Source organism: Citrobacter sp. Cpo126, from assembly GCF_030332445.1.
GTDB classification, from domain to species: Bacteria; Pseudomonadota; Gammaproteobacteria; order Enterobacterales; family Enterobacteriaceae; genus Citrobacter; species Citrobacter portucalensis.
This window is the reverse complement of record NZ_JAOWHT010000039.1, coordinates 1-87,608: the sequence shown is the minus strand read 5'-3', so window position 1 is coordinate 87,608 and position 87,608 is coordinate 1. Positions and strand designations below refer to the sequence as shown.

The following is an 87,608-nucleotide window of genomic DNA, read 5'->3' as shown; positions in this document are numbered from 1 at the left end:
CGGTAGTTCAGTTGGTTAGAATACCTGCCTGTCACGCAGGGGGTCGCGGGTTCGAGTCCCGTCCGTTCCGCCACTTATTAAGAGCCCTGAGCTAACGCTCAGGGCTTTTTCTTTGTCTGCAATTTAATTATTGCTGAATCCGCAAAAATCCTCTGCATTTTTCACTCTTTTTCTATAAAGAGCTTAAGCTCATAATCCTCTCAGTTAACGAACATAGTGATTAAAAAGAGGAATTCTATGACTATCCCTGCATTCGGTTTAGGTACTTTCCGCCTGAAAGACGACGTGGTTATCGCTTCTGTTAAAACGGCGCTTGAGCTAGGCTACCGTGCTGTCGACACTGCGCAAATCTATGATAATGAAGCGGCTGTTGGTCAGGCGATTGCCGAAAGCGGCGTACCGCGTAACGAGCTGTATATCACCACCAAGATTTGGATTGAAAATCTCAGCAAAGAAAAACTGATCCCAAGTCTGAAAGAAAGCCTGAAGAAGCTGCGTACAGATTATGTCGATCTGACGCTGATCCACTGGCCATCTCCAGGTGATGCGGTATCTGTTGAGGAATTCATGCAGGCGCTGCTCGAAGCAAAACAGCAGGGGCTGACTCGCGAAATTGGTATCTCAAACTTCACCATTCCGCTGATGGAAAAAGCCATTGCCGCAGTAGGTGCAGAGAACATTGCGACCAATCAGATTGAGCTGTCTCCGTATCTGCAGAGCCGTAAGGTGGTTGACTGGGCGAAAGCACAGGGCATCCACATCACCTCTTACATGACGCTGGCTTATGGTAAAGCGCTGAAAGATGAAGTGATTGCGCACATTGCCGCTAAACATAACGCGACCCCGGCGCAGGTTATTCTGGCATGGGCAATGGGGGAAGGTTACTCCGTAATTCCTTCTTCTACCAAACGTGAAAACCTGGCAAGCAACCTGCTGGCGCTGGAACTGCATCTGGATGCCGAAGATAAAAAAGCGATCGCGGCACTGGACTGCAACGATCGTCTGGTCAGCCCGGAAGGTCTGGCCCCTGATTGGGATTAATTGCCTGACCCTCTGTACCCATTAACCCTCTTTCACAGCTCCTTCGGGAGCTGTTCTTATATATTCACTTAAAAAGTCGATAAATGCCCGGATGCGCGTACTGACGGCACGATCGCTGTAATAAACTGCGCTAAAAGGCATCTCTACCGGCAGACGTTTATCTGCCAATAACTCCACCAGTTCACCCCGCGCGATCTCTTTATCTATCATATAATCTGAAAGACATGCGATGCCGTTGCCATTCAGGCAAAGCTGTTTTAGCGTTTCTCCACTGTTGGAAGAAATTCCGCACTCAACCTCATGCAGCTGTCCGTCGCTACAGGCAATCGGCCAGGTATTGAGTGAAACTGGTTCGGAAAACCCCAGACACAGATGCTGGTTTAACTCCTCGACGCTCTCTGGCTTGCCAAAACGGGCAATGTAGTCCGGTGAGGCAATAATCTTACGATAGCTGGTAAATAACGGACGCGCACGTAGACTCGAGTCAGTCAGTGTACCCGCTCGTATAGCAACATCCACTTTTCGTTCAATAAGATTGATGAACGTTTCTGAGGAGACGAGAGACAACGTCATCTCAGGATACCGCTCCCGGAACGGCTTGATTAGCGGCATCAGGAAATGCAACATCACCGGTGTTGCTGCGTCGATGCGCAGCAGGCCGCGCGGAGTATTACGCGACTCCATGATTTCAGTTTCTGCTGCAGCCATCTCTTGCAGTATCTGCTGCACCCGCCTGAAGTAGCGCTCTCCTTCTTCGGTCAGGCTTAGCTGTCGGGTCGTGCGATTAAGCAAACTGACGCCCAATTTCATCTCCAGCTTTTTTACTGCCCGGCTGACCGCGGAATTGGCTTGTCCAAGCTGTTCTGCCGCCCGGCTAAAGCTGCCGCTTTCCACTACCGCCACAAAAATTGCAAGTTCTTCGGAGGTTGCTTTCATTTTTGCACCTGAAGCAAAATTATATTGAGATTTTGAATATTTTTGTCATTAAAACATCCAGGCATACTGCGTGTCATCTGATTACTGATGTTACGGAGTTATTTATGCCTCTCGCTTTATTTGCACTAACAATAAGTGCCTTCGCTATAGGCACTACTGAGTTTGTGATTGTTGGTCTGGTGCCGACCATCGCTCAACAGCTGGCGATCTCGTTACCTTCAGCCGGGATGCTGGTTTCAATTTATGCGCTGGGTGTGGCAATTGGCGCGCCGGTACTGACCGCTCTGACCGGACGCCTGCCACGTAAACAGTTACTGGTTGCGCTGATGGTTCTGTTTACGGCGGGGAATTTGCTGGCATGGCAGGCACCCGGGTATATGACACTCATTGTTGCTCGTCTGCTGACTGGACTGGCACATGGCGTATTCTTCTCGATTGGTTCTACCATCGCGACAAGTCTGGTGCCAAAAGAGAAAGCGGCTTCCGCCATTGCCATTATGTTTGGTGGCTTAACGGTGGCGCTGGTCACCGGCGTGCCGCTGGGAACATTTATCGGTCAGCACTTTGGCTGGCGTGAGACTTTCCTCGCGGTATCAATGTTAGGCGTGATTGCACTGATCAGTAGCCAGTTACTGATCCCTGCCAACATTCCCGGTCGTGCAGCCGCCAGCATTCGCGACCAGGTGAAGGTGCTGACTCATCCCCGTCTGTTGCTGATTTACGCCGTTACGGCACTGGGCTACGGCGGTGTATTCACGGCATTCACCTTCCTTGCACCGATGATGCAGGATCTGGCGGGGTTCTCCCCGGCAGCAGTAAGCTGGATCTTACTGGGTTACGGTGTTTCAGTGGCTATCGGTAATATCTGGGGTGGTAAGCTGGCAGATAAGCATGGTGCGGTTCCTGCGCTGAAATTCATTTTCGCCGTGCTGTTTGTTCTGCTGATGGTCTTCCAACTGACGGCCTCCACGCAGTACGCCGCGCTGGCTACCATTCTGGTGATGGGGATCTTTGCCTTTGGTAACGTGCCGGGGTTGCAGGTCTACGTGGTACAGAAAGCGGAGCAATTTACGCCTAATGCTGTAGATGTGGCGTCAGGGTTAAACATTGCGGCGTTTAACATTGGGATTGCGCTGGGGTCAGTGATTGGCGGGCAAACGGTCGAGCATTATGGTTTAGCACAGACGCCGTGGATTGGCGCCCTCATTGTTCTGGTAGCTTTCCTGCTGATGGGGGTCAGCGGTCGTCTTGATAAACCCGTGCGTGTTGCTCTGGGGTAAATCATTGATGTAAGCGCCCACTTACAAAACAAACTGCAATTGTTCGTTGAAAGTGAGTGCTAAAATCCCTATAACAGAAGAACCAGTCCGGCTGCGGACTGGTTGACGTTACAGAGGTTTGAAAGTCTAAAGTGCGAAAAAACACCTATGCCATGCGTTATGTTGCCGGACAACCCGCCGAGCGGATTTTACCGCCGGGGTCGTTTGCGCATATTGGCCAGGCATTACCCGCAGGCGTTCCGTTAAGCAGTGAAGACCGCATTCGCGTGCTGGTATGGAATATTTTTAAACAGCAGCGCGCAGAATGGCAGTCGGTGCTGAAGAATTTTGGCAAAGATGCGCATCTGGTATTATTACAGGAAGCGCAAACCACGCCAGAACTGGTGCAGTTTGCGACCGCTAACTACCTTGCTGCCGATCAGGTTCCTGCCTTTGTGCTGCCTCAGCATCCCTCTGGCGTCATGACGCTCTCTGCTGCTCATCCTGTTTACTGTTGTCCATTGCGCGAGCGTGAGCCTATTTTACGGCTGGCGAAATCGGCTCTGGTAACGGTGTATCCGCTGCCTGACTCTCGATTATTAATGGTGGTGAATATCCACGCGGTTAACTTTAGCCTCGGCGTCGATGTTTATAGTAAGCAGTTACTTCCCATTGGCGATCAGATTGCTCATCACAGCGGTCCGGTTATTATGGCCGGCGATTTCAATGCCTGGAGCCGTCGACGGATGAATGCGCTGTACCGCTTTGCGCGAGAAATGTCGCTGCGCCAGGTACGTTTTACTGACGATCAGCGCCGGCGCGCGTTTGGTCGCCCTCTCGATTTTGTGTTCTATCGTGGTCTGAACGTGAGTGAAGCCTCTGTGCTGGTCACCCGTGCATCCGATCACAACCCGCTACTCGTTGAATTCAGTCCCGGCAAACCTGAACAATAACGGTGTGTCAGGTCTGCCGTAGGGCAGGCCTGTGATGGTTGCCCTTCCTATTTCACAACAACCGAAGGACAACACAATGACAACTCGCTCTCACCATGACAACGTCGAAAAACAGTTTGGCTCTCAGGCTAATGCCTATTTAACCAGTGCGGTGCACGCCTCTGGCCGTGACTTGCTGCGTCTGGGGGAAAGGTTGTCGGCATTTCCGCAGGCCCGTGTGTTGGATATGGGATGTGGAGCGGGGCATGCCAGCTTTGTAGCCGCGCAACACGTAAAGCAGGTTGTGGCTTATGATTTATCGTCGCAGATGCTTGAGGTGGTCGCTGAGGCGGCAAAAGACAGAGGCCTGGAGAATGTCGCCACACGCCAGGGTTATGCCGAAAGTCTGCCATTTGAAGATAGCGAATTTGACGTGGTGATTAGCCGCTATTCTGCGCATCACTGGCATGATGTCGGACGCGCGCTGCGGGAAGTGAACCGCGTTCTGAAGCCCGGTGGTGTATTGATTGTGATGGATGTGATGTCGCCAGGCCACCCAGTACGTGATATCTGGTTGCAAACCGTGGAGGCGTTACGTGATACCTCGCACGTTCGTAACTATTCCAGTGGAGAGTGGCTGTCGTTAATCAACGATGCCAATTTGATTGCCGATACTTTGTTAACCGATCGCCTGCCACTGGAGTTCAGTTCGTGGGTCGCGAGGATGCGCACGCCCGCGGCGTTGAGCGACGCGATTCGTGCATACCAACAAAGTGCTTCTGCAGATGTGAAAGCCTACTTTGCGTTACAGGAAGATGGCTCGTTTACCAGCGACACGATAATGGTTGAGGCACATAAAGCGGGATAAATAAAAAAGGCACTGGGGGGAATCCAGTGCCTTCATTTCTACAATGCTATCAGGAGTCCGGCATTCCGTTGTTTTTCACAAACAACGTGAGCTGATCGCCTGGCTGTAGATTGTCCGTATCGCTGTTCCAGCGCATGACATCTTTGATGTTAACCCCGTGACGTTTGGCAATGCTCGACAGCGAGTCGCCTTTACGCACACGATAGGTGATGCTATCGCTGTTGTTCGCCAGACGCTGTGCGCTGGTACCCGCACCCACCGTCAGGTTTTGACCCACTTTCAGGGATGACCCGCGCAGATTATTCCACTGCTTAAGGTCATTGGTGCTCACGCCAAGGCGTGACGCGACACCAGAAAGCGTATCGCCAGAGCGAACTTTGTAGCTACGACTGTTCAGCGGCGTGTTATCCGCGACCAACGTTGACTGCACGGCTGCAATTTCGCCTGAAGCCAGAGACTCACGCAGCTTCTCTGCATGCTTCTTTGGCACCATCACATATTGCGGGCCGCTGGCACCCAATGTGGAGCCTTTCACGCCTGCATTGAAGGTCTTCAGCTTGCTGACGGAAATACCCGCCATATCGGCAACCTGAGCCATCTCAACCGGGCTACTCAGGCGAACACGTGCCAACGCGCGGCTTTCGTCTGTTGTTGGCAGACGTACGCCATAGCGTTTGCTGTTTTTGAGTATATCGCTCAATGCCAGCATTTTAGGCACGTATAGCTTCGTTTCCTGAGGCAATGGCAACGACCAGAAGTCAGTGGGTTTACCACGTGCTTTGTTCGTTTTGATTGCCTTCATGACACGACCTTCACCGCTATTATAAGCAGCAACGGTCAGCAGCCAGTCGCCATCAAACATCTTGTTCAGACGCTGCATCATGTCCAGCGCGGCGGTGGTGGAAGCCACAACGTCGCGACGTGCATCATAACTGCGGGTCTGTTTTAAACCATAATTGCGCCCCGTGCTCGGAATGATCTGCCAAATACCTGCGGCATTGGCGCCAGACGTTGCGTGAGGATCAAAAGCGCTCTCCACTATGGGTAGTAGTACCAGTTCCATAGGCATGTTACGTTTCTTAACCTGCCCGGCTATCCAGTACATATACGGCTCTGCCCGTAAAGTTACATCGTGGAGATAGCTCTTATTGCGTAAATACTTCTGTTTCTGTTCGCGAATCCGGCTGTTTTCCGGAATTCCCATCTTTAGCTCGTCACCAATGAAAGCCCACAAATCTTGATCAGCAGCGATAGATGTTCCGTCGTCCATCCATCGCGCCTGACTTGTAAACTTTCCTGCTTCCCCTTGACCAGCTGCAGAAAGGCTCTGTGCGTGTTGTTGGACGTTACCAGTATTCTGGCACCCAACAAGCAGGACAGAGGCGAGTAATATCGCTTTTGCCTTCATGTGTGTGTCAATAGTTGCTTAAAAGACGACCGATCATAACGGCGAAGTTTTCAAAAGGCAACCCGGAATTGTCAGAACGTATCTTTCTTTGACCTTAACCAGGCAAAACGCTCTTCAGGTTGTTGCAATATTGTTTCTTTGTTGATTTCATTAATTAAATCAATATCTTCCGTTCTCAAAAAAAGATTATTTCGCCGCTCATTTTTCAGAATTACGGGTAGTGTCATTTGTTTTTTTACGCGTAACTCATTAACTTTACGATAATATTCATTTATGAACGAATCGTGCGGGAGAATGCTTAAGGCAAACTTCATGTTTGCTAATGTGTACTCATGTGCGCAACAAATTAATGTATCGTCAGGAAGTTCGTTTATTTTTTTAAGTGATTGATACATTTGAGTTGCTGTGCCTTCGAAAAGTCGACCGCAACCGCCAGAAAAGAGCGTGTCACCACAAAATAAGTAAGGATGGCTAAAGTAACAGATATGTCCTAAAGTGTGACCCGGAGTAGCAATTACCCTAAATTCATGCCCCAAAACGAGTGCAATATCGCCATCTTCGACTACGTGTGTCGTTCCCTTATCTTGCGTTTCAGCCGGTCCGTATACCACTATTTGTGGGAAATGTTGCAGGAGTTCTTTCACTCCACCAACGTGATCCTGATGATGGTGGGTTAGCAGAATGGCTTCCGGCACCCAGTTATGCTCTGCAATGGCTTTCAAAACAGGAGCCGCTTCACCCGGGTCCACAATCAGACAATGCTGGTCATTATTTGACAGGACCCAGATGTAATTGTCCTGAAATGCAGGAATACTGTTAAGATTCATATATTACCTCTCAATGCGTAACGGAAGGTTGTGATGAAACCGGCAAGGATCCCTCAAACTGTCGTAGCGCCCGTTAGCTGGGATGATTTGCCCTGGGGCGAACACTATCGTGAGGCGCTGGAGCATCAGCTTAACCCGTGGTTTGCAAAAATGTACGGTTTTCATCTGCTTAAGGTTGGTAATTTAAGCGCAGAAATCGATTCTGAAGCGTGCGCGGTTTCTCATCAGGTAAATGTTTCTTTGCAGGGATCTCCCATGCAGGTGACGGCCGATCCTTTGCATCTTCCCTTTGCCGATAAGTCCGTGGATGTCTGTTTATTGGCCCATACGTTGCCGTGGTGCTCCGATCCGCATCGCCTACTGCGTGAAGCCGATCGCGTGTTGATTGATGACGGCTGGTTGATTCTGAGCGGCTTTAACCCGGTAAGCTTGATGGGATTGCGTAAACTGGTGCCCGTATTGCGCAAGACATCGCCCTATAACAGTCGGATGTTTACCCTCATGCGTCAACTGGACTGGCTATCATTACTGAATTTTGAAGTGCTGCACTATAGTCGTTTTCATGTTCTGCCCTGGAACAAGAAGGGCGGGAAAATGTTAAGCGCCCATATCCCCGCGCTGGGCTGTTTACAGCTGGTGGTTGCGCGCAAGCGAACCATTCCGCTTACGCTCAACCCGATGAAACAAAATAAAAGCAAAACGCCTATCCGTCATGCCGTTGGCGCGACCCGGCAATACCGTAAACCGGACGCTTAAGCCTCAGTCTGATACCCAATATCATCCTGAGTCGGGCTCATGGCCGCGGTGCGCGCAAGCTCATCGCAGCGTTCGTTTTCCGGATGGCCCGCATGGCCTTTAACCCATTCCCATTTGATTTGATGCGGCCCCAGCGCGGCATCGAGACGTTTCCACAGATCGACGTTCTTCACCGGTTTTTTATCTGCTGTTTTCCAGCCGCGCTTCTTCCAGTTGTGGATCCACTGCGTAATGCCTTGACGCACATACTGGCTGTCCGTGCTGAGTATCACTTCACACTGTTCTTTCAGGGCTTCCAGCGCAACGATTGCCGCCATCAGCTCCATGCGATTATTAGTGGTGAGGTTGTAGCCCTCGCTAAAGGTTTTTTCGCGCCCGCGATAGCGTAAAATCGCCCCATAACCACCAGGCCCTGGATTTCCCAGGCAAGAACCATCGGTGAAAATTTCTACCTGTTTAAGCATCTCTGGTAGACTTCCTGTTTTAGCAAATCGAAATCAAACGATAAGTCTGACATAAATGACCGTTATGAGCACTGGAATTACACGACAGATCGTCCTCGATACCGAAACCACCGGTATGAACCAGATTGGCGCCCACTATGAAGGCCACAAGATCATTGAGATCGGTGCGGTTGAAGTGGTGAACCGCCGCCTGACCGGCAATAACTTCCACGTTTACCTGAAGCCGGACCGGCTGGTGGACCCGGAAGCGTTCGGCGTACACGGAATCGCAGACGAATTCCTGCTCGATAAACCTACGTTTGCCGATGTAGCCGACGAGTTTCTCGACTACATTCGCGGCGCGGAGCTGGTCATTCATAACGCATCGTTCGATATCGGCTTTATGGATTACGAATTCGCGAAGCTCAAGCGTGATATTCCGAAGACGAATGAATTTTGCAAAATAACTGATAGCCTGGCGCTGGCGAGGAAAATGTTTCCTGGCAAGCGAAACAGCCTTGATGCGTTATGCTCGCGCTATGAGATAGACAACAGTAAACGAACCCTGCACGGCGCATTGCTCGATGCCCAGATTCTGGCCGACGTTTATCTGATGATGACCGGCGGGCAGACCACGATGGCGTTCTCAATGGAAGGCGACAGCCAGCAGCAGAATGACACGGGGATCCAGCGTATTGTGCGACAGTCCAGCAAACTACGCGTTGTTTTCGCTACTGATGAAGAGTTAGCGGCCCATGAGTCACGCCTTGACCTGGTGCAGAAGAAAGGCGGAAGTTGCCTCTGGCGGGCATAGTTTGTACGTTTACCGTATGAAAATGGCCATTCGGGTGATTTTTGCAGCAAACGATTAAAAACGTGAGAAAAAGCGTTGACGAGGCGCGAGGCAATCCGTAATATTCGCTTCGTTCCCAAGCGGAACACAACGCGGAGTGGTAGTTCAGTTGGTTAGAATACCTGCCTGTCACGCAGGGGGTCGCGGGTTCGAGTCCCGTCCATTCCGCCACTATTCAGAAAGCCTGAATCAGAAATGATTCAGGCTTTCGTCGTTTTAGCCCGCCAAAAATAATAATCTCATTACCATACTTTATCGACCGCGCCCGAGCTTTCGGGTGGGCAACACATCAGGTCATCCTTAACCCGACGCATATCCAGAAGGCGATTAACTCGCGAAGTGATTCATCACGCAGGCGAAGCGGGGTGAGAAGTTATCGCCAATAAGAACCGTTTCCTCATTCAGGTGCTTTAGCATATACAGCTTGTCGGCACGTTCGTAAGCGTCGAAGAAGAGATAGTCGACAGCGTCCGTTGCGTCATCATCGGGGGATTTTTCCCGACCATCGGGAGTGAGCATAAAAACGCCTGCGGTATGGCCGAGTGGACGGGCATAGCGAAAGAACAGTTTTCGGTTAACAGCGAACTCGCCGTCGTCACTTTTGAGTTTCCCCTGGACTGACAATGAAAGGTGTCCGGAGTTGTAGCTGGTTATCAGCATTATTCCGTGGAGTTCCTTTTTTGTATTCTGGATGTCGAGTATCGACGTGAATTCCGAGGAGCAGGAAAAACTGATTTCTTGTTTTTTCGCATTCCCGGCGATAATAAAAAAAGCGATAGCCGCTAGCCCAAAAATGGCAATCACGACTGACCATAGTAAAGGAGAGTGATCGCTTTCCTGCTTCATATCATTCCTCATGATGGCGATACTGGCTGATGCAATGGTAATAGCCGAGGTTTAGCCCGCATTCAGCGGCAAACGACCACTCAACCAGATTATGGTTGCTCGCCCAGGTATTGAGATACAGATCTTTTGGGTACGAACAGTTGGGGTTAATACCCACGGACTTGAAAATATCCAGCGCTTTTTTTTCGGTTATGGTGTCGGTGAGGGCGTTTCCTAATATATGCACACGGCATTGCTCGTAGTCGATAGTCCGCAGGATCGCCGCGTCCGTCATCGCGATTTCATTGGGTATCCATGTTAACCACGCTGTCGCCAGCACGGCGATGCCGGTAATTAACGTTGTTATCGTGACAGGCCACAGGTTTCGTTTCTTTTTCCTGGGCGTCAATGCAACATTGACTATTCTGGTGGGCGCTTGCGATTCCTCCAGTTGCTGAATATTGATACTGGCGTCGCTCATCCGAAATCCTATTCGCGGAATGGTGACGATCAGTTCTGCAGGATGGCCCGTAGACGTTATTGCTTTGCGCAGAAATGAAATGTGCTGATTGAGATTAGCATCCGTCGCTCTGGCGCCATTATGCTGGAAAACATTCCGCAGAATTTCATCGCGCGAGGATATCTCTTTACCATTTTGCAACAGATAGAGCAGTAATTGTGTTGCCACATTATTCAATGTGGCCATTTCACCAGATGCCAGGTCTTTTAGGGTATTTTTATGTGGTCTGAAAACTAAGCCTTCACCAATAATTACGGATTTAATTTTGTTTATTGGTATATGAGAAATCACTGATGTCTCCTTTAAAGCAGGATATCTCGCATTCGAGTGGGGGAAGCAATAGCATAACATAATTCATTTATAAAAAATGATTGTGCCATAGATCGCTTTATTAATATTTATATAACAATCTCTTAATATATCTAATAGAATCCTCCAATCTCCTTCCTCTCTTTCACTATCTTATTGTCATTACTCGCTTTTGATGCCCAATTTCATTTTTACAAAACATTCATAAATACATTTTGCCTGTTCTTCTGGCTAAATAAAAAAATAGTTGATAGATAAAAACTCTATAAAAATTATAAATAATAGACATTAACACTGGTGTCGGCGTGTTTTTTGGCTATTTTTTAGGTAAACGATCGCTCTACAGACAGTGTTACAACACGATTCCCTGAGTTTGATTAATACCGGATTTTTGCATTGTGTCATTTTTTCGTCGACTTAATATAAGCCCCGAAACAGCGTAAACAACTGTGGGCGGTATTTCGGATGGAATACCAATGAAGTTCAAAATACAGGGTGGCTTGAGATGGATTGTTTGCAAGGAAATGCACTTCCGCCACCTGCAGATCAGGGTTTCCCTTGCATAAATTGTCTGTGGAAATAGATCGTCGGAATAACCAAAAAACAGATATAAGGTTAAGTAGTAATATGAAAATGAAAAACGTGGCTGTGGCTTGTGCGCTGATGGCGGGAATGACTTTTACTGCATCTTCTGCTTTCGCTGCAAAAAATGTTGAACCGACTAACGGTAAAATTCACTTCACTGGTTCTCTGGTTAATTCCGCATGCGGTCTGGCCCCAGAATCCAGCCCGGTGCAGGTTAATTTTGGTGAGATCCCAACTTCTCAGTTAAAAGACAACCAACGTGCTGGTGTTAAGCATGCCAAAATCGTTCTGCAGGGCTGCGATACAACTGTTGCGAAAACCGCCACAGTAACCTACACCCCGGCAACGATTGATACCGACAACAATGCGCTGGCTGCATTTACCTCGGGTACAGCAAAGGGCGCGGGCATCGGTATGATTGACAGTGGTAACCAGGACGTGAAATGGGGCGAAGCCGCATCTCAGGTCAACATTACCGATGGTGAAACCGACATTGATTTCGTTGCTTATCTGCAGGCCAACAACGCATCCGCAGCAGTAACCCCGGGTGACTTCGAATCTACCGTTAATTTCCAGATCGATTATCAGTAACGATCTGCTGCGGGCGCAATTATGCGCCTGCTTAACCCTTCCTGCGAATAACTGAAAGGAAATGCGGTGATGCCTGGATGGCGTATTTTACTGCTTTTTATCTTCATATCGCCTGCATGGGTTTTGGCTGACACCCATCGTCTTGTCAGTACGCCCGGCAAAATGCGCATGCGGGGAAATATTATTGAGGCTGCCTGTTATGTCGATCCACGCGACCGGTCGCTGCTGGTTGAATTTGATGACCTCTCAGCCAGAGATATTTCCGGAAAACCTGAAAAAGTATCTGCGCATGATTTCAGCATTCATTTGCTGGGATGTTCATTAGGGGATTCTCAACACCCTGGGAATCTGTTCCAACGCGCCAATATTACCTTTTCCGGCGCACCGGATAGTGACAATCCTGATTATCTGAGCGTGCAATCGGAAACTGAAAATTTAGCGATAGAAATATATGACGGCAAAGGCAAGCAAATTCATTTAGGTGAGCCATCACCAGATTATGCGCTTAACCCCGGGAAAAACACGCTCAATTTTACGGCTTATTTGATCTCCCGCGACGGAAGAATGACGTCTGGTGAATTTACTGCAGTCACGCATTTTGTTGTGAATTATCTCTGAGCTGCACAGCAATTCGGGTATCTGAAGGTTTGCGAACGAAAATGATCACGCTGAAAACAGATAAAAAACTTCTGGCGCTTTTAATTGCTCTGGTCTGTGCCTCTTCATGGGCTGAAGCGGATGAGTCTATTGAATTTAATACTGACGTCCTGGATGCCAGTGACAGACAAAATGTCGATTTACAGCGTTTTTCCGAAGGCAACTTTGTGACTCCCGGAGAATATCTGTTGGATGTTCGTATTAACAGCCAGGAGATCCCTCAGCAGTCGATCCGTTATATCGTTGATCCTGCCAACTCGCATAAATCCATGGCGTGCCTGACGCCGCAACAGCTCGAATTACTGGCGCTCAAAGAAGAGGCGCTGACCTATATTCATCCGATTAGCGCGACCTGCTATGACATTTCCCGCCTGCCGGGTGTGGTGCTGAATAATAGCGCAGGCGTACTGGACATTACCGTGCCTCAGGCATGGATGAAATATACCGATCCAGACTGGACGCCGCCGGAGCGCTGGGATAACGGCGTCGCGGGACTGATTTTCGACTACAGCGTCTCGGGCCAGGCCACACATTACGAACAAGGTGGCGATCATTACCGCTCACTGTCTGGTTATGGACAGACGGGCTTTAACCTCGGCGCGTGGCGCTTTCGTGGCCAGTATCAGGCCAATTATGCTTCGGATGAAAATCGTGGGCGTATCGACTGGGATCAGATCTATGCCTATCGCCCGTTACCGATGCAGGGTGCAAAACTGACGGTCGGTGAAATATATCTGAATTCCCAGGTGTTTGATTCAGTGCGATTTACGGGGGCTAACCTTGCCAGCGACGAGCGCATGCTACCACCGAATTTGCAGGGCTACGCGCCCGAAGTGCACGGCATCGCCCGCAGTAATGCGAAGGTCACCGTCAGTCAGCAGGGGCGTGTTATCTATCAAACCACCGTTCCTGCGGGGCCATTTAATATTCAGGATCTACACGGCTCGGTACGCGGCACGCTGGATGTTCGCGTCGAAGAGCAGGATGGCAGCGTACAAACTTTTCAGGTCAATACGGCAGATATCCCTTACCTGACGCGCCCGGGCTATGTTCGTTACAACGCCGCTGTCGGTAAGCCATCGCGTTATAACCACGACGTCCAGGGACCTGCATTTTATAGCGGTGATTTTTCATGGGGGGTCAGCAATGCGTGGTCACTGTACGGTGGCGCGTTGCTCACTGGCGATCGCTATAACGCCTGGTCGATGGGGATTGGGCGGGATTTGAGCTGGCTGGGCGCGCTGTCGGCTGATGCGACGCAATCCGTGAGCCGAGTGAAGCATCAGGCTGAACAAAAAGGGATGTCCTTTAAGCTCAGCTATGCCAAAACCTTTGATGAATACAACAGCGCCATCACCTTTGCCGGTTACCGTTTTTCACAGCGTAACTTCCGCACCTTCTCGCAGTTCCTCGACGAGCAGTATGAAAATAACAATAGCGCCGGCAACGAAAAAGAGATGTACACCATCACCGGTAACAAGACCTTTTTTGCTGACGACCCGCAATTAGCGACCACGCTGTACCTGACCTATACCCACCAGAATTACTGGGATCGTGGCTCTCAGGATCGTTACGGGGTGTCGATGGGGCACAGCTTTTCGTTCGCAGGCATTCAGGGGATCAGCGCCAACCTTGCCGCTTACCGCTCTGAGTATCAGGGCAAACGGGACGACAGCCTTTCGCTGTCCATTTCGGTGCCATGGAGCGATGGCCGCTCAATGGATTATGAAGTGCAAAACAGCGGCAGCCAGACCAGTCAGATGGTTTCGTATTCCGATAACCGCGACCGTAACAATCCATGGCGACTGCGCGCAGGGGTTTCCGGTGAAGGGCACACCGCGTTTGATGGCTACTACAAGCATCGCAGCATGATGGCGGAACTGGAATCTAACGTCAGCTGGCAGCAATCACGTTATTTCTCCGTTGGCGGCACGATGCGCGGCGGCTTTACCGCAACGCGTCATGGTGCGGCACTACACAACAGCCAGGCGTCGATGAATACCGCCAGGGTGATGGTTGATACCGACGGTGTGGCGAATGTACCGCTGAACGGCGAACAGGCGCACTCAAACCGCTTCGGTATTGCCGTCGTACCGGACGTCGTCAGCTATCACAGCTTTGATACCCGTATCGATGTGGACGCAATGGACGAGGACATTTCCGCGACCAAAGCCATCGTCACCAACACCCTGACGGAAGGCGCGATTGGTTATCAGCGCTTCGCCGTGGCGCAGGGGCAAAAAATGATGGCGCTGCTGCGCCTGAAAGATGGTTCGGTACCGCCGTTTGGTGCCGAAGTGTTTAACGCCAACGGTGTCAGCGTCGCCATGGTGATGGAAAACGGCATGGCCTGGATTGCGGGTGTGAATCCAGCCGAGCGTCTTTCTGTTGCCTGGGGCGGTCGCGCGCAGTGTCACTTACAGGTGCCGCAACAAATCAACCCGGAAGGTAACGTGCTGTTGCCTTGTGAATAATATCAATAACCTGAATGAATTTTGTCATGAAAAATCAAGCATTTTACTCCGTGCAGCGTTGGCTCAAACCCGTGGTCTGCGGTCTGCTTTTTATTGCAGAGATCAACGCCTCATGGGCGGGCATTGCACTTGACCGTACCCGTCTGATTATCACCGGTGATGCGCGATCTGTCAGTGCGAACTTAACCAACACCAGTCCGAGCATTCCGTTTCTGGCTCAGTCGTGGGTGGAAGACGCCAATGGAACAAAAATTACCTCGCCGTTGATGGTTTTACCGCCGCTACAACGGATTAACGGCGGGCAAAAGGGCATTGCGCGTGTGACAAAAACCAGCGGTATTAACGCTTTGCCGCAGGATCGCGAAAGTCTGTTCTACCTGAACGTGCGTGAAATTCCGCCCAAGCCGGATAAGCCGAACGTGCTGCAACTGGCGATGCAGTCGCGCATCAAACTGTTCTACCGTCCGACCGCCATCGTGCCGGAAACACCGGGCGCCGTGTGGCAAAACCAACTGGTCTTTCATAAGCAGGGGCAGCGCTGGAGTGTGGATAACCCAACGCCGTACTTCGTTACCTTAATCGGCTTAAGCCGCAAGCCTGAAGCGCAGGGCGGCGACAGGCTGACTGACTTCCCTGGGATTATGGTTTCACCAAAGTCCTCTCTCGATTTCAGCGTGGCCGACGGCAGCGTTAGCCAGTTCAGCATGATGTATGTGAACGATTTTGGCGGTCATCCCGAATTGAAATTCAGCTGCACAGGCAATGTGTGTAAAGCATTGCCGATGGAGCAACAGCCCCGGTAACAGGATTCGTAAATGAAAAAGATGCTTTGCGCTCTGCTGATGGCGGGCATGGCCTGCTCGGTTCAGGCCACAAGCGGTCGCCAGGATATGAGCAATGTGTCCGGCGAGTATGGCAACGTCCGCTTTCATGGTCGGGTGTTCGTTTCGCCATGCGTGCTGGATATGGCCTCCCGCGATCAGACTATCGATCTTGGTGATATTTCCGCCGGCCGATTTCGCCAGGGCGGCGATCGCAGCGATCCGGTATTGGTCACGCTGTATCTGAATGGCTGTTTAAAGGGCTCCGGTCATACCTTAAGGGATTTCCCCGGGCAGACCAGTGAGATGCCTGAGCTGGCGCACAGCACGGTGGAGCGTGGTGTTTCGATGACGCTAATGGCTGAAGGCGCACCGGAAAACAGCGATTTGGGGCGCATTCGTGGTGATGTTCGCGGCGCGGGCATCCGGCTACTGACTGAACGTAATCAGTTAATCCACCTGAACCAACCGCAACGCATGTGGATCCTCAAACCGGGCGATAACGCCATTCATTTTCTTGCCGCGCTGGAATCTTTTGGGCGAGAGGTGACCGCCGGAGAATTTAACGGTCTGGTCATACTTAAGCTGGAGTATCTATGAGCGTATTACGTAAAACGCTGTTGTGGTTGGTGCTGGCAGGTTGTCCGTTGGCCGGGCAGGCATTTACACAGGGAGAAGGTGAGCCGGAAGGTGGGTCGCCGCATCAGTACGATATTGAACTGAGCTCGCTGGATGTCAGTAAAAACCACGTGGGTGGCAGAACGGAGCCGTTCCCATGGAATCTGGGCGGCTGGTATGTGGTGAATTTCTATTGCGAACAGGCTGACATCTCCCGAGCACCAATTTACTACACCACCACAACCACGATGCCGCCTTCAAATCAGGGGGCGAACCGTTTTCGGCTAAACGAGTATCTGGATGTGGAAGTTCAGGTGTGGGTTGCCGGGGGCTATAAAAAATATGTGCAGGCGCCTTTTACCAACGTTTCAAACCGCAACAGCAACAACAGCTGTAAAAAGCGTAAGGGCTACACGCGAGCGACTAACGTTGAAAGTGGTTCAAAAGGGAAAGTGACGTTTATTGTCACTAAACCCATTATCAATGGCATCAATATCACTTCCCAGTCGCTGGTGGAGGTGGCCGGGCGCATGGGAAGCGCGGGACCTACGCCAACCACGGCGATTTCTCGCGTGGTGATTAAATCCGGGCTAATTACCGTCCCGGACAAATGCACCTTCAACCGGGGAGACAAAATCAGCATTGAGTTTGGCGATCTGCCTGGATCCGCTGCCCGGCTCAACGGCACTAACTACAGCAAGTCAGTCCCTATACATGTGGTCTGTGAAGGCGGGAGTTTCGATCAGGGCGCGCTGAACATTAATCTTGGTATACAAACGACCACGGCGTCAGGCACGGCGGGGTTTAACGGTAATCTCCTTGGCACGCTGAGCGGCGGACAAAAGCGCGACGATCTCGGCATTATGCTTAAAGACGAAAGTGGTGGCACCGTTGTGCCCAATCAATTCTACAACGTGAAGGGGTTTTACCAGAATCAGGGCGACTGGAATCTTACCGCCGCGCCGGTGGCAAAGCCGGGCGTGGGAAGCGTGAAAGAAGGTGAATTTGAAGCCTCTGCCACCGTTGTCGCGCAGTTTCAGTAGGGGGATGTCATGAGATTCTCGGCGTTATTCGCGACCAGTATGTTACTGCTAGGTGGCATGGCGCATGCCGACACCAAACTGGTCGGCGGCGATATGTATTTTCACGGCACCATCAGAGCCCTGGCCTGCAGCCTTGCACCGGGAGGCGACAAAATCGAGGTCGATTTCAAGCAAATCGCGACACAGGATCTCTATCTCTCGGGGCGCAGTAAGCCGGAAAAATTCAGCATCCAGTTACGCGACTGCAACCCTGAGGTTTTCCGTGGGATCTCGGTTACCTTCAGCGGTCGTGAGGATGCGGAGCTGACCGATCATCTGGCGCTGGATAGCAGTGAACAAGGCGGCGCGTCAGGGATCGGGATTGGGATGAGCGAAGAAGACGGCACGGCAATCCGCCTTGATGAGAGCACGTCAGTTAAAGAGATAACAGAAGGCTCGATGACGCTGAATTTCTTGGCGTGGGTCGCAGCGGAGCCATCGGCGATAAAAAATCAGTCTCTCGAATACGGTCCGTTCAGCGCCAGCGGGACCTGGACGTTGAACTACCAGTAGCATGATGAACGTACTGAATCGCATTGCGCCGCTGCCTGCGCAGAAATTATTGCTCGGTATTAGTCTGTTTTTCTGGTGTGGGGCCATGCATCTCTACTGGCCGAACAACGGCGGCAGCGGTCTGTCGTTGCCGCTTAATATTACGAGCTGGATCTACGCTGTTGTACTGGCTGCAAGCGTATTGATGCTGGTGCCTCGTCAACGCTGGCGCATCACTGTGCCCGCTGCGGGTTTTACAGTCGGGGCGTTTATCCTGACGTTGCTTTGCCTACTAACGCCTGATGTCTGGCAGGCCGAGGCACTGCTGGTGGCGGGGGCGTTACTGGGCGGTGTGAGCGTCTATCTGGTCACATTACAAATTCCGCTCACGGCAAACACCTTAACGGCACTGCTGGCTCTGCTATGGGGAGCGTGCGTCATTGAATGTCTGGCGTTTGTCTATCAGTACTGGCATTTGCCGGGCGTTGAATACTGGGAGTTTGCCTGGCGGCGCGGCACGCGGCCCTACGGGATTTTTCAGCAGGTCAATCTGCTGGCCAGCTTCACGGCATGCGGTGTGCTGCTGTCAGCGCCGCTCTTTTTACGTCTGCACCGCGGGTATCGAATTGCCATTGGGATAGGCCTGGTAACGATGGGATTTGTGCTGCATGAATCTCAGTCGCAAACCGGCTACCTGTCTCTGGTAGTCGGTGAAGTGCTGCTGCTGGCGGTTTTCCCGGCGCAATGGCGCACGCTACTGCTGCTTCTACTGCCGCTGGCGTTAGGCGTGGCGATAGGGGCCACGGCCCGCCATTTTTTGTCTGCGGTCACGGTCGATCATCTGACGACTTCTCAAGTGCGCTGGACGGTGTTGAAAACGTCGCTGGCATTATTTGCCGAACGCCCGTGGATGGGGTGGGGCGTGGGCAGTTTTGCTGCCGTGTTTCTCGAACGCGCGGGGCCATTGGGGCTGGGCAGCATTTCGCATCCGCACAACGAACTGGTGCTGTGGTTGGTGGAGGGCGGTCTGGTTGGGCTTGCGGGGGCACTCTGTTTTATAGCGGGTGGTTTATGGCTCTGGCTGCACGGTAATTGCTGGCGTCGCGCCTGCCTGGTGGCGGCACTGCCGGTGGTTATTCATATGTTGACGGAATACCCCGTCAGGCAGTCAACGCCACACTGGCTGCTGTTGATCCTGCTGCTTCGATGTGCAGACAGCGCGCGAACGGGAATACGCCTGGCGCTTACGTCAACGTCGCTGATCCGCGCGGCAGGGTTTATCTCGTTACTGACCGTCGCGCCATTGCTGCTTCTCACGCTGTACACGCAACAGCAATTGACGCTGGCGGAGAGGCAGTCAACGCAGTGGCATCTTGCCGAACCGCTCCCTGTAGGAGGCTGGCTTCTTACCAGTCGCTATCGGTTTGATGTCCAGATGGGGTATCTGCAACGGTATCAGCGTACCCGGGACGTACGTTGGCTGGAGGCAGTTCGCCGCTGGGCGCCTGATTATGTGCGCGTTCACCCAGACCCTAATGTCTCCTTCACGCAAATCTTACTGGCGTTGCAACAGCGCGACCTGGTCGAGGCGCATCGTCTGGCGACGCACTTTTGCCTGATATACCCGAACGATCGCCGTATCCCGTGGCTGCAGAATGCACGACGTCCTTTTAATAAAATAATGGAATGATATGAACAGATTCAGTGAACAGGCCCGTTATGTGCCAGAACTTCCCCGCAACGCCGAATTGCTGCGGATCACCGGGATCCGTTTGCAGCGCATTCATTTTTTTGATGACGCATCGCTGGATGTCTGTGAGGTGTTAAGCCAGGTACGCACACCGCTCCCACTGGATCTGTTTTTCAAGCACCTTTCCATTGCGGCAAAACAGCAGCTTTTTCTATGGCAAATGCAGCGGGTGCTGGCCCTCTCTGGAAGCTATTCGCTGAATTTATCCGTCAGGATGCTGACCAGTCTGTCATGGATCACACGTCTCACAAAGCAGGTGCATCAGGGGAGGATTGTTATTGAAATTCAGGATCCGGGCTCCATGATGCGCCTGGATAAGGCAGAGCAGCAGGCCGTATGCATTGCCGTAAAAATGCTGGTGCGTCACGGGTTTCGCGTGTGGCTAGATGATGTTTCGCCTGAGCTATTTTTTGTCTGGCGGCTGTCGGGCATCCGTTTCGATGCCATCAAAATTGAAAGCGGAATGTTTCATCAGTTCAGAACATCGGAGTGGCAGTTGAGGGTTCTGGTCAATCAATTTCGTGGGCTGGGTGAACGGGTTGTCATTGAGGGAGTAGAAACGCCACAGGATTATGCCATTTGCCGTATGAGCGGCGCAGATGCTGTACAGGGCTTTCTATTTGAGCAGGAAATTTTACCGAAAAGCCTGAATCATTGCTGACTCAGGCTCTGACAATTACTCGCTCAGCGTCTGTGCGATATCTTTTTGCACCTGCTGGCGCTGTTCTGGGGTCAGCACTTTGTTCAGGTCAAAATAGTATTTTACGCGATAATAACGCGCCTGCTGTTCGATGTTGCTGAACGCAGAAAGCTGTTTCTGAACGGCAGCTTCATCCCATTTCCCGGACTTGATGACGTCAATCAACGCGCCGTCTTTAACATCTTTCACCGAAATCTGGCTTACGTTGGTTTCAAGCTGCTGGTGCAGTTTTTTAATCTGCGCCACCTGGTCGTTGGTCAGCTTAAGATGCTGAACGACCGGGTCCTGAGCTGGAGCAGGAACATTGGATACGTTTGCTGCAAGCGTACTAAAAGAAGCGCCCGCTAAGGTAGCCGCCAGCAAAGTCATGCGTAAGAAGTTCTTCATTATTGAAATCCTGATAAGGAAATTATCGACATTGTCTGCCACTCGCTGGTTACGAGTGATTATCCTTTGCAGAATACGATGCTCACCGCATGTCGCCACGCGAATTTGTTTTGCGGTTGGTTACGGAGTGAAACAATCCCGCCACAAGAAACGTAGTGCAGCGGGAGTGAAGGCGATAGTTATAGCGTGAACGGGTCGGCGTCCTGCCAGGCGGGAAACTTCTCGCGATACTCGCGCAGCGCGGAGAGTGACAGTTCGGCGTCAATGCGTGTGGCCTGATGCGGCTCGGCGGTGGCAATAATCTCACCCTGCGGGTTAATCACCCGGCTGTCACCGCGATAATGATGGCCGTTACCGTCTGTGCCCACGCGGTTACATCCTGCTACATAAGCCTGGTTCTCAATCGCCCGTGCGGCAAGCAGAAGCTGCCAGTGCAGCGAACGCGGCGCAGGCCAATTGGCAACATACAACGCCAGGTCGTAATCGTTGCGATTGCGCGACCATACCGGAAAACGCAGGTCATAACAGACCAACGGTAGAATGCGCCAGCCGCGCCATTCAACAATAACGCGCGCGTCACCCGCCTGGTAATGCTGATGCTCATCCGCCATGCGGAACAGATGGCGCTTGTCGTAGAAATGCACATTACCTTCTGGCTCAACCAGAAAAAAGCGGTTTACCGGGCCGCGTTCAGACTGGATAGCAGCGCTGCCCGCGATCAGGGCGTTGGTCTGTTGCGCCTTGACGCGCATCCAGCTTACGACTTCTTCTTGCGGCAACGATTTATTTGCCGCTTCCATGGCAAATCCGCTGGTAAACATCTCGGGCAACACGATGACATCACGTCCGGCGACGGTTTCCAGTTGTCGGTCAAAATGGCGCAGGTTGGCCGGGCCATCCATCCAGATCAAGGGTTGTTGCAGCAGAGTAATTTTCAAACCAGGCACGATCGAGGCTCCTCGTTGAACAACATTTTGACACTGTAGCATGAGCATTAATGAAAATGTGGCAATAAAAAGCCCCGCATTAAGCGGGGCTAAACGTTGTGCGTATATCGTTATGCGGCTTCGACTTTACGCACTTTCTCTGGCAGCTTTACCGGCTGAGTCGCCAGCTCCTCGGGTTCAAAGTCATCCACGTTGATACTGCGCAGGCGGCTCGCTTCGGCTTTCACCAGAATCGCGGCTTCATCTTTATCAATCAGCCCTTTCGCCAGCGCATTGTGCGCCAGTTCGTCGAGACGGGTAAATGGCAGGTTTTTACCCAACTCTTTACAGATCCGCTGGTGGATAGGGTCGGCTGCAATGACATCCAGCAGCGCCTCTTCCAGCAAACCAACCGGGTTATGCTCGCTTGGCGTCAGATATTGACCGCGACCAATACGAGAACGAGTAGCACTTGGAACCTGCAAAATCTTCGCGACTTTATGGTCCAACTTGTCAGAAGGTGCGTCGTAGTGGCGACCGGTCGGGAAGATAACCACGTTCAGCAAGCCCGCGACCAGACGGTTCGGGAAGTTTTTCAGCAGATCGTCCATCGCCTGTTCCGCTTTGTACAACGCATCTTGAACGCCCCAGTGAACCAACGGCAGGTCCGCTTCATTACGGCCTTCATCGTCATAACGTTTCAGTACCGCAGAGGCCAGATACAGCTGACTTAACACATCGCCCAGACGCGCGGAGATACGTTCGCGGCGCTTCAGGCTACCGCCCAGTACGGCCATGGACACATCTGAAAGCAGGGCCAGGTTGGCGCTCAAGCGGTTCAGGTGCTGGTAGTAACGTTTGGTCGCATCGCCGGTTGGCGTGCTGCTGGTTAAGCCACGCGTCAGACCAAGCCAGAAGCTGCGCACTTTGTTACTGCCAACGTGACCGATGTGTTTGAACAGCAGCTTGTCGAACGCATTCACATCGTTACTCTGTGCCGCAGCCATCTCTTCCAGAACATACGGATGGCAGCGAATCGCACCCTGACCGAAGATCATCATGCTACGGGTCAGAATGTTGGCACCTTCAACGGTAATGGCGATTGGCGCACCTTGATAAGCGCGGGCGAGGAAGTTGCTTTCGCCAAGCATAATGCCTTTACCGCCAGTGATATCCATAGCATCGATGATTGACTGCTGCCCGCGGTGGGTACAGTGATATTTCACGATAGCCGACAGCACCGCCGGTTTTTCACCCAGCATAATGCCGTAGGTAATCAGTGATGCCGCAGCGTCCATCACGTATGCGTTACCGGCAATACGTGCCAACGGCTCTTCAATACCTTCCATCTTGCCGATGGAGATTTTGAACTGGCGACGAATGTGCGCATACGCGCCGGTGGCCATTGCGACCGATTTCACGCCGCCCGTCGAGTTAGACGGCAAGGTAATACCACGTCCTACAGACAGACATTCCACCAGCATGCGCCAGCCCTGACCGGCCATTTTCGGACCACCGATGATGTAATCAATCGGTACAAACACATCTTTACCGAGGGTCGGACCGTTCTGGAACGGCACGTTCAGCGGGAAGTGACGACGCCCAATTTGTACACCCGGCGTTGAGGTTGGGATCAGCGCACAGGTAATACCGAGATCTTCTTCACCACCCAGCAGTTTTTCCGGATCAGAGAGTTTAAATGCCAGACCCAGTACCGTGGCGATAGGGGCCAGCGTAATATAACGTTTGTTCCAGGTCAGGCGCATACCCAGCACCTGTTGGCCCTGCCAGTCACCCATACAAACCACGCCGGTATCAGGGATCGCCCCTGCGTCGGAGCCTGCTTCCGGGCTGGTCAGAGCAAAGCATGGGATCTCCTGACCGCGAGCCAGACGCGGCAGGTAATGATTTTTCTGCTCTTCGGTGCCGTAATGTTGCAGCAGTTCGCCTGGGCCTAATGAGTTAGGTACGCCAACGGTGATCGCCAGGATCCCGGAAACGCCGGAGAGTTTCTGCAGAACGCGAGCCTGAGCATATGCTGAGAATTCCAGCCCGCCGTACTCTTTCTTAATGATCATCGCGAAAAAGCGATGTTCTTTCAGATATGCCCACAGTTCCGGCGGCAGATCCGCGAGTTCGTGAGTGATCTGGAAGTCGTTCGCCATGCGGCACGCTTCTTCCACTGGACCATCAATAAACGCTTGTTCTTCAGCGGTCAGATGCGGTTGAGGATAGTTATGCAGTTTTTTCCAGTCAGGCTTGCCCTGGAACAGGTCACCTTCCCACCAGGTTGTACCGGCATCAATCGCTTCTTTCTCAGTACGCGACATCGGTGGCATGACTTTACGGAAACCGCGGAACACCGGCGCAGAGATCATGGATTTGCGCATCGGCGTAAAGTTAAACGGCACGAGGATAATGGCCAGAGGAACCAGCAGCCAGACTGACCACAGGCCAGCCACGCCAAGCGCAGCCGTCCAGGCGAGCAAAATTAAACTGCTGAGGAATAAGCTCACGCGGTGATAAAACAGAACGCTGAGCAGAACAACCGTAGCGATAATACTCAAAATCATCATAACGAAAAGCTCCCTTGCTTGTAGGAGGTCTGACCACTTGTGATGATATGTTTGTAGTGGATGTAAATTCTTTTAGCAATGTGTTTACAAAATAATTACAACAAAGCTCACATTGTTGCTGTTTTAACCGGCACAAAAAATCAAAAGCGACAGCCATTCCTGTGGCTTGGACTTCTCGCTGGTAGCGCTATCCGGTACACTGCGTCTTGTCATTTACATTCATGCTGAAGGATATCCTCATGTACCAGGATCTTATTCGTAACGAACTGAGCGAAGCGGCGGAAACGCTGGCTAATTTTCTTAAAGATGACGCCAATATTCACGCCATTCAGCGCGCGGCGGTTCTGTTGGCAGACAGCTTTAAAGCGGGCGGTAAGGTGCTTTCTTGCGGTAACGGCGGTTCCCATTGTGACGCGATGCACTTTGCCGAAGAGCTGACCGGACGCTATCGTGAAAACCGTCCTGGTTATCCGGCGATCGCTATCTCTGACGTCAGCCATATCTCCTGCGTCAGCAACGATTTCGGTTACGATTATGTGTTCTCTCGCTACGTAGAAGCCGTGGGTCGTGAAGGTGATGTCCTGTTAGGTATCTCGACTTCGGGTAATTCCGGTAACGTAATTAAAGCGATTTCCGCAGCGCGTGAGAAAGGGATGAAAGTGATCACCCTGACCGGTAAAGATGGCGGAAAAATGGCGGGCAGCGCGGATATCGAAATTCGCGTGCCGCACTTTGGCTACGCTGACCGTATTCAGGAAATTCATATCAAAGTGATCCATATCCTGATCCAGCTGATCGAAAAAGAGATGGTTAAACCATAAGAAGACGATTGCCGGATGGTGGCTAAAGCCTTATCCGGCCTACATGAGCGCCACGTAGGCCTGATAAGCGCAGCGCCATCAGGCAGTTCACGGTTTTAAGGTAGGTGATGTATGTGCGAACTGCTCGGGATGAGCGCCAATGTGCCAACCGATATCTGCTTTAGCTTCACCGGGCTGGTTCAGCGCGGCGGAGGGACTGGGCCGCACAAAGACGGCTGGGGTATTACGTTTTATGAAGGTAAGGGCTGCCGTACATTTAAAGATCCGCAACCCAGCTTTAATTCGCCTATCGCCAAACTGGTACAAGACTACCCCATCAAATCCTGTTCCGTGATTGCCCATATTCGTCAGGCGAACCGTGGCGAAGTGGCGTTGGAAAATACCCATCCCTTTACCCGCGAATTGTGGGGACGCAACTGGACCTATGCTCATAATGGACAGCTCAGTGGCTATAAATCGCTGGAAACCGGAAATTTCCGCCCGGTCGGGGAAACCGACAGCGAAAAAGCTTTCTGCTGGCTGCTCCACAAGCTGACGGAGCGTTATCCGCGCACGCCGGGCAATATGACGGCAGTGTTTAAATATATCGCAATGCTGGCAGGACAGCTGCGGGAGAAGGGCGTCTTCAACATGCTGTTGTCTGACGGACGCTATGTGATGGCCTTTTGTTCGACCAACCTGTTTTGGATCACGCGTCGTGCGCCGTTTGGCGTGGCGACATTGCTGGATCAGGATGTGGAAATCGATTTTAGTTCAGAGACCACACCCAATGATGTGGTCACCGTGATTGCCACTCAACCGTTAACCGGCAATGAAACCTGGCAAAAGATTATGCCAGGCGAGTGGGCATTATTTTGTCTCGGGGAGCGTGTAGTTTGATGCCAGTTGCGGCTGAACCACTTCGTGACTCAACGGCTTGCTGACGACGTAACGACCATTGACGACAGAAACGGTCGGTGGTTTACGTGTTTGTTCAAAGTAATCGTATCCCGGCTTTAACTGGGCCCAGAAATCTTTGTAATACGAGAACTTATGGCGTTGCATGTTGGCATCGGTCATGCGGAACGGGTAAATGCTAACCTGTACGCTGGACTGCCCGAACACCAGAGCACCGGTCACAAACTGGAAAATCTCATCAATGCCGTTGTCGGTCATTGCGTAGCAGCCGACGGAAACACAGGCACCGTGGATCATCAGGTACTTACCTTCATAACCGTGTGCGCGGTCATAGGCATTAGGGAAACCAATGTTAATCGCTTTATAGAAGCGACTATCTGGTTTCAGCTGTCCACGTTGTACGCTGTAAAACCCTTCCGGACTTTTGAAATCACCCTGACGCTGCTTCGGACCTAAGCCACCGGAATAATTACAGATCTTATAACTGTCGAGCAATTGATACTGTTCGCCCATCTTGACGTACAGATCTAAGGTTCGCTCTTCTTTGAAGATCTGGATATAAACGGGGGAGCCCATTAATTGCTGCTTATATTCTTTGCTGACAGGCGTAGTCGGGCTGCTGCTGCTCAGCAAACCGGCAAATGAAACGCACGGCAATAAAAGCATCGCAAGAAAAAATGCGATTTTACGCATACTGCTTATTCCTTGATAAAACGATCACACACGCCAGGACGGCAAAAAGAATCCCCAAATCGGATAAATCTGGATCTGGAGCGCTCACATTAGCACCAAGAGAGTTTTTCGCAAGTCTCTCGTGCGGCGTTTACACTTTAGTTTTTCTTTATACGGAAAATTGCGCTTAAAGGCAGTCAGACACTGGCGTATTTTGCTGGTTACTGCGCTTCATTGGATCTTAATCGTGCTGGATGGATAATGGGTCTGGAACGGCCCAGCATTAGGTACAACCAGACTTCTCACAACATAAAAATACTGTATACTTAAACAGTGATGTGGGAGACAAACGATGCGTAAAATCATACATGTCGATATGGACTGCTTTTTCGCGGCAGTGGAAATGCGCGACAACCCCGCCCTGCGCGACATTCCCATTGCTATTGGCGGCAGTCGTGAACGTCGGGGGGTCATCAGCACGGCCAATTACCCGGCGCGCAAATTTGGCGTGCGTAGCGCAATGCCAACGGGAATGGCATTAAAGCTGTGTCCGCATCTCACTTTATTACCTGGTCGTTACGAGGCCTATAAAGAAGCCTCCCGCCAGATTCAGGCTATTTTCTCTCGCTATACCTCGCTGATAGAACCCCTTTCGCTGGATGAAGCCTATCTGGATGTGACCGACAGCACCCACTGCCACGGCTCAGCTACGCTGATCGCTCAGGAAATCCGTCAGACAATTTTTAACGAGTTACAGTTAACCGCCTCTGCCGGAATTGCGCCGGTAAAATTTCTGGCAAAAATAGCCTCCGATCTCAACAAACCCAATGGGCAATATGTGATTACCCCTGCCGGTGTTCCTGAATTTCTCAGAACATTGCCGTTAGGCAAAATTCCCGGTGTTGGCAAAGTCTCCGCCGCTAAGCTGGAATCAATGGGATTACGTACCTGCGAAGATGTTCAAAAATACGACCTGGCAATGCTGCTCAAACGCTTCGGCAAGTTTGGTCGCGTGCTGTGGGAGCGCAGTCAGGGGATTGACGAGCGGGACGTCAACAACGACAGGCTGCGTAAATCCGTCGGCGTGGAGCGTACGCTGGCGGAAGATATTCACGAGTGGTCGGAGTGTGAGGCGATAATTGAACGGCTCTATCCTGAACTGGAACGGCGTCTGGCAAAGGTAAAGCCGGATCTGCTGATCGCTCGCCAGGGGATAAAACTCAAGTTTAATGATTTTCAGCAGACTACGCAGGAGCACGTCTGGCCGCGCTTAAATAAAGATGACTTAATTACGACAGCGCGCAAGACCTGGGACGAGCGTAGGGGAGGGCGAGGTGTCAGGCTGGTGGGATTACACGTCACGCTGCTGGATCCACAAATGGAAAGACAGCTACTGTTGGGGCTGTGATTCAGAACAATTGCCGGATGTCGGCGTAAACGCCTTATCCGGCCTACAAACCAGCGTGCAGGCCAGATGGCTACGTAACAACTTTATCCAGCCTTCAAATCAGCGTGCATGCCGGATGGCAGCGTAAAAACTTTATCCAGCCTACAAACCAGCGTGTAGGCCGGATAAGCGCAGCGCCATCCGGCAATTAGCGCAGAATCTTACTTCGCCGGAATAGACTTCAGCAGTTCAGTCAGCAGCGTCCAGTAATGGCCGACGCTTTCGATATGAACCTGCTCATCCGGGGAGTGCGGACCGGTGATAGTTGGCCCGATGGAAACCATGTCCATATCTGGATACGGTTTCTTGAACAGACCACATTCCAGACCAGCGTGGATGATCTGGATATTCGGCGTTTTGTTGAACAGACGCTGATAGGTTTCACGAACCAGGTGCATAACCGGAGAGTTAGCATCCGGCTGCCAGCCTGGGTATCCGCCTTTTGCCTGGGTTTTCGCGCCAGCCAGTTTACCCAGTGAATCCAGCATGCTCACCACGTAGTCTTTACCGCTGTCGATCAGGGAACGGATCAGGCAGTGAATTTCAACGTTGTCGTCAGTCATGGTGACAACTCCGACGTTCAGAGAGGTCTCTACCACGCCTTTGGCGACGTCAGAGTTGCGGATTACGCCGTTCGGGGTGGCGTTCAGCAGACGCACAAAGCTGTCGCGAGACTGAGCGGTCAGCGCGGCTTTGTCTTGAGTTACGGCATCCAGCAGCAGAGCCAGGTTCTTCTCTTTGGCTTCCAGTTCGTTTTTCAGGATTTCCTGATAGGTGTTGACCAGCGCTTTTAACGCATCAACTTTATCTGCAGCCACGGCGAGGGTGGCAAAGGCTTCACGCGGAATCGCGTTACGCAGCGTACCGCCGTTGAAATCAACCAGACGCAGATCCAGCTCTTCAGCGTGGCCCGCCAGGAAGCGTACCAGCAGTTTGTTCGCGTTACCGAGACCCACGTGGATTTCGCCGCCGGAGTGACCGCCTTTCAGGCCTTTTAACGTCAGCTTAAAGCTCTGGAATCCAGCCGGGATTGCTTCACGGGACAGCGGCAGGTTAGAGGTAAAGTCGATACCGCCTGCGCAACCCATGTAGATCTCACCTTCTTCTTCTGAGTCGGTGTTGATCAGGATATCTGCCTGCAGCCAGTTAGCCTGCAGACCAAACGCGCCATCCATACCCGCTTCTTCGGTCATGGTCAGCAGCACTTCCAGCGGACCGTGTACTACGCTGTCATCAGCCAGAACGGCCAGCGCAGACGCCATACCGATGCCGTTATCCGCACCCAGCGTGGTGCCACGGGCTTTCACCCATTCGCCGTCAATATAAGGCTGGATAGGATCTTTAGTGAAGTCATGCACGGTGTCGTTGTTTTTCTGCGGGACCATATCCAGGTGCGCCTGCAGAACGACCGGCTTGCGGTTTTCCATACCTGCGGTTGCGGGTTTGCGAATCAGGATATTACCGACTTGATCGCGCTCGACGTGGAAACCTTTCTCTTGGGCCCAGCTCAGAATGTGTTCAGCGAGCTGCTCTTCATGATAGGACGGATGAGGAATAGAACAGATTTTGGCAAAAATATCCCATAGCGGTTGCGGGGATAATTGAGACAGTTCAGACACGTTGAGTCTCCTTGGCGATGTCCTACAAAACTTGCTTGCAGGCCACGGGGTTAGCAGAATTAAAAACACCACAAGCCAGGCTTGCGCGATGCGATTGAGAATACCACTTTCTCCGCTGACGGCTAGCATAAAGCATGCAAAAAGAGGCGCGGATTCCGCGAAACACTGGTTTTTAGTGCGTCAGATCTCTATAATCTCGCGCAACCTATTTCCCCCTCGAACACTTTTTAAGCCGTAGATAAACAGGCTGGGACACTTCACATGAGCGAAAAATACGTCGTCACCTGGGACATGTTGCAGATCCATGCACGTAAACTGGCAAGCCGCCTGATGCCTTCTGAACAATGGAAAGGCATTATTGCCGTTAGCCGTGGTGGTCTGGTGCCGGGCGCATTGCTGGCGCGTGAATTGGGTATTCGTCATGTCGATACCGTATGCATCTCCAGCTACGATCACGACAACCAGCGCGAACTGAAAGTGCTGAAGCGTGCCGAAGGCGACGGTGAAGGTTTCATCGTAATCGATGACCTGGTTGACACCGGTGGTACCGCCGTTGCGATCCGCGAAATGTATCCTAAAGCGCATTTCGTCACTATCTTCGCTAAGCCGGCTGGTCGCCCGCTGGTGAATGATTATGTTGTTGATATCCCTCAGGATACCTGGATTGAGCAGCCGTGGGATATGGGCGTAGTGTTCGTCCCGCCGATCTCTGGTCGCTAATCTAAACAGTTTTCAACGCCTGGCAACTGCCGGGCGTTGTTCTTTTTGTGCTGTGTCAGGTTACACTATGCCTTAGTGAGTACTCATGGAGGCTGCAATCATGTCACAGGCTAACCTCAGCGAAGTCCTGTTTAAACCCCGCTTCAAACACCCTGAAACGTCAACACTGGTTCGTCGTTTTAATCACGGCGCGCAGCCGTCCGTACAATCTGCCCTGGATGGCAAAACCATTCCGCACTGGTATCGCATGGTGAATCGCCTGATGTGGATCTGGCGCGGCGTTGACCCGCGTGAAATCCTTGAGGTGCAGGCACGTATCGTGATGAGCGAAGCCGAGCGTACAGATAAAGAACTCTACGATACGGTTATCGGCTATCGCGGTGGGAACTGGATCTATGAGTGGGCGAAGCAGGCGATGGACTGGCAACAGAAAGCGTCTATGGAAGAGGATCCGCAGGTGAGCGGACGCCACTGGCTGCATGCGTCTACGTTGTACAACATTGCCGCTTACCCACACCTGAAAGGCGATGAGCTGGCAGAGCAGGCACAGGCTTTGGCGAATCGCGCCTATGAAGAGGCCGCACAGCGATTGCCGGGCACGCTGCGTGAGATGGAGTTTCCCATCGCTGGCGGTGCGCCGATCACCGGCTTCTTACATATGCCAAAAGGTGACGGTCCGTTCCCGACGGTGCTGATGTGCGGTGGTCTCGATTCCATGCAAACGGATTACTACACCCTGTATGAGCGCTATTTTGCCCCACGGGGTATAGCCATGCTGACGCTGGACATGCCGTCGGTTGGGTTCTCGTCAAAATGGAAACTGACTCAGGATTCCAGCCTGCTGCATCAGCATGTATTAAAAGCGCTGCCTAATGTTCCCTGGGTGGATCACACCCGTGTGGCGGCCTTCGGTTTCCGCTTTGGCGCTAACGTAGCGGTACGTCTGGCGTATCTGGAATCATCGCGTCTGAAGGCGGTGGCCTGTCTGGGGCCAGTGGTTCATGCGCTGCTTAGCGACCCGCAGCGTCAGGCGAGCGTCCCGGAAATGTACCTTGATGTACTGGCTAGCCGCCTGGGGATGCACGACGCCTCCGATGAAGCGCTGCGCGTTGAGCTTAATCGCTATTCATTAAAAGTGCAGGGCCTGTTGGGGCGACGCTGCCCGACGCCAATGCTCTCGGGATTCTGGAAGAACGATCCGTTTAGCCCGGAAGAAGAGTCACGTTTAATCACATCTTCATCTTCAGACGGTAAGCTACTGGAGATCCCCTTCAACCCGGTGTATCGCAATTTTGACAAAGGGTTGCAGGAAATAACCGGTTGGATCAATCAGAGATTGTGTTAAAAGTTTGCTAAATTTTAGCGATTTGGTAAAACAGGTGCTTCACCTAAGGAGATCGTAATGACGTTACCGAGTGGGCATCCGAAAAGTAGATTGATCAAGAAATTCACCGCGCTTGGCCCGTATATCCGGGAAGGGCAGTGCGAAGATAATCGATTTTTTTTCGATTGTCTGGCTGTTTGCGTCAACGTGAAACCCGCCCCTGAGAAACGCGAGTTCTGGGGCTGGTGGATGGAACTGGAGGCGCAGGAAAAACGTTTCACGTACAGCTATCAGTTTGGTTTGTTTGATAAAGACGGTAACTGGACGGCGGTGCCGGTGAAAGAGACTGAAGTGGTAGAGCGACTGGAATACACCTTACGTGAATTCCATGAAAAATTACGTGGCTTGTTAACGACGCTGAATCTGGCGCTGGAACCTGCTGACGACTTTAAGGATGAACCGGTTAAGTTAACGGCATAATGAACAGTAAAATGCCGGATGGCGGCGCAACCCCATCCGGCATTTTTTTATGCTATATCAGAACTGGTAGACCATACCGACAGCAACGATGTCATCATCGTTGATGCCCAGTTTATTATCGCTATCCAGCTGGTTGATTTTATAGTCAACAAACGCGGACATATTTTTGTTGAAATAATACGTTGCGCCCACGTCGATATAATTCACCAGGTCTTCATTGCCGACGCCTTCAATATCTTTCCCTTTAGAAAGCACATAACCCAGTGACGGACGCAGACCAAAGTCAAACTGGTACTGAACAACCGCTTCGAAGTTCTGTGTTTTATTGGCGAAGCCGCCGGAAATTGGCGTCATGTTGCGTGTTTCAGAATAGAACGTCGCAATATAAATATCGTTAGCATCATATTTTAAGCCGGTTGCCCAGGCTTCAGCTTTATCACCCGTACCGCGAGTTTGCAGATTTTGCTGGTTGGTACGATCGGAGTTGGTATAAGCGCCGCTCACCGCGAAATCGCTGCCGCCAAAGTCATAGGTAACAGAAGTACCAAAACCGTCGCCGTTCTGTTTTTTCACATCGCGATCCTGGTTTTTACCCTGGTATTGCAGGGTCAGATCCAGGCCATCCACGACGCCGAAGAAGTCGGTGTTACGGTAAGTTGCCAGACCGCTGGCGCGTTTGGTCATAAAGTTATCGGTCTGTGCGGAGGAGTCGCCACCAAATTCCGGGAACATATCGGTCCAGGCTTCCACGTCATACAGCGCGCCCAGGTTACGACCATAATCAAACGAGCCAAAATCTTTTAATTTCACACCGGCGAAGGCCAGACGTGTTTTTTGTTGGTTTGAGTCGCTTTCAGCTTTATTGCCGGCAAACTCTGCTTCCCAACGACCATAACCGGTTAGTTGATCGTTAATTTGCGTTTCACCTTTAAAACCTAAACGGATATAGCTTTGGTCACCATCTTTGCTGTCATAATCCGTCATGTAATGCATGGCTTTTACTTTGCCGTACAAATCCAGCTTATTACCGTTCTTGTTATACACTTCCGCTGCCTGTACGGATGCCGACGCAACAATTCCCATCACCACTAATGCCAGAGTGCTCTTTTTCATTTTCATTCCTGATTAAAAGTACGCGCTAATATTCACTGGGTGTGATCCCCGTTAAAAGACAGGAGGGTTTTTAACGTCTGGCAATGAACGTTTTATGACAAAGTAAGAATATTTTTAAAAAAGAGTGTTTTTATGTTTCTGTAATAAATGCGTCAAAATCTGCCGCTACGCTTGCTGATCCTGCGCAATAAAATTTCATGCTTTGTGCGCTGGTTGTTGGCAACCGGGGCCAGTCCTGCTAAAACGTTCGTTTGATATCATTTTCCCCAATTTTGAATGGCAGAGAATCATGAGTGACAGCCAGACGCTGGTGGTAAAACTTGGCACCAGTGTGTTAACGGGCGGATCCCGCCGCCTGAACCGCGCCCACATCGTAGAACTGGTTCGCCAGTGCGCGCAGCTCCATGCCGCAGGGCATCGTATTGTTATCGTTACCTCTGGTGCGATTGCCGCCGGACGTGAGCATCTTGGTTACCCGGAGCTCCCGGCAACGATAGCTTCGAAACAGCTGTTGGCGGCGGTCGGGCAGAGCCGACTGATTCAACTGTGGGAACAGCTGTTCTCGATTTACGGTATTCATATCGGGCAGATGCTGCTGACGCGTGCAGATATGGAAGACAGAGAGCGCTTCCTCAACGCCCGCGATACGCTCCGCGCGCTGCTGGATAACAACATTGTTCCTGTCATTAATGAGAATGACGCCGTAGCGACCGCTGAGATTAAAGTCGGCGATAACGACAACCTCTCCGCGCTGGCGGCAATTCTGGCCGGTGCCGATAAGCTGCTGTTGTTGACCGATCAGCAGGGGCTGTTCACCGCCGATCCACGCACTAACCCGCAGGCTGAGCTGATTAAAGACGTACACGGTATTGATGATGCGCTGCGCGCCATTGCCGGGGATAGCGTCTCGGGTCTGGGAACCGGCGGCATGGGAACAAAACTGCAGGCAGCCGATGTCGCGTGCCGCGCCGGGATCGACACCATTATTGCCGCAGGCAGCAAGCCGGGCGTAATTGGGGACGTGATGGAAGGCGTTTCCGTTGGGACGCGTTTTCATGCTCAAGCCTCTCCGCTGGAGAACCGTAAACGCTGGATCTTTGGCGCGCCGCCTGCCGGGGAGATTACCGTCGATGAGGGCGCGACCGCAGCAATTCTGGAACGCGGCAGCTCATTACTGCCAAAAGGCATTAAAAGCGTGACAGGTAACTTTTCTCGTGGTGAAGTGATCCGCATCTGCAATCTCGAAGGGCGCGATATTGCCCACGGCGTCACCCGCTATAACAGCGATGCGCTGCGCCGTATTGCCGGACATCACTCACAACAGATCGACACTATCCTGGGCTACGAATACGGTCCGGTTGCTGTCCATCGCGACGACATGATCACCCGTTAAGGAACAAGCATATGCTGGAACAAATGGGCATTGCTGCCAAAGCCGCGTCATACAAGCTGGCGCTGCTCTCCAGTCGCGAAAAAAATCGCGTACTGGAAACCATTGCTGATGAGCTGGAAGCGCAAACGGAAAGCATCCTCAGCGCGAACATACAAGATGTTGAGCAGGCGCGAGCCAACGGCCTGAGCGAAGCGATGCTCGACCGCCTGGCGCTGACGCCGGCGCGTCTGAAAGCGATTGCTGACGATGTGCGCCAGGTCTGTAATCTTGCCGACCCGGTAGGGCAGGTGATTGACGGCGGCCTGCTGGATAGCGGTCTGCGTCTGGAGCGTCGTCGCGTCCCGCTGGGCGTGATTGGCGTGATTTATGAAGCGCGTCCAAACGTCACCGTTGATGTTGCCTCACTGTGCCTGAAAACCGGCAATGCGGTGATTTTGCGCGGTGGGAAAGAGACCTACCGGACGAACGCCGCCACCGTGGCGGTTATCCAAAAGGCGCTGGAAGCCTGCGGTTTACCCGCGGCTGCCGTACAGTCAATTGATAACCCGGACCGCGCGCTGGTCGCCGAAATGCTGCGAATGGATAAGTACATCGATATGCTGATCCCTCGCGGTGGCGCGGGCCTGCATAAGCTGTGCCGTGAACAGTCGACCATCCCGGTCATCACCGGCGGTATTGGCGTATGCCATATTTATGTTGATGATACCGCGGAGATCGCCCCGGCCCTGAAGATTATCGTTAACGCCAAGACCCAGCGTCCAAGCACCTGTAACACTGTAGAAACTCTGCTGGTGCATCAGGATATTGCTGAGCGTTTCCTGCCTGCGTTAAGCCAAAAGATGGCGGATAGCGGTGTTACGCTGCACGGTGATGAAATTGTGATGCAGGTTCTGCATGGCCCTGCCAAACTGGTGCCACTAAAACCGGAAGAGCTGGATAACGAGTTTCTGTCTCTGGATCTGAACGTTGTGGTGGTCGAAAATATGGATGGTGCTATCGCCCATATTCGCGAACACGGTACCCAGCACTCGGACGCCATACTGACGCGCACGCTCAGCAACGCCAACCGTTTCGTGAATGAAGTGGACTCTTCTGCCGTGTATGTAAACGCCTCTACTCGTTTTACCGATGGCGGCCAGTTCGGATTGGGTGCGGAAGTGGCGGTGAGCACGCAAAAACTGCACGCGCGTGGCCCAATGGGGCTGGAAGCACTGACCACATATAAGTGGATTGGCTTCGGTGACGACATGGTCCGGGCGTAATTGAAAACGGGCGATGCCATAATAGCGCTCTTAATTTTAAAGCTATTAAGGCATCTCCCGCTTAATTCTAACCTTCACTTCGCTGCCGCATTTATTTTTCTATCCTGCGTTTTAACATCATCCGCATCAGTCTGTTTTTGACCTATGCTCTCACCAGCGCCCGAAAGGCGACGTATCACAGAATTTTCCCTGCCAGCATGAATTTTCCTGGTCTGCCGTTCACGTATTGTTCCTATGGTTCGATCTATTAGAATCAGTCTCATTTTTTATGAGGAGTTGTTGCGTGAAATCGGATATTCACAAACATCGCATTCCTGTTGTGCCGCTCGGCAACCCGTTTCCCCCCCGCCATTGTTCGCTATGTCCAAAGGGAGCGGCAATTGATCGTGATAATCAACACCGATTAATAGACAAAAGAAGAAGGTTTAAAGCAGGGGAGATACTCGCCCGGCAGGATGAAGCCGCAAACATGCTTTTTGTTATTCACGAGGGATACTGCAAGTCCAGCGTGGAATGCGGTGATAACGATTTTATCAGTCGCTTTTATGTTCCGGGAGATATCATGGCGCTGGATGCTGTCGAAGGGGGGAAGTACCTGACAACGATTAAGGCGGCAACGGCTGCGGAGGTATGTCATATCGATATTGCGCGGTTGTTCAAAGTAGCAGAAAAGGATCCGTCGGTTGCTGCCGCAGTCATCAAGTTTCTCTGTAGGGACAATGGATTCATTGTTGAAAAACTGCGGCGCTATGCGAATAAACATGCTGAGGCCAGGATCGCGGCTTTCCTAGTGGAATTTTACGAGATGCATTTGCGCATCGGCAGGCCAGAAACGACGCTTCGCTTGCCATTTTCTCGGGAGGAAATTGCCAGTTATCTCGATCTTAAAATTGAAACCGTTAGCCGCTCATTAAAGTCACTTGAACAGCAGAATTTGATTACCTTACATAGGGTACGTACCGTAACTATTAATAGTTATCTTGGTTTAAAACGTTTTATCTAATTTTCTATTTAACGATAATCATTATCTCTCCTGATAAGCCAGGAATATTCATTTTATATGGAAAATTCCTGGTTTTAATTTTGTCAAATAATTATCAATTAGAATGTAGTTTCTGTAGGTGAATGTTTTTTTTATAAGAATATTCCCTCGCAAATGGATATATCATGAGAATTTTCTTGCGGCGTTAAAAATTTAGCATAATTGCAACAAATAATAAGCATTATAGAGAAACTATGGAGGTGTTAATTATCTTTATGTTTTGTAAGGGTTTTGCTCTCGTGGTATTTGTATGATCTTTTTGATATTTATCAAAAACATAAAAAAGATGAATTGTTTGATTTGTCTTATTTATTTGGGTGATAGTTCTGGTTCATGGTGTTATTTAAGTAAATTAAACTTAGGAAACTTCTTAGATTATCGTTTTAGTGGGAAAATTCTTAGTCTTTTTGTAATTTTTGCGTTTCAGGGTTTGTTGAGATGTTACTTAATTCAAATGATAATTTTTGGGCGCGGCAATTCTGGCTCGCAATTAATGGAACCGCTGGAGTGACTTAATAATAAGACTCGGTGGTGAGTTTGTTCTTAGGAGAAGATAAAAATGAAAAAATTATTATTAGTGACCTCTCTGGCGTCTGTATTTGTTGCGGCAAATGCAATGGCAGATGTCACTGCTTCTGCAACGGCCTCGTGGGACGCGACGGCAACAAAAGATACCACCAGCATGTTGGTCGTCACTCCGCTGAACTCTTTGACTTTCCAGTATGCGGAAGGTCTGAATGGCTTCAACTCCCAGGATGGCGCGTTTGATGTGACTATTCAGGGCCAGGAAACGGCAACTGATTTTGAACTGACCGCTCAGATTATTAGCAATACTCTGACCAACGCCAGTGGCGATGCGTCTACCCTGAACGTAGGGGTGGCATGGAATGGCACCGCGTTGACTAATTCATCAGATACTGTCCTGGTAAATTCCAGCTCGACTTCTGGTCTTGAAAGCCTGATGGCTGATGGCGCTTACAACGGTGCTGACCGCGTCAGCGATCAATCCAACTTCAAATTCACCATTGCGTCTGCGACTTCTGATGGTAGCACGCCGGTAACGGATTACTCTGCACTGCCAGACGGCTATTGGACTGGTGATGTAAAAGTACAGTTCAATGCAACCTGGACGACTCCGTCCGCCTAAGAAATAAAAGTTCGGGAGGAGAATTTCTCCCGAATTTATCAGGAATGGTGTCATGAATAAATATTTACCGGCAGCAATGTTGGTAGGGTTGGTAATATCTTTTTCCAGCTGGGCAATTAACGTCGGTGATATCACGTCGATAATGACTTCTACTGAGAGTTCATTATCGAAAGAAATCACTAATACGACAGATTCGGCTCGTTATGTCAGCGTATCGGTAAAAAAACTGTCATCACCTTTAGCGGGCGGAGTCGAAATAAAACCCGTTAATTCCGGGGAATTACTCTCTACGCCTGCCAATCTAATTCTGCCTGGTCAGGCAAAGGATGTTTTTCGCTTCTTTTATAAAGGGCCAATTGATGATATCGAGCGTTATTATCGTCTGCAATGGATAGATGAGCCGGTCACCGAGAGCGCGGAAACCAGGGCCAATAAATTGGCTGTTGCGACAGCGTCAGCAGAAATTGGCACGATTTTGGTCGTTGCGCCGCGAAAAGAGCGTTTTGAATATAACCGTAATGGTGATGTTATTAGCAATACTGGCAATGTTTCATTTCGAGTAATCGCCTATGGAGCTTGCAAAGATAATGCTCGCGATCAGGGACGGGGCTGTCGTGAACGTTATTACATTATGCCAGGTACAAAAATAAAACTGCAGTTCACCGACATTAGTAATAGCCGCTCACGCATCGGTATCTGGCACGGTAAGCAGTTTATTACAGTGAAGTGATGGTCAATAGCAGCCATCTGTACGGGATAAATAAAAATACCGGATTGTAAGGATGCATATGACAACAACATATATTGTTGGCGGTAGCATTTGTCTTTTTCTTGCGCTGACACCAGGAACTTCACATGCAGCCCCAGTAAAAGTGGGTAATTACGTTATTCCCAGCGCTTTCGCCCGTTCACTGGAGCAGGGAATGACGGTGCCGGTATATATACGTTACAACGAGACTGATGAGAAAAGTCAGCAAAAAATTGCCGATGCGGTGATTTCGCTTGTTGATGGCAATATTACAGTTAAAGCACTGACTCTTGCTGAATTGCCCAATAATGCTGTGTTATCCGAGAAAACCCGCGCGTTAGTGGAAAAAATCCGTGATGTAAAGTTTCACGATAATACGAATATTGAACTGTCAGATGATGCTCGACTGCAACTTAATGTCTCATCATTTCACCTGGAGATGATTGTCAGCAAAGATGCGTTAACTGAAGCGATTGTCGCGCGCAGTAGCTTGCTTGGACCTTCCAGCGTTGAAACTCTGTCTAACGTCCTGAACTACAACTTTGGTACCTACTACAACGATTACCGAAATGGCAGCAGTACCCGCAGCTATCTGACGATGGACAATACAACATCGCTGCGGGAGCACCACATTAATGTTAACGGTTCGTTTTACGGTATCGGTGACAGCAATGGTACCAGTAAACTTTATCGTGCGATGTATGAGCGCGATTATGAAGGGTATCGACTGGCGCTGGGGATGCTTGATACATGGAATGTCCAGTCTATTGCCAGCCTGAATGCGCTGAATGGTGGGAAAATTTACGGTGCGAGCTACGGGAACAAAGGAAGTACGGTTGTTGAGAATACCGCGCTTTCACTCACGCCGATTACCGTATTTTTGCCAGCCGCTGGTGAGGTTCATGTCTTCCGCGATGGACGTTTGCTCAGCGTGCAGAACTTTAATATGGGTAGCTATGAAATTGATACCAGTCGCTTTCCGTATGGTGTTTACGACGTCACGGTAGATATCGTGGTCAATGGGCGGACAATTAATAGTCGTGTCAGCCGGGTTAATAAGATCTTTGCTCGCCAACAAGCTGCCGGAGTTCATCAGCTCTCATGGCAGTTTTTTGGTGGTTCGCTGGATTATGATCGGGTGAGCTATAAGCGTAACCACTATCAGGATTTGGGGAGTGAGCAGACCTGGATTGCCGGGGGGGCCGCATCGGTGACGCTGGCGATATTGTCGGGGCTGGGCCTGAAATCAACGATCTACGGTTTTGACAACAATGCGGTTAATGAAACGGATGTCACGCTGAATGTGAATGAATACGTCAGTATTGGCAATCAGATGTTGGTAGCGAACGATTCATCATGGCGAAACATCAGTAACATTAATCTCAATGTCCCTGAGGGATATGGTTCCCTTTGGGCATCTCGTGAAGACAGTAAAATTGGCGATCGCTTGCCTATGCAGGAGCGTGATAACTATTCCATTGGCGGAACTCTTAACCTCGGAAAGTTTATTCCTCATGGTGGTTCACTCACCGTTAGTCAGACGGAGAATCGTTACTCAGGCAATAAATACCGTAATCTGGATTACAACACGACTCTTTATTCTGGAAGGTATGCCACGATTGGGTTACGTGCAGGAATTCAGCGTTATTACTACAACAACCGAAATGACGATGGGCGACAGGAACGTTATGTCAGCCTGGACTTATCGTTGCCGTTGGCGACCTGGTTGAGCATGGGCGTCTCCCGAGATCGCTATGGCAGCACCCAGGGTAATCTCAGTGCACGAAAACAGTATGCTGAAGGGCCGATTAAATCGGTCGGATTATCGGCATCAACGCGTCTGAGTGGTGAACAGTATTACGACAATAATTATTCGGTAAACGGCAATCTAAGTTATGACACGAAATATAACGCTGGCACCGTATCGGTAACACGTTCTGCTGACAACTCCACCAATATGAACTTCTCTTCCCAAGGTTCTCTGGCATGGGCAGGTAAAGACTTCGGTCTGAGTAAAGAGAGGCAGCGTTCTGGCGTTATCGTAAAAACAGATTTGACCGGCGAGGGGAAACTGGCTGCGAAAATTAATAACCGCAATTATCTTCTTAGCGGTAAATCAAATTTCATTGCACTGCCGCCCTATGCTCAGTACAAGCTGGAGATCCTCAATGATAAAAATTCTGAGGACAGCTTCGATATTGTTTCAGGACGCAAACAGCAGCTGACGCTATATCCGGGGAACGTGGGCGTTATTAACCCTGAAGTGAAAAGCATGGTCACCGTGTTTGGCCGTATTCGCTACCCTGATGGGCAGTTGGCTGCAAATACCGATATTCATAACCACATCGGTAAAACACGTACGGATGCTAAAGGTGAGTTTGCTATCGATATTGATAAAAAGTATCCGGTTATTACGTTAATTTCTGCCAATGGCAGGGTATGTGAAGCCGATCTGGATCTGGAAAAAGCACGCGGCGCGGCGTGGGTTGGCGATGTGAAATGTGCAACGCAAACCACGATGGCACAACGATAAGGTATTAATAATGAATAAATCTCTTTCCCTTATTCTCGGCTGTGTCTTTGCCGCGTTATCTCCATCCGCCTGGGCGCTCTCGGCTTCCACTCAGGCGGCGGTCAACAACAACTATTTGTTTATAGAAAACAATGTTGATAACGAATACTTTATTACCCCGTCCTCTCTCGATCCTCGCATTAGTGGGTCGAACACCTGGGTAAAATATGGAAACGACCAGGATAGCCTGGGATATATGGGTATCGTTGGTTGGGTAGCCAATACCTCATATTATAAAGATATGTGGATTGATAATTCGCCAATCAGTGAACCATTCCGGGGTATTCGTTGCACTACTGGTGCTAATTGCCCTGCATCTGGCTATATTGCTGCCGAGCTAACCGATCAATTTGGTTTTTATCACACCAAAGCAACCGGATCCGGAATCGCCGGTGGATACTATGGTTTTGCATCGCTGACAGACTCGGCGTATGAATACTTCCGCAATATATCGGTCGGAAGCGCAGAGACATATAACCTTAATTTTTGTCGAACCACGATTGACTATGATTATGCGGCTGGGCAACGTTGTAAAGACCAGAGCAGCGGTAATTGGTATATCAGACCTTATACATTAAATAAAATAGGTCATTTATCTTTGGTTTCTACCAATGCATTTCAGGAGTTATGGGTTGCCAGTGATGGCACCCCGAGCATCACTAAAGACAGTGGTTATTGTGAGCTGGGTGTGGTCAGTCGTGAAGATGGCGTTATCTGTAAGATGATTTCATATAATTTAAATCAAACCAGCAATCTGACGGCTTCACTACGTATTCGTATGTACGCAGATAGCGGTTTGCTCGGTTTTACGCCTGCGGCTGCCACAATAAAATATTCTGGTGATGGTCAAACCTGGACTAACTTTAGCTCGACGTCGGTTTATTATAATGTTTTTAGTAATAGTGGTGAGTATGTCTATGTTTTTCTGTCGAAAACATTCCTGAAAAATATGGTGGATCGTGGCGTCAGTATCACCAACAGCCAACCATTTACATTTGCTTTTACAAATAGCGTGACGCCAGAGTCGGGGTATTACCAGTTTACTCCTTCGCTACAGCTCAATATTGTTCCAAAGGAATATGGGATCAGTATTATCTCATCGGATAACAGCACCTCGGCAAGCGGCAGCGGCACAATTGGCGAGACCGCTCCGATTGAGATGGATTACACCGTGACGGTCTCGGGGCCTCGTCAGGCTGATAGCATTACCGCACAAGTTATTGGGGAAAGTACGACGATAAACAATGTGCCTTATTGCCTGTTCACTTCTACGCAAGGTGGGTTATCTGTCCCAATTCCCGCCTTTCTTCAGTACAACAGTCAGTCGGGTGGCGTGGTACAGAAACGAAATAGCTGTAGTGAAGCGGCGATCAGCATGAGAGATGCGCAATGGCAACAGACGCCCTGGGACGCAAATAATACAGATGATGGAAGCTACTTTGCGACTGATTTAAAATTGCTTTTCCCAATGAATGATTCGCGTTCGATGTTGACCGTTTCCGGTGCGGATTGGGAAGGTGTTGTCAGTGCCAGCGGAGAGATAAAAGTGACGGCGAACTGGGTGGGAGTGACGCCATGAGCCACTGTCGTTTGGCGCTAAGATGGATATTGGCCTTGCTTTCCGGGCTGACGGTGTTCTCCGCACAGGCCGTCTACCTGGAGTCGACTATTTATGAGATGCCATCGGATAAATCATTTATCAGTAAACGAATCTATAACGATAGCCAGAAACAGAACGTGTACAGTATTAGCGCAGTTAAAATAGATAAACCGGGACCGGGAGGTGAAAACAGAAGTGCTATTGCCGAAGGCGAACTTTTGTTTACTCCGCTCCGTTTTTCACTGGCACCGCAGGCAAGTGAGTTTTTTAAGATTTTCTATCGTGGCCCGCAGGATGATAAAGAACGCTATTACCGAATACTGTTTCGTGAAATGCCGATAACGCTGTTTACCGAGCGTAATCAAGGGAAAGGCGGACAGGCTCTCCCGGTGATCGCTATGGATACCATATTGGTCGTTCGTCCGAGGAAAATGAACCTGGCCTACACCATTGATGAGATAAACGGGACGTTGAAAAACACAGGGAATACTTTTTTCAAAATTATCGTACACCAGGGGTGTCACTCAACTGATGATGAAGCCACCATGCGTTATGTGTTACCGGGGGAGACCTGGCATAGTAGTGAGTTGAAAACAAAAAACCGGAAATTTATCGTAGCGTTGCAGAAATACTTACCCGTGGGTCAGGGGTGCTCAAAAATTAATCATTAGATGTGTTGGGTCTGAACCAATATGCCCTGATTATATATTGAACCTATACTGTCACTCGCTATAGAAAATGTAGCAATAAATTTAGAGTCGATGAAACAATATGTCGTGCATATTGTCGGAAATGTTTATGAATACAAGATCTACGACATCCTCTCTTAGTTTGTCGGTCAGCATAAACTACGGTAATATGTTATTCTGTTGGCCATTGTAGTTATATGTTTTGTAAATTTTGTATTTATAGCTTTTTGTTTTGTAATGAAGTGAAAGTGAGTAAAGGGATTTGTACTGATTAAGAAATGGAGTTTTTTCTTTTTCAATTTTTAAATGGAACTTACGGTGTGATGAGAATACTCATATGGATAACTGTGATTATAAATTCTGAATTTACGTGATATGGCTTATGGATAAAGTTATATCACGAATCGCCTTATGATTATTGGAGGTCGAAGGTGTTGTATATTCTCTCGTGAATAGAGCGAGGGACCTGCTATGCCATAAATTTAAGTTGGTGATAACTATGAATACGAAAAAAATTTTTCTGCTCAGTTATGATACTTTCCTTTTTTCAGGAATAAAAGCATGGTTACCAAATCTGGTATTGATCGATGCACGGACATTTATTTCTGGCACGCAGTCAGTTATGTCGCAATATCCGTCCTGCTTGCTGGTGATCGATAACCGGTTGCCATTATTATTGGTCAAAAAATGGCTTCAGAGAAACAGTACACAGTTCATCAACATACACTGTATTGTTCTGCGGATGTGCGAAACCCTGCCTGTTAATCGGGGATATGAAGAATATTCCTTTATCAATGGGGGGGAATTGTCGGAGCAGTTGATCGCTCAATTAAAAGAGAGTTTATTGGCACCTGACAAAATTGTGGAAGTCAATAAAGATTCACCGATGTTTACTTTTAACTTGACTGAATTTGAAGAAGAAATGCTGTATTCATCATTCACAAAAGAAAAACTGCATGATTTCTGTATTGCTAATTCGCTAACAATTAAGTCAGTGTATCGATATCGGGATAAAATTACTGCTCGCCTCGGCTTTTCCAATTTTAATGAAACTGTTATCTTTTTAACTCGAAATAATTTATTAAATGAAGGTTCTATAATCAATAATAATGTGAGTGGGGATACAGTTTACACTGACTCATATGATGTTTCGGATACTAGTAGACTGAGTATGGCAATAAGGAATGAGGAGATCATTCCTTATTTTCAACCCATCGTGAATATCAGGGGCGATGTTTGTGGCGTTGAGGTATTGGCTCGTTGGCCACAGGGACATAACTATGCTATTTCTCAGCGAGAGTTTATTCCATTGGCTGAAAAAAGTGGCTTAATCAATGAGTTAACTAGCTATTTAATGACCGCTGTTGCGCGCAATCTGGTCTCTGGAGGCGCAAGCATTAATAAAACACTGTTCGTTTCTTTTAATGTCAGTCCGTCAGGTTTAAATAATCCTGTATTCTATTGGGAATGCCTTAATTTTATGGAGATAACGCAAGGTCTGCCGATAAAATTGATGATAGAGATAACAGAGAACCAGACGTTCACGATCACTCCTGCAATCAAAGAACTTATTCGTTCGTTACGAAATAAAGGTGTTTTGTTCGCTTTGGATGATTTTGGTACTGGATACGCTAATCTCTGCTATCTCAATGAGTTAGACCTGGATGTAATCAAAATTGATAAAAGCTTCATTAAGGAAATTAAAGAGGTTGATCAATATATCCCTATGCTCGAGTCAATTACTCACCTTTCAGGACTTCTGGGGTTACGTACGGTGGCCGAGGGCGTTGAAAATGACTATCAGCAACAATGGCTGGGAAAAAATAATGTTGACTATCTGCAGGGGTATCAGTTTCTACCGCCAGTGACATTTAATGATTTTATCCGGTATTACCAGCAGTCTGTAGATTTGTTTGAATCAGCGTCGGATTCACCTTTATCTACGTAATTCATTTTTGACACGGTTTTTACATATGAAGGGTAAAACCTTTAAACGAGTATGTGCTCTGAGCTGACATGGCCTGCAGCATGATTTTTTCCTGAACACCAGGGGCAGACGCCTCTGGTATTGGCGTCTTTGCATCGCTGCCTTTCTGTCTGGTTAAGTAAAAAGTCCTACAGTGAAGTATGCACCGTTTGTTTATGTATCTTAAACGGGGTATTTATAGTGATATCAGCGTTAATCAAACAGGTACTGAGGTTTGCCCGTAGCCATGCGTCATTTCCTGCAAAAATTAAGAGTCTGGCTTCCACCACCACTCATCCTGTTATTATTCCTCATCGCGGATGCGTTGACGGCGATCCCGCGTTTCACATTTGGCGCGGTGACTATCGTAATAAGTGCATTGTTGGCTAGCGTCAGTCTGGCGATGATACTGCATACCGCGTGGCAGATGCGGAAGAAACGTACGACGCTAAACCCACTGCATGCAGAGAAATCGACCACACTTGTTACTGGCGGATGTTATGCCTGGAGCCGCAATCCAATCTATCTTGGAATGAGTGGACTCCAGTTAGCTTTTTCTCTCTACGTTGGTAGCCTGATTGGAATATTGGCTGCACCGCTGTTTATACTGGTGGTTGCCAGATTACATATTGATTTTGAAGAGGAACAACTGCGAAAACATTTCGGGCCGGAATGGATACGCTATGAGCAGCGTGTTCGCCGCTGGTTATAGAATTCCCTTGCCGCGTACCAGGACACCTGTGACGACACGATTCGTGCGTAATTGAATCCGGATGATGCAAAAATAGGCGTTTGATTCGCAAGGCCATTGACGCATCGCCCGGTTAGTTTTAACCTTCTACCCCGTGTTCACGTTCGTGGGCATGTCCTTATCAGGGCCGATATAGCTCAGTTGGTAGAGCAGCGCATTCGTAATGCGAAGGTCGTAGGTTCGACTCCTATTATCGGCACCATTTCAAACTCTTCCCAAGTCTACCGAAATCAACTAAAAGCCCGTTTAATGCGGTTTTCAGCGCACATCTTATTTTTCGGGTAACCTGCACCACGTTCTCCGTATCGCCATTCTTGGTTGGTAGTTCAGAGGCCATTAATCAGGCCTCGTCGAAATGGCTGATAATATCGAGCGGCCCTGTGCCAGGGCCGATTCGTTTACTGAGCAGATTCAACAGGATGTAAATGCAATACGCTTCAATCCCTCTACCGCTTTTTCGAGGTAGGCGCGTGGACATCCCATGTTCAGGCGGATAAAACCTTTTCCAGCAGGACCAAAGCCATTTCCCATTGAAGGCGCAATACCGGCAACATCAAGCATTACCCATTTGAGCTGCTCATCATCCAGTCCAAGCGCTTTGCAATCTATCCACAGTAGATACGTTGCCTGGGAAGGAACAACCCGAGCCCATGGGAGATATTCATCAATTTGTTGAATAAACCAGCGTCGATTTTCAGCCAGATAGCCAAGTAAATCGTCTAACCATGGTGCACCATGTTGCCATGCAGCCGTACTCGCCTCGACGGATAGCGCATTGAATACATCCAGTCCATGCGCATCCAGACGGCGTAAAAAGTGTTCACGCAATGCCGGTGCCGGTATCAGAAAATTAGCAATACGCAATGTCGACAAACCAAACGTTTTACTGGCTGAAGTAGCTGAAATTACACGCGAATGCCAGCGTTCTCCCAGATGCAGAACTGAAGTAAATTGTTCTCCTGGAAGCAATAAATCTGCCCATATCTCATCAGACAGCAACGTTACATCATAGGTCTCGCATAGCGTAAGTAGCTGTTCCAGCTCCTGTGCAGACCAACAACGACCGGTTGGATTATGCGGATTACATAAAATCATCAACGGCGGACGTTCAGTCCGGAATAACATTTCCAGGTGAGCAAAATCCATTTGATAACCGGTAGCCGGGTCCTCATACAACGGATTTTCCAGCAGCTGTCTGCCGTTCAGAGAGATAATTTTAGCGAATGAACCATAATAAGGTCCCTGAACGACCACGCCTTCACCGGGTTGACTTAGCATTTGTACGAGTAGCGATAATCCCGGAACAACACCTTCAATACTGCAGATCCACTCTTGCTTGATTTCCAGCTGATGCCGGGTTGAGAACCATGAAATTAATGAATCAAAGTAGCTTTGTGGTCGTTCGCTGTAACCAAAAATACCGTGCCCGACGCGGTGAGTTAAAGCCTCCTGAACAGCGGGCGGGCAAGTAAAGTCAAAATCAGACACCCACATTGGCAACAGTTGATGTGTATCCTCGCCGAAATATCGCGCCATAAAGTCCCATTTCAACGAGGCGGTATCGTGACGATCGATAATCTTATTAAAATCCATTACATGCTCTCCCTATTCTGCTGCCGTAATATTTTTTTCTGTTTCTGCCACTGATGGCGCCTTCGCAATACCGATTCCCGTGAAACCGTAAATCAAGGCGAAGAAGATTGCGGCATAGCACTGAATCGCCCATGGCAATAAATCCAGCGTGCTCACTCCTAATGTCGTGGCCATATAAACTCCGGCAGCGGTCCACGGCAACAACGGCTCAATGACGGTGCCAGCGTCTTCAATGGTGCGGGACAGATTTTTGGTATCCAGTCCCATACGACGATATGCGTCTTTAAACAGTTCAGCTGGAACCAGAAGAGCCAGCTTGCCGTCGCTTGTCGCTCCGGTCACCAGAAGGGTGGTACCAATGGTTGCCGCAATTAACTGACCGACACTGTGAATGACCGTCAGTAAGCGGTTAATAATAATGTTGAGCGCGCCGGTTAACGTTAAGGCACCGGCAAAAGAGAATGCGCAAAATACCAGAAGGATAGTGCTCATCATTGAGAACATTCCGCCGCGGTTCAGCAGGCGCGGAACATCAGCAATAATGCCCTCACTCCCTTGCGGGAACATAGTAATGTTGAATCCATCTATAAAGGCATCCAGTCCCTGCTTGATGCTGAGTCCTTGCATGACAACGCCCAGAATCAGGGCTAATACGCATGCACTCAGCATTAAAGGAATGACCGGCTTTTTACGAATCGCGCCCCACAACACAATAACCGGTGGCAAAATCAGAATGATATTGAAGTGGTATAGCGACTCCAGAGCGTTGACAATATCGGTAACCCGTTGCGGCGTGGCGACCTCGCCCAGCATATTGCTGTGGCCGGCAATAAGATAAACCACGGCGGCAAGCAGAAAGCTGGGAATGGTGGTCCATAATAAGTGCTGGATATGCTCGAAAAGGGTGGTATCTGCAACAATGGCCGCAAAGTTGGTGGAGTCTGACAGCGGCGATATCTTGTCACCGAAGTAAGCGCCAGAAACAACGGCACCTGCCGCTGCTGCCATCGAAACATCCAGTCCGGCGGCAACGCCCATCAATGCTACGCCAACCGTTCCGGCGGAACCCCAGGAGGTTCCGGTACACACCGATACGACGCTGGTCAAAAAGAACGCGGCGATGAGAATGTATTCGGGGCTGATGAGTTTAAGTCCCCAGTACACCATGTAAGGGATGGTGCCGCTGAACATCCATGTACCAATCAGGCCGCCGACACAGATAAGAATCATGATAACCGGCATTGCTTTGGCGAGTTTATCAACCACCGAATTAATGATGTCTTCCCAGCAATACCCTTGCCACCAGGCCATACCCGCGGCGACTGCAGCAGAACATAGCAACAAAGGCTCAATACGAAGCCCCATGATGCCGTAGCCAATAATTAGCAGCAGTAGCATGGCTAAAATAGGGATCACTGCCAGTCCAAATGAGAGTGTTTTTTTCTGATTTTGAGAGGCATTCATTCATGAATCTCCAGTCTGTAAGGTCGCTCAAGAGTAGAGAACACCCTTTTGCCTGACTGTGATCGCTCATTGGCCCTCATGTAAGCGATTACATGAAGACGTTAAACTTGAAGTCGATCACAATTCAGGGGCTTGACGATTTACGCATTGATTTCAGAGAGAGGGGGGAAGAACAGAATCGCGGATCACTAAATCCGCAGTGAAACTATTCACGCTGGGACGCTGAGTTGCGCCCTTAAAAAGCTGTATCGCCAGCTGCGAAGCGCAGCGAGCCATGCGCTCAACGGGATAATGCATTGTTGTGAGTGCGGGATAGAGATAGCGGGCCATCACCACATCATCAAATCCAACGATCGAAAGCTGCTGCGGAAGTGTAATTCCCTGCTGATGGAGGATGCGCATAATCCCGGCGGCCATCACATCATTAAATGTCACCGCTGCGGTGAAAGGAATGCCGCAATTAAGCAGCTGATGTGCAGCGCGTTCGCCACCTTCTTCATTAAAGGGCACGCTAATCACCCAGTTTTTATCTGGCGTAATGCCATATTCGGCCAGCGCCTGGCGATAACCTTCCAGCCGCTCACGGCGATCGATAATCGGTAAATCACTTGTCACGCAGGCAATACAACGGTGCCCCTGTTCCAGGAGATGTAGCGTGGCTGTTTTAGCAGCTTGACTATTTTCCAGCCACACGCAGCGATTGGCCATCCCGGCAATATAGCGGTTCACGACCACCATGGCAGGAAAATGAGCGGCATATCGCAACAGTTCCTTTTCAGACAGTCTACTGGCATGGACCACAATAGCTTCACAGCCCTGGTTTATCAGGAAATCGAGTCCTGATTTTTCCATTCCTTCATCGTGGCCACCGCTGCATACCATCAGCCGAAATTGCTGCTGGCGTGATACTTCTTCCACGCCTCGGGCAAGCCTGGCAAAAAAGGGATCGGCAAGGTTGCCGGTCAATAACCCGAGCATGTCACCGCTGCGTTTCGCTAATGCAATAGCGGCGGCATTGCGATGATAGTTCAGTTCGCGCATGGCTTTTTCAACACGCTCACGCGTCACGGGTTCAACCCATGCGGTTTGATTAATAACACGTGAAACTGTTGCGGTGGACACTCCCGCTAACTCTGCAACATCCTTTATCGTTGCCATGCTGGCTCTTTACCTTTTTGATTCTTAAGAATTTGCTTATCGCTGGTTTTTTTCCTTATCTTATTCAGGTTGGGGGGATTTGTCACCGAGACATCCTCTGAGTATATCTACTCAGAGGCTTATTTTTAGTACTGAATAATTAAATACTATCCTGAGTATTATTATCCTTACATACGATATTCGATCATCCCGCTCTTTTGGGCCACCCAGTCATACAGACGTTGTCCACGGAGATTGGTTTCATGCGTATGCCAGTATAATCTTGACGCGTGGTGTTTTTTGGCTTGTTGTTGGACATACTCGATAAGCTGTTTACCGATATGTTGACCACGTACCTCTTCGCTAACAAATAAATCTTCGAGATAGCAATAGTTGGATTCTGCCCATGTTGAACGGTGAAAGAGATAATGCACCAGCCCCACTATTTTTCCATCATATTTTGCAACAGCACAATAAACAGGTTCGTTCGGGGTAAGGAAACGCTCCCACGTTAATTTTGTTACTTCATCTGAAATTTTAGTGCGATAAAATGTTTGATAGTTTATCCATAAAGGAAGCCAGCTGGCGTAGTCTTTTTGTTCTGCACTTTCAATAGTAACGGTATTCATGTTAGTCATATATATCCTGATATTTTATACGAGTAATGTGTTAGTATGATGATACTAAGAACTTTATAATTTCTCGTAAAGAGACACTTTCGATATATTGATAGGATCCACTTTTAGTATAAAGGTTAATACAATGAAGAAAAACAATGCGCCTTTATTTCAAGGATTTGTTTTAGGAAAAGGCGCGGTTAAGGAGCAGGTTTACCACATCCTCCGCGATCACATCCTCGAAGGGCGATTGCCGCCAGGAACAAAAATGCCATCAACCAGGGCATTGTCCGAGATGATGTCAATTTCACGAAACTCAGCGATCGCCGGTTATGACAGGCTTTTAGATGAAGGGTATATCCTGACCCGTAAAGGGTCTGGAACATATGTCTCACATAATATTCCGGATCGGAGTATCAGCAATAGCTATCCAAAGATGGCGTCGGGGGACGTCGTCTCGCCTGATGAACAGGTTCACAGCCGAAATAATCCTGTTCGCGATTTGTGGTCAAATGAGTATGAAGGGCGCTGCATGAACCGCCTATTTGCGGTTGGTGTCGGGTGTACGGATCTCTTCCCGCATGCGTTATGGGGAAAGCTACTGCAACGTGTCTGGAGACAATCCCGGCATCAACTGGGCGCTCACACTCATCCTTGCGGGTACTTTCCATTGAGAAAAGCGGTTTGCCGCTACATTAAAACAACGCGTGGAGTGAACTGTAACGAAGAACAGATAATCATCGTAAATGGTATTCAACAGGCATTGAACATTACTGCACGAGCATTGCTGTCGGCAGGAAGTGATGTTTGGCTGGACGACCCGGGTTACAAAGGCGCTCGCGGCGCCTTCATGTCAGTTGGCGCGATGGTGAGGCCAGTACCGGTAGATAGCGAGGGAATGAACGTCCGCTATGGTATTGATCATTTTCCTGACGCTAAGCTGGCCTATGTCGTCCCGTCGGATCAATATCCATTAAGTGGAACGTTGAGTTTATCCCGCCGTTTTGAGCTGCTGGAATGGGCGAAGTCGAATCAGGCATGGATATTTGAAGATGACTATAATAGCGAGTTCCGTTATGCCGACCGTTCTTTACAAGCTCTGCAAGGATTAGATCAGAATCAACGCGTAATCTACGCCGGAACATTTTCTAAAATGATGTACCCGGAATTCCGTTTAGGTTTTTTAGTTGTCCCGCCGGGTTTACAAGAACAAATTATGGTGACGAAATATTTTTCCGATCTTGGCACCAGTTATCTTGAACAGGCTGTGATGGCGAATTTTATTGAGGATGGTCACTATGCCAGTCATGTGCGCCGAATTCGTAAGGCATGCTATGAAAGAAGAACTGCGCTGGTCAATGCTATTCAAGAATACCTGGCTGATAAAATGATTGTGCAACCTTCTGACTCTGGCGTCCATATTGTGTGCTGGCTACAAAACGGATTAACCGGAAATGAAGTTGAGGAGCAAGCCAGATTACTAGGGATGGGAATACTATCACTAAGTCGTTATTACCAGAGCGATATCTCACGACAGGGGATTTTGATTGGTTTTGCAAATCATCCGGTAGAGGCAATTGTTGATGGGATTTGCCGTTTGGCTCAGGTTATTTAAATTATAATTTATTTAGCTCTTAGCATTAATGCAGTAAATACGTTTCTTTCTCTACAGGCAAAAATATAGCGTCTGTTTTTTGTACAATTAAATAGTGTGGATCCGTTAAAAACACGCATTGTGGTTCTTTTGGGCCGCTCAGTTTGATCATACCCTGCGCTGGTTTAGTTCTGTTTTGTAAGAGGTACAGATATGCCGGGCGTCTTTAATCAATTCCAACAACCCGTAGGTATGACTTTGTCTGACTGGAAAGGCGCACCCTTTCCACAGGCTCAGCAAATTACAGGTCGCTATTGTAAGCTTGAGCGCATTAACACCGAACGCCATGCAAAAGAGTTGTATGAAGCGTACTGCGAAGCAAGCGATTGTCGTGACTGGACATATCTGGCGGTCGGACCTTTTGAAACTTTTGATGCCTTCCTGGTTTATTTAAAACACATGGAAGAACAGACAGATCCGATGCATTTTGCCGTGATCGATTTAACCAGTATGAAACCTGTTGGGACGTTTGCTCTTATGCGGATTGATCCCGCAAATGGTGTGATTGAGGTAGGGCATGTTTCTTACTCCGTACGCATGAAACGCACGCGAATTTCAACGGAAGTCATATCATTGCTTTTAAAGTACGTTTTTGAGGATCTGGGTTATCGCCGTTTTGAATGGAAATGTGATGCCTTCAATGAGCCTTCCCGTAGGGCGGCGGAGCGCTTTGGCTTCAGTTTTGAAGGTATATTCCGTCAGGCTATCGTTACCCGTGGACGAAATCGTGATACCGCATGGTACTCAATCATTGACGGTGAGTACCCGATACTTCGACCTGCCTACGATCTGTGGCTCGATGAGCGTAATTTCGATAGCCAGGGACGGCAGATTCGGCGCCTTGGCGAGCTGATGGAAAGGGGATAAAAAAGCTCCCCGAATAAACCGGAGAGCCAGAAAGCGTAGCGCACGCGCAGTATTATTTCTGCCGCGACTCCAGCCAGACCAGTGCCAGCGTGGAGAGTGCGCACATCAGCAGAATGCCGACAAACCAAAACAGATACCACATCGTACGGTCCTCCCTAGTAAAGTTCGTGATTGTGGCGGCGGATCGTTTCTACATTGATTCGTCCCAGCATTTTGTAATAACTCCACACGGTATAAAGCAGAACGATCGGTAGAAAAATCAGCACAATAACCAGCATGATACTGAGCGTCATCTGGCTGGAGGTACTGTCCCACACCGTCAGGCTAGAGAGCGGATACGCGCTTGAAGGCATCACAAACGGAAACAGGGTGATTCCGGCGGTGAAGATCACGCAGGCCTGGGTCAGTGAAGCGCACAGAAATCCCCATACGGCCCGACGTTGCCCGCAGGCATAGATCGCGAGCATCGGGAACATCATGCCAAGCAGCGGAATAATTAACAGCAGTGGTGACTGATAAAAGTGCGCCATCCACGCGCCCGGTGAGGTCGTTACCATTTTTAACAGCGGGTTGGAAGGACCATTCGGATCCTGGCTAAGCAACACATAGCCGTCGATCCCCGTCCATAGCCAGTAACCGGCTAACAGAAAGCAGAGCACGACCAGCATTGCGCTACGACGGGTAGCAGAGAGCGCGCGTTGGTGAAGAATGCCGTCGGTCTTCAACTGGAGCCACACGCCCCCTTGCAGAATAACCAGCATCAGGCTTAATGCGCCGCACAGCAGCGCAAAGGGTGAGAGTAATTGCCAGAAAGTGCCCAGGTATTGCACATGAAGCTGTGGTGTGAAGATAAAAGGTACGCCCAAGAACAGGTTGCCGAACGCGACGCCGAAGATAACAGGAGGGACCAGGCTCCCGATAACCAACCCGGTGTCCCACATAGCACGCCAGCGTGCATTGGCTATTTTGCCGCGATAATCAAAGGCCAACGGGCGAAAGAAAAGGGCACACAGCACCAGGATCATTGCCACATAAAACCCCGAAAATGCGGCGGCATAGACCCGCGGCCAGGCCGCGAATAATGCACCACCCGCCAGAATGAGCCACACCTGGTTACCTTCCCAGTGCGCCCCGACGCTATTGATTAACACCCGTCGCTCATCATCGTTTCGCGCGATCAGCGGTAACAGGCAGCCGACCCCCATATCAAACCCGTCAGTGACCATAAAGGCCACCAGAATGATGCCAATCAGCAGCCACCAAATGAGCCGCAACGTTTCATAATCCAACATGATTGTCTCCTTTATCCCTGTTGTTGCGTTGGTTGCTGGTTATGCATTGCATCTGGACCAAGGCGCGCGTATTTCTGCATCAGGTAGACCTCAGCAATTAAAAACAGGGTGTAAAGCGTGAGAATTAGCCCCATCGAGAAGGCCTGTTGGCCTGCGCTCAGCGCGGAGTGGGCGTACCATGTCGGCAAAATATCCTGAATCGCCCACGGCTGGCGGCCAAACTCCGTCATAAACCAGCCCGCTTCGATGGCAATCCACGGAAGCGGCAGGCTCCACAGCGTCATGCGCAGTACCCAGCGATGCTGGTCGATACGCCAGCGTAAGGTCTGTATCAACGCAATCGCCATCACCAGTAGCAGCAGCGAACCGCAAGCAATCATGATGCGAAAGCTCCAGAACACGGGGGCCACTTGCGGAATGGCGCCGCGTTGCGCGGCCTGATATTGCGCTGGCGTAACGTGGTTCATGTCAGGCGCGTAGTTCGCCAGCAGGATGCCGTAACCCAGATCTTTCTCCACAGCGTGAAAAGTGTTCAGTACCTGAGGCGTGCGGTTACCTTTGGCAATTTCCTGCATCAGTAACCATGCCTCCCGGCCTCGCTGCAGGCGTGGGAGCGCGTCCGCCATCAGGTTTTTCAGCCCCGGAACCGGCGTATCCAAAGAGTGGGTCGCCAGAATACCCAGCAGGGCCGGTATTTTCACGGCAAAGGCGTTACGCTCTTGCTCCTGCTGCGGCCAGGCGATGACATGAAAGGGCGCGGGGGCCGGTTCGGTTTGCCATTCGCCCTCCATTGCCGCCAGTTTTACTGGCTGGAGCTGGGCGACCTCAAAGGCTGAGCTATCACCCAGTTGTAGCGTGCCGAGGATAGCCAGCGTGCCAAAGACGGAACCCACCGCGAAGGAGCGCCGGGCGAACTCACGATTGCGACCACGCAGCAAATACCAGGCGCTGATGGACATCACAAACATGGCGCCGGTGACATAACCAGACATCACGGTATGCACAAATTTCACCTGGCTGACGGGGTTAAAGACCAGCTCGCTAAAGCTGGTCATCTCCATGCGCAGGGTATCAAAATTAAAGTGAGCGCCAGTTGGATATTGCATCCAGCCGTTGGCGTTGAGGATCCACAGGGCCGAAATGTTAGAGCCAAACGCAACCAGCCAGGTCACCAGTAAATGCTGATACTTGTTTAAGCGCTGCCAGCCAAAGAAGAACAGCCCCACGAAGGTGGATTCAAGAAAGAAGGCCATCAAGGCTTCCATCGCCAGCGGGGCACCGAAAATATCACCCACATAGTTGGAATAGAGCGACCAGTTAGTACCGAACTGAAACTCCATGGTCAGGCCGGTTGCCACGCCGAGCGCAAAGTTAATACCGAATAGCTTTCCCCAGAAACGCGTCATGTCGCGGTAGACTGTTTTGCCGGTCACCACGAACAGGGTTTCCATGATGGCTAGCAAAAAAATCAGCCCCAGCGTCAGGGGAACAAACAGAAAATGGTACAGCGCGGTCAGCGCAAACTGCCAGCGCGATAGGTCAATGACGTCCCACATGCGAACTCCATCAGGCATTAGAGAGTGAATAGGTAAGGAAGAAAACGTCAGATCCGCAGTAGAAAAGTACGCGGGTCTAAAGAGGGGATCAGGCAGGCGGGCCGGATGCCAGCCAGCCGCAGACTTCATCCAGCCGCTCGAGCGAGTCGAGCAGATCTTCCGGTGCGGCCAACACCAGTTCCGGCAACGGACAGATCTCATAACTCTCAAGCAGAAGCCCTTTCAGGGTATCCAGACAGCGAACATGCCAGACATGGCGCAGCGCCGTGGCGTCGATTTGGCTCTCGCCGTAGCCGATGGTGCGGATTTGAATGTGCCCTTCGCCGCACAGGCGGGCGAGGAACAGGCGATCCGCGTCGCTAATCGGCAGTTGGGTGAGGTTAATGCTATGGGGTTGCGCTGCCGGATCTCGCACGTGCGCCAGCAGTTCCTGGGCCAGCGTCAGGCCATTCATCAACCCATCTATAGGCGGAGGCAGCAGGCTATCGTCCGGCAGCGTATTGATTGTTGCCGCCTGCCACAGTGCCCGTGGTGCGCTGCCTACTTCCAGATGTTCCTGCCATTGCCCCTTGTCATTCTGACAACGCACCCGCCAGATACCGCAGAAAATCGACTCCTGAATCTCGCTCGCCCTGCCGTCAGCATGCTGAATGCGCACGGAAACTTCGCCTTCGCCGAGTAGCGTATTCAGAAAGGTGAGATCGTCTGCATTGAGCGAGGATAAATCCCATCCCAGCACATCCTGTTTGGCGGGAATTCTCTGGGTGAGCTGGTGGCGCACATCGGCTAACAATGCCATCACCGCCGGGCTGTGCGGACAGTTTTCCAGTGTTGCCATGCTGGGGTCGCTGTTGATCTGGCAGGTGAGGGGCAAGGGATTCATGCTGAAGCTGTCATCACCTGGCTGCGTTCCTGGCCCCAGCAGATGAAAAAAGGAATCGCTCATCATGCAGACTCCGGCGGTATACGTTGTTCAACGAGGGGACGCATCAGGTTGAGCAAGTCGGCCCACGGGTGGATACCGCTGAGAATGCCGCGCAGCTCACCCTGGGTAAACACCAGGGTAGCCGGAAAACGGAACACGCCAAAGCGATCGCCGATCGCCTCGCTGTGTTCAAGATCCGCCATGGCGATGTGCCAGTCAAACTGGGGAAACTCGCGGAGCAACTCGGCAATCATGACCGGGTTATCGCTGACTTCCGGTGTACGGCGAGGATCGCTACTGAGCAGGACCACGCCATTACGCACGCGGGTTATCCAGTCATCCAGTTCAGATGCGCTCAGCGGTTGCCAGCCCTTAGCCAGCATTCGCTGCCATAGCGCAGAAAACGGTTGGTCATTCAACATGTTAATTATCTCTCCAGCGTTACGCGATACTGGCGAATACGCACGCCTTCATAGTTTTCCATCGACAGGCAGTCATAGTTCAGGCAACGCGTTTCATCGCTTGTCTGTGGCGCAATGCCCCACGCGGCCAGTTGCGTAAGCGCGGCCTGTTCCGCCGACGGGAGCTGAGCGCGCGCGATGTCGGTCAGGCTGCCGCCATAGTCGTCCAGCTGTACCGGCTGTAGTCCCACCAGAGCGATGTGCGCGGGGAGATGGCCGCGAATATCCGCCAGAGCCAGCACTTCAGAGAAGCTGTTCTGATGCAGACTCATTTTTTTAGCGCTGAGGTAACTCGGGACTTTGTCTCCGGCGTAAGTTTGCAGGGTTCCCGGCTCAAGCCCGTAGTCGATGGCGTCAAGCAGCAGCAAATGGCTGGCCTGCTCAACGTAGCCAAGCAGATTCAGTCCCTGCGTGCCGCCGTCAACAATCTCTACCGATTCTGGCCAGTGATAATGGGCGTACAGGCGCTCAGCGAGGCGAATACCAAACCCTTCATCTGCCCACAGCAGGTTGCCTAAGCCCATCACGATGACGTTAGGTTCGCTCATGACGCCTCCTTATCGTGCTGACCCTTGGGAAACTTATGGCTACGAAAGCCGTTAATCATGGTTGAGATGACGGTTTCGTCAGACATGATGTCCTCACGAATCGCCATATACACATGGCCTACGATGAAGGCGGCGATGAACCACATCCCTAACCGATGCCAGCTGTGGATATCGAGAGAGTTCCCGCCGGTCCAGTAGAAAAACTCTGTCACATAGCGGAAAGGGGTAAAAATGGCGTACTGGCTATGTTCGCTGTATAAGGCAAAACCGGTGAGGATCATAAAAACGGAAAGCAGGAAATAACCGCACATCGCCGCCTGTGCGATGGGGTTATGACCGATATCATCTCCCGGTTTTTTTTCCAGAAACAGATACCAACGCACCACAGAATACGCACCCTGCCACCAGCTGCGCCGCCAGACCGGCACGATAAACAGTTCGCGTGAATAACGGTTACCGACGAAGGCCCAGTAAATGCGCATCAGCAGTATCACCGTGAACACCATGGCGGCGGCGAAATGCACCAGCCGAATGTCGCCCATATAGAACAGATAAGTGGCCTCACCGCTGACCGACGGCAGCGGTCGGCCAATGAAGTATCCGGTCACCATCAACACCAACATGCAGCCCACCGTCAGCCAGTGCCACAAGCGTACTGGCGCTTCAAACACATAGTGGCTGGTGGTGGTATCACGCGCCTCCCCGACGCGTGGGGATGTTTTTCCAGTCATCGTTCCGTTCCTTAACGCTTAGCGAACCTGGACGGCGATAAGTTCGCTGCCGTCGTCGCCGAGTACGTGGGTTGAACATGCCAGGCAGGGGTCGAAGCTGTGCAAGGTGCGCAGGATCTCCAACGGTTGATCCGGTATCGCCATTTGGGTGCCCATCAGCGCCGCCTCGTAAGCGCCAATTTGTCCCTTTGGATCGCGCGGGCTGGCATTCCAGGTGGTCGGCACCACGCATTGATACAGGTCGATCTTCTGGTCGCGAATCGATGCCCAGTGGCCTAATGCTCCGCGCGGCGCTTCGGTAAAACCGATCCCGCGACAGTGCTGCGGCCAACTTTCAGGCTCCCACTTTTCGGTATTTGCGGTAGCCAGATTGCCGTTTTTCAGGTTGGTCATCAGCTTGTCGAAGAAATATTGCAGCTTGCTCACGGCCCACTGCGCTTCGTGCGCGCGACACAGAATACGTCCCAGCGTTGATTGCATACCCGACAGCGGCAGCTTGAGGGCGGACATCATGCGATCCACGGATTCAATCGTGGCGGCATCCCCTTTGTGATAGGCAATCAGCGTACGCGCCAACGGCCCAACTTCCATAGCGTGTCCCCGCCAGCGCGGGGCTTTAATCCACGAGTAGCGTTCCTGTTCGTTGAGCTGCTTGATATCGGTATCACTGCCTTTGACATCGCCCGGGTTATACCAAGGTTCAGTAATCCCTTCGAACGGATGACGACCTAATTGATCGTCCGGATAACGATACCAGGCATGATCGACAAACTCCTGAATTTGCTGCTGATCGTTCAGGTCCACCGGCATGACGTTGTTAAAATCACCGTTAATCACCGCGCCGCCAGGCATCAATAGGCTCTTCGCGCTGAAGTCATTGGCGATATCCGGGAACGCGCCGTAGCTTAAGACGCACTTATCAGAAAGCCCGGTGCCAATCTGGCTCCAGGGTTTATTGAACTGGCCGATAGCCAGCGCGTCAGGCACCATGACGTTGTTGATGAAATCAGCGGTGCGGGTGATGATCGACTGCACCAGGTTCAGGCGTTCCATATCGACTGCGCCTACCGCGCCGCTCTGATCGATATTGATAGCGCACGGCATCCCACCGACAATCCAGTTCGGATGCGGATTCTTACCGCCAAACACCGTATGGATTTTGATGATCTCGCGCTGAAAATCGAGCGCTTCCAGATAGTGGGCAAAGCCCATCAGGTTGGCCTCTGGCGACAGCTTGTACTGCGGATGTCCCCAGTAACCGTTGCGAAAAATCCCCAACTGACCGCCTTCGACAAATTTCTTCAGGCGATTTTGGACGTCAAAGAAGTAGCCTGGAGAAGACATCGGCCAGGCTGAAAGGCTTTGTGCCAGCTGCGATGTGGCGCGCGGATCTGCTTTTAGGGCATTCAGCACGTCAATCCAGTCCATTCCGGCTAACTGGTAAAAGTGCACCAGATGGTCGTGGCACCACAGCGTCGCCAGCATAATATTGCGAATGATGTTGGCGTTGTCGGGCACCTTTATGCCAATAGCGTCCTCAATGGCATAGACCGAGGCGAGCGCATGTACGCCGGTGCACACTCCGCAGATTCGTTCGACAAATGCCCAGGCATCGCGCGGGTCGCGCCCCTGTAGAATGATCTCCAGCCCGCGGAACATAGTGCCGCAGGAAACCGCGTTGGTGATGATGTTCTGCTCATTAATGTTCACTTCACAACGCATATGGCCTTCAATGCGCGTGATGGGGTCGACAACCAGACGGCGACCGGCATTGTTTAAGGTATATCCCTGGGTTTGATACGAATTGCTCATGCCTGTTTATCCTTATTGTCTGGAGACTGTTGTCCGGCGTCGGCTAGTTGCTGTTTGTGGCGGTTGTGTTGATTGACGGCGCTGGCGACTGCGTGAACACCGACACCGGCCGCCACGACGCCTAGCGCGGTGAGGCCCACGGTATCGGCGGTTGAATGCGTCCCCATTTGCGGAATATCAACCACGCGACTGTAGAACGAACCGCGATCCCAGAAGCCGTTTTCCGAACATCCCAGACAACCGTGGCCGGACTGGATGGGGAAGGAAACGCCACCATTCCAGCGGGTGGTGGAACAGGCGTTATAGGTGGTTGGCCCTTTGCAGCCCATTTTGTACAGGCAATAGCCTTTGCGGGCGGCGTCATCGTCCCAACTCTCAACGAACTCCCCGGCGTCAAAGTGGGCGCGGCGGTAGCATTTATCGTGAATACGCTGACCATAGAACATCAGCGGACGACCCAGACGATCGAGTTCAGGCAAACGATCAAATGTCACCATGTAGGTAATGATGGCGCTCATGACATCCGGAATCGGCGGGCAGCCGGGCACTTTCACGATCGGCTTATCGGTGATCACCTTATCGATCGGCGTAGCCTGGGTAGGGTTAGGCCGGGCAGCCTGTACGCAGCCCCAAGAGGCGCAGGTTCCCCAGGCGATAATCGCGCTGGCACCTGCTGCGGCTCTTTTTAGCTTTTCAATAAAAGGGCGCCCGCTGCTGATGCAAAACATTCCTTGCTCGCCCAGCGGAGGGTTGCCTTCGACTGCCAGAATGTATCGGCCGTGGTAGCGGCTCAGAATGTCTTCAAATACCTCTTCGGCCTGCGTTCCGGCGGCGGCCATCAGCGTGTCGTCGTAATCGAGGGAAATCAGGGAGAGGATGACGTCTTTGGCAAGTGGGTGAGAGGAGCGGATAAATGATTCGGTGCAGCAGGTGCATTCCAGCCCGTGGATCCAGACTACCGGGATCCGGGGTTTGTTCTCCAGCGCCCAGGCAATTCTGGGCGTCATTCCGGCTCCCAACCCCAGCGATGTAGCCGCGAGGCTACAATATTTGAGAAAACTGCGTCTACTTACGCCTTTGCGACGCATCGCCTGATAAAAGGTCTCCTCGTTATTCGTATTCATAACACGCGTTTCTTCCCCCGTTGAGTTCTGGCGCATGCCGCCAGCGATATCTAAAAAAGCGTATCCGATCGGAAGGGAGAAACAATGCAAAGAGTGTGGTTATGTCCTATTGCGATATTTTCGTACCTGTTATCTGTTTTTCGCTTTTCAGGAATAAAAAAACGCACAGGGGGGATCGCCCTGTGCGTCGGGTTTATCGCGGAAGAACTTAAACCCCAAGGCGATCGCGTAAGCTGTAATATGCCGCCCCCATGGCGGTAAACGGAATGCGCAGGCTGCGGCCTCCCGGGAACGGGTAGTGCGGCAGTTTGGCAAACGCGTCAAAGCGCTCGGCATCCCCACGCAGCAGTTCGGAAATCAGGCGTCCTGCCAGGTGAGTACAGGTCACGCCGTGGCCGCTGTAGCCCTGCATATAGTAAATGTTGGTATCAAGACGGCCGAACTGCGGCATGCGAGACAGCGTTAACAGGAAATTACCGGTCCAGCGGTAATCAATTTTTACCCCCTGCAATTGCGGGAAGGTCTTCAGCAGTTTCGGCATCACCAGACGCTCAATATCGTCAGGATCGCGAGCGCCGTAGACTACGCCACCGCCGTACAGCAGGCGGTTATCGCCGGTCAGACGGTAGTAATCGAGCAGGTAGTTACAATCTTCCACGCAGTAGTTTTTCGGGATCAGCGAGCGCGCCATCTCCGCCGACAGCGGTTCGGTGGTTAACACCTGCGTGCCACACGGCATGCTGCTTTTTGCCAGCGCAGGTTCCAGTTTGTCACCGAGATAGGCGTTGCCCGCGACGATCACAAAGCGGGCCGTCACCTGGCCTTTTTCAGTGCTGACCACCGCCGGGCTGGTGTGCTGAATACGGGTGACTGGCGACTGTTCAAAGACGCGTCCGCCGTTCAGACGAATGGCGTTAGCTTCGCCAATCGCCAGGTTCAGCGGGTGAATATGACCACCGCTGTGGTCGAGCAGCGCGCCGACATAACGATCGCTGCTGACTTCGCGACGAATTTCACTGCTGTCTAACAGTTCAAGCTGCGTGTTGCCGTAGCGTTCCCAGTTCGACTTCTGCTCTTCCAGCGTTTCCATCTGTTTGTGGTTCAGCGCTACAAACAGCCCGCCGGGACGATAGTCGCATTCGATCTGATAACGCTTGATGCGTTCGCGGATGATATTGCCGCCTTCAAACATCATTCCACCGAGCATTTTAGCGGCATCCGGGCCATAGGTACGTTCGATGACGTCGATATCGCGACTGTAGGAGTTCACCAACTGACCGCCGTTACGTCCGCTGGCCCCGAAACCAATACGCGCGGATTCCAGTAGCACCACGTCGTAACCCATTTCCGCTAAATGCAGGGCGGAGGAGAGTCCGGTATAACCACCGCCCACGACGCAAACATCACAGCTAACCGATTCGCTAAGGGTCGGAAACGGTTCGTACTGATTGGCGCTTGCGGCGTAATAACTGCTGGTATGTTCAGTCATGATTAAGACTCCAGGGAGATCCAGATGGTTTTCAGTTCGCTAAATTTTTCCAGCGCATGCAGGGATTTATCGCGTCCGTTACCGCTTTGCTTATAACCGCCGAACGGCACGGTCATATCACCGTCGTTGTAGTTATTCACGAAGACTGAGCCGGCTTTCAGGCGACGGCTCATACGGTGGGCGCGCGACAAATCGCGGGTCCAGACCGCGGCGCCGAGGCCGTAGTCACTGTCGTTAGCCAGCGCCAGAGCTTCGGCTTCGCTGCTAAAACGGGTGATGACCAGTACCGGGCCGAAGATTTCATCGCGGCTGACGTGGGCCTGCGGTGCGGTATCGACAAAAATAGTCGGGCCGATAGCGGCCGGATGTACGTGGCTGCGGCCATCCAGCGCCAGCGTGCCTTGCGCTTCACCGTCGCGAATAAAACCGTGCACGGTGTCGGCATGCGCATTGTCGATAAGCGTGCCCATCGTGGTTTCCGGATCCAACGGGTTGCCGGGCTGCCAGTTTTTCGCCTGTTCTTTCAGCAGGGCGATGAACTCGTCGGCAATGCTCTCTTCCAGCAGCAGACGCGTACCGGCGATACAAACCTGGCCCTGGTTATAGAAGATACCTGCCGCTGCATTAGCGGCGGCTTTCGGCAGATCCGGGCAGTCGGCAAACACGATATTGGCGCTTTTACCTCCGGCCTCCAGCCAGACGCGTTTCATGTTGCTGTCGCCAGCGTCTTTGAGCAGTTGCTTGCCGGTACGGGTCGAGCCGGTAAAGGTGATCACATCAACATCCGGATGTTGTGACAACGCCTGACCCGCTTCGTGACCATACCCGCTAACAACGCTGAGAACGCCATCGGGCAAACCTGCTTTTTTAGCCAGCGCAGCCAGGCGAATGGCGGTCAGCGGTGATTTTTCGGAAGGCTTGAGGATCACGCTGTTACCCGCAGCCAGTGCCGGGCCGAGTTTCCAGCAGGCCAGCAGCAGAGGAAAATTCCACGGTACAATGGCGGCAATCACGCCTACCGGTTCGCGCACAATCAGTGCCAGATCGTTCACCGAGGTGGTGGCAACTTCGCCATAGACTTTATCTATAGCTTCGGCATACCAGCGGATGGCGCGTGCCGCGCCGGGAATATCATCACGCAGGCTATGGCGAATCGGTTTACCGGTATCGAGCGTTTCCAGTAGCGCCAGCTCCTCGTGATGCTGCTCCATTAAATCGGCGAGTTTGTGCAGTACCGCTTTGCGCTCTGCGGGTGATGCTTGCGACCAGTCTCCGCGTTCAAAGACGGTACGGGCTGCGGTGACCGCGCGGTCCACATCCGCTTTTTTACCGCGGGCGACTTTAGCCAGAGGACGTTGTCCTGCCGGATCCAGCGTAATAAAGGTTTCGTTATCAGCGGCGGCACAATATTCGCCGTTAATAAATAAACGGGTCTCTGGTGAATAATGGCTGGCTTTCTCACGCCAATATTTAAGATTCTGAAAGTTCATAGCTACTCCTTTTATATCAATAAGATAAAGTTCGTTGCTGATCTTTTTCAGGCAAAATCAGGCTGCACGATGCCCCAGGGATGTACCCTGTTAATGCGCGTTATTTAAGAAGGCCTGAGAAACTCAGGCCGCTACTTATTAGAAAGTGGTGGGAGTGTGGGCACTGATGATGCGGCAGATCCCTGCCGAGGTGTTGCTGAAGCTGTGTGGTATGCCGGTGTTAATGGCATAGCTTTGCCCTGCAACAAGAGGATACGTTTGACCGTTGATGGTCAGTATCACTTCACCTTCCAGTATTGTGCCAATCTCTTCACCCTGATGTTTAATTCTCTCCCCGGTTGTCGTGCCTGGCTGATAGGTTTCAAACATCATTGCCAGCGTACGATTCGGATTTCCGTTGTGTACCAGCTTCATGGATACTCCCTGACTCCCGATCTCAATCAAATCATCCTGATTGATAACCACCTGCGGTTCGTCAGGCTTTTCCGGTTCCGCGAAGAACTCGGAGAGCGACAGCCCATATACTTTCAATAGCTTTTGCAGCGTACTGATGGCAGGACTGACTTTATCCTGCTCTATGGTGCTGATGGCGCTATGCGTTAACCCAGACAGTTCGGCGGCACGACGCTGCGAAAGACCCAATTGCTGGCGGATCTCTGACAAACGTTTACCCGGCGCCAGGCCGTCATCGCTCATAATTGCATTTCCTTAACTGTAGTGGTCAGAGTCGCTGTTTTTCAGCGAGGTGGTTCTGACAAGCGGTGATAAAACCTTCAAGTAACAAACGCGACAGGGCGTATTCGCTACTGTTCCATTCCGGGTGCCACTGCACGCCGAGCGCGAAAGGATGGTCATGGACGCTGGCAGCTTCCACTAATCCATCCTGCGAGCGTGCTTCCACGCGCAGCTGCGGGCCAAGGGTTTTTGCGCCCTGACCATGCAAGGAGTTGACCCAAAACGTGCTGCAACCTGGTATTAACTGAGATAGCAATCCTCCCTGTTGAACCTGGACTTCATGAGATGGTGCATATTGCTGCTCCACCGGGAGTTCCGCATCTTCACGATGTTCCAGGAACTGTGGATGATCGCACAGGCGACGATACAGAGTCCCGCCAGTGGCGACAACTAATTCCTGTAAGCCCCGGCAGATGGCGAAAATGGGAATGCGCCTTTCGAGCCCGGCGGTAATTAGCGCCATGCTCAGAAGATCACGCCCGGGATCGGCGTCAGACTCATCGCCATTTTCACCATAGAGGTGCGGCTGCACATTGCTTGGGCTTCCTGGCAGGAAGATACCGTCCAGTTTCGGTAACAGCGCGTTCAACAATTCGGGTTCCGCAAGCGCATGGGGAAGCGCTATCGGTAATCCACCGGCATTTAATACCGCATTCAGGTACTTTTCTTGCAGAGTCTGGGTCTGGTGACCCTTAAGCCTGTTCCTACACATCACTACACCAATAACTGGCTTGTCAAATATATTGCCCATGATCGACCTCACGTTTTGGAATAAATTATTGCCAAACGGTTCCTTGTTGTGCCATTCCGTTCATTATTTTCTCAATCTAGCAGCGTAATAACCTTCTAGCAAACTTAATTTAACATTTGACAAACAATTTGTTTGCATCCAGAGTCGAAGGGTGGACATTATATTTAACAGTCAAATCACAGAACAGCTTACCAGGCCAACGGCGGTGAATCATGGAAACCAATATCGTAGAAGTTGAGAATTTTGTTCAGCATTCTGAAGAGAGACGAAGTAGCGCGTTTGCGCGCGAAGTTAAGCAGTATCTGGAACGCTATCCTAATACGCAGTATGTGGATGTGTTGTTAACCGACCTTAATGGCTGTTTTCGCGGTAAACGCCTTCCCGTTGCGGGATTGCATAAGTTAGAGAAAGGCTGCTATTTCCCGGCATCCGTTTTCGCGATGGATATTCTGGGCAATGTGGTCGAAGAGGCGGGATTAGGCCAGGAGCTTGGCGAACCGGATCGGACCTGTGTACCCGTGGCAGGTACGTTAACCCCTTCGGCTGCCGATCCGGAATTTATTGCGCAGATGATGCTGACGATGCTGGATGAAGATGGCGCTCCCTTTGACGTTGAGCCGCGGAACGTACTAAACCGACTCTGGCAGAAACTTCGCCAGCGCGGTCTGTTCCCCGTCGTAGCGGTAGAGCTGGAGTTCTATTTACTCGATCGTAAGCGTGACCCCGAAGGTTATCTGCAGCCGCCATGCGCGCCGGGAACGGACGATCGAAATACCCAAAGTCAGGTTTATTCGGTTGATAACCTGAACCACTTTGCTGATGTGCTGAACGATATCGATGAACTGGCCCGTTTGCAGCTGATCCCGGCCGACGGCGCGGTGGCTGAAGCCTCCCCAGGGCAGTTTGAAATCAACCTCTACCATACCGACAACGTGCTCGACGCCTGCGATGACGCGCTGGCGCTGAAACGTCTGGTACGGCTGGTGGCGGAGAAACATAAGATGCATGCCACGTTTATGGCAAAACCTTATGAGGAGCATGCCGGTAGCGGGATGCATATCCACATCAGCGTCATGAATAACAAAGGTGAGAACGTGCTGGCTGATGCGAATGGCGATGATTCCGCGTTATTAAAGCGTGCGCTCGCTGGGATGATTGATCTGATGCCCGCATCAATGGCGCTTCTGGCGCCGAATGTGAACTCCTATCGCCGCTTCCAGCCGGGGATGTATGTTCCGACCCAGGCGTCCTGGGGGCACAACAATCGTACGGTAGCGCTGCGGATTCCCTGCGGCGACCGTGATAACCATCGGGTTGAATATCGCGTAGCGGGGGCTGATGCCAACCCGTATCTGGTGATGTCGACCATTCTGGCGGGGATCCTTCACGGTCTGGATAACGAACTGCCGTTACAAGAAGAAGTTGAGGGTAACGGTCTGGAGCAGGAAGGGCTGCCGTTCCCGATTCGCCAGAGCGATGCGCTGTGGGAGTTTATGCAAAATGACAGTCTGCGTGAACTATTGGGTGAGCGGTTTAGCCATGTGTATCACGCCTGTAAAAACGATGAGCTTATCCAGTTTGAACGTCTGATTACCGACACTGAAATTGAGTGGATGCTGAAAAACGCCTGACCGTTGTACAGGTCATTGAAAAAGAAGTCGCATCATGCGGGCTGAGCGGAGCCAGCCCGTAAAAATTGCAGGAATACCTGCCATTTCCCGGATGTCGCGTAATGGAGCGCGGGCGACAACGGGTCTTCAGATAACCGACAGAGTTTGTGACGAGGAAATGTGATGATGCCAATGTTTAAAAACCCGCCCCGCGTGAGTATTCATGGCTCCCGCAGTAAATACGGACCGCATCTGCGCCGTACCACATTGACGCCTTTTTTATGCCATTCCTCCCCGACACGACCCAGGTCTGCTGTACCCACGTTTCGAACGCAGATCTGGACTCGTAGCGGGGAGGAAAACTATGTCGACTAACTCTTCTGTTGATCATTCTGCCCAGCCGAGCAAAGCACAGCTGCGTAAATCCCTCAAGCTGTGGCAGGTGGTGGTGATGGGGCTTGCCTATCTCACCCCGATGACGGTGTTTGACACCTTTGGCATTGTTTCGGGTATCAGCAATGGCCATGTTCCGGCCTCCTACCTGCTGGCCCTGGCGGGAGTACTGTTTACCGCCATCAGTTATGGAAAGCTGGTGCGCCAGTTTCCACAGGCCGGTTCGGCCTATACCTATGCGCAAAAAGCGATCAACCCGCATGTCGGGTTTATGGTCGGCTGGTCGTCACTGCTTGACTACCTTTTCCTGCCGATGATTAACGTACTATTGGCGAAAATTTACCTTTCCGCGCTGTTCCCGGGGGTTGCGCCATGGATTTGGGTGGTGATGTTCGTCGCGATCCTCACCGCGGCCAATCTGAAAAGCGTTAATCTGGTAGCCAACTTCAATGCGCTGTTTGTACTGGTGCAGGTGGCGATAATCGTGGTGTTCATTTTCCTCGTGGTGCAGGGGCTGCACAAAGGGGAAGGGGTTGGGACCGTCTGGTCGCTGCAACCGTTTATCAGCCAGAATGCGCATTTGATCCCGATTATCACCGGGGCGACCATTGTCTGCTTCTCGTTTCTCGGCTTTGACGCGGTGACGACTCTATCTGAAGAGACGCCGGATGCTGCGCGCACCATCCCGAAAGCTATTTTTCTTACCGCGCTGTACGGTGGGCTGATCTTCATTGCCGCCTCGTTCTTTATGCAACTGTTCTTCCCGGACATTAGCCGATTCAAAGACCCGGATGCGGCGCTACCGGAGATTGCGCTGTACGTCGGCGGCAAGCTGTTCCAGTCTATTTTCCTGTGTACCACCTTTGTGAATACGCTGGCTTCAGGTCTGGCGTCGCATGCCAGCGTTTCGCGTCTGCTGTACGTGATGGGCCGCGATAACGTCTTCCCGGAGAAGTACTTTGGTTATGTCCATCCCAAATGGCGTACTCCCGCGCTGAACGTCATCATGGTCGGGATTGTGGCGCTGTCGGCCCTGTTTTTTGACCTGGTGACTGCCACGGCGTTGATTAACTTTGGTGCGCTGGTGGCCTTTACGTTCGTCAATTTGTCGGTGTTTAACCACTTCTGGCGTCGTGAAGGACGCAAGCATACCTGGCAGGAGAAGCTGCACTATCTGGTATTGCCAATGGTCGGTGCCGCCACGGTTGCCGTACTGTGGGTGAATCTTGAGGTGACATCGCTGACGCTGGGTCTGGTATGGGCCGGCGTTGGGCTGGTGTATCTTGCCTGGCTGACCGGACGTTTTCGCAAACCGCCGCCGCAGTTTGACGCCGCGAAATCTGAGCGCGCCTGGGAGTGATGGAAGCTGAATTGGCCGTAGCATTCGGCTGAGTTGAGTTAAAAATGAAACACGGTATGTCGCGGCAAACGGCCGCGGCATACCTGCTTTAATTAATATACCGCTTGTTTTAGGGAATAAAAAACCGGCACGGGAGCCGGTAAGTAAAACAATGTAGGAATATAATTATTATTATAATTACTGAATTATAATTCAGCCAACTCAATAGGAACGGGTTTCCCTATATGGTATCCCTGTAACCAACCAATACCCATCGTAATTAGCATCTTTTCAATTTCCTCATTTTCAACAAACTCAGCGACTACTTCCATGTTTTTGAGTTTTGCTACTTCGCAGAAGGATCTGACGGCGCATCGACTAAATTCATCGGTCAATATATTACGGATGAAGGAACCATCAATTTTCAGAATATCTGCGTCTAACGTTCGTAGTCGTGAATAGCTTGATGCTCCTGTGCCAAAATCATCAATAGCAATTTTAGAACCGGCTTTACGTAGCGATCTCAGAACATCAGTGACATTAGCGTTGTCAATAATATCTGATTCAATGACTTCAAATATTATACGTTCAGGTGCTATTGAGTATTTTCTAAACAATGTAAAAACATTATCAAGAAAATCAATTTTATTAAGCGAGTCAGGCGTCAGATTAATGGAGAAGTGACTATTAGGGTCAGATTTCTGCCGTGACTGTATAAAACGAAATGATTGCTCTATAACAGTGATATCCAGCGCAGGAAGTAATCCTGCCTCGCGAGCAACCGGTAGGATGGTGTCTGGAAAGATTAACTTACCATCAACCATTTTTATCCGAATAAGTATCTCGTGATAACGTGTCAGTCCCGTGGTTGAAACGATCGGCTGAACAACCAGCATCGTTGATACGATGGGTTGAGCCATAAGCTCAAACGACTTTCTGTCAATTGCCTTTTGCAACATATGACGAATGACAGCCTGGCTGACAATTTTATCACCTGGCACTTGCGGGCTGAGTAACAACGGTTGCCCCTGCATTAACGAGATATAGCTTTGGGTATTAAGGTGCTTAATTGCTTGAGATAAATTTTTAATCAGGTTTTTCTCGGTGGTATATGCCATACCACAAGATAGCCCTAATTGGTAGTCCTTCCAGATAAAACGAAAAGAGTTTAGGTCTTTGTAGAGATCAGGAATGTCAGGGACAGCATTAAGGCGAAGAATTATTCCATGACCTGGTGCGTAATAAATGTCACCTGTACCCTTAATCAATTTACGTACATATGCACTTAGCGCTTTTACAAATTCAAAACGGAATTCTATTCCGTGAGTTTGCTCCAGCGTATTCAACTCTGTACAACGGATGTAACACAAGCACTCTGTTGCGTGTTTACGGATGTCCATTTGCAGGGCCTGAAAGTTAGGCAGTCCGGTGTTAGGCTCTGATCTAAAAAGTTGTTTGAGGCGGCGGAGATATTTTCGGTTATGAACCACAAGTACACCGGTAACAACAATCGTAATAGAAAAGACAAACACTATCGTGGAGGAAATCACGAGGCTATGTAAATAATTATTATAGTTAGCAGGTGGAATATAACTGTTTATATAATATCCCAACAGGATAAGCATTGTTACCCATACAGGGGATATCAAAGCATGGCCAATACAGATCACTCCCCATAGCATTACTGGAAGTAACCACAGTAATGAATAGTCTGTAAATATAAGAATATCTTCTCTGATGACGATCAAAGCGGACATAATGCAGAGTAACAGCACCAGCCATAATACTTGATACAGAATAGGAGGGCCGGATTTTATCAGCGCCTTTACTTGTCTAATGTATAGAATGCACCATGCAGGATTTTGAACGCTTCTAAGCAACAGATAACAAAAAGGGATGCCAGTCAGGCAAGAGTTCATCAGCCACTGTAAGTTAATTAATGTTTGTAGTGTAAAAAGGTTTGCGATCGGTGCAGAGGCTGTGTTCGACTGGAACCAGTGATCAATCGAGATGAATAGTAAGGCGTTGCAACACACGAGCCAGACAATACGCAGGGTTGTAAGCTGGCTACGACCAAAGCTAACCGCGCCTCGTTTGCCTGTCGAGAAAAAGTAGAGTGTCTGGCTAATGAGAGCAGCCAGTAGCTGAGCCGTTAGTGTGAATACCGAAGATAAAGAGTAAGAGTAAAGCGCATACAAGAAAAAGGCAGCCAAAATTGGCAGCGCCTTTTGCCGGTATAAAACCAGCAGTGCAGAAATGAGAGGTAAAGTGAGATCGTAAAAATGCAGTGTTATACCCGCAACATCCTCTTGCTTACTGAGATGACCAGCGACCAGCTGTATTGCAAAAAACGCGATGCCAACACAAAAATAGTCTCTAAATGTATTAATGAAATTTATATTTTCCGTTTTTCTTAGCAATATCATCATTCGCAATTCTCAGTGAGTTATCACCGTTCTCGATTTAAGTTATCTACTTAAAACAGGTTAGATTTAGGGCTTAAAATGTGTATTATTGGATGTTTTCGCTAATTGAAAACTATTTTAAAATCTGTTATGTGAGTTTTTTAAATGTAACCCTCGATAATTTCATTGTGTTTCACAACGCAGGGAGAACAATCTTTGTGGCTGTACTGATAATAAAAGTTGCGTCAGAAGTCATTATTTAAGACAGAATATACGATCGATAATAACGATCAATATAAATCTTTTGATAGATTTTATCGATAGGTTTAGCAGATCATAAATACCATGAAAGATCGATGAAAGCTATTAAAGTGTTATCTTTTAATGGTGTTTATTTCATAAATGTTAATTAGGTGCTTTGTTTATTAAAATTTAACCTACGGAGGCATCTTTCTAAGGGAATCATTTTTTTATTGCCAGGAAAGTGAGTTTCCCCACCTTCCCACAACACACTCAATTGTTAATCATTAACGAGGCTGCTGCTGTGTCGCGCAGTGAATACCGCCGCCACCGGCAGCGATACCGTCGATATTCAACTGAATAATTTCACGATCGGCAAACAGCTCCTGCAAAATAGTATGGGTATTACGATCGGTGCGCTTATCGCCAAATTGCGGTGCAATGACGGCATCATTACACAGATAAAAATTGATATATCCCGCGGCGAAATCATCGCTCGCATAAGTCTGTCGGATGGTAGAAGGTCCTTCCAGCGTGACTACCTCCAACCGTCGGCCTTTGGCATCCGTGGCGGCCCGTAATATGTCCAGATGACGTCGGGTGATCGCGTAATCAAAGGATGACGGATCCTGCTCAAGACCCGCCACCACCGTACCCGGATGCGTGAATCGGGCGTAAAAATCTGTATGGCCGTCGGTAATATCCTTGCCGGCAATACCCGGCAACCAGATGATTTTCTCCAGACCTAGCAGTCGCTTAAGTTCTTCTCCGCATTCGGCTTTGCTGACGCCAGGATTACGGTTGGAGTTAAGCACGCAGCTCTCGGTGATGATTGCTGTACCTTCACCATCTACCTCAATACCGCCACCTTCCAGAGTCAGCACCGAGCGGATAAACTCAGCATGAACGTAATCAGTAACAAATTCAGCCACATCGGCATCTCGTTCGTGCTCTTGCTTATTCCCCCAGCCATTGAAATTAAATCCCACACCGCCGAGCGTACCGCTGGCGCTTTTCACAAACACCGGCCCGGTGTCGCGGATCCACAGATCGTCTATTGGGTGAACCAGAAGATTGACTGACGGCCCGCACAGACGCGCGGCGAGCTCGCTGTCTTCTTCGCGTACTAACATATTCACGGGTTCAAATGCGGCGATGGTTTTGGCAACTAACGCCAGGTTTTCCTGCACCACCGGTAGCAGATGAGGCTCCCAGATCTCCGCACTGGCACCAAACGCCATCCAGGTTGCCGCATGCGGTGCGCCTTCATCAGGCATTTGCCAGCGGCGGTTCTCTGTCGCGCGGGCAAATTGGCTAAAGCTGAAGCCCGTCATACCAGCGAGTAGCATACTCGTTGAAGTCACCAGGCCTTGTCTGACGAATGAACGTCTTGTCATCATAGGATTAACCTTTGCGTATTTTTACCTGATATCAGGTGAATGAAATAATAATAGATAATAAATATTCTGCGTATTTTAAATATTGAATAATAAATAAAGTGATCGCGGGTAAATTTCACGCGAAATATAGCACAGGAGATATGCGTTGCAATCTCTTAGTTTTATATAATGAGTGAAATTGGCTACTATTAAAATTTCTCAACTATATATTTATATATAATTTATATTTATCAGCATGAACATATGTCACGCCGTTGGCTATGAGCCCCCGTCTGACGGGCCTTGCCGTGGATTGTGATCTGGCCGATTGTTCTGTTGTATTTATTAATGCCATGAACCGTGTGGACTATAGTAAAGATGGCCGTTATTTCTCATCATTAATAACCGTGAGTGGGGGATGTGAATGAAGAAGATACTGATGCTGGTCGGAGATTATGTCGAAGATTATGAAACGATGGTGCCTTTTCAGGCTTTGCAAATGCTTGGGCATCGTGTGGATGCCGTCTGTCCGGATAAAAGTCAGGGTGACTACGTTCAAACCGCCATTCACGATTTTGATGGGGCGCAGACATACAGTGAAAAGCCGGGGCATCGTTTTACGTTAAATGCGAATTTTGCCGAGGCGCGGGCCGCCGATTACGACGCACTGTTGATCCCCGGCGGGCGTGCTCCAGAATATCTTCGACTGAATCCGGATGTCATTAAGCTGGTGCAAGATTTCAACACTGCCGGTAAGCCTATCGCCGCAGTTTGTCATGGGCCCCAACTGTTAGCGGCGGCGGGGGTGTTAGAAAACCGGACCTGTAGCGCTTACCCGGCCTGTGCGCCCGAGGTTCGTCTGAGCGGTGGACATTATGCCGATATTGGCATTGATCAGGCCCACGTTGATGGCAATCTGGTGACGGCACCAGCATGGCCCGCGCATCCGCAATGGTTAGCTAAATTTGTTGAAGTATTAATGAAGTAAGCGATGATGCGATGAAAAAGTCGGTATAACCTGCCTGGCTATACCGACTGCATATATTATCTCTTCATGAGTGCGAATACGCCCCACCCGATATATTCCCGGGTGAATGCAACGTGGCGGACTGGTGAACTTCTCAGTTGCTCTCTGACTTCGGCGGCAAACTCATCGTCCGGATTTGCCTCCAACCACCGGCGCATCGTCAACCATTTTGCCGCCTCGTATCTGTCCCAACCTTCCTGGTCAGCCAGTACCATTTCAACCACGTCATAACCGAGCAGGTCGAAAGACGAAACAAGTTCTGGCAGAGAAAGAAAATCGGCTACTGAAGTCGCGCCGCAAGCCATAGCGATCTCCTCCGTTGCGGGCATCTGACGCCAGTACGGTTCGCCGATGAGCAGGATCCCGCCTGGTTTGAGACTTTGTTCCAGCTGTTTGACCGTTCCGGCAACGCCGCCAGCAATCCAGGTTGCACCAACGCAGGCGGCAATATCGAATTTTTCTTCGGCGATATAACCTGTTGCATCGGCATGAATAAAACGCACGTGCTCAGTGACGCCCAATTCACTTGCCCGCAGGGTGGCTTGTTCACTGAATAACTGGCTCATATCGATACCAACGCCGGAAATTCCATGATCGCGTGCCCAGGTGCACAACATCTCGCCCGAGCCGCTGCCGAGATCCAGGATGCGGGTTCCTGGTGCCATCCGTAAAACCTGACCTAACGTCGCATATTTTTGCGCGGTGAATGGATTATGAATGCGATGTGCGCTTTCGCTGATCGTAAAAATCTTCGGGATATCCATCTCTCTCTCCTTAGCGATTATCCAGTTGGGCGCGAACGTTGTTCAGCCCGGTGGTATTGATGCGGTAGGGCTGACCATTAACGGATTTGATCAGCTTTTTCGTTCTGAGTTTTTTGAATACGTCGAGCGTGCAGTCGCAGAGCAGTAACCCTTCGCGGCTATAGCATTCGACGGAAGTGACACGACCAGATGCATCGCGGACGTGAGCAATACGGCCACCTTTGGCGAGAACGTGTAAGGTACGTTGTTCCTGACGGGATAAATTCATACTGGAAAACCTGTTTAATCATCATGTGCAAAACGTGCAAACACACAGCGGTGTCCGCATTCGATTTCGGCGCATTGATAACCAGTCCGGCCTGAAAAGGTCGGTAAGCTGATTATCTGATGATTACATTCTCCAGCATCAAAGCCTCGGGTTGGGTTGATAGGTATTTACCTGCTGAATCATACCAGCCTGGGCGAGTAGGGGAATGGTTCTGTCGGGAAAATGTGATCTATGACGAAAAATTGCGTTTAGCTTATTTTATAATTTTTTAACTCTCGTTAGCTGAGCGGTGTATGGATATATTAAATTTATTGAATATTCAGACATCGTCAGTAGCGGTATTGGCCGTAATGATGTGTTGTGAGTCCCACTTGCGTCATACTATAGATTAGTGATATTTAATTTTTCCCTATCCTAATTTTGTTTTATTTGATAAACATGTCTTTATTATAAAAAGGATTTTTAATGGTGTTTTCTTTTAATTATTTTTAGGAATTTTCTTAACGTTGTGAAGTGTGTATACTCAATCCAGCAAGAAGCTCTTCTGTTATCATCAAAACTATAAAAATGTCCTTAACACCCGTATTACCTCTGCCCTGAATCTCTTCTCAGGGGAGAGGTTTTTTTTGCCTGTGTATAATTTTGACAATCGTCATAAATAGATAATTTAATATTATTGTTCTTGTTGTCTTGCATTAGTGATGACGACAGGTTTTGTGCTGTGAACCATACGGTAATGTTGAAATAGTATCGCTATGAATCTATTTCATGATGAATAGTGTAATTTCATCTTTATTTATAGGGGTATTATATAGTTTTTCTTATAACTGTCTGTTTTTAAGCGTTATGTTAATTCTCGCTTTTGAAGTAATTGTGATTTTGTTCACGGATTTTAGTGCGTTAAGTGGCTATTTGTAGAGAGGTGCAAACGGTTGCATGTTGCTGTTACAGCATTTGTTCATTAAAAAAATATAGCGATGGTATGTCTTGTGTCGGTATCGGGGGCAAGAATCTAAATGATTTTTATTATCCCTTAGACATACAAATGCCGTTTATGACTTCTGTTAGCTTAACACCATGGAAAATGTAGTAAAAACAGACAGGGAATATGATTTTATCAATCAAAAGGAGTTTTTAATCACTGGTATAATTACTGGCCTTTTTTATCTTCCTTTATATAAATCGTTGTCGTAACACCCATAAAATCAGCGTTCTGGGATGAGCGCTGATTTTATTTTGTTCTCAGATTATTCAACCCACGCTGTATGCAGGTCTTCTCTTGCAGTACCTCGTAAATGATACATTAAAGGATCTCCTGGAATGGATATTGTTGAACGCTTTATTAACTACACGAAAATCAATACCACGACCTCAAGGGAAAATGGTGCTAATGGGATAATGCCTTCTTCACCTGGTCAAATGGAACTGGCAAAACTACTTGCAGTAGAACTTGAAGCATTAGGAATGGAAAACATTGAGGTCAGGGATACTGCTATTGTGACCGCGACCTTACCTGGAAATACCGATGACACCATCCCTGTCGTTTCCTTTTTTGGTCATCTGGATACCAGCGCAGAACAGACCGCGGACACAAATGCGCAACGTCTTCACTACAGCGGTGGGGATTTGTGTCTGAACCAGGAGCTGAATATTTATCTGCGTGAAAGCGAATTCCCGGAACTGAAAAATTATATCGGTGATGACCTGCTGGTGACGGATGGTACCAGTCTGCTAGGGGCTGATGATAAAGCCGCCATCGCCGCGATTATGAATGCCCTGGAGTACCTTGTAGCGCATCCGGAGATTAAGCATGGGCCGGTGAAGGTCGGTTTTGTTCCTGATGAAGAGCAGGGATTACGGGGAGCAAAAGCGTTTGATGTTGCGGCGTTTGGCGCTGATTTTGGCTATACCCTGGACTGCTGCGGCATTGGAGAGTTTGTCTATGAGAACTGGAACGCGGGTGATGCGGAAATCATCTTTACCGGCCAGTCCGCGCACCCTATGTCGGCCAAAGGTAAGCTGAAGAACTCTCTGCTGATGGCGCATAAGTTTATTGCGATGCTGCCCGGAGGAGAGGCGCCTGAGTATACGGAAGGACGCGAAGGGTATTACTGGGTAAAACAGCTTCAGGGTAACAGCGCCCGTACGGTACTTAAGCTGGATATCCGGGATTTTACCGAAGAAGGGTATAAGGCGCGTATGGCATATATCCGTCAGCTTGCCGTCAGCACCTGCGCGCTGTGGGGAGAAAACAGCGTGGTCTGCCATTTAACCGATCGCTATGCCAATGTGTTCAATAGTTTGCAGGGCGATGCACACTACCCGATTGATATTGCGTTACGCGCGTATCAGAAGTGTGGCATTACCCCGCAACCTGTCGCCATGCGTGGTGGGTATGATGGCGCAGTGCTATCGCAGAAAGGACTGCCTTGCCCGAATATTTTTACCGGTGCCCATAACTTTCATTCAATTTATGAATATCTACCGGTGCGTTCACTGCGAGCCGCCAGCGATGTGGTGGTAGCGGTCATTGAGGAAACCTTTGCTGAGTTCGCGCAGAGGAGAGCTCAGTCATGATTCAGGTGTTAATTGCCCTACTGGTTATCGTGGTGGTCGCGCGTCTGATACTGAAAGGTTATCGCGCTGAACCCGTGCTGTTCATTGCGGGCCTGGTGTTGATGATTTGTACGGCGTTAACCGGATGGGGTTCTGTATTACCGAAGGGCGTTGCCAGTACGGGGATTTCATTTCTCGATCCTTTCGAGGTGATGCGCGATCTCTTTAGTACGCGTGCTGCCGATCTCGGCCTGATGATTATGGCGCTCATGGGATTTGCGCATTACATGGATCATATCGGGGCAAATGAAGCGGTTGTGCGGGTCGTGACGAAACCTTTGCGCGCGCTGCGTTCGCCCTATGTGCTTCTATTTTTCTCCTATCTGCTCGCCAGCCTCCTGCAGTTGGCCATCCCATCCGCTACCGGGCTTGCCGTGTTGCTGATGGGGACGATGTTCCCCATTATGCTGGGGTTAGGGCTTTCTGCGGCCTCGGCTGCTGGGGTTATTGCCACCTCGCTTGGTGTGGCGTATACCCCGACGGCCATCGATGCTATCAGGGGATCTAAAGCGGTCAATATGGATGTGGTGGAATACGTTGTTTACCACCAGGGACCCGCAGCGCTGGCAACCGTGCTGGTCGTCGGCATCTGCCATTTCTTCTGGCAGCGGCATTGCGACCGTAAAGCGGGGACGCTTCCACGGGAAATCGGTAGCGCTGAGGTGACTGATTCAGGAAAAGCCCCGGCTTTTTATGCGCTTCTCCCGATGCTTCCGATATTGATGGCGGTGGGATCATCGGAAATGTTCGTCAGTGGTATTAACCTGAATATTATCACCATTGTGCTCATTTCGATGGCTGTCTGCATGTTGATTGAGTGGCTGCGGGTGCGTGATTTAAAGTCAGTATGCGAAGGATTCAGCCATTTCCTTAAAGGCATGGGCACTGCCTTTACCGGGGTGGTTGGGTTACTGGTTGCGGCAGGTGTTTTTGCTCACGGGATTAAAGTTATTGGTGCCATTGATCAATTAATCCTGATGGCGGAGCACGTGGGATTACCTCCATTTGCTATGGCGGTGGTGTTTGCGCTGGTGACGCTGGCGGCAGCAATTATTATGGGATCGGGTAATGCGCCATTCCTTGCTTTCGTTGAGCTGATCCCGCAAATCGCGGCAAGTATGGGCGCTAACGCTGTTGCCATGATCCTGCCGATGCAGCAGGCATCACATATGGGGCGGGCAATTTCACCGGTTTCCGGCGTGGTGATTGCCGTTTCCAGTGGGGCGAAAATAACGCCATTTGATGTGGTTAAACGTACCGCCGTACCGTTGATTGTGGGCTTTGTAACGCATACCCTGATCATCGGTATTTTCTATTAACTTCGTCTGTAATAAGCAAACTTCCGGCTTGCTGAATGCCCGGTAGTTTGCTTTTTCTGTTTACCGGCCTCATCACAGAAGGTGATATTGATTACTGGTGATTATTATTAACCTTTATCTTTATCGCATTATTCTTATTAGTCATTGTTGAGCCACCCCTGATTAATGATTAATAAGTATGATGTATTATATTTGCACGTTTATTACATAGGGATAAGTTAATCTGGATCATATTTTGGCGATTTTAGTTGTAGTAATTTTTTAATAGAGTAATACAAGAATGACGTGGAATAACAATGATGATTTATTTGGGCAGGTTTAAGTGGTAAGGGATTCTGGAAGAGTTAGTACGCTACGACATCATTATCAGGATGATCTGGAAGCCTTTACCTGGAGTGCGTTAGTCGCAATTGGTATTGCAATAAAGGATCATAAAATCTACTCTAAAATGTCAGAGCATCTATTCATTATGCATTGGCTGGCTATTGCAAAAAAAAGAAAAATCTTTTCGAAGAGCATTGTCAGTGAGCTTCAGTGGTTAATTGATGAGGGGAAGAAAAAAAGCCTCAATGCACAACTTAAATTTAAAATAGAATATTTGTACGCCACATCGAGCGGTGATGTGACAATGCAAAACGACTATTTTAAATTTACTCACACGATTGAAGTGTTGAGAAATAATGGATGGGAGAGCTTTCTGCTCACTCCGGAGAAGTGGCAAGGCCTTCATGAAAGTATGAAGGTCAGAAAAGGTGACTTTATTTTTATGGATGACACCCGGCTTCAGGAGTGCTTTGGCGTGCAGGGCGAGATAGTCAAACCTTTCTGTATTCGAGTGTACGGCGATATTGAGTTTGCAAAGTTAACGTTCATCAAACATAACCTGCCGGTTGAATTTGTGAAACATATTTCGAATGAGTTTTATTACTTCAATTTTCTTTCTGTTAAGTAATGCTTAACAGATATGGGGGACAAATTTCTGTTTGTTCAAAGAGTGTATTGATCTACCTGTGAAATTATCGGACATATACCACGCGCAAAGGACAGCGAATGTTTACTCGAAAGTTAGTGATTACAACCGAATGGATAAGGTTGTCGGATACGCCAGACAATGTGTCCATTTCTTTTCGGGGCGTTCTTGAGATCGGTGAAAGCACGGTTGTGCCAGATGGCAACACGCCTCTACTTCGCTTAGAAAATGAAATGGCACCTGTCGCCGTTGATGCATTGTCATGGGTGAGGGTGCCAGTTGAACGCCAGGAAAATGTTATCGTCTATATTTTCTGAATCCTGGTTTATAAATCCATTAATAATATTAATGTCGATTTGTTCTTATTTTATTCCTCCCGGTGCAAGATGAGATGTCTGGCTGAACAATTCGTTGGGGATCACATCGCGGGTGAGAGCATTTGTAGCGCGTGTACATTATAAATAATGCCAAACACCGCCACCGCGAGCAGAAACAGGGAGGAGATAAAAACGCTGCGTCTGGCAAACCGCTCTGGCATCCAGCGTTTGAAAACCATGATGTAAAAAGACAACACCGTAACATCAAAAATAACCCACACCAGCGTTAGCGTCAGAATGCTGGTGGTGAAATCTTGCGTAATAGCAATGAACTGGGGAAAAAATGCTACGAAAAACAAAATGTCCTTTGGGTTAGCGACACCTGTCAGAAATCCATGGATAAGCCCGCTGTTATTGCGTTTTGGCGCACACAGTCCGGAGTTTGAGTCCCTGGCCCGCAGGCCGTTAATCGCCATCACACCGATATACAACGATCCCACAAGACCCAGTACGCCAAGCCATATCGCAGAGATTGAAACCACGCCAGCTAGCATCAGTGCAGCCAGAGCAATCAATACTAAAGAAGCGCCGTTAGTGCCAATCAGCGTGAGAAAGGCCCGGCGATAGCCGTGCTGCGACGCGGTGGTGGTAATCAGCGCCACGACAGGACCCGGAGTTAACAGCAGGGTTACTACGCTGAGGCTATAGGCAGCCAGTAAAGTGAAATTCATACCTGATTATCCTGATGATATTTTCCATCAGTATTCCGCCTGCGTGGCGCATTGAAAAACGAATAAAACTGCGCTCTACTGTGAGTAAAACTCAATATAGAAGCTGAGAATGACGCTACCTCCGTTGTATGCCCTGAGGGCTTTTGAAGCCGCAGCCCGTCTGGGATCGTTCAGTAAAGCCGCTATTCAACTTAACGTGACGCCGGGCGCGGTAAGCCGTCATATTCGCACGCTGGAGGCATGGTTTGGTTGTGAGCTATTTGTCCGCAGCGGCCCGCGTATCGAGATAACGCCTTCTGGCCAAGGGCTGGCGCAGCAGTTGACGGCTGGGTTTCAGAGTCTGGAACACGCGTGTCATGCCTTTCGCAGCAGCAGTCATGAGCTACGGCTGAAAGCGCCGTCTACGTTGACGATGCGCTGGCTTCTGGACGTGCTGCGTCATTTCCGTGAAGCGCATCCGACCCCGGTTGTCGAAATTTCCAGCGTCTGGATGGATACCGATTCGGTATCCTTCGGTCGTGAACCGTATGACTGTGCGATCCTGTTAGGGAATGGCCATTTTGGTGACGATACCGACAGCCGGTTGCTGTTTCAGGAGTGGCTTATCCCGGTGTGCTCACCCGCACTGCTGGTGCAGGCGCAGCGCGATCTTTCTGCCTGTGAACTGATTCATCCCTCAGCGGATCGCCGTGACTGGCGTCGGTGGCTGCAACGCACCGGGAAGTTTCCGGCGTTGAATCTTGCGCGAGGCAAAGTGTTCGACACCCTGGAGCAGGGCAGTCTTGCCGCGATGAGCGGTCATGGCGTGTCCGTTGCCGACCTGCTGTTAAGCCTGGCGGCCATTCAGGCAGGGATGTTGGCGTTACCGTTTAAAGATGCGGTAGCGACTGGCGAGGGCTATTACCTTGTCTGGCCAAAGACTTCAACACGGCTTAGAAATATTGAGCTGCTGTATCGCTGGTTAAAAGAGGCTGCGCCGTGTGTCTCCTCGGCAGATCTAAACTGGCTGGATTAAGCTGTTTATTCTGCTAATCACCCATATTGATAATGGTTCTCATTATTATTGTCGTATTGCGCAGGTAATGGTAATGTTGCTTCAGTTATAAACCGTTAATCCCATTTTCTGCGCAGAAGACAGCATGAACAATACCACCGCCCTGAATGCCTCCGGACGCGTCGCTCGCACTTTCTCCGTCAGCGAGTTTATGGATTTTGGTGAGCGCTACGGGATCGATTACCGCTTTCCCCAGCTGGCACAAAGGCCGGATTTACCGTCTGGCAGCCCTGTTCTGCAAGGTGAAATTGAGGAGATGACTCTCCCATGTGGGATGTGCGTGACGCACTCCGACGTACAGGTATTGCAACCCTACGAAACAACCTCTCGTCACGACAGCCCTTTGTATATGCTGGTGGTACTGGAAGGCTGCGTGATCCTGACGCTTAACGGACAGGAGCACGTGGTGCGCTCCGGCATGGCGTTTAGCTCACGCCTGAGTGAGCACCAGACGATGCGTGCCCGTCATCATGCTGATTGTAAACTGCGGACATTATCGCTCGGTTTGTATCCCGACGGCGCGTGTCGCACGGGGTTGCTCGAATCGTTGATGCGTGAGTGGGAAAGATGCCAGACGCCGACGCTTATCTGGCAGGTGCCGGGTTTTTTACTCAGCGGACTGCAGTACGCGCAGCAGAGTACGATTAGCCATGTTTCTCGTCAGCTGATGCTGGAAGGGCTGATATTACAACTGTTTGGTCATGGCCTCAGCGTGTGTCAGGTCGAGAGCGGTAAACGTCTTGCGGCGAGCGGTGAGCAGCAGCGGCTGGAGGTCGTTCGCCGACTGCTGGAGCAGAGTCCCGAAAATGACTACACCCTTAATGAACTGGCCCAACGCGCAGCGATGAGTCCCAGCAGCCTGCGCAGTAAGTTTCGCGCAGCCTATGGCTGTTCGGTATTCGACTACCTGCGCGATTGCCGTCTGGAACGTGCACGCGGCTATCTACTGGAAGGATATAGCGTACAGCAGGCGGCCTGGATGTCGGGTTATCAGCACGCCACCAACTTTTCTACCGCTTTTCGCCGCCGTTACGGCTTTTCACCCGGTGATTTGCTCAAACTTTGCTAATCCATATTTGCGTTTTACGCACGTGATTTCCTGACAATTTGGCACTGCGCATAGGCAACCTGGCATCCGGCATAGCTATCTCCGTCAGCAAAAAGGTAATAATTCTCACTTACAATTAGACATGCCTTTGGAGATATTCATGTTCGCGAAGACTCGCTTGGCGCTGCTGGTGGGATGGGTTACCGGCAGCGTGGCTTTTCCTCTGCTGGCGCAGGAAACAACAAAAAACGATACGGTGGTTGTCACCTCGCAGATGCAGAGCGGGGCCACGAAGCTTGCCACGCCGGATATTGAAACGCCTCAGTCGGTATCGATCGTTACCCGTGAACAGTTTGAAGAGCAGGGCGCAACCAGCGTGCGGCAGGCCGTCAGCTATACGCCGGGTGTGTACAGCAATCAGATTGGCGCCTCCAACCGCTTTGACTACATCGTGCTGCGTGGCTTTTCTGACGGTAGCCTGGATAACGTCTATCTTGATGGTCTGAAGATGATGGGCGACACCAACTCACACAGCTCGCTGGTGGTCGATCCGTGGTTCCTCGAAGATATCGAAGTCGTACGTGGCCCGGCTTCCGTACTGTATGGCCGTTCCTCCCCGGGTGGCATTGTGGCTCTGACCTCACGTAAGCCGTCGTTTGATGCGGGCGGTGAGGTGAAGCTGTTTGCCGGCAACAATAACCAGCGCGGCGCGGCGTTTGACGTCACCGGGGCACTGGATGATAACGATCGCGTGGCGGCGCGACTGAGCGGGATGACGCGTTACGCGGACTCGCAGTTTGGTCCATTGAAGGAAGAGCGTTACGCGCTGATGCCCAGCCTGACCTGGCGTATCACCGACCAGACGCGTCTGGATCTGATGGCCTATCTGCACCGCGACCCGGAAGGCGGTAGCCACTCCGGTCTGCCGTATGACGGCACCGTGGTTCCGCATTACGGGCAAAAGATCTCCAACACCTTTTACGAAGGCGAGGATGATTACGACAAATACGATCGCCGTGAAAACATGGTGGGCTACAACATTGAGCATATGTTTGATAGCGGTTGGTCGGTGCGGCAAAAGCTGCGCTATCTGCATACCGACGTTGAGCTGAATCAGGTGTATGCGGCGGGCTGGCTGAATGAAACCGAGCTTAATCGCGGTTACTCCGGCTCCGATGAAAAAATGTCGGCGATTACGCTGGATAACCAGCTCGACGGCAGCTTTGATACCTGGCAGGTAAACCACCGTCTGCTGGTGGGGATCGACTATCAGGATCGCAGCAACAATACTACCGGTTACTACGGCGCTTTCCCGCCGATTGACGCTTTTAACCCAGTGTACGGCGCGAAGCCTGATTACATCGACATGTATGCGCGTGAGAAACACAAGCTGCGCCAGACGGGTTACTATTTGCAGGATCAGATGTCATGGGATCGCTGGCGTATTACGCTCGGTGGTCGCTACGATCAGGTCAGCGTTTCTAACATTGATAAGATCAAGGATACTCGCAGCGATCTGGATAAAAACAACTTCAGTACCCGTGCCGCGCTGCTCTATTTATTCGATAACGGCTTTGCGCCGTACGTGAGTTATTCCACTGCCTTTACGCCAACCAGCTTTGCCGATGAGAACGGCAATCTGCTGGATCCGATGAAAGGCAAGCAGTGGGAAGCCGGGCTGAAATATGAGCCGGAAGGACTCAACAGCCAGTTCAGCGCATCGGTATTCCGTATCAATCAGACGAATATAGCCACCAAAGAAGAGCCGACCGATCCGTACCGCTCGATTGGGGAAATTGAATCTGAAGGGGTGGAGCTGGAGGCAATTAGCCAACTGACGGATAGCTTCCGTTTGCAGGCGGCGTATACCTATACCGACATTCGCTATAAGAAAAGCAGCCCGGAAGAACAGGGCAAGCGCGCAGTGTACGCCCCGCGTAACCAGGCCAGTACCTGGCTTAGCTACGATGTGAAAAGCGGTCCGCTGGACGGCCTGACGTTGGGTTCAGGCGTGCGCTACGTTAACGGTATTACCAGCGATCGCCTGAATACTCACACCCTGCCGTCCTACACACTGGTGGATATGGTGATTGGTTACGACTTAACGAATATCGGCATTAAAGGGTTGAGCGCGCAGTTGAACGTTAACAACCTGACCGACAAGCGCTACGTTGCAGCCTGTAACTCGCTCTCATACTGCTACTTCGGCGCCGAGCGCAGCATTGTCGGCAGTGTGTCCTGGAAATTCTGATGTTTTAGCCGGATGCGGCGCTGGCGCCTTATCCGGCCTACGGCAGCGTGCAAATCGTAGGCCTGATAAGCGCAGCGCATCAGGCTTTGTGATTGCGGCTATTTTGTAAAACCGTTCTGCAGACAAATCTGCGCGCTGGCGCCTTATCCGGCCTACGGCAGCGTGCAAATCGTAGGCCTGATAAGCGCAGCGCATCAGGCATAGTGGATTGAGGTTATTGTGTAAAACCGTTCTGCAGACAAATCTGCGTGCTGGCGCCTTATCCGGTCTACGGCAGCGTGTAAATCGTAGGCCTGATAAGCGCAGCGCATCAGGCATAGTGATTGCGGCTATTGTGTAAAACCGTTTTGCAGACAAATCTGCGCGCTGGCGCCTTATCCGGCCTACGGCAGCGTGCAAATCGTAGATACTGTTATCGCCTGCAAGCCTTTTCAGGTTCCGCGGTTACGGATAGCAGGCACGACCAGTCACAGCGCCGTCAGGCGCTGTTTTTTCCTGATTCATCTTCCCTTCAGGCTGTTATCACCCCATGTCTCGACGCATCGAACGGCTCACCTGATTTCAGTACACCGTAAGACACATGCGCCAGCTTGCGCATCATTGCGCCTATTATCACTTTCCCTTTTTTACCGTTTCCTGCCAGACGGTCGCGGAACGCCCGCCCCCATTCCGTTTTACTTATTGCCACCATCGCTGGCATGTACAGAGCCCTGCGCAGGGATACATGGCCGC

Annotated in this window: 77 protein-coding genes, 2 tRNA genes and 1 pseudogene; 45 read left to right on the top strand and 35 right to left on the bottom strand. The window is 50.4% G+C overall.

What is annotated here, in order from left to right:
* Positions 1–237 precede the first annotated feature (237 nt).
* Positions 238–1,041, top strand: a complete 804-nt coding sequence (gene dkgB / locus OGY17_RS18675; RefSeq protein ID WP_008783767.1) for a 2,5-didehydrogluconate reductase DkgB — start codon at positions 238–240, stop codon at positions 1,039–1,041.
* Between the two features lie 21 nt (positions 1,042–1,062).
* Here dkgB and yafC read toward each other — a convergent pair whose 3' ends face one another.
* Positions 1,063–1,977, bottom strand: a complete 915-nt coding sequence (gene yafC / locus OGY17_RS18670; protein ID WP_008783768.1) for a DNA-binding transcriptional regulator YafC — start codon at positions 1,975–1,977, stop codon at positions 1,063–1,065.
* 104 nt (positions 1,978–2,081) lie between these two features.
* Between yafC and OGY17_RS18665 the strand changes: the two genes are divergently transcribed.
* The 3 genes from OGY17_RS18665 to OGY17_RS18655 all read left to right on the top strand — a co-directional run bounded on the left by OGY17_RS18665 (position 2,082) and on the right by OGY17_RS18655 (position 5,036).
* A complete protein-coding gene (locus OGY17_RS18665; RefSeq protein ID WP_008783769.1) occupies positions 2,082–3,257 on the top strand; it encodes an MFS transporter in 1,176 nt (391 codons plus the stop codon).
* A gap of 131 nt (positions 3,258–3,388) precedes the next feature.
* On the top strand, positions 3,389–4,189 hold the full coding sequence (locus tag OGY17_RS18660) for an endonuclease/exonuclease/phosphatase family protein (protein WP_008783770.1): 801 nt from the start codon (positions 3,389–3,391) through the stop codon (positions 4,187–4,189).
* Between the two features lie 76 nt (positions 4,190–4,265).
* Positions 4,266–5,036, top strand: a complete 771-nt coding sequence (locus OGY17_RS18655) for a class I SAM-dependent methyltransferase (RefSeq protein ID WP_008783771.1) — start codon at positions 4,266–4,268, stop codon at positions 5,034–5,036.
* 49 nt (positions 5,037–5,085) lie between these two features.
* On the opposite strand, the gene mltD is transcribed toward OGY17_RS18655, so the two are convergent.
* Together mltD and gloB are read right to left on the bottom strand one after the other, a co-directional pair.
* Positions 5,086–6,444, bottom strand: a complete 1,359-nt coding sequence (gene mltD / locus OGY17_RS18650) for a murein transglycosylase D (protein ID WP_032942416.1) — start codon at positions 6,442–6,444, stop codon at positions 5,086–5,088.
* 71 nt (positions 6,445–6,515) lie between these two features.
* Positions 6,516–7,271 (bottom strand): hydroxyacylglutathione hydrolase, encoded by a 756-nt coding sequence (gloB, locus tag OGY17_RS18645; protein WP_008783773.1) that lies wholly within the window; start codon positions 7,269–7,271, stop codon positions 6,516–6,518.
* A gap of 33 nt (positions 7,272–7,304) precedes the next feature.
* On the opposite strand from gloB, the gene OGY17_RS18640 reads away from it, so the two are divergent.
* A complete protein-coding gene (locus OGY17_RS18640; protein WP_048214878.1) occupies positions 7,305–8,027 on the top strand; it encodes a class I SAM-dependent methyltransferase in 723 nt (240 codons plus the stop codon).
* On the opposite strand, the gene rnhA is transcribed toward OGY17_RS18640, so the two are convergent.
* On the bottom strand, positions 8,024–8,491 hold the full coding sequence (rnhA, locus tag OGY17_RS18635; protein WP_003838896.1) for a ribonuclease HI: 468 nt from the start codon (positions 8,489–8,491) through the stop codon (positions 8,024–8,026). The genes OGY17_RS18640 and rnhA overlap by 4 nt on opposite strands.
* A gap of 64 nt (positions 8,492–8,555) precedes the next feature.
* On the opposite strand from rnhA, the gene dnaQ reads away from it, so the two are divergent.
* Entirely contained in the window at positions 8,556–9,284 is a 729-nt protein-coding gene (gene dnaQ / locus OGY17_RS18630) for a DNA polymerase III subunit epsilon (protein WP_095533177.1), read from the top strand.
* A 133-nt stretch (positions 9,285–9,417) separates the two neighbouring features.
* Positions 9,418–9,494, top strand: a tRNA-Asp gene (locus OGY17_RS18625).
* A 156-nt stretch (positions 9,495–9,650) separates the two neighbouring features.
* Here OGY17_RS18625 and OGY17_RS18620 read toward each other — a convergent pair.
* Together OGY17_RS18620 and OGY17_RS18615 are read right to left on the bottom strand one after the other, a co-directional pair.
* Complete coding sequence (locus OGY17_RS18620; protein WP_003830806.1) at positions 9,651–10,169, bottom strand: FidL-like protein; 519 nt, start codon at positions 10,167–10,169, stop codon at positions 9,651–9,653.
* Position 10,170: 1 nt separating this feature from the next.
* The gene (locus OGY17_RS18615) at positions 10,171–10,854 is read right to left on the bottom strand and encodes a winged helix-turn-helix domain-containing protein (RefSeq protein WP_008783775.1); all 684 of its coding nucleotides are present in this window, start codon (positions 10,852–10,854) and stop codon (positions 10,171–10,173) included.
* 750 nt (positions 10,855–11,604) lie between these two features.
* Here OGY17_RS18615 and OGY17_RS18610 point away from each other — a divergent pair.
* The 9 genes from OGY17_RS18610 to OGY17_RS18570 all read left to right on the top strand — a co-directional run bounded on the left by OGY17_RS18610 (position 11,605) and on the right by OGY17_RS18570 (position 20,708).
* Entirely contained in the window at positions 11,605–12,153 is a 549-nt protein-coding gene (locus tag OGY17_RS18610; protein ID WP_003830808.1) for a fimbrial protein, read from the top strand.
* A gap of 69 nt (positions 12,154–12,222) precedes the next feature.
* On the top strand, positions 12,223–12,771 hold the full coding sequence (locus OGY17_RS18605) for a fimbrial protein (RefSeq protein ID WP_020996612.1): 549 nt from the start codon (positions 12,223–12,225) through the stop codon (positions 12,769–12,771).
* 41 nt (positions 12,772–12,812) lie between these two features.
* Entirely contained in the window at positions 12,813–15,284 is a 2,472-nt protein-coding gene (locus OGY17_RS18600; RefSeq protein WP_191215136.1) for a fimbria/pilus outer membrane usher protein, read from the top strand.
* 26 nt (positions 15,285–15,310) lie between these two features.
* Positions 15,311–16,087, top strand: coding sequence for a fimbrial biogenesis chaperone (locus OGY17_RS18595; protein ID WP_100247262.1), 777 nt, complete (start codon positions 15,311–15,313; stop codon positions 16,085–16,087).
* Between the two features lie 12 nt (positions 16,088–16,099).
* Complete coding sequence (locus tag OGY17_RS18590; protein ID WP_057068862.1) at positions 16,100–16,705, top strand: fimbrial protein; 606 nt, start codon at positions 16,100–16,102, stop codon at positions 16,703–16,705.
* On the top strand, positions 16,702–17,766 hold the full coding sequence (locus OGY17_RS18585) for a fimbrial protein (protein ID WP_057068865.1): 1,065 nt from the start codon (positions 16,702–16,704) through the stop codon (positions 17,764–17,766). Before OGY17_RS18590 ends, OGY17_RS18585 begins: the two co-directional genes overlap by 4 nt.
* A 9-nt stretch (positions 17,767–17,775) precedes the next feature.
* Positions 17,776–18,318: a fimbrial protein gene (locus tag OGY17_RS18580; RefSeq protein ID WP_286608011.1), complete on the top strand. Its 543-nt coding sequence runs from the start codon at positions 17,776–17,778 to the stop codon at positions 18,316–18,318.
* 1 nt (position 18,319) lies between these two features.
* Positions 18,320–19,987: an O-antigen ligase family protein gene (locus OGY17_RS18575; protein WP_286608009.1), complete on the top strand. Its 1,668-nt coding sequence runs from the start codon at positions 18,320–18,322 to the stop codon at positions 19,985–19,987.
* 1 nt (position 19,988) lies between these two features.
* The gene (locus OGY17_RS18570; protein ID WP_234103593.1) at positions 19,989–20,708 is read left to right on the top strand and encodes an EAL domain-containing protein; all 720 of its coding nucleotides are present in this window, start codon (positions 19,989–19,991) and stop codon (positions 20,706–20,708) included.
* 15 nt (positions 20,709–20,723) lie between these two features.
* On the opposite strand, the gene OGY17_RS18565 is transcribed toward OGY17_RS18570, so the two are convergent.
* From OGY17_RS18565 to fadE, 3 genes are all read right to left on the bottom strand, one after another.
* The gene (locus tag OGY17_RS18565; protein WP_003830819.1) at positions 20,724–21,134 is read right to left on the bottom strand and encodes a Spy/CpxP family protein refolding chaperone; all 411 of its coding nucleotides are present in this window, start codon (positions 21,132–21,134) and stop codon (positions 20,724–20,726) included.
* A gap of 179 nt (positions 21,135–21,313) precedes the next feature.
* The gene (locus OGY17_RS18560) at positions 21,314–22,081 is read right to left on the bottom strand and encodes an amidohydrolase (RefSeq protein WP_032942424.1); all 768 of its coding nucleotides are present in this window, start codon (positions 22,079–22,081) and stop codon (positions 21,314–21,316) included.
* A 110-nt stretch (positions 22,082–22,191) separates the two neighbouring features.
* The gene (gene fadE, locus OGY17_RS18555) at positions 22,192–24,636 is read right to left on the bottom strand and encodes an acyl-CoA dehydrogenase FadE (RefSeq protein ID WP_003830821.1); all 2,445 of its coding nucleotides are present in this window, start codon (positions 24,634–24,636) and stop codon (positions 22,192–22,194) included.
* Between the two features lie 239 nt (positions 24,637–24,875).
* Here fadE and lpcA point away from each other — a divergent pair, with 239 nt between their 5' ends.
* Together lpcA and OGY17_RS18545 are read left to right on the top strand one after the other, a co-directional pair.
* Positions 24,876–25,457 carry a D-sedoheptulose 7-phosphate isomerase gene (gene lpcA, locus OGY17_RS18550; RefSeq protein ID WP_125363547.1) on the top strand — a complete coding sequence of 194 codons (582 nt, stop codon included), beginning with the start codon at positions 24,876–24,878 and terminating at the stop codon, positions 25,455–25,457.
* A gap of 111 nt (positions 25,458–25,568) precedes the next feature.
* On the top strand, positions 25,569–26,336 hold the full coding sequence (locus OGY17_RS18545) for a class II glutamine amidotransferase (protein ID WP_125363548.1): 768 nt from the start codon (positions 25,569–25,571) through the stop codon (positions 26,334–26,336).
* Here the strand turns inward: OGY17_RS18545 and dpaA are convergent.
* A complete protein-coding gene (gene dpaA / locus OGY17_RS18540; RefSeq protein WP_008783787.1) occupies positions 26,307–27,047 on the bottom strand; it encodes a peptidoglycan meso-diaminopimelic acid protein amidase in 741 nt (246 codons plus the stop codon). The genes OGY17_RS18545 and dpaA overlap by 30 nt on opposite strands.
* A gap of 331 nt (positions 27,048–27,378) precedes the next feature.
* Here dpaA and dinB point away from each other — a divergent pair, with 331 nt between their 5' ends.
* Positions 27,379–28,434 (top strand): DNA polymerase IV, encoded by a 1,056-nt coding sequence (gene dinB, locus OGY17_RS18535; protein ID WP_128612373.1) that lies wholly within the window; start codon positions 27,379–27,381, stop codon positions 28,432–28,434.
* 200 nt (positions 28,435–28,634) lie between these two features.
* On the opposite strand, the gene pepD is transcribed toward dinB, so the two are convergent.
* On the bottom strand, positions 28,635–30,092 hold the full coding sequence (pepD, locus tag OGY17_RS18530; RefSeq protein WP_008783788.1) for a cytosol nonspecific dipeptidase: 1,458 nt from the start codon (positions 30,090–30,092) through the stop codon (positions 28,635–28,637).
* Positions 30,093–30,353: 261 nt separating this feature from the next.
* On the opposite strand from pepD, the gene gpt reads away from it, so the two are divergent.
* From gpt to crl, 3 genes are all read left to right on the top strand, one after another.
* A complete protein-coding gene (gene gpt / locus OGY17_RS18525; RefSeq protein ID WP_003031380.1) occupies positions 30,354–30,812 on the top strand; it encodes a xanthine phosphoribosyltransferase in 459 nt (152 codons plus the stop codon).
* A 100-nt stretch (positions 30,813–30,912) separates the two neighbouring features.
* Positions 30,913–32,157 (top strand): esterase FrsA, encoded by a 1,245-nt coding sequence (frsA, locus tag OGY17_RS18520; protein ID WP_020996608.1) that lies wholly within the window; start codon positions 30,913–30,915, stop codon positions 32,155–32,157.
* 57 nt (positions 32,158–32,214) lie between these two features.
* On the top strand, positions 32,215–32,616 hold the full coding sequence (gene crl / locus OGY17_RS18515) for a sigma factor-binding protein Crl (RefSeq protein ID WP_008783790.1): 402 nt from the start codon (positions 32,215–32,217) through the stop codon (positions 32,614–32,616).
* Between the two features lie 57 nt (positions 32,617–32,673).
* Here crl and phoE read toward each other — a convergent pair whose 3' ends face one another.
* Positions 32,674–33,729, bottom strand: coding sequence for a phosphoporin PhoE (phoE, locus tag OGY17_RS18510; RefSeq protein WP_003830831.1), 1,056 nt, complete (start codon positions 33,727–33,729; stop codon positions 32,674–32,676).
* A gap of 289 nt (positions 33,730–34,018) precedes the next feature.
* Here phoE and proB point away from each other — a divergent pair, with 289 nt between their 5' ends.
* The 11 genes from proB (at position 34,019) to OGY17_RS18455 (ending at position 47,101) form a co-directional block, all read left to right on the top strand.
* Entirely contained in the window at positions 34,019–35,122 is a 1,104-nt protein-coding gene (gene proB / locus OGY17_RS18505; RefSeq protein ID WP_003031373.1) for a glutamate 5-kinase, read from the top strand.
* Between the two features lie 11 nt (positions 35,123–35,133).
* A complete protein-coding gene (proA, locus tag OGY17_RS18500; RefSeq protein WP_008783791.1) occupies positions 35,134–36,384 on the top strand; it encodes a glutamate-5-semialdehyde dehydrogenase in 1,251 nt (416 codons plus the stop codon).
* A 283-nt stretch (positions 36,385–36,667) separates the two neighbouring features.
* The gene (locus tag OGY17_RS18495; RefSeq protein ID WP_020996607.1) at positions 36,668–37,387 is read left to right on the top strand and encodes a Crp/Fnr family transcriptional regulator; all 720 of its coding nucleotides are present in this window, start codon (positions 36,668–36,670) and stop codon (positions 37,385–37,387) included.
* A 598-nt stretch (positions 37,388–37,985) separates the two neighbouring features.
* Positions 37,986–38,573, top strand: a complete 588-nt coding sequence (gene ecpA / locus OGY17_RS18490) for a common pilus major fimbrillin subunit EcpA (RefSeq protein ID WP_003830835.1) — start codon at positions 37,986–37,988, stop codon at positions 38,571–38,573.
* Between the two features lie 52 nt (positions 38,574–38,625).
* Entirely contained in the window at positions 38,626–39,303 is a 678-nt protein-coding gene (locus OGY17_RS18485; RefSeq protein ID WP_286608003.1) for an EcpB family pilus assembly chaperone, read from the top strand.
* Between the two features lie 58 nt (positions 39,304–39,361).
* On the top strand, positions 39,362–41,854 hold the full coding sequence (locus OGY17_RS18480; RefSeq protein WP_234610455.1) for a CS1-pili formation C-terminal domain-containing protein: 2,493 nt from the start codon (positions 39,362–39,364) through the stop codon (positions 41,852–41,854).
* Between the two features lie 10 nt (positions 41,855–41,864).
* Positions 41,865–43,472, top strand: a complete 1,608-nt coding sequence (locus OGY17_RS18475; protein WP_286608000.1) for a fimbrial adhesin EcpD family protein — start codon at positions 41,865–41,867, stop codon at positions 43,470–43,472.
* A complete protein-coding gene (locus OGY17_RS18470; protein ID WP_286607998.1) occupies positions 43,469–44,164 on the top strand; it encodes a fimbrial biogenesis chaperone in 696 nt (231 codons plus the stop codon). Before OGY17_RS18475 ends, OGY17_RS18470 begins: the two co-directional genes overlap by 4 nt.
* A 517-nt stretch (positions 44,165–44,681) precedes the next feature.
* Positions 44,682–46,130 carry an EAL domain-containing protein gene (locus OGY17_RS18465; protein WP_286607996.1) on the top strand — a complete coding sequence of 483 codons (1,449 nt, stop codon included), beginning with the start codon at positions 44,682–44,684 and terminating at the stop codon, positions 46,128–46,130.
* A 265-nt stretch (positions 46,131–46,395) separates the two neighbouring features.
* Positions 46,396–46,860, top strand: a complete 465-nt coding sequence (locus tag OGY17_RS18460; protein WP_111466073.1) for a methyltransferase family protein — start codon at positions 46,396–46,398, stop codon at positions 46,858–46,860.
* Positions 46,861–47,025: 165 nt separating this feature from the next.
* A tRNA-Thr gene (locus OGY17_RS18455) sits at positions 47,026–47,101 on the top strand.
* Positions 47,102–47,310: 209 nt separating this feature from the next.
* On the opposite strand, the gene OGY17_RS18450 is transcribed toward OGY17_RS18455, so the two are convergent.
* From OGY17_RS18450 to OGY17_RS18435, 4 genes are all read right to left on the bottom strand, one after another.
* Positions 47,311–48,492 (bottom strand): MalY/PatB family protein, encoded by a 1,182-nt coding sequence (locus OGY17_RS18450; protein WP_103285717.1) that lies wholly within the window; start codon positions 48,490–48,492, stop codon positions 47,311–47,313.
* A 12-nt stretch (positions 48,493–48,504) separates the two neighbouring features.
* The gene (gene nhaC / locus OGY17_RS18445; protein WP_048226419.1) at positions 48,505–49,956 is read right to left on the bottom strand and encodes a Na+/H+ antiporter NhaC; all 1,452 of its coding nucleotides are present in this window, start codon (positions 49,954–49,956) and stop codon (positions 48,505–48,507) included.
* A 153-nt stretch (positions 49,957–50,109) separates the two neighbouring features.
* The gene (locus tag OGY17_RS18440; RefSeq protein ID WP_008783828.1) at positions 50,110–51,114 is read right to left on the bottom strand and encodes a LacI family DNA-binding transcriptional regulator; all 1,005 of its coding nucleotides are present in this window, start codon (positions 51,112–51,114) and stop codon (positions 50,110–50,112) included.
* A 167-nt stretch (positions 51,115–51,281) separates the two neighbouring features.
* Positions 51,282–51,731, bottom strand: coding sequence for a GNAT family N-acetyltransferase (locus OGY17_RS18435; protein ID WP_191226371.1), 450 nt, complete (start codon positions 51,729–51,731; stop codon positions 51,282–51,284).
* 124 nt (positions 51,732–51,855) lie between these two features.
* Here OGY17_RS18435 and pdxR point away from each other — a divergent pair, with 124 nt between their 5' ends.
* Both pdxR and OGY17_RS18425 read left to right on the top strand, forming a co-directional pair.
* Positions 51,856–53,325 carry a MocR-like pyridoxine biosynthesis transcription factor PdxR gene (gene pdxR / locus OGY17_RS18430; RefSeq protein WP_286607993.1) on the top strand — a complete coding sequence of 490 codons (1,470 nt, stop codon included), beginning with the start codon at positions 51,856–51,858 and terminating at the stop codon, positions 53,323–53,325.
* Between the two features lie 192 nt (positions 53,326–53,517).
* Positions 53,518–54,231 (top strand): GNAT family N-acetyltransferase, encoded by a 714-nt coding sequence (locus tag OGY17_RS18425; RefSeq protein ID WP_048236034.1) that lies wholly within the window; start codon positions 53,518–53,520, stop codon positions 54,229–54,231.
* A 52-nt stretch (positions 54,232–54,283) separates the two neighbouring features.
* Here the strand turns inward: OGY17_RS18425 and cbdX are convergent, their stop codons facing one another.
* The 13 genes from cbdX to puuD all read right to left on the bottom strand — a co-directional run bounded on the left by cbdX (position 54,284) and on the right by puuD (position 67,145).
* Positions 54,284–54,373, bottom strand: a complete 90-nt coding sequence (gene cbdX, locus OGY17_RS18420; RefSeq protein ID WP_003830863.1) for a cytochrome bd-II oxidase subunit CbdX — start codon at positions 54,371–54,373, stop codon at positions 54,284–54,286.
* 13 nt (positions 54,374–54,386) lie between these two features.
* Positions 54,387–55,523, bottom strand: a complete 1,137-nt coding sequence (gene appB, locus OGY17_RS18415) for a cytochrome d ubiquinol oxidase subunit II (RefSeq protein WP_057068765.1) — start codon at positions 55,521–55,523, stop codon at positions 54,387–54,389.
* 11 nt (positions 55,524–55,534) lie between these two features.
* The gene (gene appC / locus OGY17_RS18410) at positions 55,535–57,079 is read right to left on the bottom strand and encodes a cytochrome bd-II oxidase subunit 1 (protein ID WP_286607989.1); all 1,545 of its coding nucleotides are present in this window, start codon (positions 57,077–57,079) and stop codon (positions 55,535–55,537) included.
* A gap of 88 nt (positions 57,080–57,167) precedes the next feature.
* Positions 57,168–58,025, bottom strand: a complete 858-nt coding sequence (locus tag OGY17_RS18405; protein WP_258735583.1) for a hydrogenase expression/formation protein — start codon at positions 58,023–58,025, stop codon at positions 57,168–57,170.
* Positions 58,025–58,426: a hydrogenase-1 operon protein HyaE gene (gene hyaE, locus OGY17_RS18400; protein ID WP_128612362.1), complete on the bottom strand. Its 402-nt coding sequence runs from the start codon at positions 58,424–58,426 to the stop codon at positions 58,025–58,027. Before hyaE ends, OGY17_RS18405 begins: the two co-directional genes overlap by 1 nt.
* Positions 58,427–58,431: 5 nt before the next feature.
* Positions 58,432–59,013: a hydrogenase 1 maturation protease gene (gene hyaD, locus OGY17_RS18395; protein ID WP_234096101.1), complete on the bottom strand. Its 582-nt coding sequence runs from the start codon at positions 59,011–59,013 to the stop codon at positions 58,432–58,434.
* Positions 59,010–59,744, bottom strand: a complete 735-nt coding sequence (gene hyaC / locus OGY17_RS18390; protein WP_100271449.1) for a Ni/Fe-hydrogenase b-type cytochrome subunit — start codon at positions 59,742–59,744, stop codon at positions 59,010–59,012. The genes hyaD and hyaC overlap by 4 nt, the downstream gene beginning before the upstream one ends.
* Positions 59,745–59,762: 18 nt before the next feature.
* The gene (hyaB, locus tag OGY17_RS18385) at positions 59,763–61,556 is read right to left on the bottom strand and encodes a Ni/Fe-hydrogenase large subunit (protein WP_286607986.1); all 1,794 of its coding nucleotides are present in this window, start codon (positions 61,554–61,556) and stop codon (positions 59,763–59,765) included.
* Positions 61,553–62,680 carry a hydrogenase 1 small subunit gene (gene hyaA, locus OGY17_RS18380; protein ID WP_095533162.1) on the bottom strand — a complete coding sequence of 376 codons (1,128 nt, stop codon included), beginning with the start codon at positions 62,678–62,680 and terminating at the stop codon, positions 61,553–61,555. The genes hyaB and hyaA overlap by 4 nt, the downstream gene beginning before the upstream one ends.
* Before the next feature lie 208 nt (positions 62,681–62,888).
* Positions 62,889–64,169, bottom strand: coding sequence for an NAD(P)/FAD-dependent oxidoreductase (locus OGY17_RS18375; protein ID WP_048214853.1), 1,281 nt, complete (start codon positions 64,167–64,169; stop codon positions 62,889–62,891).
* A 2-nt stretch (positions 64,170–64,171) separates the two neighbouring features.
* Positions 64,172–65,659 carry an aldehyde dehydrogenase PuuC gene (gene puuC / locus OGY17_RS18370; protein WP_103285713.1) on the bottom strand — a complete coding sequence of 496 codons (1,488 nt, stop codon included), beginning with the start codon at positions 65,657–65,659 and terminating at the stop codon, positions 64,172–64,174.
* A gap of 138 nt (positions 65,660–65,797) precedes the next feature.
* Positions 65,798–66,355 (bottom strand): HTH-type transcriptional regulator PuuR, encoded by a 558-nt coding sequence (gene puuR, locus OGY17_RS18365; protein WP_003830877.1) that lies wholly within the window; start codon positions 66,353–66,355, stop codon positions 65,798–65,800.
* A gap of 25 nt (positions 66,356–66,380) precedes the next feature.
* Positions 66,381–67,145, bottom strand: a complete 765-nt coding sequence (gene puuD, locus OGY17_RS18360) for a gamma-glutamyl-gamma-aminobutyrate hydrolase (protein WP_003830878.1) — start codon at positions 67,143–67,145, stop codon at positions 66,381–66,383.
* Between the two features lie 212 nt (positions 67,146–67,357).
* On the opposite strand from puuD, the gene OGY17_RS18355 reads away from it, so the two are divergent.
* Both OGY17_RS18355 and OGY17_RS18350 read left to right on the top strand, forming a co-directional pair.
* Positions 67,358–68,776 (top strand): glutamine synthetase family protein, encoded by a 1,419-nt coding sequence (locus OGY17_RS18355; protein ID WP_003830879.1) that lies wholly within the window; start codon positions 67,358–67,360, stop codon positions 68,774–68,776.
* Positions 68,777–69,119: 343 nt separating this feature from the next.
* Positions 69,120–70,508 (top strand): APC family permease, encoded by a 1,389-nt coding sequence (locus OGY17_RS18350; protein ID WP_103285712.1) that lies wholly within the window; start codon positions 69,120–69,122, stop codon positions 70,506–70,508.
* A gap of 185 nt (positions 70,509–70,693) precedes the next feature.
* Here the strand turns inward: OGY17_RS18350 and OGY17_RS18345 are convergent, their stop codons facing one another.
* On the bottom strand, positions 70,694–72,916 hold the full coding sequence (locus tag OGY17_RS18345) for an EAL domain-containing protein (protein ID WP_286607984.1): 2,223 nt from the start codon (positions 72,914–72,916) through the stop codon (positions 70,694–70,696).
* A gap of 503 nt (positions 72,917–73,419) precedes the next feature.
* Positions 73,420–74,532 carry an agmatine deiminase family protein gene (locus OGY17_RS18340; protein ID WP_286607982.1) on the bottom strand — a complete coding sequence of 371 codons (1,113 nt, stop codon included), beginning with the start codon at positions 74,530–74,532 and terminating at the stop codon, positions 73,420–73,422.
* A gap of 403 nt (positions 74,533–74,935) precedes the next feature.
* Here OGY17_RS18340 and OGY17_RS18335 point away from each other — a divergent pair, with 403 nt between their 5' ends.
* Complete coding sequence (locus tag OGY17_RS18335) at positions 74,936–75,499, top strand: DJ-1/PfpI family protein (protein WP_003830885.1); 564 nt, start codon at positions 74,936–74,938, stop codon at positions 75,497–75,499.
* A gap of 56 nt (positions 75,500–75,555) precedes the next feature.
* Here OGY17_RS18335 and OGY17_RS18330 read toward each other — a convergent pair whose 3' ends face one another.
* The gene (locus OGY17_RS18330) at positions 75,556–76,302 is read right to left on the bottom strand and encodes an SAM-dependent methyltransferase (protein WP_103015321.1); all 747 of its coding nucleotides are present in this window, start codon (positions 76,300–76,302) and stop codon (positions 75,556–75,558) included.
* A 10-nt stretch (positions 76,303–76,312) separates the two neighbouring features.
* Positions 76,313–76,570 (bottom strand): YjhX family toxin, encoded by a 258-nt coding sequence (locus tag OGY17_RS18325; protein WP_003021255.1) that lies wholly within the window; start codon positions 76,568–76,570, stop codon positions 76,313–76,315.
* Between the two features lie 1,320 nt (positions 76,571–77,890).
* Here OGY17_RS18325 and pepT point away from each other — a divergent pair.
* The 4 genes from pepT to OGY17_RS18305 all read left to right on the top strand — a co-directional run bounded on the left by pepT (position 77,891) and on the right by OGY17_RS18305 (position 81,792).
* Entirely contained in the window at positions 77,891–79,147 is a 1,257-nt protein-coding gene (gene pepT / locus OGY17_RS18320) for a peptidase T (protein ID WP_071444615.1), read from the top strand.
* Complete coding sequence (gene dcuC, locus OGY17_RS18315; RefSeq protein WP_057069055.1) at positions 79,144–80,505, top strand: C4-dicarboxylate transporter DcuC; 1,362 nt, start codon at positions 79,144–79,146, stop codon at positions 80,503–80,505. The genes pepT and dcuC overlap by 4 nt, the downstream gene beginning before the upstream one ends.
* 322 nt (positions 80,506–80,827) lie before the next feature.
* Complete coding sequence (locus OGY17_RS18310; RefSeq protein ID WP_286607979.1) at positions 80,828–81,457, top strand: DUF2913 family protein; 630 nt, start codon at positions 80,828–80,830, stop codon at positions 81,455–81,457.
* 98 nt (positions 81,458–81,555) lie between these two features.
* Complete coding sequence (locus OGY17_RS18305) at positions 81,556–81,792, top strand: hypothetical protein (protein WP_020996594.1); 237 nt, start codon at positions 81,556–81,558, stop codon at positions 81,790–81,792.
* Between the two features lie 101 nt (positions 81,793–81,893).
* On the opposite strand, the gene OGY17_RS18300 is transcribed toward OGY17_RS18305, so the two are convergent.
* Positions 81,894–82,523, bottom strand: coding sequence for a LysE family translocator (locus OGY17_RS18300; protein ID WP_286607977.1), 630 nt, complete (start codon positions 82,521–82,523; stop codon positions 81,894–81,896).
* A 109-nt stretch (positions 82,524–82,632) separates the two neighbouring features.
* Between OGY17_RS18300 and OGY17_RS18295 the strand changes: the two genes are divergently transcribed.
* From OGY17_RS18295 to foxA, 3 genes are all read left to right on the top strand, one after another.
* A complete protein-coding gene (locus OGY17_RS18295) occupies positions 82,633–83,538 on the top strand; it encodes a LysR substrate-binding domain-containing protein (RefSeq protein ID WP_048236016.1) in 906 nt (301 codons plus the stop codon).
* Positions 83,539–83,662: 124 nt separating this feature from the next.
* Positions 83,663–84,646, top strand: coding sequence for a helix-turn-helix transcriptional regulator (locus OGY17_RS18290; protein WP_071444609.1), 984 nt, complete (start codon positions 83,663–83,665; stop codon positions 84,644–84,646).
* A gap of 121 nt (positions 84,647–84,767) precedes the next feature.
* Entirely contained in the window at positions 84,768–86,876 is a 2,109-nt protein-coding gene (gene foxA, locus OGY17_RS18285; protein ID WP_100247269.1) for a ferrioxamine B receptor FoxA, read from the top strand.
* A gap of 511 nt (positions 86,877–87,387) precedes the next feature.
* Here foxA and OGY17_RS18280 read toward each other — a convergent pair.
* Positions 87,388–87,608: pseudogene (locus OGY17_RS18280) on the bottom strand (IS110 family transposase); the annotation flags it as partial.

Excerpts from the sequence above, each read along its gene's own strand:
- dkgB (WP_008783767.1), top strand. The coding sequence starts at position 238 with ATGACTATCCCTGCATTCGGTTTAGGTACTTTCCGCCTGAAAGACGAC.
- yafC (WP_008783768.1), bottom strand. The coding sequence starts at position 1,977 with ATGAAAGCAACCTCCGAAGAACTTGCAATTTTTGTGGCGGTAGTGGAA.
- OGY17_RS18665 (WP_008783769.1), top strand. The coding sequence starts at position 2,082 with ATGCCTCTCGCTTTATTTGCACTAACAATAAGTGCCTTCGCTATAGGC.
- OGY17_RS18655 (WP_008783771.1), top strand. The coding sequence starts at position 4,266 with ATGACAACTCGCTCTCACCATGACAACGTCGAAAAACAGTTTGGCTCT.
- mltD (WP_032942416.1), bottom strand. The coding sequence starts at position 6,444 with ATGAAGGCAAAAGCGATATTACTCGCCTCTGTCCTGCTTGTTGGGTGC.
- gloB (WP_008783773.1), bottom strand. The coding sequence starts at position 7,271 with ATGAATCTTAACAGTATTCCTGCATTTCAGGACAATTACATCTGGGTC.
- OGY17_RS18640 (WP_048214878.1), top strand. The coding sequence starts at position 7,305 with ATGAAACCGGCAAGGATCCCTCAAACTGTCGTAGCGCCCGTTAGCTGG.
- rnhA (WP_003838896.1), bottom strand. The coding sequence starts at position 8,491 with ATGCTTAAACAGGTAGAAATTTTCACCGATGGTTCTTGCCTGGGAAAT.
- dnaQ (WP_095533177.1), top strand. The coding sequence starts at position 8,556 with ATGAGCACTGGAATTACACGACAGATCGTCCTCGATACCGAAACCACC.
- OGY17_RS18620 (WP_003830806.1), bottom strand. The coding sequence starts at position 10,169 with ATGAAGCAGGAAAGCGATCACTCTCCTTTACTATGGTCAGTCGTGATT.
- OGY17_RS18615 (WP_008783775.1), bottom strand. The coding sequence starts at position 10,854 with ATGGCCACATTGAATAATGTGGCAACACAATTACTGCTCTATCTGTTG.
- OGY17_RS18610 (WP_003830808.1), top strand. The coding sequence starts at position 11,605 with ATGAAAATGAAAAACGTGGCTGTGGCTTGTGCGCTGATGGCGGGAATG.
- OGY17_RS18605 (WP_020996612.1), top strand. The coding sequence starts at position 12,223 with ATGCCTGGATGGCGTATTTTACTGCTTTTTATCTTCATATCGCCTGCA.
- OGY17_RS18600 (WP_191215136.1), top strand. The coding sequence starts at position 12,813 with ATGATCACGCTGAAAACAGATAAAAAACTTCTGGCGCTTTTAATTGCT.
- OGY17_RS18595 (WP_100247262.1), top strand. The coding sequence starts at position 15,311 with ATGAAAAATCAAGCATTTTACTCCGTGCAGCGTTGGCTCAAACCCGTG.
- OGY17_RS18590 (WP_057068862.1), top strand. The coding sequence starts at position 16,100 with ATGAAAAAGATGCTTTGCGCTCTGCTGATGGCGGGCATGGCCTGCTCG.
- OGY17_RS18585 (WP_057068865.1), top strand. The coding sequence starts at position 16,702 with ATGAGCGTATTACGTAAAACGCTGTTGTGGTTGGTGCTGGCAGGTTGT.
- OGY17_RS18580 (WP_286608011.1), top strand. The coding sequence starts at position 17,776 with ATGAGATTCTCGGCGTTATTCGCGACCAGTATGTTACTGCTAGGTGGC.
- OGY17_RS18575 (WP_286608009.1), top strand. The coding sequence starts at position 18,320 with ATGATGAACGTACTGAATCGCATTGCGCCGCTGCCTGCGCAGAAATTA.
- OGY17_RS18570 (WP_234103593.1), top strand. The coding sequence starts at position 19,989 with ATGAACAGATTCAGTGAACAGGCCCGTTATGTGCCAGAACTTCCCCGC.
- OGY17_RS18565 (WP_003830819.1), bottom strand. The coding sequence starts at position 21,134 with ATGAAGAACTTCTTACGCATGACTTTGCTGGCGGCTACCTTAGCGGGC.
- fadE (WP_003830821.1), bottom strand. The coding sequence starts at position 24,636 with ATGATGATTTTGAGTATTATCGCTACGGTTGTTCTGCTCAGCGTTCTG.
- lpcA (WP_125363547.1), top strand. The coding sequence starts at position 24,876 with ATGTACCAGGATCTTATTCGTAACGAACTGAGCGAAGCGGCGGAAACG.
- OGY17_RS18545 (WP_125363548.1), top strand. The coding sequence starts at position 25,569 with ATGTGCGAACTGCTCGGGATGAGCGCCAATGTGCCAACCGATATCTGC.
- dpaA (WP_008783787.1), bottom strand. The coding sequence starts at position 27,047 with ATGCGTAAAATCGCATTTTTTCTTGCGATGCTTTTATTGCCGTGCGTT.
- dinB (WP_128612373.1), top strand. The coding sequence starts at position 27,379 with ATGCGTAAAATCATACATGTCGATATGGACTGCTTTTTCGCGGCAGTG.
- gpt (WP_003031380.1), top strand. The coding sequence starts at position 30,354 with ATGAGCGAAAAATACGTCGTCACCTGGGACATGTTGCAGATCCATGCA.
- frsA (WP_020996608.1), top strand. The coding sequence starts at position 30,913 with ATGTCACAGGCTAACCTCAGCGAAGTCCTGTTTAAACCCCGCTTCAAA.
- crl (WP_008783790.1), top strand. The coding sequence starts at position 32,215 with ATGACGTTACCGAGTGGGCATCCGAAAAGTAGATTGATCAAGAAATTC.
- phoE (WP_003830831.1), bottom strand. The coding sequence starts at position 33,729 with ATGAAAAAGAGCACTCTGGCATTAGTGGTGATGGGAATTGTTGCGTCG.
- proB (WP_003031373.1), top strand. The coding sequence starts at position 34,019 with ATGAGTGACAGCCAGACGCTGGTGGTAAAACTTGGCACCAGTGTGTTA.
- proA (WP_008783791.1), top strand. The coding sequence starts at position 35,134 with ATGCTGGAACAAATGGGCATTGCTGCCAAAGCCGCGTCATACAAGCTG.
- ecpA (WP_003830835.1), top strand. The coding sequence starts at position 37,986 with ATGAAAAAATTATTATTAGTGACCTCTCTGGCGTCTGTATTTGTTGCG.
- OGY17_RS18485 (WP_286608003.1), top strand. The coding sequence starts at position 38,626 with ATGAATAAATATTTACCGGCAGCAATGTTGGTAGGGTTGGTAATATCT.
- OGY17_RS18480 (WP_234610455.1), top strand. The coding sequence starts at position 39,362 with ATGACAACAACATATATTGTTGGCGGTAGCATTTGTCTTTTTCTTGCG.
- OGY17_RS18475 (WP_286608000.1), top strand. The coding sequence starts at position 41,865 with ATGAATAAATCTCTTTCCCTTATTCTCGGCTGTGTCTTTGCCGCGTTA.
- OGY17_RS18470 (WP_286607998.1), top strand. The coding sequence starts at position 43,469 with ATGAGCCACTGTCGTTTGGCGCTAAGATGGATATTGGCCTTGCTTTCC.
- OGY17_RS18465 (WP_286607996.1), top strand. The coding sequence starts at position 44,682 with ATGAATACGAAAAAAATTTTTCTGCTCAGTTATGATACTTTCCTTTTT.
- OGY17_RS18460 (WP_111466073.1), top strand. The coding sequence starts at position 46,396 with ATGCGTCATTTCCTGCAAAAATTAAGAGTCTGGCTTCCACCACCACTC.
- OGY17_RS18450 (WP_103285717.1), bottom strand. The coding sequence starts at position 48,492 with ATGGATTTTAATAAGATTATCGATCGTCACGATACCGCCTCGTTGAAA.
- nhaC (WP_048226419.1), bottom strand. The coding sequence starts at position 49,956 with ATGAATGCCTCTCAAAATCAGAAAAAAACACTCTCATTTGGACTGGCA.
- OGY17_RS18440 (WP_008783828.1), bottom strand. The coding sequence starts at position 51,114 with ATGGCAACGATAAAGGATGTTGCAGAGTTAGCGGGAGTGTCCACCGCA.
- OGY17_RS18435 (WP_191226371.1), bottom strand. The coding sequence starts at position 51,731 with ATGACTAACATGAATACCGTTACTATTGAAAGTGCAGAACAAAAAGAC.
- pdxR (WP_286607993.1), top strand. The coding sequence starts at position 51,856 with ATGAAGAAAAACAATGCGCCTTTATTTCAAGGATTTGTTTTAGGAAAA.
- OGY17_RS18425 (WP_048236034.1), top strand. The coding sequence starts at position 53,518 with ATGCCGGGCGTCTTTAATCAATTCCAACAACCCGTAGGTATGACTTTG.
- cbdX (WP_003830863.1), bottom strand. The coding sequence starts at position 54,373 with ATGTGGTATCTGTTTTGGTTTGTCGGCATTCTGCTGATGTGCGCACTC.
- appB (WP_057068765.1), bottom strand. The coding sequence starts at position 55,523 with ATGTTGGATTATGAAACGTTGCGGCTCATTTGGTGGCTGCTGATTGGC.
- appC (WP_286607989.1), bottom strand. The coding sequence starts at position 57,079 with ATGTGGGACGTCATTGACCTATCGCGCTGGCAGTTTGCGCTGACCGCG.
- OGY17_RS18405 (WP_258735583.1), bottom strand. The coding sequence starts at position 58,025 with ATGAGCGATTCCTTTTTTCATCTGCTGGGGCCAGGAACGCAGCCAGGT.
- hyaE (WP_128612362.1), bottom strand. The coding sequence starts at position 58,426 with ATGTTGAATGACCAACCGTTTTCTGCGCTATGGCAGCGAATGCTGGCT.
- hyaD (WP_234096101.1), bottom strand. The coding sequence starts at position 59,013 with ATGAGCGAACCTAACGTCATCGTGATGGGCTTAGGCAACCTGCTGTGG.
- hyaC (WP_100271449.1), bottom strand. The coding sequence starts at position 59,744 with ATGACTGGAAAAACATCCCCACGCGTCGGGGAGGCGCGTGATACCACC.
- hyaB (WP_286607986.1), bottom strand. The coding sequence starts at position 61,556 with ATGAGCAATTCGTATCAAACCCAGGGATATACCTTAAACAATGCCGGT.
- hyaA (WP_095533162.1), bottom strand. The coding sequence starts at position 62,680 with ATGAATACGAATAACGAGGAGACCTTTTATCAGGCGATGCGTCGCAAA.
- OGY17_RS18375 (WP_048214853.1), bottom strand. The coding sequence starts at position 64,169 with ATGACTGAACATACCAGCAGTTATTACGCCGCAAGCGCCAATCAGTAC.
- puuC (WP_103285713.1), bottom strand. The coding sequence starts at position 65,659 with ATGAACTTTCAGAATCTTAAATATTGGCGTGAGAAAGCCAGCCATTAT.
- puuR (WP_003830877.1), bottom strand. The coding sequence starts at position 66,355 with ATGAGCGATGACGGCCTGGCGCCGGGTAAACGTTTGTCAGAGATCCGC.
- puuD (WP_003830878.1), bottom strand. The coding sequence starts at position 67,145 with ATGGGCAATATATTTGACAAGCCAGTTATTGGTGTAGTGATGTGTAGG.
- OGY17_RS18355 (WP_003830879.1), top strand. The coding sequence starts at position 67,358 with ATGGAAACCAATATCGTAGAAGTTGAGAATTTTGTTCAGCATTCTGAA.
- OGY17_RS18350 (WP_103285712.1), top strand. The coding sequence starts at position 69,120 with ATGTCGACTAACTCTTCTGTTGATCATTCTGCCCAGCCGAGCAAAGCA.
- OGY17_RS18345 (WP_286607984.1), bottom strand. The coding sequence starts at position 72,916 with ATGATGATATTGCTAAGAAAAACGGAAAATATAAATTTCATTAATACA.
- OGY17_RS18340 (WP_286607982.1), bottom strand. The coding sequence starts at position 74,532 with ATGATGACAAGACGTTCATTCGTCAGACAAGGCCTGGTGACTTCAACG.
- OGY17_RS18335 (WP_003830885.1), top strand. The coding sequence starts at position 74,936 with ATGAAGAAGATACTGATGCTGGTCGGAGATTATGTCGAAGATTATGAA.
- OGY17_RS18330 (WP_103015321.1), bottom strand. The coding sequence starts at position 76,302 with ATGGATATCCCGAAGATTTTTACGATCAGCGAAAGCGCACATCGCATT.
- OGY17_RS18325 (WP_003021255.1), bottom strand. The coding sequence starts at position 76,570 with ATGAATTTATCCCGTCAGGAACAACGTACCTTACACGTTCTCGCCAAA.
- pepT (WP_071444615.1), top strand. The coding sequence starts at position 77,891 with ATGGATATTGTTGAACGCTTTATTAACTACACGAAAATCAATACCACG.
- dcuC (WP_057069055.1), top strand. The coding sequence starts at position 79,144 with ATGATTCAGGTGTTAATTGCCCTACTGGTTATCGTGGTGGTCGCGCGT.
- OGY17_RS18305 (WP_020996594.1), top strand. The coding sequence starts at position 81,556 with ATGTTTACTCGAAAGTTAGTGATTACAACCGAATGGATAAGGTTGTCG.
- OGY17_RS18300 (WP_286607977.1), bottom strand. The coding sequence starts at position 82,523 with ATGAATTTCACTTTACTGGCTGCCTATAGCCTCAGCGTAGTAACCCTG.
- OGY17_RS18295 (WP_048236016.1), top strand. The coding sequence starts at position 82,633 with ATGACGCTACCTCCGTTGTATGCCCTGAGGGCTTTTGAAGCCGCAGCC.
- OGY17_RS18290 (WP_071444609.1), top strand. The coding sequence starts at position 83,663 with ATGAACAATACCACCGCCCTGAATGCCTCCGGACGCGTCGCTCGCACT.
- foxA (WP_100247269.1), top strand. The coding sequence starts at position 84,768 with ATGCCTTTGGAGATATTCATGTTCGCGAAGACTCGCTTGGCGCTGCTG.